This window comes from Thalassospira sp. ER-Se-21-Dark, from assembly GCF_017922435.1.
In the GTDB taxonomy this organism is placed as follows: Bacteria; Pseudomonadota; Alphaproteobacteria; order Rhodospirillales; family Thalassospiraceae; genus Thalassospira.
This window is the reverse complement of record NZ_VDEZ01000002.1, coordinates 800,425-909,629: the sequence shown is the minus strand read 5'-3', so window position 1 is coordinate 909,629 and position 109,205 is coordinate 800,425. Positions and strand designations below refer to the sequence as shown.

The 109,205-nt window shown below is 54.8% G+C and carries 105 protein-coding genes (1 of these 105 running past the window's edge); 76 read left to right on the top strand and 29 right to left on the bottom strand.

What is annotated here, in order from left to right; genetic code table 11:
- Window positions 1-40: 40 nt before the first annotated feature.
- The 17 genes from dnaE to FHI25_RS11835 all read left to right on the top strand — a co-directional run bounded on the left by dnaE (window position 41) and on the right by FHI25_RS11835 (window position 18,605).
- Window positions 41-3,526: a DNA polymerase III subunit alpha gene (gene dnaE, locus FHI25_RS11915; RefSeq protein WP_210518025.1), complete on the top strand. Its 3,486-nt coding sequence runs from the start codon at window positions 41-43 to the stop codon at window positions 3,524-3,526.
- A gap of 230 nt (window positions 3,527-3,756) precedes the next feature.
- Entirely contained in the window at window positions 3,757-4,536 is a 780-nt protein-coding gene (gene rpsB, locus FHI25_RS11910) for a 30S ribosomal protein S2 (RefSeq protein ID WP_008891206.1), read from the top strand.
- A gap of 87 nt (window positions 4,537-4,623) precedes the next feature.
- Window positions 4,624-5,547 (top strand): translation elongation factor Ts, encoded by a 924-nt coding sequence (gene tsf, locus FHI25_RS11905; protein WP_008891205.1) that lies wholly within the window; start codon window positions 4,624-4,626, stop codon window positions 5,545-5,547.
- A gap of 166 nt (window positions 5,548-5,713) precedes the next feature.
- Complete coding sequence (pyrH, locus tag FHI25_RS11900; protein ID WP_040824079.1) at window positions 5,714-6,445, top strand: UMP kinase; 732 nt, start codon at window positions 5,714-5,716, stop codon at window positions 6,443-6,445.
- A gap of 44 nt (window positions 6,446-6,489) precedes the next feature.
- Window positions 6,490-7,011 (top strand): ribosome recycling factor, encoded by a 522-nt coding sequence (gene frr, locus FHI25_RS11895; RefSeq protein WP_215907637.1) that lies wholly within the window; start codon window positions 6,490-6,492, stop codon window positions 7,009-7,011.
- A 2-nt stretch (window positions 7,012-7,013) separates the two neighbouring features.
- On the top strand, window positions 7,014-7,754 hold the full coding sequence (locus tag FHI25_RS11890; RefSeq protein WP_210518022.1) for an isoprenyl transferase: 741 nt from the start codon (window positions 7,014-7,016) through the stop codon (window positions 7,752-7,754).
- Window positions 7,755-7,788: 34 nt separating this feature from the next.
- Window positions 7,789-8,559, top strand: coding sequence for a phosphatidate cytidylyltransferase (locus tag FHI25_RS11885; RefSeq protein WP_246879046.1), 771 nt, complete (start codon window positions 7,789-7,791; stop codon window positions 8,557-8,559).
- 39 nt (window positions 8,560-8,598) lie between these two features.
- Window positions 8,599-9,762 carry a 1-deoxy-D-xylulose-5-phosphate reductoisomerase gene (locus FHI25_RS11880; RefSeq protein ID WP_210518018.1) on the top strand — a complete coding sequence of 388 codons (1,164 nt, stop codon included), beginning with the start codon at window positions 8,599-8,601 and terminating at the stop codon, window positions 9,760-9,762.
- A 38-nt stretch (window positions 9,763-9,800) separates the two neighbouring features.
- Entirely contained in the window at window positions 9,801-10,904 is a 1,104-nt protein-coding gene (gene rseP, locus FHI25_RS11875; RefSeq protein WP_210518016.1) for an RIP metalloprotease RseP, read from the top strand.
- 26 nt (window positions 10,905-10,930) lie between these two features.
- Entirely contained in the window at window positions 10,931-13,225 is a 2,295-nt protein-coding gene (bamA, locus tag FHI25_RS11870; protein WP_349238013.1) for an outer membrane protein assembly factor BamA, read from the top strand.
- Complete coding sequence (locus tag FHI25_RS11865; RefSeq protein WP_210518011.1) at window positions 13,225-13,803, top strand: OmpH family outer membrane protein; 579 nt, start codon at window positions 13,225-13,227, stop codon at window positions 13,801-13,803. The genes bamA and FHI25_RS11865 overlap by 1 nt, the downstream gene beginning before the upstream one ends.
- Window positions 13,803-14,822, top strand: a complete 1,020-nt coding sequence (gene lpxD, locus FHI25_RS11860) for a UDP-3-O-(3-hydroxymyristoyl)glucosamine N-acyltransferase (RefSeq protein ID WP_210518008.1) — start codon at window positions 13,803-13,805, stop codon at window positions 14,820-14,822. Before FHI25_RS11865 ends, lpxD begins: the two co-directional genes overlap by 1 nt.
- Before the next feature lie 11 nt (window positions 14,823-14,833).
- The gene (gene fabZ, locus FHI25_RS11855) at window positions 14,834-15,283 is read left to right on the top strand and encodes a 3-hydroxyacyl-ACP dehydratase FabZ (protein ID WP_008891195.1); all 450 of its coding nucleotides are present in this window, start codon (window positions 14,834-14,836) and stop codon (window positions 15,281-15,283) included.
- 2 nt (window positions 15,284-15,285) lie between these two features.
- The gene (gene lpxA / locus FHI25_RS11850; RefSeq protein WP_008891194.1) at window positions 15,286-16,089 is read left to right on the top strand and encodes an acyl-ACP--UDP-N-acetylglucosamine O-acyltransferase; all 804 of its coding nucleotides are present in this window, start codon (window positions 15,286-15,288) and stop codon (window positions 16,087-16,089) included.
- Window positions 16,070-16,933 (top strand): UDP-2,3-diacylglucosamine diphosphatase LpxI, encoded by an 864-nt coding sequence (lpxI, locus tag FHI25_RS11845; protein WP_210518006.1) that lies wholly within the window; start codon window positions 16,070-16,072, stop codon window positions 16,931-16,933. Before lpxA ends, lpxI begins: the two co-directional genes overlap by 20 nt.
- Entirely contained in the window at window positions 16,923-18,089 is a 1,167-nt protein-coding gene (lpxB, locus tag FHI25_RS11840; protein WP_210518004.1) for a lipid-A-disaccharide synthase, read from the top strand. The genes lpxI and lpxB overlap by 11 nt, the downstream gene beginning before the upstream one ends.
- A 75-nt stretch (window positions 18,090-18,164) precedes the next feature.
- Window positions 18,165-18,605, top strand: a complete 441-nt coding sequence (locus FHI25_RS11835; RefSeq protein ID WP_008891191.1) for a VOC family protein — start codon at window positions 18,165-18,167, stop codon at window positions 18,603-18,605.
- A gap of 100 nt (window positions 18,606-18,705) precedes the next feature.
- Here the strand turns inward: FHI25_RS11835 and FHI25_RS11830 are convergent, their stop codons facing one another.
- Window positions 18,706-20,013, bottom strand: a complete 1,308-nt coding sequence (locus FHI25_RS11830) for a citrate synthase (RefSeq protein ID WP_210518001.1) — start codon at window positions 20,011-20,013, stop codon at window positions 18,706-18,708.
- A 110-nt stretch (window positions 20,014-20,123) separates the two neighbouring features.
- The gene (gene gltX, locus FHI25_RS11825; RefSeq protein WP_063089402.1) at window positions 20,124-21,530 is read right to left on the bottom strand and encodes a glutamate--tRNA ligase; all 1,407 of its coding nucleotides are present in this window, start codon (window positions 21,528-21,530) and stop codon (window positions 20,124-20,126) included.
- A 279-nt stretch (window positions 21,531-21,809) separates the two neighbouring features.
- Between gltX and FHI25_RS11820 the strand changes: the two genes are divergently transcribed.
- Window positions 21,810-23,810, top strand: coding sequence for a ComEC/Rec2 family competence protein (locus tag FHI25_RS11820; protein ID WP_246879045.1), 2,001 nt, complete (start codon window positions 21,810-21,812; stop codon window positions 23,808-23,810).
- A gap of 76 nt (window positions 23,811-23,886) precedes the next feature.
- Here the strand turns inward: FHI25_RS11820 and lexA are convergent, their stop codons facing one another.
- From lexA to FHI25_RS11795, 5 genes are all read right to left on the bottom strand, one after another.
- Window positions 23,887-24,594 carry a transcriptional repressor LexA gene (lexA, locus tag FHI25_RS11815; RefSeq protein ID WP_008891187.1) on the bottom strand — a complete coding sequence of 236 codons (708 nt, stop codon included), beginning with the start codon at window positions 24,592-24,594 and terminating at the stop codon, window positions 23,887-23,889.
- Between the two features lie 161 nt (window positions 24,595-24,755).
- Entirely contained in the window at window positions 24,756-25,235 is a 480-nt protein-coding gene (gene moaC, locus FHI25_RS11810) for a cyclic pyranopterin monophosphate synthase MoaC (protein WP_210517989.1), read from the bottom strand.
- Window positions 25,236-25,254: 19 nt separating this feature from the next.
- Window positions 25,255-26,052: an indole-3-glycerol phosphate synthase TrpC gene (gene trpC, locus FHI25_RS11805; protein ID WP_210517987.1), complete on the bottom strand. Its 798-nt coding sequence runs from the start codon at window positions 26,050-26,052 to the stop codon at window positions 25,255-25,257.
- Entirely contained in the window at window positions 26,049-27,083 is a 1,035-nt protein-coding gene (gene trpD, locus FHI25_RS11800) for an anthranilate phosphoribosyltransferase (RefSeq protein WP_210517985.1), read from the bottom strand. The genes trpC and trpD overlap by 4 nt, the downstream gene beginning before the upstream one ends.
- Window positions 27,084-27,115: 32 nt before the next feature.
- A complete protein-coding gene (locus FHI25_RS11795; RefSeq protein WP_210517983.1) occupies window positions 27,116-27,688 on the bottom strand; it encodes an aminodeoxychorismate/anthranilate synthase component II in 573 nt (190 codons plus the stop codon).
- A gap of 273 nt (window positions 27,689-27,961) precedes the next feature.
- Between FHI25_RS11795 and FHI25_RS20800 the strand changes: the two genes are divergently transcribed.
- On the top strand, window positions 27,962-29,185 hold the full coding sequence (locus FHI25_RS20800) for a divergent polysaccharide deacetylase family protein (RefSeq protein WP_210517981.1): 1,224 nt from the start codon (window positions 27,962-27,964) through the stop codon (window positions 29,183-29,185).
- 71 nt (window positions 29,186-29,256) lie between these two features.
- Here FHI25_RS20800 and trpE read toward each other — a convergent pair whose 3' ends face one another.
- Together trpE and FHI25_RS11780 are read right to left on the bottom strand one after the other, a co-directional pair.
- On the bottom strand, window positions 29,257-30,756 hold the full coding sequence (gene trpE / locus FHI25_RS11785; protein WP_210517979.1) for an anthranilate synthase component I: 1,500 nt from the start codon (window positions 30,754-30,756) through the stop codon (window positions 29,257-29,259).
- A 94-nt stretch (window positions 30,757-30,850) separates the two neighbouring features.
- Window positions 30,851-32,746: a peptidyl-prolyl cis-trans isomerase gene (locus FHI25_RS11780; RefSeq protein ID WP_210517977.1), complete on the bottom strand. Its 1,896-nt coding sequence runs from the start codon at window positions 32,744-32,746 to the stop codon at window positions 30,851-30,853.
- A 351-nt stretch (window positions 32,747-33,097) separates the two neighbouring features.
- Here FHI25_RS11780 and tpiA point away from each other — a divergent pair, with 351 nt between their 5' ends.
- The 12 genes from tpiA to FHI25_RS11720 all read left to right on the top strand — a co-directional run bounded on the left by tpiA (window position 33,098) and on the right by FHI25_RS11720 (window position 46,669).
- The gene (gene tpiA, locus FHI25_RS11775) at window positions 33,098-33,853 is read left to right on the top strand and encodes a triose-phosphate isomerase (protein ID WP_210517975.1); all 756 of its coding nucleotides are present in this window, start codon (window positions 33,098-33,100) and stop codon (window positions 33,851-33,853) included.
- Between the two features lie 134 nt (window positions 33,854-33,987).
- Window positions 33,988-34,329, top strand: coding sequence for a preprotein translocase subunit SecG (gene secG, locus FHI25_RS11770; protein ID WP_008891176.1), 342 nt, complete (start codon window positions 33,988-33,990; stop codon window positions 34,327-34,329).
- A gap of 121 nt (window positions 34,330-34,450) precedes the next feature.
- The gene (locus FHI25_RS11765; RefSeq protein ID WP_008891175.1) at window positions 34,451-36,079 is read left to right on the top strand and encodes a CTP synthase; all 1,629 of its coding nucleotides are present in this window, start codon (window positions 34,451-34,453) and stop codon (window positions 36,077-36,079) included.
- 58 nt (window positions 36,080-36,137) lie between these two features.
- On the top strand, window positions 36,138-36,995 hold the full coding sequence (gene kdsA, locus FHI25_RS11760) for a 3-deoxy-8-phosphooctulonate synthase (RefSeq protein WP_210517973.1): 858 nt from the start codon (window positions 36,138-36,140) through the stop codon (window positions 36,993-36,995).
- A gap of 104 nt (window positions 36,996-37,099) precedes the next feature.
- On the top strand, window positions 37,100-38,371 hold the full coding sequence (eno, locus tag FHI25_RS11755) for a phosphopyruvate hydratase (protein ID WP_008891173.1): 1,272 nt from the start codon (window positions 37,100-37,102) through the stop codon (window positions 38,369-38,371).
- Window positions 38,372-38,687: 316 nt separating this feature from the next.
- Window positions 38,688-39,047: a septum formation initiator family protein gene (locus FHI25_RS11750; RefSeq protein WP_210517971.1), complete on the top strand. Its 360-nt coding sequence runs from the start codon at window positions 38,688-38,690 to the stop codon at window positions 39,045-39,047.
- 573 nt (window positions 39,048-39,620) lie between these two features.
- Entirely contained in the window at window positions 39,621-40,634 is a 1,014-nt protein-coding gene (pdhA, locus tag FHI25_RS11745) for a pyruvate dehydrogenase (acetyl-transferring) E1 component subunit alpha (RefSeq protein WP_064781473.1), read from the top strand.
- Between the two features lie 53 nt (window positions 40,635-40,687).
- On the top strand, window positions 40,688-42,136 hold the full coding sequence (locus FHI25_RS11740; RefSeq protein WP_210517969.1) for a pyruvate dehydrogenase complex E1 component subunit beta: 1,449 nt from the start codon (window positions 40,688-40,690) through the stop codon (window positions 42,134-42,136).
- 64 nt (window positions 42,137-42,200) lie between these two features.
- On the top strand, window positions 42,201-43,538 hold the full coding sequence (locus tag FHI25_RS11735) for a pyruvate dehydrogenase complex dihydrolipoamide acetyltransferase (protein WP_120226003.1): 1,338 nt from the start codon (window positions 42,201-42,203) through the stop codon (window positions 43,536-43,538).
- A 95-nt stretch (window positions 43,539-43,633) separates the two neighbouring features.
- Window positions 43,634-45,031 carry a dihydrolipoyl dehydrogenase gene (lpdA, locus tag FHI25_RS11730; protein WP_210517967.1) on the top strand — a complete coding sequence of 466 codons (1,398 nt, stop codon included), beginning with the start codon at window positions 43,634-43,636 and terminating at the stop codon, window positions 45,029-45,031.
- Between the two features lie 125 nt (window positions 45,032-45,156).
- A complete protein-coding gene (gene lipA / locus FHI25_RS11725) occupies window positions 45,157-46,155 on the top strand; it encodes a lipoyl synthase (protein ID WP_008891167.1) in 999 nt (332 codons plus the stop codon).
- Between the two features lie 49 nt (window positions 46,156-46,204).
- Window positions 46,205-46,669 carry a type II toxin-antitoxin system RatA family toxin gene (locus tag FHI25_RS11720; protein ID WP_008891166.1) on the top strand — a complete coding sequence of 155 codons (465 nt, stop codon included), beginning with the start codon at window positions 46,205-46,207 and terminating at the stop codon, window positions 46,667-46,669.
- A gap of 3 nt (window positions 46,670-46,672) precedes the next feature.
- On the opposite strand, the gene FHI25_RS11715 is transcribed toward FHI25_RS11720, so the two are convergent.
- Window positions 46,673-47,176 (bottom strand): CinA family protein, encoded by a 504-nt coding sequence (locus FHI25_RS11715; RefSeq protein WP_349238012.1) that lies wholly within the window; start codon window positions 47,174-47,176, stop codon window positions 46,673-46,675.
- Window positions 47,177-47,205: 29 nt separating this feature from the next.
- A complete protein-coding gene (locus tag FHI25_RS11710; protein WP_246879044.1) occupies window positions 47,206-47,700 on the bottom strand; it encodes a phosphatidylglycerophosphatase A in 495 nt (164 codons plus the stop codon).
- 222 nt (window positions 47,701-47,922) lie between these two features.
- Here FHI25_RS11710 and FHI25_RS11705 point away from each other — a divergent pair, with 222 nt between their 5' ends.
- The gene (locus FHI25_RS11705) at window positions 47,923-49,248 is read left to right on the top strand and encodes a M23 family metallopeptidase (RefSeq protein ID WP_008891163.1); all 1,326 of its coding nucleotides are present in this window, start codon (window positions 47,923-47,925) and stop codon (window positions 49,246-49,248) included.
- Window positions 49,208-49,663 carry a polymer-forming cytoskeletal protein gene (locus FHI25_RS11700; RefSeq protein ID WP_008891162.1) on the top strand — a complete coding sequence of 152 codons (456 nt, stop codon included), beginning with the start codon at window positions 49,208-49,210 and terminating at the stop codon, window positions 49,661-49,663. Before FHI25_RS11705 ends, FHI25_RS11700 begins: the two co-directional genes overlap by 41 nt.
- Before the next feature lie 137 nt (window positions 49,664-49,800).
- Here the strand turns inward: FHI25_RS11700 and FHI25_RS11695 are convergent, their stop codons facing one another.
- Window positions 49,801-50,499, bottom strand: a complete 699-nt coding sequence (locus FHI25_RS11695; RefSeq protein ID WP_210517965.1) for a haloacid dehalogenase type II — start codon at window positions 50,497-50,499, stop codon at window positions 49,801-49,803.
- A 94-nt stretch (window positions 50,500-50,593) separates the two neighbouring features.
- Window positions 50,594-52,630 (bottom strand): lytic transglycosylase domain-containing protein, encoded by a 2,037-nt coding sequence (locus FHI25_RS11690; protein WP_210517963.1) that lies wholly within the window; start codon window positions 52,628-52,630, stop codon window positions 50,594-50,596.
- A gap of 208 nt (window positions 52,631-52,838) precedes the next feature.
- On the opposite strand from FHI25_RS11690, the gene dapA reads away from it, so the two are divergent.
- The 4 genes from dapA to FHI25_RS11670 all read left to right on the top strand — a co-directional run bounded on the left by dapA (window position 52,839) and on the right by FHI25_RS11670 (window position 55,553).
- Window positions 52,839-53,720 carry a 4-hydroxy-tetrahydrodipicolinate synthase gene (gene dapA / locus FHI25_RS11685; RefSeq protein WP_064789137.1) on the top strand — a complete coding sequence of 294 codons (882 nt, stop codon included), beginning with the start codon at window positions 52,839-52,841 and terminating at the stop codon, window positions 53,718-53,720.
- A gap of 17 nt (window positions 53,721-53,737) precedes the next feature.
- Window positions 53,738-54,214: an SsrA-binding protein SmpB gene (gene smpB, locus FHI25_RS11680; RefSeq protein ID WP_008891158.1), complete on the top strand. Its 477-nt coding sequence runs from the start codon at window positions 53,738-53,740 to the stop codon at window positions 54,212-54,214.
- Between the two features lie 123 nt (window positions 54,215-54,337).
- Window positions 54,338-54,997 carry a sulfite oxidase-like oxidoreductase gene (locus FHI25_RS11675; protein ID WP_210517961.1) on the top strand — a complete coding sequence of 220 codons (660 nt, stop codon included), beginning with the start codon at window positions 54,338-54,340 and terminating at the stop codon, window positions 54,995-54,997.
- Window positions 54,998-55,061: 64 nt separating this feature from the next.
- Window positions 55,062-55,553, top strand: coding sequence for a glutathione peroxidase (locus FHI25_RS11670; protein ID WP_008891155.1), 492 nt, complete (start codon window positions 55,062-55,064; stop codon window positions 55,551-55,553).
- A 41-nt stretch (window positions 55,554-55,594) separates the two neighbouring features.
- On the opposite strand, the gene recQ is transcribed toward FHI25_RS11670, so the two are convergent.
- The 3 genes from recQ to FHI25_RS11655 form a co-directional block, all read right to left on the bottom strand.
- Window positions 55,595-57,427, bottom strand: coding sequence for a DNA helicase RecQ (recQ, locus tag FHI25_RS11665; RefSeq protein ID WP_064789277.1), 1,833 nt, complete (start codon window positions 57,425-57,427; stop codon window positions 55,595-55,597).
- Window positions 57,428-57,446: 19 nt separating this feature from the next.
- Complete coding sequence (locus FHI25_RS11660) at window positions 57,447-58,088, bottom strand: uracil-DNA glycosylase (RefSeq protein ID WP_120226007.1); 642 nt, start codon at window positions 58,086-58,088, stop codon at window positions 57,447-57,449.
- Window positions 58,089-58,172: 84 nt separating this feature from the next.
- Window positions 58,173-58,781: an NYN domain-containing protein gene (locus tag FHI25_RS11655; RefSeq protein WP_008891152.1), complete on the bottom strand. Its 609-nt coding sequence runs from the start codon at window positions 58,779-58,781 to the stop codon at window positions 58,173-58,175.
- A gap of 200 nt (window positions 58,782-58,981) precedes the next feature.
- Between FHI25_RS11655 and folK the strand changes: the two genes are divergently transcribed.
- From folK to FHI25_RS11585, 14 genes are all read left to right on the top strand, one after another.
- Entirely contained in the window at window positions 58,982-59,530 is a 549-nt protein-coding gene (gene folK / locus FHI25_RS11650) for a 2-amino-4-hydroxy-6-hydroxymethyldihydropteridine diphosphokinase (protein WP_349238011.1), read from the top strand.
- A gap of 109 nt (window positions 59,531-59,639) precedes the next feature.
- Complete coding sequence (gene rpoZ, locus FHI25_RS11645) at window positions 59,640-59,972, top strand: DNA-directed RNA polymerase subunit omega (RefSeq protein WP_210517958.1); 333 nt, start codon at window positions 59,640-59,642, stop codon at window positions 59,970-59,972.
- Between the two features lie 142 nt (window positions 59,973-60,114).
- Window positions 60,115-62,259 (top strand): bifunctional (p)ppGpp synthetase/guanosine-3',5'-bis(diphosphate) 3'-pyrophosphohydrolase, encoded by a 2,145-nt coding sequence (locus FHI25_RS11640; RefSeq protein ID WP_063089421.1) that lies wholly within the window; start codon window positions 60,115-60,117, stop codon window positions 62,257-62,259.
- 177 nt (window positions 62,260-62,436) lie between these two features.
- Window positions 62,437-63,099, top strand: coding sequence for a DUF2062 domain-containing protein (locus FHI25_RS11635; RefSeq protein WP_349238010.1), 663 nt, complete (start codon window positions 62,437-62,439; stop codon window positions 63,097-63,099).
- Entirely contained in the window at window positions 63,096-63,845 is a 750-nt protein-coding gene (locus FHI25_RS11630; RefSeq protein ID WP_210517955.1) for a pyridoxine 5'-phosphate synthase, read from the top strand. Before FHI25_RS11635 ends, FHI25_RS11630 begins: the two co-directional genes overlap by 4 nt.
- Window positions 63,846-64,241, top strand: coding sequence for a holo-ACP synthase (acpS, locus tag FHI25_RS11625; protein ID WP_064789141.1), 396 nt, complete (start codon window positions 63,846-63,848; stop codon window positions 64,239-64,241).
- A gap of 37 nt (window positions 64,242-64,278) precedes the next feature.
- Window positions 64,279-65,013 (top strand): signal peptidase I, encoded by a 735-nt coding sequence (lepB, locus tag FHI25_RS11620; protein WP_120226100.1) that lies wholly within the window; start codon window positions 64,279-64,281, stop codon window positions 65,011-65,013.
- The gene (gene rnc / locus FHI25_RS11615) at window positions 65,013-65,696 is read left to right on the top strand and encodes a ribonuclease III (protein WP_064789143.1); all 684 of its coding nucleotides are present in this window, start codon (window positions 65,013-65,015) and stop codon (window positions 65,694-65,696) included. Before lepB ends, rnc begins: the two co-directional genes overlap by 1 nt.
- Window positions 65,689-66,627 carry a GTPase Era gene (gene era, locus FHI25_RS11610; RefSeq protein ID WP_008891143.1) on the top strand — a complete coding sequence of 313 codons (939 nt, stop codon included), beginning with the start codon at window positions 65,689-65,691 and terminating at the stop codon, window positions 66,625-66,627. Before rnc ends, era begins: the two co-directional genes overlap by 8 nt.
- 49 nt (window positions 66,628-66,676) lie before the next feature.
- On the top strand, window positions 66,677-66,907 hold the full coding sequence (locus FHI25_RS11605) for a hypothetical protein (protein WP_008891142.1): 231 nt from the start codon (window positions 66,677-66,679) through the stop codon (window positions 66,905-66,907).
- A gap of 176 nt (window positions 66,908-67,083) precedes the next feature.
- Window positions 67,084-67,839, top strand: coding sequence for a DNA repair protein RecO (gene recO, locus FHI25_RS11600; RefSeq protein ID WP_210517953.1), 756 nt, complete (start codon window positions 67,084-67,086; stop codon window positions 67,837-67,839).
- A gap of 130 nt (window positions 67,840-67,969) precedes the next feature.
- The gene (parC, locus tag FHI25_RS11595; protein WP_210517951.1) at window positions 67,970-70,213 is read left to right on the top strand and encodes a DNA topoisomerase IV subunit A; all 2,244 of its coding nucleotides are present in this window, start codon (window positions 67,970-67,972) and stop codon (window positions 70,211-70,213) included.
- Window positions 70,214-70,450: 237 nt separating this feature from the next.
- Window positions 70,451-70,996 carry a TRAP transporter small permease subunit gene (locus FHI25_RS11590; protein WP_064781455.1) on the top strand — a complete coding sequence of 182 codons (546 nt, stop codon included), beginning with the start codon at window positions 70,451-70,453 and terminating at the stop codon, window positions 70,994-70,996.
- Entirely contained in the window at window positions 70,996-72,369 is a 1,374-nt protein-coding gene (locus FHI25_RS11585) for a TRAP transporter large permease subunit (RefSeq protein WP_008891138.1), read from the top strand. The genes FHI25_RS11590 and FHI25_RS11585 overlap by 1 nt, the downstream gene beginning before the upstream one ends.
- Before the next feature lie 147 nt (window positions 72,370-72,516).
- Here FHI25_RS11585 and FHI25_RS11580 read toward each other — a convergent pair whose 3' ends face one another.
- From FHI25_RS11580 to motA, 4 genes are all read right to left on the bottom strand, one after another.
- The gene (locus FHI25_RS11580) at window positions 72,517-73,611 is read right to left on the bottom strand and encodes a TRAP transporter substrate-binding protein (RefSeq protein ID WP_008891137.1); all 1,095 of its coding nucleotides are present in this window, start codon (window positions 73,609-73,611) and stop codon (window positions 72,517-72,519) included.
- A 184-nt stretch (window positions 73,612-73,795) separates the two neighbouring features.
- Entirely contained in the window at window positions 73,796-74,536 is a 741-nt protein-coding gene (locus FHI25_RS11575; protein ID WP_210517949.1) for an arginyltransferase, read from the bottom strand.
- A gap of 119 nt (window positions 74,537-74,655) precedes the next feature.
- Window positions 74,656-75,630, bottom strand: a complete 975-nt coding sequence (locus FHI25_RS11570; RefSeq protein ID WP_210517947.1) for a flagellar motor protein MotB — start codon at window positions 75,628-75,630, stop codon at window positions 74,656-74,658.
- A gap of 40 nt (window positions 75,631-75,670) precedes the next feature.
- Window positions 75,671-76,525: a flagellar motor stator protein MotA gene (motA, locus tag FHI25_RS11565; protein ID WP_008891134.1), complete on the bottom strand. Its 855-nt coding sequence runs from the start codon at window positions 76,523-76,525 to the stop codon at window positions 75,671-75,673.
- A gap of 256 nt (window positions 76,526-76,781) precedes the next feature.
- Between motA and FHI25_RS11560 the strand changes: the two genes are divergently transcribed.
- The gene (locus FHI25_RS11560) at window positions 76,782-77,264 is read left to right on the top strand and encodes a flavin reductase family protein (protein ID WP_064781452.1); all 483 of its coding nucleotides are present in this window, start codon (window positions 76,782-76,784) and stop codon (window positions 77,262-77,264) included.
- Window positions 77,265-77,355: 91 nt separating this feature from the next.
- Here the strand turns inward: FHI25_RS11560 and FHI25_RS11555 are convergent, their stop codons facing one another.
- Both FHI25_RS11555 and FHI25_RS11550 read right to left on the bottom strand, forming a co-directional pair.
- Window positions 77,356-78,576, bottom strand: a complete 1,221-nt coding sequence (locus FHI25_RS11555; RefSeq protein WP_210517945.1) for a threonine ammonia-lyase — start codon at window positions 78,574-78,576, stop codon at window positions 77,356-77,358.
- Between the two features lie 354 nt (window positions 78,577-78,930).
- Window positions 78,931-80,418: an aldehyde dehydrogenase family protein gene (locus FHI25_RS11550; RefSeq protein WP_210517943.1), complete on the bottom strand. Its 1,488-nt coding sequence runs from the start codon at window positions 80,416-80,418 to the stop codon at window positions 78,931-78,933.
- 243 nt (window positions 80,419-80,661) lie between these two features.
- On the opposite strand from FHI25_RS11550, the gene FHI25_RS11545 reads away from it, so the two are divergent.
- Both FHI25_RS11545 and FHI25_RS11540 read left to right on the top strand, forming a co-directional pair.
- The gene (locus tag FHI25_RS11545) at window positions 80,662-81,846 is read left to right on the top strand and encodes a type III PLP-dependent enzyme (RefSeq protein WP_209272184.1); all 1,185 of its coding nucleotides are present in this window, start codon (window positions 80,662-80,664) and stop codon (window positions 81,844-81,846) included.
- A gap of 158 nt (window positions 81,847-82,004) precedes the next feature.
- Entirely contained in the window at window positions 82,005-83,522 is a 1,518-nt protein-coding gene (locus FHI25_RS11540; RefSeq protein WP_210517941.1) for a malonyl-CoA synthase, read from the top strand.
- Between the two features lie 109 nt (window positions 83,523-83,631).
- On the opposite strand, the gene FHI25_RS11535 is transcribed toward FHI25_RS11540, so the two are convergent.
- Window positions 83,632-83,790 carry a DUF1127 domain-containing protein gene (locus tag FHI25_RS11535; protein WP_082923501.1) on the bottom strand — a complete coding sequence of 53 codons (159 nt, stop codon included), beginning with the start codon at window positions 83,788-83,790 and terminating at the stop codon, window positions 83,632-83,634.
- Window positions 83,791-84,269: 479 nt separating this feature from the next.
- Here FHI25_RS11535 and FHI25_RS11530 point away from each other — a divergent pair, with 479 nt between their 5' ends.
- Entirely contained in the window at window positions 84,270-85,241 is a 972-nt protein-coding gene (locus FHI25_RS11530; RefSeq protein WP_210517939.1) for an HAD hydrolase-like protein, read from the top strand.
- A gap of 75 nt (window positions 85,242-85,316) precedes the next feature.
- Here FHI25_RS11530 and hemB read toward each other — a convergent pair whose 3' ends face one another.
- From hemB to FHI25_RS11510, 4 genes are all read right to left on the bottom strand, one after another.
- Window positions 85,317-86,324 (bottom strand): porphobilinogen synthase, encoded by a 1,008-nt coding sequence (gene hemB / locus FHI25_RS11525; RefSeq protein WP_210517937.1) that lies wholly within the window; start codon window positions 86,322-86,324, stop codon window positions 85,317-85,319.
- Window positions 86,325-86,380: 56 nt separating this feature from the next.
- Complete coding sequence (locus FHI25_RS11520) at window positions 86,381-87,574, bottom strand: MFS transporter (protein ID WP_210517935.1); 1,194 nt, start codon at window positions 87,572-87,574, stop codon at window positions 86,381-86,383.
- A 34-nt stretch (window positions 87,575-87,608) separates the two neighbouring features.
- The gene (locus FHI25_RS11515) at window positions 87,609-88,370 is read right to left on the bottom strand and encodes a DeoR/GlpR family DNA-binding transcription regulator (protein ID WP_210517933.1); all 762 of its coding nucleotides are present in this window, start codon (window positions 88,368-88,370) and stop codon (window positions 87,609-87,611) included.
- A 132-nt stretch (window positions 88,371-88,502) separates the two neighbouring features.
- Window positions 88,503-89,789, bottom strand: a complete 1,287-nt coding sequence (locus tag FHI25_RS11510; RefSeq protein WP_210517931.1) for a PLP-dependent transferase — start codon at window positions 89,787-89,789, stop codon at window positions 88,503-88,505.
- A gap of 227 nt (window positions 89,790-90,016) precedes the next feature.
- Here FHI25_RS11510 and FHI25_RS11505 point away from each other — a divergent pair, with 227 nt between their 5' ends.
- From FHI25_RS11505 to FHI25_RS11460, 10 genes are all read left to right on the top strand, one after another.
- Window positions 90,017-91,156, top strand: coding sequence for an acyl-CoA dehydrogenase family protein (locus FHI25_RS11505; protein WP_210517928.1), 1,140 nt, complete (start codon window positions 90,017-90,019; stop codon window positions 91,154-91,156).
- Between the two features lie 3 nt (window positions 91,157-91,159).
- Window positions 91,160-92,251, top strand: coding sequence for an enoyl-CoA hydratase/isomerase family protein (locus FHI25_RS11500; RefSeq protein ID WP_210517926.1), 1,092 nt, complete (start codon window positions 91,160-91,162; stop codon window positions 92,249-92,251).
- 83 nt (window positions 92,252-92,334) lie between these two features.
- Window positions 92,335-93,225 carry a 3-hydroxyisobutyrate dehydrogenase gene (mmsB, locus tag FHI25_RS11495; protein ID WP_210517924.1) on the top strand — a complete coding sequence of 297 codons (891 nt, stop codon included), beginning with the start codon at window positions 92,335-92,337 and terminating at the stop codon, window positions 93,223-93,225.
- Between the two features lie 123 nt (window positions 93,226-93,348).
- Entirely contained in the window at window positions 93,349-93,540 is a 192-nt protein-coding gene (locus FHI25_RS11490) for a hypothetical protein (protein WP_008891119.1), read from the top strand.
- Between the two features lie 352 nt (window positions 93,541-93,892).
- On the top strand, window positions 93,893-94,816 hold the full coding sequence (locus tag FHI25_RS11485) for a branched-chain amino acid ABC transporter permease (RefSeq protein WP_008891118.1): 924 nt from the start codon (window positions 93,893-93,895) through the stop codon (window positions 94,814-94,816).
- A complete protein-coding gene (gene livM / locus FHI25_RS11480) occupies window positions 94,816-96,336 on the top strand; it encodes a high-affinity branched-chain amino acid ABC transporter permease LivM (protein ID WP_210517922.1) in 1,521 nt (506 codons plus the stop codon). Before FHI25_RS11485 ends, livM begins: the two co-directional genes overlap by 1 nt.
- On the top strand, window positions 96,333-97,187 hold the full coding sequence (locus FHI25_RS11475; RefSeq protein ID WP_063089455.1) for an ABC transporter ATP-binding protein: 855 nt from the start codon (window positions 96,333-96,335) through the stop codon (window positions 97,185-97,187). The genes livM and FHI25_RS11475 overlap by 4 nt, the downstream gene beginning before the upstream one ends.
- A 20-nt stretch (window positions 97,188-97,207) precedes the next feature.
- On the top strand, window positions 97,208-97,918 hold the full coding sequence (locus FHI25_RS11470; protein ID WP_008891115.1) for an ABC transporter ATP-binding protein: 711 nt from the start codon (window positions 97,208-97,210) through the stop codon (window positions 97,916-97,918).
- Between the two features lie 11 nt (window positions 97,919-97,929).
- Entirely contained in the window at window positions 97,930-98,286 is a 357-nt protein-coding gene (locus tag FHI25_RS11465) for a DUF6867 family protein (RefSeq protein ID WP_008891114.1), read from the top strand.
- A 206-nt stretch (window positions 98,287-98,492) separates the two neighbouring features.
- Window positions 98,493-99,608 carry a branched-chain amino acid ABC transporter substrate-binding protein gene (locus tag FHI25_RS11460; RefSeq protein WP_008891113.1) on the top strand — a complete coding sequence of 372 codons (1,116 nt, stop codon included), beginning with the start codon at window positions 98,493-98,495 and terminating at the stop codon, window positions 99,606-99,608.
- A 123-nt stretch (window positions 99,609-99,731) separates the two neighbouring features.
- Here FHI25_RS11460 and FHI25_RS11455 read toward each other — a convergent pair whose 3' ends face one another.
- A complete protein-coding gene (locus tag FHI25_RS11455) occupies window positions 99,732-100,151 on the bottom strand; it encodes a MucR family transcriptional regulator (RefSeq protein WP_008891112.1) in 420 nt (139 codons plus the stop codon).
- A gap of 464 nt (window positions 100,152-100,615) precedes the next feature.
- Between FHI25_RS11455 and rpiB the strand changes: the two genes are divergently transcribed.
- The 9 genes from rpiB to thiL all read left to right on the top strand — a co-directional run bounded on the left by rpiB (window position 100,616) and on the right by thiL (window position 107,735).
- Complete coding sequence (rpiB, locus tag FHI25_RS11450) at window positions 100,616-101,059, top strand: ribose 5-phosphate isomerase B (protein WP_008891111.1); 444 nt, start codon at window positions 100,616-100,618, stop codon at window positions 101,057-101,059.
- A gap of 87 nt (window positions 101,060-101,146) precedes the next feature.
- Window positions 101,147-102,421, top strand: coding sequence for a serine hydroxymethyltransferase (gene glyA / locus FHI25_RS11445; protein WP_210517920.1), 1,275 nt, complete (start codon window positions 101,147-101,149; stop codon window positions 102,419-102,421).
- A gap of 24 nt (window positions 102,422-102,445) precedes the next feature.
- A complete protein-coding gene (nrdR, locus tag FHI25_RS11440; protein WP_008891109.1) occupies window positions 102,446-102,919 on the top strand; it encodes a transcriptional regulator NrdR in 474 nt (157 codons plus the stop codon).
- Complete coding sequence (gene ribD, locus FHI25_RS11435; RefSeq protein ID WP_210517917.1) at window positions 102,919-104,040, top strand: bifunctional diaminohydroxyphosphoribosylaminopyrimidine deaminase/5-amino-6-(5-phosphoribosylamino)uracil reductase RibD; 1,122 nt, start codon at window positions 102,919-102,921, stop codon at window positions 104,038-104,040. The genes nrdR and ribD overlap by 1 nt, the downstream gene beginning before the upstream one ends.
- Window positions 104,041-104,044: 4 nt before the next feature.
- Window positions 104,045-104,632 (top strand): riboflavin synthase, encoded by a 588-nt coding sequence (locus tag FHI25_RS11430; protein WP_064781434.1) that lies wholly within the window; start codon window positions 104,045-104,047, stop codon window positions 104,630-104,632.
- A 6-nt stretch (window positions 104,633-104,638) separates the two neighbouring features.
- A complete protein-coding gene (ribB, locus tag FHI25_RS11425) occupies window positions 104,639-105,793 on the top strand; it encodes a 3,4-dihydroxy-2-butanone-4-phosphate synthase (protein WP_210517915.1) in 1,155 nt (384 codons plus the stop codon).
- Window positions 105,794-105,797: 4 nt separating this feature from the next.
- Window positions 105,798-106,262: a 6,7-dimethyl-8-ribityllumazine synthase gene (gene ribH, locus FHI25_RS11420; RefSeq protein WP_008891105.1), complete on the top strand. Its 465-nt coding sequence runs from the start codon at window positions 105,798-105,800 to the stop codon at window positions 106,260-106,262.
- Window positions 106,262-106,759: a transcription antitermination factor NusB gene (gene nusB, locus FHI25_RS11415; protein WP_008891104.1), complete on the top strand. Its 498-nt coding sequence runs from the start codon at window positions 106,262-106,264 to the stop codon at window positions 106,757-106,759. The genes ribH and nusB overlap by 1 nt, the downstream gene beginning before the upstream one ends.
- Window position 106,760: 1 nt before the next feature.
- Window positions 106,761-107,735 carry a thiamine-phosphate kinase gene (gene thiL / locus FHI25_RS11410; RefSeq protein ID WP_210517912.1) on the top strand — a complete coding sequence of 325 codons (975 nt, stop codon included), beginning with the start codon at window positions 106,761-106,763 and terminating at the stop codon, window positions 107,733-107,735.
- Window positions 107,736-107,764: 29 nt separating this feature from the next.
- Here thiL and bamE read toward each other — a convergent pair whose 3' ends face one another.
- On the bottom strand, window positions 107,765-108,214 hold the full coding sequence (gene bamE, locus FHI25_RS11405) for an outer membrane protein assembly factor BamE (RefSeq protein WP_008891102.1): 450 nt from the start codon (window positions 108,212-108,214) through the stop codon (window positions 107,765-107,767).
- A 165-nt stretch (window positions 108,215-108,379) separates the two neighbouring features.
- Between bamE and FHI25_RS11400 the strand changes: the two genes are divergently transcribed.
- Together FHI25_RS11400 and FHI25_RS11395 are read left to right on the top strand one after the other, a co-directional pair.
- Window positions 108,380-108,952 (top strand): ubiquinol-cytochrome C chaperone family protein, encoded by a 573-nt coding sequence (locus FHI25_RS11400; protein WP_210517910.1) that lies wholly within the window; start codon window positions 108,380-108,382, stop codon window positions 108,950-108,952.
- Window positions 108,945-109,205, top strand: the start of a protein-coding gene (locus FHI25_RS11395; protein WP_210517907.1) for a YceD family protein. The gene runs 318 nt beyond the window's last position; only the first 261 of its 579 coding nucleotides appear in the window; it begins with the start codon at window positions 108,945-108,947; its stop codon lies off the right edge, out of view. Before FHI25_RS11400 ends, FHI25_RS11395 begins: the two co-directional genes overlap by 8 nt.

Sequence of the window (109,205 nt, the reverse complement as noted above, 5' to 3'; positions counted from 1 at the left end):
CACTCCTGCATTTTTCTTATATTTCAGAGGTCTGGCTCCGATGGAAAATGGTTTCGTCCATCTTCGTGTACACACCAACTATTCGCTGGCCGAAGGTGCGATCACGACCAAGGAGCTTGCCAAACTCTGTGCTGCTGACGGCCAACCTGCCGTTGCGATGACCGATACGGACAACATGTTTGGCGCGCTTGATTTTGCCGGTGTGCTCAGCGGTGCCGGCATTCAGCCGATCCTTGGCGTGCAGATGGGCGTGGAGCGTTACGGCGACAAACCCGCTGTTGGCAAAATCGCTCGCGAACCGATGCCGGACCGCCTTGTTCTGATTGCCCAGAACAAGGAAGGCTATTTCAACCTGCTGAAAATCGTTTCGCGCGCCCACATGACGTCCGAAGCCGGCAGCGAGCCAAAGGCCCTTTACGAACATATCCGCAAATATGCCGACCACATCATCTGCCTGACCGGTGGCCCGACCGGGCCTCTTGCGCGTTTGCTGGGCGAAGAACAGGTTGAAAAGGCCGAAAGCTGCTTATCCGAGCTCAATGACATCTTTGGTGACCGCCTCTACATCGAATTGCAGCGCCATGGCGAACCGCTTGAAGAACAGGTCGAACCCGGCCTGATCAAGCTGGCCTATGATCATGATGTACCGCTGGTCGCGACCAATAATTGTTATTTCCCGACGGTCGATATGTACGAAGCCCATGACGTCTTTATCTGCGTCGGGCAGGGGGCGGTTGTTGGTCAGGAAGACCGCTGGAAACTGACCCCCGATCACCGTTTCAAGTCGGCGGCTGAAATGCGCGATCTGTTCGCCGACATTCCCGAGGCCTGCGACAATACGATTTTGATCGCCAAGCGTTGCTCCTGGCACGTTGAAAAAATCGACCCGATCTTGCCGCCCTTTGATTGCGGCGAAGGCCGCACCGAAGTCGACGAACTCCGACACATGTCCGAAGAGGGCCTGAAAGGCCGTCTCGAAAAATACGTCTTCACCGATGAAATGTCGGATGCGGAAAAGGAAGAAATCGCCAAGCCTTACTGGGAACGCCTTGATTACGAGCTTGGCATCATAAACCAGATGGGCTTCCCGGGTTACTTCCTGATCGTTGCCGACTTCATCCAGTGGGCAAAGGATCATGAAATTCCGGTCGGGCCGGGCCGTGGTTCGGGTGCGGGGTCGCTCGTGGCTTATGCGCTTTTGATTACGGACCTAGATCCGCTGCGATTTTCGCTTCTGTTCGAACGCTTCCTGAACCCGGAACGTGTGTCGATGCCTGACTTTGACGTCGACTTCTGTCAGGACCGGCGCGGCGAGGTGATCGAATACGTTCAGAAAAAATACGGCCATGACCGTGTCGCACAGATCATCACCTTTGGTAAGTTGCAGGCAAAGGCCGCTGTGCGTGACGTCGGGCGCGTTTTGTCGATCCCCTATGGCTATGTCGACAAGATCTGTAAAATGATCCCGGGCGATCCGGCCAAGCCGATCCCGCTGAAAGAAGCCATTGATATGGAACCGGACCTTCGCCGCATCGCGCGCGAAGATCCCGATATTGATCGCCTGCTGTCGATCGCCATGCAGATTGAAGGCCTTTATCGTAACTCATCGACTCACGCGGCAGGTGTGGTGATCGGTGACCGTGACCTTGATGAACTGGTCCCGATCTATCGCGATCCGCGCTCGGACATGCCGGTGACCCAGTTCAACATGAAGTATGTTGAAAATGCCGGTCTGGTGAAGTTTGACTTCCTGGGTCTTAAGACCCTGACGGTGATTATCGAGGCCGTCAATTTGATGCGTCTTCGCAAAGACGTTCCGCAAGACTTTGATATCAGTGCAATTCCCCTTGATGACCGCCCGGCCTTCAAGCTCCTGTCAGCCGCCGAAACCGTCGGCGTGTTCCAGCTTGAATCCCAGGGCATGCAGGATGTCTTGCGCGGGCTAAAGCCCGATACGCTCGAAGATATTATCGCTGTCGTGGCGCTGTATCGTCCGGGCCCGATGGACAACATTCCGCACTACATCGCGCGTAAGCACGGTCAGGAAGAACCTGATTATATGCACCCGATGTTGCAGCCGATCCTCGAAGAAACCTATGGCATCATGATCTATCAGGAGCAAGTCATGGAACTTGCCCAGATCATGGCGGGCTACTCGCTTGGTGGTGCTGACCTGTTGCGCCGTGCAATGGGTAAGAAGATCGCCGAGGAAATGGAAAAACAGCGCAGCCTGTTTGTCGATGGCGCGGAAAAGAACGGCGTTGATCGCGGGCAGGCATCTGACATTTTTGATCAGGTTGCCAAATTCGCATCTTACGGCTTTAACAAATCCCACGCGGCGGCTTATGCGCTGGTGGCCTATCAGACGGCATATCTCAAGGCGAACTACCCGGTCGAGTTCATGGCCGCGTTGATGACGCTTGATATGCATAACACCGAAAAGCTGGCGATTTTCAAACAGGAAGTCGAACGGCTTGAAATTGAAATCCTGCCGCCATGTGTGAACAATTCCCAAGTCGCGTTTTCGGTTGAAAACCACGATGGTGTGCGCAAGATCCGTTATGCGCTGGCCGCGGTTCGAAATGTCGGCGATGCCGCGATGGAAAGCCTGGTGGCCGAACGCGAAGCCAACGGACCGTTCAAGGACATCACCGATTTCGCATCGCGCATCGACAGCCGCGCGGTCAATAAACGCCTGCTTGAAAACCTTGTACGGGCAGGGGCTCTGGATTGCCTCGCGTCCAACCGCAAGGTCATGTTTGAAAATGTCGATAAGGTCATCGCCGTTGCCCAGCGCGAAATGCATGCGCGCAATGACGATCAGATTTCGATGTTTGGCGACAGCAGCGGCTTTGGCAAGGATCAGATCCGTCTGCCTGATGAACGCGACTGGGTCCCGATGGAAAAACTGACCGAGGAATTCTCGGCCATTGGGTTCTATTTGTCGGCCCATCCGCTTGATACATTTGGCAAAAGCATCCAGCGCATAGGCATCGCCCCGATCAAGGAATTGCCGGCCCGCATGCGTGCATCCAACAAGGGCACCATCCGTCTGGCCGGAACCCTGATCAACGCACGTGAAATGATCTCGAAAAAGAACGGCTCGAAATTCGCCTTTGTCATGTTCTCGGACCCGACCGGCAGTTTCGAAGTCGCCTTCTGGGCCGAGGCATGGGCGGCGTATAAGGAAATCATCAATGCCGGACGCCCGGTCTTGCTTAACGTTTCTGCTGAAATGCGCGAAGGCCAATTGCGCATTCAGGGCCAGCGCGTCGAAGACCTTGAACAGGCGGTTGCCGGTGCCGCCGAAGGCATTCGAATTCGTCTGAACCGTCCTGATCCCGTCGAGGAAATTCGCCAGTTGCTTGAACAGGCGGGCCGGGGGCGTGGTCTTGTCAGTCTGTCAACGGTTTGCGATGATGGTCGCATGGCCGAGATCGAGCTTGAAGAAAACTACAAGGTCGGCCCATCCCTGATCGGCGCAATTGGCGCGATTCCAGGTGTGGAATTTGCCGAAGAAATCTGATGATTTCATCTGGTTGGCGCGCATCGTCCGTCGGAACTGTTGAGAACCGCACATTTGTGCGCATTTTAGGGGTTGCAATCTCTCGCTGAGGGGATTAAAACCCGCCCGAACATCGCACGCGGAAGAGCGGCGACTGCCGTCATATGGCAACTCGTCCATCCGGTGTTTCATACATGGTGTATGGAATTCCCTTCCGCGGAGGTATTAACCGGAAAAAGGTAGGAATTATCATGGCTTTGCCAACCTTTACCATGCGCCAGCTCATGGAAGCTGGTGTCCACTTTGGTCACCACACCCGCCGTTGGAACCCGAAGATGAAACCGTACATCTTTGGTGCCCGCAACGACATTCACATCCTGAACCTGCAGGAAACCGTTCCGATGCTGCATCGTGCGATGCAGGCTGTTCGTGACGTAACCGCTTCGGGTGGTCGTGTTCTCTTCGTCGGTACCAAGCGTCAGGCTTCCCCGATCATCGCAGACGCTGCAAAGCGTTGCGGCCAGTACTATGTGAACCATCGCTGGCTCGGCGGCATGCTGACCAACTGGAACACCGTTTCCAACTCGATCAAGCGCCTCAAAGAACAGGACGAAATCCTGAACGCTGGTGCAGAAGGTCTGACCAAAAAAGAAATCCTGAACCTGACCCGTTCGCGCGACAAGCTTGAGCGCGCTCTCGGCGGTATTAAGGACATGGGTGGTCTTCCCGACATTATCGTCGTGGTTGACACCAACAAAGAATCGCTTGCTATTCAGGATGCCAAAAACCTGAACATCCCGGTTGTTGCGATCCTCGACTCCAACTCTGATCCGGCAAACGTTCAGTTCCCGGTTCCGGGCAACGACGACGCGATCCGCGCAATCCAGCTGTATTGCGATCTGTTCGTTGGTTCCGTTCTGGACGGCATCCAGGAAGAAATGACTGCTTCTGGCGCAGACCTTGGCGAAGCGGAAGAAGTTCCGGCCGAGGCAGCTGCTGCTTCCGAAGCTGCAGAAGAAGCTTCCGCATAAGTTTCATTTTGTACCTGATGAAACGGCGGCTAGCATGCCGCCGTTTTGTTAGGTGTTAACCTGATCGCGTACTTAGGGGCTTTAAAAATGGCTATTACCGCTGCTCTCGTTAAAGAGCTTCGCGAAACCACCGGCGCTGGCATGATGGATTGCAAAAAAGCGCTGTCCGAAACCGATGGTAACCTTGAAGCAGCTGTTGACTGGCTGCGCACCAAAGGTCTTGCTGCTGCTGCCAAGAAAGCTGGCCGTGTTGCTGCCGAAGGTCTGGTTGCTGTTGCAGTTGACGGCACCAAAGGTGCAGTTGTCGAGCTGAACTCCGAGACCGACTTCGTTTCGCGTAACGAAGACTTCCAGAAATTTGTTGGCGAAATCGCAAATCAGGCGGTTGCTGCTAACGGCGATATCGATGCCCTCAAAGCTGCTGCTTACCCGGGTACCTCGCGTAACGTCGAAGAGCAGGTCACGCACATGATCGCCACCATCGGCGAAAACATGTCGCTGCGTCGCTCGGCTGGTCTGGCTGTAGACAAAGGTGTTGTTGCTTCCTACGTTCACTCCGCTGTTGCCACTGATCTGGGTAAGATCGGTGTTCTGGTTGCGCTTGAATCCGAAGCAGACGCTGGCGTTCTCGAAGGCCTTGGCAAACAGATCGCGATGCACATCGCTGCAACCAACCCGGCATCGGCAACCGTTGATGATCTTGATCCGGAACTGGTAGAGCGTGAAAAAGCTGTTCTGACCGAACAGGCCAAAGAATCCGGCCGTCCGGCAGAAATCATCGAAAAGATGATCGAAGGTCGTATCCGTAAATATTACGAGCAGGTTGTTCTGGTTGAACAGACCTTCGTGATTGACGGTGAAAACAAAGTCAAAACCGTGATTGAGAACGCTGCCAAAGAAGCTGGCAAGCCGATCACCCTTAAGGGCTTTGTGCGCTTCGAACTCGGTGAAGGCATCGAACGCGAAGAAAAAGACTTTGCTGCCGAAGTTGCTGAGCAGCTGAACAAATAAAACATCTGTTCGGAATGGTGCGTTTGCCACCATTTCGTGTATGATCCAGACCGGCGAGGTCGGCAGCGCATATCCGCCCTGTTACTCGCCGGTCTTTTTATATCTGAATTCTGCATTTCCCGCGTTCGGGCAATGCGTTACATCGGCATTTAAGAGGCAATCCGACATGGCAGAAAACGGCCCATTGAAGTTTCGTCGCGTCCTTTTGAAGCTCTCGGGCGAGGGGCTTTTGGGTAAACAGCAATACGGTATCGATCCAGAAACTGTTGACCGGATTGCCAGCGAAATCAAAGCCGTTCATGACATGGGTGCTGAAGTCTGCATGGTGATCGGCGGCGGGAACATCTTCCGCGGTGTCAAAGGTGCTTCCCAGGGCATGGAGCGCGCAACCGCCGACTATATGGGCATGCTGGCCACCATCATGAACGCCCTTGCTGTTCAGAACGCGTTGGAACGCCATGGCGTTCAGACCCGCGTACAATCCGCCATCCCGATGTCTTCTGTCTGTGAGCCCTATGTGCGCCGCCGCGCGGTCCGTCACATGGAAAAGGGCCGTGTCGTGATCTTTGCTGCGGGCACTGGCAACCCGTTCTTCACCACCGATACTGCTGCTGCATTGCGCGCGGTTGAAATGGGCTGTGATGCGTTGCTCAAGGGCACCCAGGTTGACGGTGTCTACACTGCGGATCCGAAAACCGACCCGACGGCAGAACGCTATGACTCTCTGACCTATATGGAAGTTCTGTCCAAAGATTTGCGTGTTATGGACGCATCGGCTATTTCTTTGGCACGCGAAAATGATATTCCGGTTATTGTATTTTCTTTGCATAATCCGGGTGCCTTCGCAGACGTTGTTTCTGCGAAGGGGACGTTTACGATTATTTCGAATGGAGACTGAACGTGTCTGACGTTGCTGGCCTAAAAAAGGACCTGTCCCGCCGTATGGAAGGGGCTGTGGAAGTATTGCACAAGGAGTTCACCGGTCTGCGTACCGGGCGTGCCAGTGTGAGCCTTCTGGAACCGGTCATGGTTGAAGCCTATGGCGTTCCGACCCCGCTTAATCAGGTGGCATCGGTCAGTGTTCCAGAATCCCGTATGCTTTCGGTTCAGGTTTGGGACAAGTCGATGGTCAAGGCCGTCGAAAAAGCCATCCGTGATTCGGGCCTTGGCCTGAACCCGGCTGCTGATGGCACGCTTGTTCGCGTTCCGATCCCGGCACTTAACGAAGAACGTCGTACCGAACTTTCCAAGGTTGCCGGCAAATATGCCGAGCAGGCCAAGATTTCGGTTCGTAACGTCCGTCGCGATGGCATGGATCAGCTGAAAAAATGGGAAAAGGACGGTGACATCTCCAAGGACGAGATGCACGACGAAGAAAAAGAAGTCCAGAAGCTGACCGACAAGGTCATCGGCGAGATCGACGAAGCACTCGCCCACAAAGAACAGGAAATCATGCAAGTCTGATTATGGCTGTGCTTTCTTCGCAAACTCAACCTTCAGATGCGCCCTGTGTGCCGCGTCATGTTGCCATCATCATGGATGGCAACGGGCGCTGGGCGCGCGGGCGTGGCCGACCGCGGACGATGGGGCATCGCGCTGGTGTGGATGCCGTCCGTCGCACCATCGAAGCCGCAGGCGAACTCGGGATCGAGTATCTGACGCTTTATGGCTTCTCGACCGAGAACTGGAAGCGTCCGGAAAGCGAAGTCAGCGATCTGATGGGGTTGCTGCGCCTGTTTGTGAAGCGCGAATTATCAACTTTGCACAAAAATGGTATCAAAATTCGCATCATCGGTGATCGTTCGCGTTTTGCTGATGATATCCGTGAACTTCTGGCCAAAGCCGAAGATCAAACACGCGATAATACGCGCCTGAACCTGACGATTGCGCTGAGCTACGGCGCGCGTGCTGAAATCACGCAGGCTGTGCGCGATATTGCCGCCAAGGTTGCCGCAGGCGAACTGTCCGCCGACGAGATTACCGAAGACCTGATCGAACAAAACTTGTCGACAGCCGGTATTCCGGACCCGGATCTTCTGATCCGAACCAGCGGCGAACAGCGGATCAGCAACTTCTTGCTCTGGCAGTCGGCCTATACTGAATTCATCTTTGAAGATGTGCTTTGGCCGGACTTTGATCGCAGCCACCTTGAAAAAGCTATCGATAATTTTGCCGGGCGGGAGCGGCGTTTTGGTGCCGTCATCTGAGACACAAGATCAAAAAGATACCAATTCCGGCCTGATGCCACGCGTTCTTTCCGCGATGGTTATGGCGCCTGTGGCTGTTGCGGCGGTCTGGTTCGGATCTCCCTATTTTGACATATTACTGTTTGTGTTTTCTGCAGGCATGATGTGGGAATGGTCGCGGATGTGCGCCCCGAACCACCATAACGGCATATCGGTTGTTACCGCCGTTGCGCTTGCGGTTGCGATGATAATGTATGTCGCTGGTCAGGAAGAATACATTGTCTTGCCGATTGCCATCGGTGTGATTATTGCTGCGGCCCGTTCGGGCGCAAACTGGTTGCTTGCCGGGTTTGGTGTTTTGTACATCTCGGTTGCTGCATTGTCAGCGCTTTGGCTGCGCACCCAGGATGGCGACGGTCTTCTGATCATTATGTGGCTGTTCTTCCTTGTCTGGGCGACCGACACAGGCGGTTATGCCTTTGGCAAGACCATCGGCGGACCAAAACTCGCACCACGCTTCAGCCCGAAGAAAACATGGGCGGGGTTGATTGGTGGCATGGTCTGTGCTGGTTTGATCGGTGGATTGGTCACCTATTTCAGTTCCGATGCGATCAATTGGGCGATTGTCGCTGTCAGTATGGTTTTAGCGATCATTGCCCAAATCGGTGATCTTGGTGAATCCGCGCTCAAACGGCGTTTCAAGGTCAAGGACAGCAGTCATCTGATCCCCGGCCATGGCGGATTGCTTGATCGTGCTGACGGGATGTTGTCGGTGTTTCCTGTGGCCTTTGCTATTATCTGTTTCGCAGGGCTTTCTCTGCGTTAAGGCGGCCGATCCTCGGGCTGCTGTCTTTACAGGTGTTTGATGACTTTGAAGAAATCCGTCAGTGTCTTTGGTGTTACCGGTTCCATCGGGGCCAGCACAGTTGATGTTTTGAAGTCCCACACTGACAAATATGTTGTCGAAGCTGTAACGGCGCATCGCAATGTCGATGCATTGGCCAAGGCCGCTATCGAACTTGGTGCCAAATGCGCCGTGATCGGCGATCCTTCGTGTTTTGCTGACCTTCGCGATGCTCTGGCGGGGAGGGGCATTGAAATCGCTGCCGGCGAAGACGCGCTGATCGCGGCTGCTGAACGTCCCTCTGACATAGTGATTGCTGCAATCGTTGGGGCAGCTGGCCTTAAACCGACGCTGGCGGCCATTCGCCGCGGTGCGCGCATCGGACTTGCCAATAAGGAAACGCTGGTCTGTGCCGGCGCCTTGATGACGGCGGAAATTTCCAGGCATGGTGCGACGCTGATCCCGGTTGATTCCGAACATAGTGCGATTTTCCAGGTTCTCGAGGATCGCGAAGAAACGCGCATCGACCGTATCCTTTTAACCGCGTCGGGCGGTCCGTTCCGGGAATGGTCGTTAAAGGACATGCAATCTGTTACCCGGGTACAGGCTTTGGCACACCCGAATTGGGAAATGGGCGCAAAGATTTCTATCGATTCTGCGACCATGATGAACAAAGGCCTTGAACTGATAGAGGCTTGGCACCTGTTCCCGGTGGCCGAGGAACAGATTGAAATTGTCGTGCATCCCCAGTCAGTTGTTCACAGCATGGTGGAATATCCTGATGGTTCCGTGCTCGCGCAACTGGGGTCTCCCGATATGCGTACGCCAATTGCTTATGCGCTTTCATGGCCGGATCGGATCAAAGTGGACGCACCGCGTCTTGATTTTGCCACGATCGGGCGTTTGAACTTCGAGGCGCCGGATACAAATCGTTTCCCGGCTCTTCGTCTGGCACGACAGGCCTTGCGGGAAGGTGGCACGCTGCCTACTGTTCTGAACGCTGCCAACGAAGTCGCCGTCGAAGCGTTCCTTAACGACAGAATCGGCTTCCTTGAAATCGCCGCGACTGTCGAAAAGGTCATGACAAGGCTTGGAAGCGAACCGCTGACCAGCCTTGAACAGGTATTTGAAACAGATGCAATGGTGCGCCGGGAAACTTCGGCGTGTCTTGTGTCGGCTTCTTAGATTGAAACTGCCGGTTTGACCGGCTTAGGGAATTCTTGATGGAAACCTTACTTGCTTTTCTTTTTGTGCTCTCGGTACTCGTGTTCGTTCACGAATATGGTCACTACTGGGTGGCAATCAAAAACGGCGTGAAGGTCGAAGCCTTTTCAATCGGGTTTGGTCCCGAACTTTTCGGTTGGCAGGATAAAAAGGGTACCCGCTGGAAAGTCAGCCTGATCCCGCTTGGCGGTTACGTCAAAATGTTTGGCGATATGAACCCTGCCAGTGCCGGTGGTCGCGATGACCTTGACGCCGAAGAAGCAAAACACGCCTTCCATCACAAAGGGGTCGCCGCACGCGCGGCCATCGTTTTTGCCGGACCTTTGGCCAACTTCATCTTTGCCATCATCGTCTTTACATTCCTGTTTGCCGCTGTCGGACAACAACGTGCCTTGCCGGTTGTTGGCGAGGTTCTTGAAAACAGCCCGGCATCTGTTGCTGGCCTGATGGCTGATGACCGCATCACCGCGATCAATGGTCAGCCGGTTGAATGGTTTTCTGAGCTTTCTGACATTGTGCGTGCAAATCCCGGGCAACCGATTTCCGTCACGGTCCAACGCGACAGCGAAATCGTTGATCTTGCCGTAACGCCCGAAGCCGTCGAAGTCGATGAGGGGGCTATGACCGCGACCGTCGGACGCCTTGGCATCACCGCTGGTGACTTTGAGACGAGCCGCACCGGGGTTGTGGAATCGGTCGGTCGCGCGTTTGAGACGACCTATTCATTGACCACGCAGACCTTCTCGGCACTCGGCGAAATGATCAGTGGTGATCGTGATAGCTCTGAACTGGGCGGGCCGATCCGGATCGCGCAAATGTCAGGGCAGGTGGCCGAAGGGGGCATCGCACCGCTTCTGTTCTTTATGGGCTATCTTTCCATCAGCCTTGGGTTGATCAACCTGATGCCTGTTCCGGTCTTGGATGGTGGTCATCTTGTGTTCTACGCGATTGAGGCAATTCGCGGTAAGCCATTGGGGGCAAAAGCACAAGAATATGGTTTCCGTATCGGCGCGGGTTTGGTATTCAGCTTAATAATTTTCGCAACGTGGAACGATTTGACGCAATTGGGTGTCTTTAGTTTCCTCAAAGGACTTGCTGGCTAATGCATGACAGCAACAGGGGGGTTAACTTGCTGCGTAAGGTAAAAGCGGCCGTTGTCATTACGGCCTTGCTTGGCGGAACGGCGCCATTGATTGTTCCTGTGGCCGTGCATGCCCAATCGGGTCTGATTCGCGATATTGAAGTCGAAGGCAATAATCGTATCGAAACGGCAACGGTGAATGCATACCTCACCGTTGCACCTGGCGATTCCTACGACATCCAGAAAATCAACAGTTCACTCAAGGCGCTTTTCTCGACTGGCCTGTTTGCCGACGTATCCTTCTCGTTCAATCAGGGAATTTTGCGGGTAAACGTCGTTGAAAACCCGATCATCAACCGCATCGCGTTTGAAGGAAACCAGCGCCTTAAAGACGATACCCTGAGTGCTGAATTGCAGTTGCGCCCGCGCGTTGTTTACACCCGCACCAAGGTGCAGGCCGACGTCCAGCGTATCCTCGAACTCTATCGTCGTAGTGGACGTTTCGCCGCAACGGTTGAGCCGAAGGTCATCCAGCTTGACCAGAACCGTGTTGACTTGGCGTTCGAGATTGATGAGGGGGATGCCACCGGTATCCGCAAAATCAACTTTGTTGGCAACAAGGCCTTTGACGACGGTGAACTCTCTGATGTCATCCGCACGACCGAGAGTGCCTGGTGGAAAATCCTGACGGCCGACGATAACTACGATCCCGACCGTGTGACCTTTGACCGAGAGCTTCTGCGCCGCTTCTACCTCTCTGCCGGCTATGCCGATTTTCAGGTTCTCTCATCGGTTGCCGAGCTGACGCCTGATCGCTCGGACTTCTTTGTCACCTACACGGTGAGCGAGGGGCAGCGCTATCAGTTTGGCGAGATCAATGTCGCCTCACAGATCGACAAGATCGATCCGGAAACCCTGATGCCACTGATCGAGATTGAAAGCGGCGAATGGTATAACGCCAACCTCGTGGACGATGCGGTTGATGCTTTGACCGACAGTGTCGGGGACCAGGGCTATGCCTTCATTGACATCCGCCCGAATGTTCAGCGCAATCGCGAAACCGGCACCATTGACATCACATTCAATATCTCCGAAGGACCAAAGGTCTATGTCGAACGTATCAACGTTGTCGGCAACGTCCGCACCTTGGATGAAGTCATCCGTCGCGAATTCCGCCTGGTCGAAGGCGATGCGTTCAGCAGCTCCAAGATGCAGCGCTCCAAACAACGCATCGAAAACCTAAACTTCTTCAAATCGGTTGACGTCAAAACCCTGCCGGGGGCGTCTCCAGATCAGACCGTGATCGAGGTAGATGTCGAAGAAAAATCCACCGGTGAGTTTTCGATCGGTGCGGGCTACGGAACGGATAACGGCGCGTTTGGTCAGCTCGGCATTCGAGAACGCAACTTGCTTGGCAAAGGCCAGGATTTGCGCCTGAACTTCACGCTTGGTTCGAGTGATCAGCAAATCGATCTGTCCTTCACCGAGCCGTATTTCCTGGATCGAGAAATTGCTGCAGGGTTTGATGTCTACCGCCGTGAAGAGGATAATCAGGACGAAAGCTCGTATGACGAAGAGCAGACAGGTGGGCGTCTCCGTGCCGGCTTCCGTTATAGTGAGGAGCTCTCGCATTCGTTCCGTTATACCTTGGAGCAAAACAGCTATTCCAACATTAATCGTAATAGTGCTTCACGACTTCTGTTGGCTGAAGAGACCGAGTTTGTTGAGTCTGCCATTGGTCATACTTTGACCTATGATGAACGTGACAGCTCGATTTCGCCGACAGAGGGTTATTTTGCCCGCCTGTCAAATGATGTGGCCGGTCTTGGCGGGGATGAGCAATATTTGCGGTCACGTGTTGAGGGTGGCTATTACTATCCGCTGGATCGCGAACATGAATGGGTTCTCTCGACCCGTGGCTCAACAGGCTATATCTTCGGGTTCGATGATGATACCCGTATTTCTCAACGCTTTTCTGTCGGTGGTTCAAACCTGCGTGGTTTCGAAGCTGCCGGTGTCGGCCCGCGTGACATCGCGACCGGGGATGCGTTGGGTTCCAAACTGTACTACACTGGAACCGTTCAGTTGGACTTCCCGCTCGGGCTGCCGTCTGAGTTTGCTTTGACCGGTCGCGTGTTTAGTGACTTCGGCTCAGGGCAGGAAGTGGACGGTGCTCGGCCCGGCGAAATATATGATACGGGCTCTCTAAGAAGCTCTGTTGGTTTCGGCGTAGGTTGGGAATCGCCGTTTGGCCCGATTGGTGTGGATATCTCTCAGGCCGTCACAAAAGAAGATCACGACAAAGAGGAAATGTTCCGACTTAACTTCGGAACGAGATTCTAATGAAAATGATCAAATCTCTCCGTAATCTGCTGGTTCTCTCCGCTCTTATCGGTTTCGCTGCACATGCCAATGTTGTGCATGCGCAAGAGCCGAACCCGGATAACTTTGCCTCCGTCATGATTGTCGATTTTGCAGGCATCATGCGTGAGGCATCTGCGATGCAGGATGCCCGCAAACAAATCCGTGAGCGTCAGGTCGCTTATCAGCAGGAAATCGAAACCCGCGAACAGGGATTGCGCGAGGAAGAAAAACAACTCGCTCAGCAACGCACGCTGCTTGCTGCTGACGTGTTCCAAGGTAAGCAGAAGGAATTTCAGCAAAAAGTTGCTGATTTCCAGAAATTTGCCCAGGCACGCAGCCGTGTTCTTGATCAAGCCTTGGCTGAAGCCCAGTCCAAATTCTCGCAAGCCCTGAATGAAATCATTGGAAGCATTGCCGAAGAACGTGGCGCAAACCTTGTCCTGCATCGTGGTCAAGCCGTTCTGTTTGCAACCACCATGGATGCGACCAAGGAAGTTTTCGATCGCGCAAATGCCGAGGTTCCAACCATCACGGTTGAATTCAAGGAAGGCTCCTGATGGCGGATGCCCGTTTTTTTAGCCGCAAGGGACCTTTCAGTGTTGCTGAAATGGCTGCACTGACGGAAACAACACCGGTCAATGCGCCCGACGAAACACGGGTCTTTCAGGACGTCTCGCCACTGCAAAACGCAGATGGCGATATCCTGAGCTTCTTTGACAATCGCAAATACCTTGATGCGTTTGTCAACAGCAAGGCCGGGGCCTGCTTCGTGCGACCGGAATTTGTCGAGCGCGCACCCCAAGGCATGGTCTTGTTTACGACCAAGGACCCGTATCGCGCCTACGCGAAGGCTGCAACCGCGTTCTATCCGTTCGAAACCGGCAATGGCGTGATTTCGGATCGTGCGGTCATTGATCCGTCTGCCAAGCTTGGCAAAGGTGTTCAGGTCGATGCAGGTGCGGTCATCGGGGCCAACTGCGAAATTGGCGATGGCACCATCATCGCATCCAATGCTGTCATTGGTGACGGGGTTGTCATCGGTGCGGGTTGCAAGGTGGGTGCGAATGCCTCCATCAGCCACAGCCTGATTGGCAATCTGTGCCTGATCTATCCCGGTGCCCGCATCGGGCAGGACGGCTTTGGCTTTGCCATGGGGCCGCAAGGGCACGCCAAGGTCCCGCAATTGGGCCGGGTCGTCATTGGCAACGATGTTGAAGTCGGCTCAAACAGCACGATTGATCGCGGGGCAGGGCCAGATACTGTTATCGGCAATGGCTGTCGTATCGACAATCTGGTGCAAATCGGCCATAACGTTGAACTTGGCATGGGCTGTGTTGTTGTCTCGCAAGTCGGGATCTCGGGCTCGACCAAGATTGGCAATTTTGTCGTGCTTGCCGGTCAGGCAGGCATTACAGGACACCTCGAAATCGGCGATGGCGCGAAAGTCGCAGCCCAGTCGGGTGTCATGAAAAATGTGGGGCCGGGGGAAACTGTGGGCGGAAGTCCCGCCGTTCCGGTCATGGAATATCATAAACAGACGGTCGCCTTGTCGCGTCTGATACGAAAAAAGAAATAAGGGCTACACACATGACCGAACTGGTAAGTGTCGATATCCAGCGCATTCTGGAAATGATTCCGCATCGCTATCCGTTCCTTCTGATCGACAAGGTCATCGACATCGAAACCGATGTCCGTGCCACCGGCATCAAGAACGTGACGATGAACGAGCCGCAATTTACCGGCCATTTCCCGCAGCAGCCGATCATGCCTGGCGTCCTGATCATCGAAAGCATGGCGCAGACCGCAGCCATCCTGGTCGTTCAGACCCTTGGCGCGGATGCCGAAGGCAAGCTGGTTTATTTCATGAGCATCGATAACGCCCGTTTCCGCAAGCCGGTAACCCCGGGTGACGTCATGCACATCCATGTGACCAAAAAACAAAGCCGCGGCCCGGTCTGGAAGTTCGAAAGCCAGGTCAAGGTCGACGGCCAAGTCGTTGCCGAGGCAACCATCGCCGCGATGATCCGGGATAACTGATAATGTCAAAAGTACATCCAACCGCCGTTGTCGAAGATGGCGCGCAGATTGGTCAGGATGTCGAAATCGGACCCTATAGCGTGGTCGGTCCGAATGTTGTCTTGGGGGATGGTGTCAAACTGCACAGCCACGTTGCGGTCGCAGGTCACACCACCCTTGGCGATCAGTGCGAAGTTTATCCGTTTGCCTCTGTTGGTCATGCCCCGCAGGACCTGAAATTCAAGGGCGAAAACAGCCGCCTTATCGTTGGCAAACGCACCAAAATCCGCGAGGGCGCAACCCTTAACCCGGGCACCGAAGGTGGCGGTATGGAAACCACCATTGGTGACGATTGCCTTCTGATGACCGGGGCCCATGTCGGGCATGATTGCCATGTCGGAAACCACTGCATTCTGGTCAATAACGGCACGCTTGCGGGCCACGTGGTGGTCGAAGACTTCGCAATCGTTGGCGGTCTCTCGGCTGTTCACCAGTTTGTTCGTATCGGCAAGCACGCCATGATTGGCGGCATGACCGGGGTTGAAAGCGACGTCATCCCTTATGGTTCTGTCATCGGCAACCGTGCCTATCTTTCAGGCCTGAATATCATCGGCCTGAAACGCCGCGGTTTTGACCGTGAAACCATCCATTCGCTGCGCAAGGCCTATCGCCTTCTGTTTGCACAGGAAGGCACCCTGGCCGAACGTGTCGAAGAAGTCGCCAAGGATTTTGAGGGCGTCGGCCCGGTGATGGAAATCATCAATTTCCTCAAAGCGGAAAGCATGCGTTCCGTATGCACGCCAAAATATGACAGCTCCGCAGGATAATCCGCAGCCGAAATTGGGGATTATCGCCGGGGGCGGGGCGCTTCCCGCCCGTCTGGCGTCCGCTGCCATTTCAATGGGCCGCGATGTCTGCATCGTCAAGCTTGATGGCTATGCCGATGATACCGACCTTGACCAATATCCGAATGTAACGGCCCGCCTTGGTGCAGCATCGAAAATCCTTGATGCCATGCGCAAGGAAAACTGCCATGACGTGGTTCTGGCAGGCAGAGTGGCGCGTCCAACCTTTTCCTCGATCCGCCCGGATTGGCGGGCAGCCAAACTCCTGATGAAAGTCGGCACCAAGGCGCTTGGCGATGACGGATTGCTCCGCCTTGTTGGCAAGGAACTCGAACGCGAAGGCTTCCGACTTTTGGGCGCCCATGAAATTCTCGGCGATCTTGCGGTTGAGGAAGGCGTTCTTGGGGCTGTCAATCCCGATGAACAGGCAATGACCGATGCCGGCCATGGCCTGTCAGTCGCCCGAACACTGGGGCAGGCTGATGTCGGGCAGGGATGTGTCGTGCAACAGGGGCTGGTTCTGGCCCTTGAAGCCATCGAAGGCACCGATGAAATGGTGCGCCGCTCGGCCAAATACCGGCGTGATGGTGTTGGGGGGGTACTGGTAAAGTCCGCCAAGCCGCAACAGGACAAACGCCTTGATCTGCCGGCCATCGGCATGAAAACCGTCGAAGAGGCCCATAAAGCTGGCCTGCGTGGCATTGCATTGCTTGCCGGTGGCACCATGATCATTGATCGTGCCGCCGTCATTGCCCGTGCTGATGCGCTGGGGCTGTTTGTCGTTGGTCTGGCCCTCCCGGACGAGGAACGCCAAAATGGCGGATGAAATCACGCCGCTTGGCCCGAAAATCATGCTTGTGGCTGGCGAGGCATCCGGGGATCAACTGGGTGGGCGCCTGATGGCGGCCCTTAAGGCCAAACAGGATCATATTCGCTTTATCGGTGTCGGCGGCCCACGCATGGAACGTGAAGGCCTCAAAAGCCTGTTTCCGATGAACGAAATGTCGGTCATGGGCCTGACAGAGGTCGTGCCGCATATTCCACACTTGCTCAAACGCATTTCCCAAACCGCGGACTTCGCCAAATCCGAGAGACCCGATGTGGTGATTACCATTGATGCCCCGGATTTCAGCTTTCGGGTCGGCAAGAAGCTGAAAGGCAAGGGCATCCCGCTGGTGCACTATGTCGCCCCCTCGGTCTGGGCATGGCGCGCAGGCCGGGCAAAGAAGATTGCGGGTTTCCTCGATCATCTTCTGGCTCTTTTGCCGTTTGAACCGCCCTATTTCGAAAAAGAAGGCCTGCCAACCACCTTTATCGGCCACTCAGCCGTCGAAGAACGCCATGACGGGGATCGTGAGCGGTTCCGCGCTCAACATGGCCTGAAAGCGAACCAAAAGCTTCTGGCGGTTCTGCCCGGAAGCCGTAATTCCGAAGTCAAACGCCTCCTGCCGGTATTTCGCAAGGTCATTGATGATGTTGCCACGAAATACCCCGACGCGCGCATCGTCGTGCCAACGGTCAGCAAGGTGGTGGATACCGTCACCGAAGAAATGAAATCCTGGCCACTCGATCCGATTATTGTCGCAACCGATCAAGAACGCCATGATGCGTTCGCGGCCGCCGACTGTGCGCTTGCGGCATCAGGCACCGTCTCGCTGGAGCTCGCAATTGCCGGTGTGCCGCATGTCATTGCCTATCAGGTCAATGCAGTGACGGGCTGGATTGCCAAACGCCTGATCAAGATTGATACCGTCACCATTGTTAATCTGGTCCTTGGTAAAAAACTGATCCCCGAATTCCTGCAGGACAAATGCAAGGCCAAAAAGATCATTCCGGTTCTTGAAACCCTGATGGCCGATAGCCCGGAACGGGCAGCACAGATCGACGGTTTTGATAAAGCCTGCACCTTGCTGGGATTTGGTGACAGGCCGCCCAGCGAAAAGGCTGCCGAGCAGATTTTGAAAATCATCGCCAAAAAATAATCCGTTACGGGTGGCATCAAATCCGCATTGCAACTAGTTTCTTCGCATTGATTAATTGAAAACGGAGACAGTGTTATGCGCTACCTGCACACGATGGTACGTGTCGAGAATGTAGATGAGTCGATGAAATTCTATTGCGACCTTCTTGGCATGAAAGAGACCCGCCGGATCGAGAGCGAGCAGGGCCGTTTCACCCTGATCTATCTTGCACCGCCAGCGGACGTCGAAAGTGCCAAATCCGTCAAGGCCCCGGAACTTGAACTGACCTATAACTGGGACCCGGAAAGCTATTCCGGTGGGCGCAATTTCGGGCACCTGGCCTATGAAGTCGACGACATCTATGCGCTTTGTCAGAAACTGATGGATGCTGGTGTTACCATCAACCGTCCGCCGCGTGATGGCCGCATGGCGTTTGTTCGTTCCCCGGACGGCATTTCCATCGAGTTCCTGCAAAAAGGCGAAAGCCTCGCCCCGGCTGAACCGTGGGCCAGTATGGAAAACACCGGCAGCTGGTAAGCCCGGAAGATATAGTGGGGCAGGTTAAAGTTGCCTCACAAATACAAAAAGGCCCGGAAAATTCCGGGCCTTTTCTTTGATCTGTCGATGTCGATGCGGCTTAGCGCTTGTCGACCGGAACGAACGGACGTTCTGCAACACCGGTAAACAGCTGACGCGGACGACCGATTTTCTGAGATGGATCTTCGATCATCTCTTTCCACTGGGAAATCCAGCCAACGGTACGTGCAACAGCGAACAGCACGGTGAACATGCTGACCGGGATGCCCATCGCCTTGAAGATGATGCCCGAATAGAAGTCGACGTTCGGATAGAGTTTCTTCTCGATGAAGTACTCGTCTTCACGTGCGATGCGTTCCAGTTCCTGGGCAACGTCCAGCAGCGGGTCGCTGATGTTGAGTTCTTTGAGAACTTCGTGGCAGGTTTCCTGCATGACTTTGGCGCGCGGATCGTAGTTTTTGTAAACGCGGTGACCGAAGCCCATCAGACGGAACGGATCGTTCTTGTCTTTTGCTTTTGCAACATATTCCGGAATGTTTTTCACATCGCCGATTTCATTCAGCATGACCAGAACGGCTTCGTTTGCGCCGCCATGTGCCGGACCCCAAAGGGATGCGATACCAGCCGCAATACATGCAAACGGGTTAGCACCCGAAGAACCGGCCAGACGAACGGTCGAGGTCGACGCATTCTGTTCGTGGTCAGCATGCAGGATCAGGATGCGATCCATTGCCTTGGCCAGAACCGGATTGACTTCATAGTCTTCACACGGGTTGCCAAACATCATCTGCAGGAAGTTTTCTGCATAACCGAGCTTGTTGTTCGGATAACGGAACGGCTGACCGATGGAATATTTATATGCCATCGCCGCAATGGTCGGCATTTTCGCAATCAGGCGATAGGCCGAAATCATCCGCTGCTTCGGATCGTTGATGTCGGTGCTGTCATGATAGAACGCGGACAATGCGCCAACAACGCCACACATGATCGCCATCGGATGCGCATCACGGCGGAAACCGTTATAGAAATTGCGCATCTGTTCGTGGACCATGGTGTGCATGGTAATATCATTCTCGAACTTGGCTTTGTCGGTGGCATTCGGCAGCTCACCATAAAGCAGCAGATGGCAGACTTCGAGGAAGTCGGCATTTTCTGCAAGTTCATCAATTGCATAACCGCGGTGACGCAGAATACCAACGTCGCCATCAATATAGGTCAGTTCCGACTGGCAAGAGCCGGTCGAAGTGAAGCCCGGATCATAGGTGAAATATCCGGTTTCAGCATACAGCTTGCGGATGTCAATCACAGACGGGCCTACACTGCCCTCAATCACCGGCATCTCGAACGACTTGCCAGTGGCATTGTCGGTCATTGTCACGGTGTGGGAAGTCTTGGGATTAGATGCCATGACTATTTTTCCTTCCCTGTTTGAACGAACACGGTTTCAAGTTGTGTGCAGCATAATGCTGCGGCGCACAAAGCGCAAACGGGTTATTAGTTTTTCTTAATTCGCTGTTGTTATGCATCAAAATGGCGAATGCGTTTCAGCGTTTGGGTTTTGCCAAGCACAATCATTACTTCGAAAATGCCTGGAGAAGAGTTGGAGCCTGTAAGCACCGCCCGCAAGGGCTGCGCAACTTTGCCAAGCTTTAACTCAAACTTATCGGCAATGGCACGAACACTTGCGTCAACGTCCTCTTCGGTCCAGCTATCGAGCGCTTCAAGACTGTTGGCCAGTTCCTTGAACAGACCTTCAGGTGCACCATCAATCAGGGACTGGGCTTTCTCGTTAACGGACGTAATGCCATCGGTAACGTAGAAAGCCGAAGAGTCGGCGAGCTCGATAAGAGTCTTGGCCCTTTCTTTAAGGCCTGCCATGCCGTTGATCAAGATTTCTTTTTGCGACGCATCAAGCGCATCGACGCCAATTTGCTTGGCAATCAGCGGCGAAATCTCGTCTGCAAGGCGTTTGTCATCGGCCTGACGCAGGTAGATGCCATTAAGGTTGGTCAGCTTTGCAAAATCAAAGCGCGCAGCCCCTTTGCCGACATCGGTGATGTCAAACCATTCAATTGCCTGCTCGGTCGAAATGACCTCATCATCGCCATGGCCCCAGCCAAGACGCAGAAGATAGTTATTCAATGCTTCGGGCAAGAATCCCATTTCATCGCGATAGGCATCAACACCCAGCGCGCCATGGCGTTTAGACAGCTTGGCGCCATCCGGACCATGGATCAGCGGGATATGCGCAAAGGTCGGAACATCCCAACCCATGGCATCATAAATGACTTTCTGACGGAATGCGTTTGTCAGGTGGTCGTCACCACGAATGACGTTGGTAACACCCATGTCATGGTCATCAACCACGACTGAAAGCATGTAAGTTGGCGTTCCGTCGCCGCGCAGGATGACATAATCGTCAAGCTGCTCATTGCCGACGCGAACTTCGCCCTGCACCTGATCATTGATCACGGCATCGCCTTCCTGCGGGGCCTTGACGCGGACTACCGGTTTGACACCTTCCGGCGCCTCGGACGGATCGCGATCACGCCAGGTGCCGTCATATTTCATCGGACGGCCTTCTGCGCGGGCTTTCTCGCGCATGGCGGTCAGCTCCTCGGGGGAGCAATAGCAATAATATGCCTTCCCGGCATCAAGAAGCTGTTGGGCGACTTCTGCATGGCGGTCGCGACGGGCAAACTGGAAAGTCGGCTCTTCGTCTGCGGTCAGGCCAAGCCAGTTCAAGCCGTCAAAAATGGCATCGACAGCCTCGGGCGTTGAACGTTCACGGTCGGTATCTTCAATCCGGAGCAGGAACTTGCCACCGGTATGTTTGGCATACAGCCAGTTATAAAGTGCGGTGCGTGCGCCGCCGATATGCAGAAACCCGGTCGGAGACGGGGCAAAACGGGTAACAACCGTCATTCAATCTATCCGTTATTTGGATGTTGTCGCTTGTCCTGAGGACTTTTGGCGTGCAGGCTATAGCACAAATGACACGCTGTTGCACCACAGCGGATGTTAGATAGAAACTATGCGGCAGGCGGGCTATTGGACATTCGTCGTACGGCGACAGGTAAAGTTAAATTAAAACAATTGTTTGTGGGGTTTTTCTCACAAATTAATTTTGTTGTAACAAGCCAAAGAAATAAATGGTTTCTGTCCTCGGTTATCTTCTTTGGGTTGGGCTGTGCCGGGTATTTCTTGCTCCCTGCGCGTATCGGGATTGGTCAAATTGCTCTGGCGGTGATTCTGCTGTGCTGCGGTTTCTGGATGTCGCGGCGGCTTGCCACTCTGGCCTTCACGTTTCAGCTGCTTGCCAGTCTGGCGTTCGGGGCTTTGACAAGTACCATCCATACTGAACTTGGCCCGGATAATATCCCGACAAAAACGCTCTATACGACCGAAGTCACAGGCACCATCATTACGCTGGAACCGCGGAATGGACGCATCCGCGCCACTGTCCAGCCGTCCGAGATTGTCGGCATTGCCCAAGACCAACTGGACTGGAATGTAAGGCTCAGTTTCTTGGGCGATAGTGCGCTTTCAATTGGCGATCAGATCCGTGCGAACGCACGTCTCTTTCCCTTGCGCGCACCTGCTGTTCCCGGCGACCCGGATTTCTCACGCAACCTCTATTTCAGCAATATTGCCGCATCCGGCTTTGTCTTTGGACGACAATTCGAAGTTCTGGAAAATAAAAAAGACATAAATAACAATGCTTTGTTGGTGGGTATTGAAAGGGCGCGTCAATATATCTCAAACGTCATCAGCGATGAAATGACCGGCCCCGAAACCGGCATTGCCAAGGCACTGATCATTGGCGAACGCGGTGAAGTGGCCCCGGATATTGCCGATAACCTTCGCAAATCCGGCCTCGCGCATCTGTTGGCGATTTCCGGTCTGCATATGGGGTTGCTTTGCGGGACGGTGTTTTTCCTGATCCGGTTCGGGTTGGCCGCCATTCCATCAATTGCCTTGCGCTATCCGATCAAGAAATGGGCGGCGATGGCGGCCATGCTGGCAGGGCTTGTCTATCTCGGATTATCCGGGGCGACCATTCCGACCCAGCGCGCCTTTGTTATGTTACTTGTGGTTTGGCTGGCACTGCTGCTGGATCGCCGTGCCATATCGCTGCGCCTTGTGGGTGTTGCCGCGATCGTTGTTTTGATCCTTCGGCCTGATGCGGCACTTGGGGCCAGTTTCCAACTCTCCTTTGCCGCCGTTGGCGCTCTTGTTGCGTTTTATGACGGGCCGGGGCGGCGCTGGCTTGATCGGCAGGGGATGCTGTCCTGGTATGAGCGTGCTGGCCTTTATCTTGTAGGCTTGCTGCTGACCGGCCTGATCGTGACGGCCGTAACAGGCCCGATCATCGGTTATCATTTTGGCCGGATTTCGATGCTCGGTGTCTTCGCCAATCTGGTCGCTATTCCGGTCATGGCATTTTGGGTGATGCCCTGGATCGTTGTGACGCTGGCGCTGATCCCGATTGGGTTATCGGGGCTCTCACTTGCCGCGATGAAGCCCGGATTGACGGTGCTTTTGGAAACCGCCGAACTGGTTGCCGCACAGGACTGGGGGCTTTGGTATGTTTCGGGCCTTGATATGCTGGCGGTTGCCTTGGGGCTGTTTGCCTTGGCCTGGATCGTCATCTGGCGCGACAAGGTGATGATCGTGCCGGTTCTTCCGGTGATTTTTGCCGCCATCATCTTTCAGGCACTGCACAAAGAACCCGAAATCCTGATATCAGGCGACCGCGAAAGCTGGGCGATCTATGATCCCGATGCCGGTATCCTGCATACCTCATCGCGGCTGAATGATTTTCAAAAAGGCATCTGGATGAGCCGCTTCGGCATTCGCCCCGAACAGGAAAAAAGCCGCGTACAGGCCTGCCAGAACGACCCGTGCTCCGTGGGTGTTAGCGCTAACATCGTTCAGTCACGGATCATTGTCGCAAGCCGTATTACCAATCCGTTTTATGCCTGCCGCAACGCTGATATCATTGTCAGCCTGAAAACAGATCTGCCAACCACCTGTCAGGCCTCCGGCGCGCGCATGGTCATCGATGATGATGTTCTGTGGTGGCAGGGCGGTGTTGCGATCAAGCTGGCCTCGAAGCCAGATGAAAAGCCTGTCATCAACACCGTCCGTGCGGAAACCGGCAATTGGCCCTGGATCGTCATCGGTGGCAGAGCAGGGCGCTAAGAACCTGATCGCACACAAAACAAAAACGCCCGGGCAAAAGCACCGGGCATTTTTGTATGTAACCTCGCGCAAGCAATCAGTACTGACGCAGCAGCCCGACCAGACGGCCCTGAATGCGCACGCGATCTGGAGACAGGGCGCGGGTTTCATAGCGTGCGTTGGCCGGTTCCAGCAGAACTTCACCACGCCCGCGTTTCAGGCGCTTAAGCGTTGCTTCGCTGTCATCGACGAGTGCCACCACAATCGTGCCGTCATGGGCCTGTTCGCAACGTTGGATCAGGACGGTGTCACCATCCAGAATGCCAGCATCAATCATCGAATCCCCCGATACTTCAAGGGCATAGTGATCACCGGCGCCAAGCAGGGCCGCCGGGACCTGTACCATGGTCGTTTGATCGCGAAGGGCCTCGATCGGTGTACCGGCAGCAATCCGGCCATAGAGTGGTAAGCCAACGGATTCCCCGGCTTCCGAGAAGGCGGTTGGCACCGTGGTTGGTCGATGCGCGGCCTTTCGCACACTGGCAAGCGAGGTCACATTGTTTGGCGTTTCCGGCGCGTCATCATCGCTGTTTTCCGGAAGTCTGACGACCTCAAGCGCGCGTGCACGATGGGCAAGGCGGCGGATAAAGCCGCGTTCCTCAAGGCCTGTGATCAGGCGGTGAATGCCGGATTTGGATTTAAGGTTCAGGGCCTCCTTCATTTCATCGAAAGATGGCGAAATCCCGTGATCGCGAAGGTAATTGTCTATATAGACCAGCAACTCATATTGCTTGCGCGTCAGCATGTTATTTCCCGAACCTGTAAAAAGAACAAAAAGGATACACAGATGTTCTACTTTAGTTCTTTTTGCGGGTCAAGCGGCTCTGTGCGATTTGACGGAAAAACCGAATAATCGCCGTGATCCTTCAAAAAATGTGAATAATCGGCGGTCTGCGGGGCAGGAAGCTAGTCCGCGACAAAGGTACCCGATTTGCCACCTTCTTTTCGGGTGACCCGCAAATCGGTAATCCTCATACTTTTATCAACCGCCTTGCACATGTCAAAAACCGTGAGTGCTGCGACCGAGGCAGCAGTCAGGGCTTCCATCTCGACACCGGTCTTGCCGGTTGTCTTGCAGGTGGCGGTGATATCGACCGCATCGGCCCCCTCGACAAGTTCCAGATCGACGGTGACAGAAGTCAGGGGCAGGGGATGACAAAGCGGGATCAGATCGGGGGTCTTTTTCGCCCCCATGATCCCGGCAAGCTGGGCGATGCCAAGAACATCACCCTTTTTATGGCCCCGCTTGGCAATCAGCTTTGCCGTTTCGGAAGACATCAGAACCCGTGCCTTGGCAATGGCGGTGCGCGCGGTTTCTGCCTTGGCCGAAATATCGACCATCACCGCGTTGCCACCGGCATCAATATGGGAAAGCTTGTCTGCCATTGGTTCTGTCCAGTATTGATCAGGCCGCAAGGCCGAGCAGGTTGCGGGTGGCGGTTGCGACGTCGTCCTGGCGCATCAGGCTTTCGCCGATCAGGAAACACTCAGCGCCGACCTTTGCCATGCGGGCCAGATCATCAGGGGTAAACAACCCGCTTTCAGCTACCAGCAACCGATCATCGCCGACCATGCTTGCCAGTTCCTCGGTCGTGGTGAGCGAAATTTCCATGGTTTTGAGGTTGCGGTTGTTAATCCCCAGCAAACGTGACTTGAGCTTGAGCGCACGTTCGAGTTCCGGGGCGTTGTGCACCTCGATCAAAACATCCATGCCAAGGCTGTGCGCGGCATCTTCAAGCTCAGAAGCCAGGCTGTCTTCAAGGGCTGCCATGATCAGAAGGATGCAATCAGCACCAAGTGCACGTGCCTCGGTAATCTGATAGGGATCAACCATGAAGTCCTTGCGAAGGGCCGGAAGATCGACCGCCGCACGGGCCGCGACCAGATAGCTGTCATCGCCCTGGAAATAGGGTATGTCGGTCAGAACCGACAGGCAGCTTGCCCCGCCGGCCTTATAGGCCTTGGCGAGTTCCGGCGGATTGAAGTCCGGGCGGATCAGTCCCTTGGACGGGGATGCCTTTTTGATTTCGGCAATCAGGCCATAACGGCCATCGGCAACACTGGTTTCAAGCGCTCTGATAAAACCACGCGGGGCGGATTGCGCCTTTGCCTCGGCCTCCAGGGTGGCAAGCGTCTTGCGCTCCTTGCAGGCCGCAACGTGATCGCGTTTGTCGTTGCAGATTTTGGCTAGTACGTCGCTCACGCCGGGGTTCCTTCGTTGGTAATCTTCACAAGCCCTTGCAGGGTTTCGGCAGCCTTGCCGCTATCAATGGCGTCCGCGGCCTTTTTGATGCCGTCGGCCAGATCGCTGGCAATGCCGGTCACCACAAGAGCCGCCCCGGCATTCATCAGAACGATGTCGCGGTACGGGCTTTTCTTGGCGGCCAGAAGGTCGGTAATCGCCCTGGCATTGACATCAGCATCGCCACCCTTGAGATCGTCAAGCGTTACGGTTTCAAGCCCGAAATCGCCCGGATTGATTTCAAAGGTGGTGACGGTACCATCCTTGACCTCGGCAACATAGGTCGGGCCGGTGGTCGAGATTTCATCAAGGCCGCTGTCGCCATGAACAACCCATGCATGCACCGATCCCAAACGGTTGAGCACATTGGCAATCGGTTCGACCCACTGTTTGGCAAAAACGCCAAGAACCTGACGTTTGGTCTTGGCCGGGTTGGCCAGCGGTCCCAGCAGGTTAAAGATGGTGCGTGTGCCCATTTCAACGCGGGTCGGCATGACGTGACGCATCGCCGAATGGTGACGGGTCGCCATCATGAAGCAAAGATTGATGTCGCGAAGCGCCTTTTCCAGAAGCTTCATATCGGCATCAAGATTGACACCAAGCGCCATCAAAACATCGGCAGACCCGGATTTCGACGATGCGGCGCGGTTGCCGTGCTTGGCAACGGTGGCGCCCGCGGCGGCAGCCACAATCGCAGCCCCGGTCGAGATATTATAGGTGCCACTGCCATCACCACCGGTGCCGCAGGTATCGACCGCGTTTTCCGGGGCAATGATGCCGGTTGCCTTTTCACGCATGACACGCGCGGCACCGGTGATTTCATCAACGGTTTCGCCGCGAATGCGCAAGCCCATCAGGAAAGCCCCCATCTGCGATGGCGTTGCCTGACCGGACATCAGCACGTTAAAGGCCGCCTCGGCCGCGCTTTCGGTCAGTTTTTCGCCATCTGCGACTTTGGCCAGAATTGGCTTCAGATCATGATCAGTCGACATCGGGTCTTCCTTGGTTTGCGGTCCGGTGCGAATTACGCACCGGTATAGTCGATAAAATTCTTAAGCAAGGCGTGGCCATGTTCCGAAGCGATGCTTTCGGGATGGAACTGGACACCATGAATTTGATGGGTTTTGTGACGCACGCCCATAATAAGACCATCTCCGCTTTCGGCCGTTATTTCAAGGCTGTCGGGCAAAGTTTCGCGTTCAATCACCAGCGAGTGATAACGGGTGGCTTCAAACGGGCTGGGCAGGCCTTTAAAAACGCTGCTGCCGGAATGCTTCATCGCATCGGTCTTGCCATGCATGCATTCGGGCGCACGGATCACCTTGCCGCCAAAGGCCTGACCGATCGATTGATGACCAAGACAGACGCCAAGCAATTTGACCTTGCCTGCGGCAGCCTTGATCAGATCAAGGCAGATGCCGGCCCGTTCCGGATCGCAAGGGCCGGGCGAAATCACAATGCCTTCGGGATTGAGCGCCATGGCCGCATCCACGGTAATCTCGTCATTGCGGCGCACTTCGACCTCGGGGCCGAGTTCGCGCAGATAGTGCCACAGATTGAATGTGAAACTGTCGTAATTGTCGATGAGGAGATACATCGTCGGATGGGCCTGTGTACATTAAGGTCGGCAGAGAATAAACGCCCTTGTCGCTACGTCAAGCAGAAGCAGAGCAAGGGTTTTTCGCGATCTAAATGCACGTTGGTGCTCAGTCGTTAATGTTCTTTAACCGGGTGCTAACCAGAGGCGTTTTAAAAACGTGAAAACACAAACCGACTTGATCGGTGTATAATCACAACATGGGAAGCGGTCGTTCAGTGAACGAAACAGCCGCTACGAGCATCCCAGCCAACGAATACTGGAGACCACAGCGTGGCACGCCGGGCAACCCGGGCACCGACCGCCAAACGTAAAAAGGCGGCACCCAAGAAATCCACTCGTAAAAAGACCGCCCCGAAAAAGAAATCGGGTGGCATTGGTCGCCTGATGCTGGGCGGGGCCTTTGTTGCGGGTACGCTGTCGGCCATTATTGCCGTTGGCAGCATGCTTGAACTTGATCGTGCGTCGGATGAATTTGGCCGCGCAGCGGATCAAAGCGCACCGAATTATGCCCTGGCCGAGCCGGAACCGACCCCGAAACTTCGCAAGGATTACAAGCTTTCGGAAAATACCAATGTTTCCGAGCGTGGACGCACGGGATATCTGGTCGGCGAAAATAACGACACGACGCGATCCACCGGGCAAGGGGGGCAGGGGCTGACGGACTTTGTGCCGGCACCTGTCGCACGCAAACCAGACCAGGGTGGGGATATCCTTCCTGGCGACAGTGGCAATGATGTTCCGATGGCAACCGTTGGCCCGACAAATCAGCCGTGGCAGAAATATGCCGCGCTGACACAGGACACTGGTGACAAACCGGTGATTGCGATTGTGATTGATGATGCCGGGCTTGATCAGCCGCGCACCGCCAAGACCGTCGATCTGCCGGGGCCGATCACAATTTCCTATCTGCCCTATGCCCGTGATTTGCAGGCACAGGTCAATGCCGCGCGCAAGGCCGGTCATGAAGTGATGCTGCATATGCCGATGGAACCATCGTCGGCTGCGGTCGATCCGGGGCCGCATGCGTTGCTGGCAAGCTATGACCGCCAGACCATCCTCAATGAGATGTTCTGGATGCTGGATCGGTTTGATGGCTATGTCGGTGTGAACAATCACATGGGCAGCAAATTTACCGCCGATTCCGAACGCATGCGTGTTGTCATGGAAGTCATGAAGTCACGCGGCCTGATGTTCCTCGATAGCCGGACCAGCGCAGACTCGGTCGGCTATTCCACGGCAAGCAGCTTTGGCGTCCCGGCAATCACACGTGATATTTTTATTGATGATGCCGATGATGCGGCCAAGATCGCCGATATGTTGGCCCGCACAGAAAATGTCGCCCGCAAGCAAGGCTTTGCCATTGCGATTGGTCATCCGCGCGATCTGACGATCGGGGCGCTTCACAAATGGATCCCCGAAATTCAGGCCAAGGGCTTTGTGCTGGTGCCGATTACAGATGTGCTGCGCCGATCCATGCAAAGTGTGACCGGCTAGTAGGTTTATCTGACGAAAATGAAAAAGGGCTGCAGTTATCCTACAGCCCTTTTTGTTTGCGTGATACGAGATCAGGCGAAGCGATGGGCTTCGCGGGCGGCGGCCATGAGGGCACCGGCCTTGTTCTGGCATTCCTTGTGTTCGAGTTCCGGTTTGCTGTCGACGACGACACCGGCACCGGCCTGAATGTGGATTTTCTCGTCCTTGATGACGGCGGTGCGCAGCGCAATGCAGGTATCCATCGAGCCATCGGCCGAGATATAGCCGATACAGCCGGCATAGATGCCACGACGCACCGATTCCAGTTCATCAATGATTTCCATGGCGCGGACCTTGGGCGCGCCTGAAACGGTTCCGGCCGGGAAGCCGGCCTTGAGTGCATCCATCGCGTCGTATTTGGTTTCGTCAATCTGGCCGACCACGTTTGAGACAATATGCATGACGTGGGAATAATATTCGATCTGTTCGCGGTCGGTGACGCGCACGGTGCCCGGTTTGGAAACGCGCCCGACATCATTGCGCCCGAGATCGAGCAACATCAGATGTTCTGAGCGTTCCTTGGGATCATCGAGCAGGTCCTGGGCCATGACTTTGTCGTCATCGGGCGTTTTGCCGCGCCGACGGGTTCCGGCAATCGGGCGAATGGTGACTTCGCCATCGCGGAGCCGCACCAGGATTTCCGGGCTGGCACCGACGACCTGAAATCCGCCGATATCGAGATAGAACATGAAGGGCGACGGATTGATCCGACGAAGTGCGCGGTAAAAGGCAAAGGGCGGGAGCTGATAGGGTAGCGTGTAGCGTTGCGACAGCACGACCTGAAAGATATCGCCCGCACGGATATAATCCTTGGCCTTTTCGACCATGTCGTGGAACCCGGCCTCGGTGACGCTGACCTTTGGGTCGGGCAGGGTGTCTGGCACGGATTTGGAGCGGCGGTCGATAAACAGATTGCGCTGGAACTGCTGCACGACGTCATTAAGCCGCGCACAGGCCAGATCATAGGCCGCATCAGCCGAAATGCCTTTTTCCGGGCGCACCGGGGTTACGACGGTCACCGTGTCTTCGATGGTGTCAAAACTTGCCGTCACGGTCGGGCGGATGAAGATGCCGTCGGGCACATCAAGCTCGTCCTTGTTGCTGTCGGGCAGCTTTTCCATCAGACGCACAGTGTCATAGCCCATATAGCCAACCAGACCGGCACTCATGGGGGGCAGGTTGTCGGGCAGTTCGATATGGCTTTCGGCGATCAGTTTCTTGAGGCTGTCAAGCGGGGCTTCGGATTCCGCCACAAAGGCATCGGCATCGGCCATCACACGGCGATTGAGTTCGGCCTTGTTGCCAAAGCAGCGCCAGATCAGGTCGGGTTTAAGACCGAGGAAGGAATAACGCCCGCGGACCGATCCGCCTTCAACAGATTCAAGCAAATAGGTGTTTGGCATGCCTTCGGCGATCTTGAGAAAGGCCGAGACCGGCGTATCAAGATCGGCGGTCAGCGCGGTCCAGAGAACCTGCGAAATGCCGTTGTCGTAGTTTTGCTTGAAACTGGTGAAATCCGGTTTGATTTCCATGATCTGTCCGCTGGTTGGGCTTGGTCGGTTTGGCGACGGCGTCTTTGAGATAGAAAAAGGGCGACCGGATTTTCCGGTCGCCCCTGGATGTGTATCAGTTTGCAGCGGTCGGCTGATAAAGCTCGTTGATCACGCTGTTATTGACGCTGACCGAGATTTCCTCGTTCAGGTAGTTGAGATACTGCGCAAGGATGTCCTCGTTAAGGGCTTCCTTGAGCTCGTCATTTACCGGTGCGGCATCGGCGGTGTTGATGTCTGCGGCCTGAATTTCATCAAGCTTGACGATCATGACGTCTTCGCCGGTCTGGACGGCTTTGGCCTTGCCGTCTTCAAGGGTGAAGAGAGCCGCGGCAACCGCCGGGTTGACGTCATCTGCAAGGCCACGGCCGGTACGACGGGTCAGGCCGGTTTCACGAACGTCTGCGCCGTCTTCGGAGGCGAGGGTCGCGAGATCAGCACCGGACGTGTTGATGTTGCCAGCCAGTTCTTCGGCTTTTTCCATCATCAGGCGTTGGCGTTCTTCGGCGGTCCAGGCGGCGACAACTTCGTTGCGAACTTCGTCAAACGGACGCAGGGCCGACGGGGTTACGTTTTCAACACGAACGACATAACGCGTGCCCGAAGCGGTTTCTTCAAGGAAGCTTTCCTCGCCGTTTTCGAGCTCGAAGATTTTGGCGTTGATTTCGTCTGCGCCGTCAACGTTCTGACCTGCAAGGCCTTCGCCACGGACGATGCCGTCAAGCTTGTAGGTCTTTGCGCCAACATCGCGTGCGGCGTCTTCGATCGGGGTGCCAGCACCGAGTTCCTCGTCAAAGGTGGCCGCCAGATCATAGATGGCGTCCTCGGCTTTGAACTGTTTGAGGCCGTCAACAATGATGTCTCGGACTTCATCAAGGCTTTGGGTGCTGCCCGGGGTGATCGACGGAACACGGATGATGTGCCAGCCAAGGGCGGTTTCGACCGGCTCGGAGATGCCGCCTTCGTCAAGCGAGAAGGTCGCATCGCGGAGATCGGGCAGGATGTCATTTGCGGTGAACTGGCCAAGTTTGACCATGGCTTCGTCCATGTTCGCGTCTTCTTTGGCGACCGTCATGAAGTCGGCACCTTCCGTCAGGCGCTTATAGGCTTCACGGGCGGTCTGTTCTTCGTTCGGCGAAAACAGGATTTGTTCGACGGTGCGTTTTTCCGGGGTCTGGAATTCCGGTTCACGCTGCGCATAGGCGTCGGAAATTTCTTCGTCGGTTACGGTGACGGTCGAAATCAGGTCAGCGGCACTTAGCGTTGCAAGGGTGACATTGCGGCTTTCCGGTGCGGTGAACTGGGCGGCGTTTTCTTCGTGATAGGCACGAAGGGTCGCGTCATCAGCCGGTTCGATGTCAGCAAACGCATCCTTGTTCAGCGTAAAGAACGAACCGCTGCGCTGTTCGTTGCGGTATGCGACGATCTGACGCGCCATGATGTCTGGCACCGTTGCCGGGTTGGTCAGGCTGCTGACAACCTGCTGGCTCATCATGTCGCCACGGACACCGTTGATGAATTCGTTTTCGGTGTAGCCAGCCTGATACAGGGCCTGCAGGAAGCGATCACGGCTGAACTGGCCTGTGGTCGGGTCCTTGAAGCTGTCAGACGAGAAGATCTGATCACGGACGGCTTCGTCGCTGATGCCGATACCGATGTTTTTGGCATCTTCACGCAGGATCTTCTGGGATACGAGCGACTGCACCGTATTGTTCAGAAGGCCCATCTGAATGGCCTGCTGCTGGTTGAAGTTCGGTCCGAACATGTTTTGCATATTCTGCACGCTACGCTGGAAGGCGCGATCCAGTTCGACCGGGGTGATTTTCTGGCTGCCGATTTCGGCAACTTCACGCGAGGTGCCCAGATTGAGCATCGATGCGTTCAGGCCCCAGATCACGAAGCTCAGTGCAATCACGCCAAAGATAATCTTGGCGAAGATTGATTTCGAAAATGTGCGAATGCCAGCAAGCATATGATAAGCCTAACAATCCGTGGTTTGACGCCAAAATCAGGCTTTGACGTCGTTTCATTGTGGTCGCCCGGACGACACGATAGACGAAAAGGCCCGAGCAAATTTGCCGCGCATCTTAATGGCGAGTGTTATCAGCGGCAACAGGCGATTGTATAGAAGATGACTGCAATCACATCCTAAATACGTGATCAGGCGTTTTCGGGTACTTGGCCCCGCTGGCATGGCATGCTAAAACCCGCGTCGAAACAGGTCCTGTAACAAATCGTATCAACCGCAAACCGGTTGTTATGGTCTTGAAACAAGGACACTACACAGACAAAATGTGAACCTGATCAGCACGAGGTAGCTCCCATGACCCAACGCCGTCCCCTGATTGCCGGAAACTGGAAAATGAACTGTTTGCGTGCAGACGGTCTTGCGCTGGCATCAAGCCTGGCGGCAAAGGCGTCTGAAAAAGGGGCGCTTGGTTGCGATATTCTTGTCTGTCCGCCGGCAACGCTTTTGTCCGAGGCAGTTGGTGTGACGAAGGGAAGTGCGGTTGCCGTCGGTGGGCAGGATTGCCATGCGGCGATTTCAGGCGCGCATACCGGAGATCTGGCCGCCCCGATGCTGGCCGATGTTGGCGCACAATATGTTCTGGTTGGTCATTCCGAACGCCGTGCCGATCACGGGGAAAGTTCGACCGACATTCGCAAAAAGGCGATTGCGGCCCATGATGCCGGTCTGATCGCGGTGGTTTGCGTTGGCGAGACCGAGGAAGAACGCGATCTTGGCGCGACGTTGCCGGTGGTGAACGGGCAGGTGGCGGTATCGCTTCCCGATGGGGCGACAGCCAAAAACACGGTTGTTGCCTATGAGCCGGTCTGGGCGATTGGCACGGGCCGTACTGCCAGTGTCGAAGAAGTTGCCGAAGTGCATGCTGCGATCCGTGCAGGTCTGATGGCACGGTTTGAGGATGGTGATCAGTTCCGAATTCTGTATGGTGGTTCGGTCAAGCCGTCGAATGCCAAGGAATTGATGGCTGTCGAAGATGTCGATGGTGCACTTGTCGGCGGGGCCAGCCTTAAGGTTGAAGATTTCTGGCAGATTATTGAATCTTGTGCCTGACCGACTGCGGTGCAGATTTTGTTTAATATGGTCTAGCCAACAGCCATAAAACGCGTTAAATACGCATCAAATTTATGCCCGATCCGGGCCGAATTGCGTTTGGATCGGTTGATTAGGACAAGAGTTTCGACACCATGCAAACAGTCATTCTGGTAATCCACCTTCTTCTTGCGCTCGGCCTGATCGCTGTGATTCTCGTGCAGCGCAGCGAGGGCGGTGGGCTTGGTATCGGCGGTAACAGCGGCGGCGGAGGCGGCGGCGGTGGTTTCGGCGTGATGAGCTCACGCGGCGCTGCGAACCTGCTGACCCGCACTACTGCTATTCTGGCAGGCGCATTCATGATCACCAGCATCATTCTTGCCCTTCAGTCGAATACCCACACCCAGCCGGCTTCGATCCTTGATCAAGCGCCGGAACCGGCCCCTGCGGTCACCGAGCCTGCCGAGGACACCGGTCCCGCGGCCCCGACCCGCTAAACAAATTAACCGACGACCCGAGGCGGCAAACTTGCCGCCTCAATTTTTGATTGTTGAATTCCCCGGTTCGTGGTGCACTGCACGGAACCGAGGCTTTGTGCTTTGAGATGAGGCCAAGATAATGACTCGTTTTATCTTTATTACCGGTGGCGTGGTTTCCTCGCTGGGCAAAGGTCTGGCTTCCGCTGCTTTGGGGGCATCCCTGCAGGCACGCGGCTTTACAGTTCGTCTGCGTAAACTTGATCCGTATATCAACGTCGATCCGGGCACCATGAGCCCGTACCAGCATGGCGAATGCTATGTGACCGAAGACGGGGCCGAGACCGACCTTGATCTTGGCCACTATGAACGTTTCACCGGCGTATCATCGCGCCGGTCCGATAACGTCACCACGGGTCGTATCTATTCCAACGTGATCGCGCGGGAACGTCGCGGCGATTACCTTGGCGGGACTGTGCAGGTCATTCCGCACATCACCGATGCGATCAAGGAATTCGTGATGTCGGATGCGACCGAGGATTTCGTCCTGGTCGAGATCGGCGGCACGGTTGGTGATATCGAAAGTCTTCCGTTCCTTGAAGCCATCCGTCAGATGGGCAATGACCTTGGCGATGGCCGGGCACTGTTCATGCACCTGACCCTTGTGCCGTATATTTCTTCGGCCGGTGAGCTTAAGACCAAACCGACCCAGCATTCCGTCAAGGAATTGCAGAGTGTCGGTATTCAGCCAGACATTCTTCTGTGCCGTTGTGATCGCGAAATTCCGATCAATGAACGCCGCAAGATTGCGCGTTTCTGTAACGTCCGTGAAGCGGCGGTTATTCCGGCCTATGACGTTGACAATATCTATCAGGTGCCGATCAGCTATCACCAGTATGGTCTGGATAACGAAGTGCTTTATCACTTCGGCCTGCAGGCGCAGGAACCGGATCTTCAGCCGTGGGAAGATATCTGCAACACCATCCGCAATCCGGAAGGTGAGGTCACCATCGGCATCGTTGGCAAATACATCCAGCTTCCCGATGCCTATAAGTCGCTGACCGAAGCACTGACTCATGGCGGTATTGCCAACAAGGTGCGCGTCAAACTGGAATGGATTGCGTCTGACGAGCTAGAAAAAGAAGGCAACGTCAACGAAATCCTGTCCAAGCTTGATGCGATCATGGTGCCGGGCGGCTTTGGCGAACGTGGCACCGAAGGCAAGATTGCCGCGGCCCGCTATGCGCGTGAAAACAAGGTGCCGTATTTCGGGATTTGCTTTGGCATGCAGATGGCGGTTCTGGAAGCTGCGCGTAACCTTGCCGGGCTTAAGGATGCTTCCTCGTCCGAATTTGGCCCGACCAAGACGCCGCTTGTCGGTCTGATGACCGAATGGGCGAAAGATGGTGGCTCGGTCGAACGTCGTTCTGATGACGATGACCTTGGCGGCACCATGCGTCTGGGTAATTACGAGTGCAAACTTGTTGATGGCACCCGTGCGCGCGAGATTTATGGCAGCGAAACCGTTCTGGAACGTCACCGCCATCGTTATGAGGTGAACGTCAACTTCATGGGCCAGCTTGAAGAGAAGGGCCTGAAGTTCTCGGGCCTCTCGCCGGATGGTCGTTTGCCGGAGATCGTCGAATATCCGGATCATCCGTGGTTCATCGGTGTTCAGTTCCACCCGGAACTGCGTTCGCGTCCGCTGGATCCGCATCCGCTGTTTGTTTCCTATATCAAGGCCGCCAAAGAGCGCAGCCGTCTGGTATAAGCCTGGTATCTGATTGCCAGAACAAATAGCCACAAGTGATCGACAGAAAGTCAGTGCAATGACCGAAATTAAAACCGTCAAAGTCGGCAATATCGAAATCGCCAACGACAAGCCGTTTGCCGTTCTGGCAGGCCCGTGTGCGATCGAAAGCCGTCAGCACGCCCTTGAAATGGCCACAGCCCTTAAGGAACTGTCCGAAGGGCTTGGCATCGGGCTTGTTTATAAAAGCTCGTTTGACAAGGCCAACCGGACCAGCACCACGTCCAAACGCGGTGTTGGCCTTAAGGAAGGTCTCGATATCCTGGCTGAGGTCAAGGACGTCACCGGGCTTCCGATTGTGACCGACGTGCATTTGCCCGATCAGTGTGCGGCGGTGGCCGAGGTTGCCGATATCCTGCAGATCCCGGCATTCCTGTGCCGTCAGGCCGATCTGTTGCAGGCGGCCGGCAAAACGGGCCGTGCGGTCAATGTCAAAAAGGGTCAGTTCCTGGCCCCTTGGGACATGGTCAATGTGGCCAATAACCTGGCTGCGACCGGCAATGAAAACATCATGCTCTGTGACCGTGGGACCAGCTTTGGCTATAACACGCTTGTCACGGACTTCCGTGGACTTCCCACCATGGCCCGTCAGGGCTATCCGGTTGTCTTCGATGCCACCCATTCGGTTCAGCAGCCGGGCGGACAGGGCACCTCGTCAGGTGGCCAGCGCGAATTCGCGCCAGTTCTTGCCCGTGCGGCCGTTGCGGTTGGTATCGCGGCACTGTTTATCGAAACCCACGATAACCCGGCGACGGCCATTTCCGATGGCCCGAACCAAATCCCGTTGAACAAGCTTCCCGAAGTTCTTTCGGTTCTGATGGAACTGGACAAGGTGGCAAAAGCCAATCCGGTTCGTCTGGATATGTTTGACGCGTAAATAACAAATGCCGCCAGCACGTGATTGGCGGCATTCTTTTTTGCTGTAACCTGCATGCCTGATGGTCAGGTATGGTTCCTACCAGTGAGGAGAACGTTTCTGTCATGACCGCTATTATCGATATTCGCGGCCGCGAAATCCTTGACAGCCGTGGTAACCCGACGGTCGAAGTTGATGTCACCCTGGAAAATGGCGCCTTTGGTCGTGCTGCCGTTCCTTCGGGCGCATCCACCGGTGCACACGAAGCCGTCGAACTGCGCGACAAGGAAGACCGTTACCTTGGCAAAGGTGTGACCAAGGCGGTTGCATCCGTAAACGGTGAAATCTTTGAAGCGCTGGCTGGCATGGATGCCGAAGACCAGCTTGCCGTTGACAATGTCATGATCGACCTTGATGGCACCGAAAACAAAGGCCGTCTCGGCGCAAACGCCATTCTGGGCGTATCGCTGGCGACTGCGAAGGCTGCTGCCGAAGACGCCGGTCTTCCGCTTTATCGTTATGTCGGTGGATCGTTTGCCCGCACGTTGCCGGTGCCGATGATGAACATCATCAATGGTGGCGAGCATGCCGATAACCCGATCGACGTTCAGGAATTCATGATCATGCCGGTATCGGCCGAGACGTGCTCGGACGCGATCCGCATGGGTGCGGAAATCTTCCACAACCTGAAAAAGGCGTTGTCGGCAGATGGCCTGAACACCAACGTGGGTGACGAGGGTGGCTTTGCGCCGAACATCGCATCGACCGAGGCTGCCATCAGCTATGTCATGAAGTCGATCGAAGCTGCTGGCTATCGCCCGGAAGAAGACGTTGTGCTGGCGCTTGACGCGGCATCGACCGAGTTCTTCAAGGACGGAAAATATGTTCTGGCCGGCGAGGGCAAATCCCTTGACCCGAGCCAGATGGTCAAATACTGGGCCGACCTTGTTGGCAAATACCCGATCTTCTCCATCGAAGACGGCATGGCCGAAGACGATTGGGATGGTTGGGCAGAACTGACAGCCGCCATTGGTGCCAAGACCCAGCTTGTTGGGGACGACCTGTTTGTCACCAACCCGAAACGTCTGGCGGATGGCATCAAGAAGGGCGTTGCCAACTCGATCCTCGTCAAGGTCAACCAGATCGGCACGCTTTCGGAAACGCTGGAAGCGGTTGAGATGGCACACCGTGCCGGTTACACGGCTGTGATGTCGCACCGTTCGGGCGAAACCGAAGATGCAACCATTGCCGATCTGGCGGTTGCCACCAACTGTGGTCAGATCAAAACCGGTTCGCTGTCACGTTCCGACCGTATGGCAAAATACAATCAGCTGATCCGCATCGAGGAACTTCTTGATGCTGGTGCACACTTCCCGGGTCGTTCGATCCTGAAGTAACGGCTGCTGATATTTTGACTGCGTAACAGGCCGCTTCCCGATCTGGAGGCGGCCTGTTTTGTATGGGCGCCAAGTGATAAAGTCGAATATCAGGATTAGTGAATTGAGCGTAATCGCGCAGCTTTGCGCAGATTGCTTAACTCTATTTTTACCCGAATATGCGCATGGTTGCGGGTAATCTTGCCGGTTTTCCCAGCTTGTCCGATGGTAAATCATTGTCAGACAAGCGAAATAACGTATGTGGTTTTTACGTTATGAGACCGGAACGAGATATTTGGTCATCACGTCGCACAGATGTGCAAGGGGCATAAGGTAAATGTCGTCCAGTTCACCGGTCATTCTTCGCCTGAAACAGGCTGTCGCACCGGTAATCGCATTTACCGTGATGGCGTATTTCATCTTTCACAGTGTTGAAGGCGAACGCGGGCTTTTGAATTACTGGTCGATGCAAGACCGCGTCAGCCAGATCACCCAGGTTCTTGAAGAAACGACCGAGCGCCGCAAGTTGCTTGAACAGCATGTGCTTTCGCTGCGTGCCAGCCACCTTGATCCGGATCTGCTTGATGAGCGGGCGCGTGCGATGCTGAATGCCGCCCATCCCGACGATGTGATCATCTTCCACCATGATGGCTATAGCGATGTCATCACGGCGGCAGCCGCAACCGACGCCAACTGAGCCTGATGCCTGATGCCCGACGCCTGCCTTTACGTGGGCGAGGGATTTGGTGCGAAAGAATCCGCTGGCGGCACAATCGTATTTCTCTGCGTAAAATGGCTCTGTACTGTTGACCAGATCACAGTTTGACAGAAATTTTGGGTTGTGAATTGTGTTCAGCAATAATCGCAAACAGGTAAGTCGTTGTTTAAACTGACTTCTGGTTTAGGGCGCTATTCTGCCAAACCAAGTAGAGGTCATTGATATACAATGCATTCTTTCGGTTGTTTTCCGTTTTGCGCTGCTATGCGGTATTATCCCCGCGAAAGCATAGCATTTGTGACGCAGGGGAATGAACGAGTTTTAAAGCAGGCGTCCAAGGTGCTGAAAATCCTGCAACTCTGTAAAAACGCGTAAACTCAAAGATTAACTGAAATCAGGTTTATTTGTGATTGTGCGTTGCAAAACAACAGTTTAATCGAGGTTAGATTGCTTGCCCTTGTGGTCTGTTTTCGGTAGTCATTTCGGTGGTCCAGTACCGAATTAAGCACTCATACATGATGCTTAAGCGATAGCCATCCACCGGGAGGAAACATGGCGACCACACCAAAACGCAAACGCGGCACGACGCGCGCCGACAATCAGGCGAGCAGTGACGATCTCCTCAAATATTACCGTGAAATGCTTCTGATCCGTCGCTTTGAAGAAAAAGCCGGTCAGCTGTATGGCATGGGTCTCATTGGCGGTTTCTGCCACCTTTATATCGGGCAGGAAGCTGTTGTTGTCGGCATGCAGGCCGCCGCATCGAACGAAGATGGTGTTATCACCAGTTATCGCGATCACGGGCATATGCTTGCAACTGGCATGGATGCCGCCGGTGTGATGGCCGAACTGACGGGCCGCGAAGGCGGGTATTCCCGCGGTAAAGGCGGCTCGATGCACATGTTCTCCAAGGAAAAGAATTTCTATGGTGGTCATGGTATCGTAGGTGCGCAGGTTCCGCTCGGAACCGGTATTGCCTTTAGCTACAAATACCGTGGCGAAAACAAGGTTTGCATGACCTATCTTGGTGACGGTGCCGTCAACCAGGGCCAGGTCTATGAAGCCTTCAACATGGCAGCCCTTTGGCAGCTTCCGGTGATTTATTGCATCGAGAACAACCAGTATGCGATGGGCACTTCGACCCAGCGTCACTCGTCGAGCCCTGATCTGTATGAACGCGGTAAGGCCTATGGCATTCCCGGTGAGCAGGTTGATGGCATGGACGTTCTGGCGGTCAAGGCTGCTGGTGAACGCGCCGTGGAACATTGCCGTTCAGGCAAGGGGCCTTATATCCTTGAGCTGAAAACCTATCGCTATCGCGGGCATTCGATGTCCGACCCGGCGAAATACCGTACCAAGGACGAGCTCGACAAAATGCGTAAAGAGCACGATCCGATTGATATGGTCAAAAAACTCCTGATCGACGGCGACATCATTGATGAATCCGGTCTGAAAGACATCGACAAGGAAGTTAAAGCCGAAGTCGCAAAAGCGGCCGAGTTCGCGCAGAACAGCCCGGAACCGGATGTTTCCGAACTGTTTACCGACATTCTGATCGACGCGTGATCGCAAGCTCTGCGAACCGCTTTTGAACGATATTTCCCGGGAGAGAGGGAACAATGCCGATTGAAGTTTTGATGCCGGCCCTGTCGCCGACCATGACCGAAGGCACACTTGCCAAATGGAACGTCAAGGAAGGCGACACTGTCGCATCCGGTGACGTGATCGCAGAAATCGAAACCGACAAAGCCACGATGGAAGTCGAGGCCGTAGACGAGGGCACCATTGGTAAGCTCGTTATCGAAGCCGGTACCGAGAATGTCGCGGTCAACCAGGTGATTGCCTATATCCTTGAAGAAGACGAAGACGCGTCAGCACTTGATAACGTTTCTGCGTCCTCTGAACCCAAAAAAGACGCCGCACCGGCAAAAGAAGAAGAGTCTTCCAAGGAAGAATCATCTGACAAAGCCCCGGCATCTTCGAATGCCGCACCGGTTTCTGCCAGCGGTGCGATTGAACGTTCTGACGCTGAGCCGCGCGCAATGAGCGTGATGAACGCGACCCAGGACGAAAAGACCTATACCAGCTTTAAAACCCAGACCGTTCGTGAAGCCCTGCGCGATGCAATGGCCGAAGAAATGCGTTCTGACGAAAACGTCTTCGTCATGGGTGAAGAAGTTGCGCAGTATCAGGGGGCCTACAAGGTTACCCAGGGTCTTTTGGATGAATTCGGTGACAAGCGCGTGATCGATACCCCGATCACCGAGCACGGTTTCACCGGCCTTGCAACCGGTTCGGCCTTTATGGGCCTTAAGCCGGTTCTGGAATTCATGACCTTTAACTTCGCAATGCAGGCGATTGACCAGATCATCAACTCTGCTGCGAAGACGCTGTACATGTCCGGTGGCCAGCTTGGCTGCCCGATCGTGTTCCGTGGCCCGAACGGTGCGGCATCGCGCGTCGGTGCCCAGCACTCGCAGTGCTATGCATCCTGGTATGCCCATTGCCCGGGTCTTAAGGTTGTTGCACCGTGGTCGGCCGCAGACGCCAAAGGCCTTCTGAAGGCGGCTATTCGCGACCCGAACCCGATTGTCTTCCTTGAAAACGAAATCATGTACGGTCAGAGCTTCGAAGTGCCTGACGACGAAGATTTCGTCCTGCCGATTGGTCAGGCCAAGATCGAACGCGAAGGGACCGATGTCACCATCGTTGCTTTCTCGATCATGGTGGGCAAGGCGCTTAAGGCGGCCGAGCAACTGGCAGAGCAGGGCATCTCGGCAGAGGTCATCAACCTGCGCACCATCCGTCCGCTGGATGTGAACACCATCGTGCGTTCGGTCATGAAGACCAACCGTCTGGTGACTGTTGAGGAAGGCTGGCACTTCTCGGGTATTGGTGCGGAAATCGCGTCTGTTGCGATGGAACATGCATTTGATTACCTCGATGCACCGGTTGCCCGTGTAACCGGCGAAGACGTTCCGATGCCGTATGCTGCCAACCTGGAGGCGCTTGCGCTTCCGCAGGACAGCCACATCGTCGCCGCGGCCAAGGCCGTTTGCTATCGCTAAGTAAGACGGACAGGGGCTGGTCGCGGGTTACTCCGCGCCGCCCCGTTACCGGGAGAATGCGTTCATGCCTGTAAAAGTATTGATGCCGGCCTTGTCGCCGACCATGACCGAAGGCACCTTGGCGAAATGGCACGTCAAGGAAGGCGACACCGTTGAATCGGGTGACGTCATCGCCGAAATCGAAACCGACAAAGCCACGATGGAAGTCGAAGCCGTCGACGAAGGCAAGATCGGTAAAATCCTTGTTTCTGAAGGCAGCGAAAACGTTGCGGTAAACGAAGTTATCGCGTTGCTGCTTGAGGAAGACGAAGACGAAAGCGCGCTTGAGGGCGCGGACACGTCTGCGGCCAGCACGTCTGGTGGCGGTGAAAGTGCGCCGGCCAAGGACGACGCCAAAGAGGAAAAAGCACCAGCAGCAGCCGAAAAATCGGCTTCTGGTGACGATAAGCCGGCACCGGCCGCCCCGGTTTCCGGTGGCAAGCGCATCAAGGCAAGCCCGCTTGCGCGGCGAATTGCCGCCAACGAAGGTGTCGAGCTTTCCGATGTTTCCGGTTCGGGCCCGCGTGGTCGTATCGTGAAACGCGACATCGAAGCGGCTCTGTCGTCGAAACCGGCCGAAAAATCCGCCGCATCCGAAGACAAGAAATCTGCAGATGCACCGGCAGCAGCAAGTGCACCGGCCGCATCTGGCTGGAACCCGGATCTTACCGGTCTGCCGGAATACGAAGAAATTCCGAACAGCGGCATGCGCAAAACCATCGCGCGTCGCCTGACCGAATCCAAGCAGCAGGTTCCGCACTTCTACCTGACGGTGGATTGCGAACTCGACAATCTGTTGGCCACCCGCAAGCAGCTGAATGAAAAGGCGGGCGAGGGTGTCAAGATTTCGGTCAATGATTTCGTCATCCGTGCGGTTTCGCTGGCGCTGAAAAAGGTTCCGGCTGCGAACTCCATCTGGACCGACAAGGCGACCCTGCAGTGCAAGAAACAGGATATCTCGGTGGCGGTTGCCATCGAAGGTGGCCTGATCACGCCGGTTGTTCGTGATGCCGGTTCGAAAGGCCTTGCTGAAATCTCAGGCGAGATGAAGGCACTGGCTGGCAAGGCACGTGACGGCAAACTGAAGCCGGAAGATTATCAGGGCGGGACTTTCTCGGTCTCCAACCTTGGCATGTTCGGCATCAAGGACTTCTCGGCGATTATCAATCCGCCGCAGGGCTGCATCCTTGCAGTTGGTGCGGGTGAACAGCGCCCGGTCGTCAAGGACGGTGCACTGGCAATCGCCACTGTCATGACCTGCACCCTTTCTGTTGACCATCGCGCGGTCGATGGCGCAGTCGGTGCGGAATTCATGGCCGAATTCAAAAAGCTTATTGAAGATCCGCTGAGCATGTTGCTCTAGGGTCCAAAGTTGCGCGGGGGCTTTAACAAGTCCCCGCAAGCATTTGAATTTAAAAGACCTGTAACCATTATTGGGCAGGCGAAGGAGATCCTACGATGGCGGATAACAATTTCGACGTAATCGTGATTGGCGCAGGCCCGGGTGGTTATGTAACCGCAATCCGTGCGGCCCAGCTTGGCCTGAAAACGGCTGTTGTCGAACGTGAACATGTTGGCGGTATTTGCCTGAACTGGGGCTGCATCCCGACCAAGGCGCTGCTGCGTTCGGCCGAAGTTTATCGCAACATGCACCACGCAAAGGATTATGGTCTTTCATGTGAAAAGCCGTCCTTTGATCTGGATGCAGTGATTCAGCGTTCGCGCGGTGTTTCCAAGCAGCTTGCCGGTGGTGTTGGTCATTTGCTGAAAAAGAACAAGGTGACCGTGATCAACGGTGAAGCCAAGTTCGACGGCCCGAAAAAGATCGTGGTCGAAGGCAAGGACAAGGGCACCTATACCGCGAAGAATTATATCATCGCGACCGGTGCGCGCGCCCGTTCACTGCCGGGTCTTGAGGCCGACGGCAAGGTTGTCTGGGACTACAAAAAGGCGATGACGCCTGACAAGATGCCCAAAAGCCTTGTTGTAGTGGGGTCCGGTGCCATCGGGATCGAGTTTGCCAGCTTCTATCACACCATGGGTGCGGATGTGACCGTGGTGGAAATCATGCCGCAGATCATGCCGGTTGAAGACAAGGAAGTCGCTGGCCTGGCGCAGAAGATGATGACCAAGGACGGGATGAAAATCCTGACCGAAGCCAAGGTCGCGAACCTTAAGCGCAATTCCGATAACGTTGTTGTCACGGTGGAAACCAAGGACGGCAAGAAACAGGAATTGACCGTTGATCGTGTAATTTCGGCCGTTGGTGTGATCGGCAATACAGAAGGTCTTGGTCTTGAAACCACCAAGGTCAAGGTTGATCGCAATGTGATTGATACCGACGAATATTCGGCAACTGCAGAACCGGGCATCTATGCCATTGGTGACGTTGCCGGTCCGCCGATGCTCGCCCACAAGGCCGAGCACGAAGGTGTTATCTGCATTGAAAAGATTGCCGGTGTCAAAGGCGTTCATCCGCTTGATCCGCGCAAGATTCCGGGGTGCACCTATTGCCATCCGCAGGTCGCAAGTGTCGGCCTGACCGAAGCCAAGGCCAAAGAGGCCGGTTATGAAGTCAAGGTCGGCAAGTTCCCGTTCATTGGCAATGGCAAGGCGGTTGCCCTTGGCGAGGCCGAAGGTCTGGTCAAGACCGTGTTTGATGCCAAGACCGGCGAGTTGCTTGGCGCGCACATGGTCGGTGCGGAAGTGACCGAACTGATCCAGGGCTTTGTGGTTGCGATGGGTCTTGAAACGACCGAGGAAGATCTGATGCATACGGTCTTCCCGCATCCGACGCTTTCGGAAATGATGCATGAGTCGGTCCTTGACGCCTATGGCCGTGCGATCCACTTCTAGAGCTTGAGATATTGTGTCGTGCCGGGCGGACATGCCCGGTATGATCACCTTTTACGAATGTCGGTTTGACAAATGCGCGGCGTGGCGGCAAATTGCCGCCCGTCCAATCCTTCGGAGGTAACTCTATGTCGACGGCGCCCAGCGAACAGAAACCCGTTCGTCACCCGGAAAAACAGAAACGGCCAGATCGCCCATCGGGGCGCAAACCGTCCTGGATCAGGGTCAAGGCTCCGACCTCCAAGGGGTATCAGGAAACCCGCGACCTTGCGCGTGGTCTGAACCTTCATACCGTGTGTGAAGAAGCCGCATGCCCGAATATCGGCGAATGCTGGCAGAAGAAACACGCATCCTTCATGATCATGGGCGATACCTGTACGCGTGCATGTTCGTTCTGTAACGTCAAAACCGGTATGCCGAACGCGCTTGACCCGTTCGAGCCGGAAAACCTGGCGATGGCGGTTGCCGACATGCAGCTTAAGCATGTTGTGATCACGTCTGTTGACCGTGATGATCTGGCCGATGGCGGGGCAGCGCATTTTGCCCGCGTGATCGAAGCGATCCGTCACAAGTCGCCGGAAACCACGATTGAAATCCTGACCCCGGACTTCCGTGACAAGCCGGGTGCGGTTGAAATCGTTGCCAAGGCCCGTCCGGACGTGTTCAACCACAATCTTGAAACCGTGCCGCGGCTTTATACCAATATCCGTCCGGGTGCGCGCTATTACCAGTCGCTGCGTATTCTTGATCGCGTCAAACAGATTGACCCGACGATCTTTACCAAATCCGGCCTGATGGTTGGTCTGGGTGAGGAACGCAAGGAACTGGCACAGGTGATGGATGACCTGCGCGTGGCCGATGTCGACTTCCTGACGATTGGCCAGTATCTGCAGCCGACCCTTAAGCACGAGCCGGTCCACAAGTTTGTGACACCTGATGAATTCAACGAATATGCATCGATGGCACGTGGCAAGGGCTTCTTGATGGTGTCAGCAACGCCGCTAACACGGTCGAGCTATCACGCGGACCGCGATTTCGAGCAGCTTCGTGAAGCGCGCGAGAAGAAGCTGGCAGCTGCCGATGCGGCCAAAGCCAAGGCGGAACAGACCGTAACGGCGGCACAGTAATCCTTTCACCCGTTTAGCCACAGACCACGACGATCAAGGGAGATATCGCGTGCCGACGCATGCAGAGCGCAGGAAACTGCCCTATACGCCGGAACAACTCTTTGATCTCGTTGCGGATATCGATTCCTATTCGGAGTTCCTTCCGTGGTGTGTCGCATCGCGGGTGCGCAAGCGTGAAGGCAATGTGCTTAAGGCGGATCTTGTGATCGGCTTTAAGATGTTTCGCGAAAAATACACATCGAAAGTCACCCTGCAGCGCCCGGACCGGGTCGATGTTGAATATCTGCAGGGGCCGTTCAAGTATCTCAACAATCACTGGGTGTTTGAAGAGGATGAGGACGGCGGTACGTCGCTTGATTTCTTTGTCGATTTCGAGTTTCGATCAGCCCTGTTGCAGAAAATGATCGGCGTTGTGTTTAACGAAGCCGTCAAAATGATGGTGGGGGCGTTTGAAACCCGTGCGCGCGAAGTGTATGGTGAGCCGAACTTGCCGACATCGGAAAATCAGGCCTGATTTCTAGTCCAAGCGATCCAGCATTTCTTCGATCAGGGCAAAGGCCTTGAGGACTGTTGCCCTGCGCACCATATGGCGATCGCCGGGAAAGACCGTGTGGGTCGTGATGGTATCGCGCCCCTTGGCCGCACAGCCAAAATGAACAAGCCCGACCGGTTTGGTGTCCGTGCCACCCCCCGGACCGGCGATGCCGGTAACCGAAACCGCGATGGTGGCATTGGGCGCACGATCAAGCGCCCCTTCGCACATGGCGCGAGCAACCTGTTCCGAGACAGCACCATGTTCGGCGAGCAAGTCATTGCCAACGCCGATCAGGCTGTGTTTGGCTTCGTTCGAATAGGTGACAAAGCCGCAATCGACCACCGATGAGCTGCCATCAACGCCGGTCAGGGTGCCGGTGATCAGACCACCGGTACAGGATTCTGCCGTGGCGATCATTTCGCCCTTTGCCTTGCAGCGCGCGATCAGGGCACTTGCCGCATTTAGAAGATCAGGGTCATTCATCATCACGATCATCCGTCAATCAGGTGTGCTCGTCAGGAGCCTGTCAGGTCGCCAGTCAGGTAAACAACGCCGACAAGCGCAATCATGGCAAAAACGCCGGCCAGGACATCATCAAACATGATGCCAAACCCGCCGCCCACGCGCCGGTCAACCCAGCGTATCGGCCAAGGCTTGATGACGTCAAATATGCGGAATGCCAAGAAGGCAATCAACAGCCACGCAACATCCATCCAGACCGCGCCAAGCGGCACGACAAGCAGACACATCCATTGGCCGACCACTTCATCAATGACGATCTCGCCGGCGTCATGGATGCCCAGCATGTTGCTGTAAAGATGGGCGACCCAGATACCGATGGCAAAAACGGCGATGCTGGCGATGATCAATGCCGTGTTCCCGCCATAGGCCCAGATCAGCCAGCCAAAGGGCAGGGCGGCGAACGATCCGGCCGTGCCGGGTGCCTTCGGGCTTTTGCCGCTATAAAACCAGGTTGCGGCAAAGGTGATCATAAATCGGGAAAACGCCATTCTCAGCAAACGCATATGATGTGGAAGATGGCCATAGGTAACACAGCATATGAGCAGAAGGTGAAAATTTTGCGATTAAGGATGTGTTAACGGGCTTGCTTGCAGGCCGAGTTACAGGTAGCGTAAAGAAAAGGCGAAAATGTCTCAGGCGGGGTCAAAGAAACTCTGCATAACCGGGGTAACCGGACATGCATACGGGCAACTAGGGGTTAGACACTGAATATGTCGGCGTTTGAACGCATTCGTCGGTTGGTGGATAAATGGTTTCCGGATCGGCAGTTGCTTATCCGTTCCAATGATTCCGTTTACCAGCTTCGGCTTGGAAAATACGCGCAGGTCGCACTGGCCTCATTCGGGGCAGCAGCCATAACCTGGACGGTCGGCGTTACAGGTTATAGCTGGTACCTAGATCAGCGCCTTACAATGCGTGAAGAGCAGCTTTTCAGAAGCGAGCTGTCGTACAACCGTCTGATCGCCCGGGTTACCGAAAGTCAGCGCCGTTTTGGCGAGATTACATCCCAGATGGAAGATACCCATCGTAATCTGTTGTCGATGGCTGAAAAGAACCTGCAGCTTCAGGCGCGGGTACAGGATTATACCTCCAAGCTTGCTGATAGCGAGAAGGAGAAAGTCCGGATTTCATCGCTTCGCACGTCGATGGATAACCAGATGAATGCGTTGCAGGGCCAGATTGACGGGATCACCAACCGCAACCTTGCACTGCGCGACGAGTTGGAAACGGTTGAAACCGTCATGTCGCGTGTGATGCGTGAACGTGATCAGGCTTTGCAGCGGTCCAAAAAGCTTCAGGGTGAACTGAGCGAAGCGCGTCAGCGTATTGCTGATCTGCACTCGATCCAGCAACAAGCCATGCAGCGGGTGGCCCAGACGGCAGATACCACCATTCTCGAGCTTGAGAATGTGCTTGAAATGACCGGCCTGCAGCCGGAAACATTTGTTCTGCCGCCGATGAAGCCGCAGCAGCCCGGTGTTGGTGGTCCGTTCGTGGCGTTCGAGCCTGAACACCCGCAGGACGAGGAATTTGTCAATACGGCGTTGGCGCTGAATGATCGTATGGATCACCTTGCCAACCTGCATGACAGGATCAAGAAGACGCCAATCGGGGAACCGGCGGCGAAATACTATCTATCGAGCTCGTTCGGTAAACGAAAAGACCCGATCAATGGTCGCTGGGCTTTTCATTCCGGTGTTGATCTTGCCGGACCGATCAAGACACCAATTCTTGCAACCGCACCGGGCAAAGTGGTGCATGCGGGATGGAGTGGCAAATACGGGAAGATGGTCGAAGTTGATCACGGAAACGGTATTCGAACCCGTTATGGCCACCTATACAAGGTCCTCGTAAAGAAGGGCGACGAAGTGCAGTACCAGGACCATATCGCCTTGATGGGAAGCACGGGCCGCAGTACCGGTAGCCATGTGCATTATGAAGTTCTGGTCAATAATAAGCCGGTCAATCCTGTAAAATTTATTGAGGCGGGACGTTATGTTTTCAAAAGCGAGCAAGACGACACAAACAACGAATAAAAGTGGTTCACACGGCGCCGAGAAAAAGGGTGGCCTGTCGGTCATCAATGCCGATCTTCGTGTGACGGGTGATCTGATTTCGGAATCCGATGTTCAGGTTGATGGTTCGGTCAATGGCGATATTCGCACACGGACCCTGACCATCGGTCAAAGCGGCGAAGTCCGCGGCGAAATCGTTGCCGATAAAATCCGCATTTGCGGCACCGTTATCGGTCAGGTCCGGGCAAAGGATGTTTCCCTTTCCGATACCGCCCGCATGATCGGTGACATTCTTCATGAAAGCCTTTCCATCGAGCCGGGTGCCCATATCGAAGGCCATTGCCGTCGCATCGAAAGTGCTGCCGACGAAGGCGGCCTGACGGTGATCCAGGCGGGGCAGGTGGTTGCGGCCAACGTAAAGAAAGAAAACAAATAATCACTTAAGTGATTTGTGTTGCGGTTTTTAGGTGGCGGGTCCGGCCATAGCAAAAACCGACAGAGAAACCAAAAAAGGCAGGCACCGATTTCGGGCCTGCCTTTTTCATGTTTAGGCGTCATTGGAGCTGCCGAGCGTTATGCTTTTTGCGGTTCGCCAACCAGTGGCAGCAACTCGTCAAGGCCGTTCAGCACCACATCGGCGGTATGCGACAGGCGTTCGGCCGGGCTGTGCGCGCGATTGATCCAGGCGGTGCGGAACCCGAAATGCCCGGCCCCGGCAATATCCCAGCCGTTTGACGACTGGAATGAAATCTCGGCCGGTTCGACTTCAAGCTTGTCGACGGCAAGCTGATAGACATCCGGATGCGGTTTGTAGGTTTTAAGATCATCGACACAGATGATCTGATCAAACAGCGACAGAATGCCCGACGATTTGGCCGCCGAGATCAGCATATGCTTGGCACCATTGGACAGGATCGCAAGCTTGTGGCCCTGACTTTTCAGCGTTTTCAGCGTTTCGACCACTTCGGGGAAGGTATCAAGCGACAGATAGGTTTCCATCAGCTTGGCGCGCAGCACCGGATCCTTTTTGCCAATCTGATCAAGTGCGTAATCGAGCGCATCGCCGGTCACGGTCCAGAAATCGGCAAAGTCCCCCATCAGACTGCGCAACCAGGTGTATTCAAGTTGCTTTTGTCGCCAAAGCGTTGAAAGGCGATCTGCCTCGTCGCCGACGCTGTCGCGCAATTTGGCGACGGCGGAACCGACATCAAACAGGGTGCCATAGGCATCGAAAACAAAAGCACGGCAGGAAGACAGTGCGTTATCGGACATATTGCTGACCTCTTCTGACAAGCAGTGTTGATCAAATATGGGGCAATTGCGCGCAGGCGCAAATCAGGACAGGCGGAAGAGACCCCGACTGTCCTTATTCGGTATCCTGTGCTGCGTCGCTTTGGCCCATTGCTATCTCGTCCCGGGCAAAACGCCGGCGATAGACATAAGTTCCTTCCATCACACGCTGAACGTAATTTCGGGTTTCGCTGTAGGGGATCATTTCGATCCAGTCGACCAGATCGACATCCGGGTCACGCGGATCGCCATATTCGTTGATCCATTGGCGCACACGGGTCGGCCCGGCATTGTAGCTGGCAATCGTCAGGACTTCCTGACCATCCCAACGATCAAGAAGGCGGCTTAGATACGCACGGCCAACGGCGATGTTGAAGGACGGGTCCTCGATCAGGCGATCGGTGTCGTAATCAAGCTTGAGCGACTGCGCCATGCGCTTTGCCGTGGCCGGCATCAACTGCATCAATCCGCGTGCGCCAGCAGACGAAACCGCCTGCGGGTTAAACAGGCTTTCCTGACGCATGATGGCATGGACCAGCGCCGGATCCGGGGCACGGCCCAGCGGAACCTGTTCATGGATCGGGTAGGCGGCATCAAGATAGCCACTGCCAGTGCGGATGCTGCGTTTGGCAGCCAGAATGCCCAGATCGGTGCGACCATATTCGCGCGCCAGATCGGTCGCCATGGCGAGGTATTCCGGTTCATCATGTTCGTAAACCAAGGCCATGATGAAAGGACGGATGATATTGCCAAGGCCCATCGCGCCAAGCTTGCGAACAACCTGGGTCAGTTCCTGTGCTTCGAATTCGGCGCGTTGTTCGGCGGTCGGGACCGGTTGTTCAACCGAATAGGATGGCTTGCTGCCCAGTTTGTCGATGGCGAGCTGCCCATAGAAGGTATGGGCATGTTCGGCCGCGATTGCGTACCATTCCTTGGCGCGTTTCTGATCGCCAAGTGCCTCGTTGGCGCGTCCGGCCCAGTAAGAGCCGCGCGACAGGCTGATCGGGTATTGAACGACATCATAAAGGTTCTGGAAATGAGTCAGCGCGATGTCGGCATCGCCCAAAAATTCAAGCGCGATCCAGCCGGCATACCATTCGGCTTCGGCGATATCGCCGGGATCAACCTGCCCATGGTTGGCGACCAGCCGATAGGCATCGGTGATATGGCCCTTTTGCAGGGCGCGGCGGGCCAGAATGGCCTTTTCCAGCCACCAGTATTGCGGCCGGATCGAGATATAGGCGAGATCATTGGCCTGCGAGAGCAGAAGATCACGCGCATCCTGATCGCGGTCCTTCTTGCGGCGCCAGCGCACACGTTCGTAAATCAGGCCGGGATCATCGCGGTATTTTTCCGGAACGCGATTGATCGCACCGTCAACACCGCCACTCATGGCGCGAAGGGCAGCGCGGGCCTCGGCCAGGCGGCGGTAATCGTCGCTGACATATTTCATCATGCGCGCGGCAGTCGTCAGACGGCCTTCCCATAACAGGCGATCAAGGCGCTGCTGATGGGTTTCCTGATCAATGTATTGGCCGTAGCGATCAAGGAAGCGGCGTTCCTGGCCGCTGCCGAAATTCTCGTTAATCCAGCTGTGGCGGACCAGTGCGATGGCCGCCGATTCTTGTCCGGCACCCAGCAACGCCTTGATCTGGCGGGTTGCGCCATCAGCGGTCACCGGCGCGGATCGTTTGAACCAGGCCAGGATTTCGTCATCGGGCACGGCATCGGTCATGGCTTCTTCGGCGCGCTGTCGCAGCAGCGCCTGATTGGGCCATTTCGGATGGGCATCGATGAAGGCGGTGATTTCTTCGAAGCTGTGCCCGGAATTGGGGGCAGTCAGCAGCATCCATTCCGCAGCCTTTTGCAGCAGGGGATCGTCAAAATTGGTCAGGAGTTGTTCGAAAATGTCGGTCTTGCCATCTTCAACCGCGTCCAGAAAGGCGTTTAGGCGCGCCCGGCTGACAGCAGAATACAGCGGCGAGGGCGGCTGCGTCTGAAGAACGTTGTCTTCATTCGTTGCGGCCTGCACCTGATAACTGCCTGGTATCAAGATCGAAAAGCCCAGTGCCAATGCGCAGATCGAAATCTTGCGGAAAGACGCTTGCGCCATGTGATGTTCCCCTTGTGCCTTGCGGCAACGAATGCTCTCTCGAGCCGGGCATTATGGCAGCGAAATTGATAAAAGCCAAACAGTCCTGACGGGAATTTTCAGAGCCGATCCCGGATCGCCCGGATTATTGGATACAGTGCTTGCGGGAAACCCCAACAGCGGCTATTTTCGCGACCGCTTTCAATATATCCCGAATTTGGAGATCTCTATGTTTAAGGGTTCAATCACAGCTTTGATCACACCATTCACGCAAGATGGTGCGATTGATGAAAAGGCGTTCCAGTCTTTTGTGGATTGGCAGCTTAAACAGGGCACGACAGGTGTTGTGCCTGTCGGAACCACCGGTGAATCTCCGACCCTTAGCCATGCCGAGCATCATCGCGTTGTCGAACTGGCACTTGAAGTTGCCAAAGGCCGCGGTCCTGTGATTGCGGGAACGGGTTCGAATTCGACCGCAGAAGCGGTGTCGCTGACCCGTCATGCGCAGAATGCCGGTGCGGATGCCGCACTTGTGGTAACGCCGTATTACAACAAGCCGACCCAGAAAGGCCTGTATGCGCATTACAAGGCAATTCATGACGCGACCGATATCCCGATTGTGATTTACAACATTCCGGGCCGTTCGATCGTTGATATGCATGTTGATACCATGGCGCAGTTGGCCAAATTGCCGCGCATTGTTGGTGTTAAGGATGCGACCAGCGATCTGGAACGTCCGGCATTGACCCGTCTGGCAGCGGGTGCCGATTTCTGCCAGCTGTCGGGTGAAGACGGTACGATTGTACCGTTCCTGGCACAGGGTGGTCATGGCTGCATTTCTGTGACGTCGAACATCGCGCCGAAATTGTGTGCCGATCTGCATACGGCCTGGGCTGCGGGGAACATTTCGAAAGTTCAGGAGTTGAACTATCGACTGATGCCGGTTCACAAGGCGATGTTCTGTGAATCCAGCCCCGGACCGGTGAAATACGCAGCAGAGCTTCTTGGCCTGTGTGGCAGCCATATGCGTTTGCCGATGGTCGAGATTGCCGAAGAATCCAAACGCAAGGTCGAAGCCGCACTTAAGAATGCTGGTATTCTCGGCCAGTAAGCGATAACAAGCGTCTTATGGCACCCAAGAAAGAAACAAGTAACAACAAGATTGTCGCGCAGAACCGGCGGGCCCGCTTTGACTTTTTCCTGACGGAAACGTTTGAAGCCGGCATCGCCCTGCGCGGTACCGAAGTTAAATCGCTGCGCGATGGCAAAGGGAATATTCAGGAATCCTATGCCGAAGCGAAGAACGGCGAAGTGTGGCTGATCAACGCTTATATCCCTGAATATCAAAGCAAAATGCCGTTCGGCCACGAAGAGCGCCGACCGCGCAAGCTGCTTTTGCATAAGCGTGAAATCACCAAGATGCATGATGCCCTGAACAAGAAGGGTTTCACCCTTGTTCCGGTCAAACTGTATTTCAATGAGCGCGGTATTGCGAAACTTGAACTCGCCATCGCTGAGGGCAAGAAAAAGGCCGACAAGCGTGAGGCGGTCAAAGAGCGTGACTGGCAGCGCGACAAGGCGCGTTTGATGCGCGACTTTGGCTGATTGAAAGATCGGTCGCGGGCATGTGACTTGCCGTGGCCCTGTGAAAAGAGATTAAATGGCGCTGACATGGTGAACGTGTTGGCGCCATTTTTCGTATGTCGATCATCAACCAAGGAATATCCAGTGACCGAGAGCTTTTCAGGCAAGATCAAAGACAAACTGATCGCGGCCAAGCGCAAGTGGGCCGAAGACGGGCGCTTGATGACCGGCGCACCGGATACTGAGCGTGCGAACCGTTTGCCGCCGGGCCAGCGCCTTGTCACGGATTGGCCGGTTCTGGATCTTGGTATCACGCCGCATGTGTTAGCGGATGACTATCAGCTTGAAATCAACGGGCAGGTCAGAAAACCGACGACATTGAGCTTTTCCGATCTGCTTGATTTGCCACATGTGACGGCCAAAAACGACATTCACTGTGTGACCAGTTGGTCGCGATACGAAAATCATTGGCAGGGCGTGTTGGCCAAAACGCTGGCAGAGCTTGTTGATCCATTACCCGTTGCGCGTCACGTCCTGTTTACCGCCCATGACGGCTATACGACCAATGTTCGGATCGAGCAGTTTCTGGATGATGATGTGCTGTTGGCCCATCACTGGGAAGGCGAGCCGCTGAGTGAAGAGCATGGCGGGCCGCTGCGTGTTGTGATCCCGAAGCTTTATTTCTGGAAAAGTGCCAAATGGGTGAAAAAGATCACCTTTGCCCGCGACGACAAGCCGGGCTTCTGGGAAGAACGCGGTTATCACAATAATGCCGACCCATGGACGGAGGAGCGCTATGAATAGGCGGCAATTCGTTGTATTCTTTGTCTTTACTATTGTTGTCGTGAGTTTGTCCTGGAGGGAGACAATGGCATCGGATGATGCGCCATCTGCATACGACTTTTCTTTCCCGGCGATTGATGCCGGTGAAATCCATCTTTCAGAGTATAACGACAAAGTCGTTTTGCTGGTAAATACCGCCTCGATGTGCGGGTTTACGCCACAATATACCGGCCTGCAGAAACTGTGGGAAGATTACCGTGACGAGGGGCTTGTTGTCCTTGGCGTCCCGTCGGCCGATTTTGGCGGACAGGAATATAGCGAGGATGCCGATATCCTTGATTTCTGTGAGGTCAATTTTGATGTCGACTTCCCGCTGACATCAAAAACCACGGTCAAAGGCCCGGATGCGCACCCGTTCTATAAGTGGGCGGAGCAGGAATTGGGTGCTGAAAACGCCCCGCAATGGAATTTCCACAAATATCTGATTGGCCGCGATGGCAAGCTTATTCAAAGCTTTGACAGTCGGACCAAGCCGGAAGACGAGGAAATTGTCAGCGCCATTCGCGCAAGCCTTTAGGGCAAAACTGCCAAAAGATGATTTGATGACGGGACGGCGGATTACCGCCGTCCGTCCATGACATCAAGAAATGCCAATCCATACTGATCAAGCTTTTTGACGCCGACACCGTTGATGGATGCCATATCTTCAAGGGTGCGGGGCTTGAAACGCACCATTTCCCATAGTGTCCGGTCACTGAAGATCACATAGGGCGGCACATTCTGGCTGGTGGCCAGTTCGCGACGCAGCGTGCGCAAACGTTCCCAAAGATCGCGGTCTTCCTCGTTTTCGAACTCTGTATCAAAATCGCGCAGACGCTTGGTCATGGCGCGTTTGCTTTCGCCGGGGTCCTTGCGCATTTCGACGACTTTTTCGCCGCGCAGCACCGGTCGGGACTCCTCGGTCAAATAGACGCCACCGTGTCCTTCGACATCGACTTCGAGATATCCCATGGCAAGGAGCTGTCGGAAGACCGAGCGCCATTGTGGCTGCGCAATGTCCTTGCCAATGGCATAGACCGAAAGCTTGTCATGGCCGTTTTGGCGGATTTTTTCGGTCTTGCGACCCATCAGGACTTCGATCACATGTGCCGGGCCAAAGCGTTGGCCGGTGCGATACACCGCCGACAGCGCCTTGCGAGAGGCCTGGGTTGCATCCCAGGTGTCAACCGGTTCAAGGCAGGTGTCGCAGTTGCCGCACGGCTCGTGCCGATCTTCACCAAAATAGGACAGGATCACCTGACGGCGGCAACGGGTCGTTTCCGCAAGACCAACCAGCGCATCGAGTTTACGCGACTCAATGCGTTTCTGGGCTTCGGGGGCGTCGGATCCGGCCACCATGCTTCGGATCGAAACGATATCGGACAGATCGTAATTCATCCACGCATTGGCCGGCAGTCCGTCACGCCCGGCACGCCCGGTTTCCTGATAATAGGCTTCCATGCTTTTGGGCAGATTGAGATGGGCGACAAAGCGGACATTGGGTTTGTCGATCCCCATGCCAAAGGCCACAGTGGCACAGATGATCAGCCCGTCTTCACGCAGGAAGCGGTCCTGATGAAGTTGGCGTGTTTCCTGTGCCAGACCAGCGTGATACGGCAGGGCCGGTCGACCATTTTCCGAAAGCCATTGCGCGACGTCTTCGGTTTTGCGTCGTGACAGGCAATAGACAATCCCAGCATCCTTTGCATGTTCGCGATTAAGGAACGACAGCAGGCGTTGCTTGGCATTGCCCTTGGTTTCAATGCGATAGGTGATGTTCGGGCGGTCAAAGCCGGTGATAAAGCACTGTGCATCGGTCAGATGCAGGTTTTCGGCAATGTCTTTGCGGGTCGGTGTATCGGCCGTTGCCGTCAGCGCAATGCGCGGCACATGGGCAAAGCGGGTTGGCAGCAAATCAAGCCGGCGATATTCCGGGCGGAAATCATGGCCCCATTGCGACACGCAGTGGGCTTCATCAATTGCAAACAATGAAATGCTGATCCGGTCGAGCAGGTTCAAGAACCGGTCAGAGGCAAAACGTTCCGGCGCCACATAGAGAAGATCGATATCACCATCGACGGCACGCGTTTCAATTTCGCGCGCGGCATCGGGGGCAAGGGTCGAATTGATAAAGGCGGCCTTGACGCCCAGCTGATTAAGGGCATCAACCTGATCCTTCATAAGCGCGATCAGTGGGGATACGACAACCGCCGTTCCCGGGCGGCACAGGGCTGGCACCTGATAGCAAAGCGACTTGCCGCCGCCAGTCGGCATCAGGACGAGTGCATCATTTCCAGCGATGACATGATCAATGATTTCAGCCTGTTGGCCACGAAAGCTGTCATAGCCGAACACTTCTTGCAGAACGTCAATCGGCTGACGTTGTACAGGTCGGTCGAGAAGGTCGGGCATGGGCAATGTATCGGGCAAATTAACCGTCCAGATGTGCGCGAATTCCGGCAAAGACGTTTTCAAACATCTCTGGCGTCAGGCGATAGGTCTGGGTGTTGTAGCGCGAACAGTGATAGCTATCAAACAATGTGATGCCATTTTCCATTTTATGCGACGCGCCATGGCCAAATTTCAGCGATGAAAGCTTGAGCCCGAAGGTGCGCAGCATCGCCTGATGGGCGACCTGCCCAAGGCAAAGAATGGCCGACAGGTTCTTCATGGCATCAAATTCGCTGATCAGGAACGGGCGGCATGTATTGGCCTCTGGCCCGGTGGGTTTGTTTTCCGGGGGAACGCATTTCACCGCGTTGGTGATGCGGCAATCAACCAGTTCAAGGCCGTCATCCGGGCGTTTGTCATAGGTGCCCTTGGCAAAGCCGAATTTTTTAAGCGTGTCGTACAAAAGATCACCCGCATAGTCGCCGGTGAAAGGGCGGCCAGTGGCATTAGCCCCCTTGAGCCCGGGGGCAAGACCAACGATCAGAAGACGCGCATCAAGCGGTCCGAACGGACGGACAGGACCGTTGTAGAATTCTGGAAATTTTTCCTGATTCTTGCGGCGGAATTCAACAAGGCGCGGGCAAAGCTGACAATCGATATCGGGTTGCTGATAGGCGGTCATGGCAAGTCTGACGTTTTGCCGGTTACAGTGCGGGCTGTAACCGGTGGTGATCAGGGCAGGGTGACGGGCGACGCAGTGTCGCGATCAATCGTAATCGAATTCTTCGAGATCGGGATGTTCAGGATGATCGTCGATATCGGGATGATCGTCGTCGCGGCGTTGCTGAACCTTGCGCGCAATCGTGCCTTCAAGGGCGGTCAGTTCGATAAAGTTATCGGCCTGACGGCGCAATTCGTCGGCAACCATTGGCGGGTTTGATTTGACGGTCGAAACAACAGTGACGCGCACACCTTTGCGCTGCACGGCGTCAACCAGACGGCGGAAATCACCATCGCCCGAGAAAATAACAACATGATCAAGGTGTTGCGCCATTTCCATGACGTCAATTGCCAACTCGATATCCATGTTGCCCTTGATCTTGCGGCGACCGGCGGCGTCGGTGAACTCCTTGGTCGGTTTGGTGACCATGGTGTAGCCGTTATAGTCCAGCCAATCGACAAGCGGGCGGATCGGGGAATATTCCTGATCTTCAATCAGGGCGGTGTAGTAGAAGGCCCGGATCAGCTGACCTTTCTGGGCAAAAAGGTCCAAAAGACGTTTATAATCAATGTCAAAACCAAGGGCACGGGCAGCGGCATAAAGATTGGAGCCGTCGATAAATAACCCGATGCGTTCTTGCGGGTAAAAAATCATCGTTAAATTCCTCAAACATCAAATTTAATTATTAGAGTTCCTAAAATACGGAACTTTCAAATACAGACCTTTCATGTTTACCGTGGGTGCAGGGACAAAGAAAGGCGAAAATATCGTGGACAGAGCAGGGTGGCTCCCTTAGATATGCCGTCTTCCCGAACCTTGTCATACGCCCAATCACCGAACCGAAGGTCTTCTTTGTGCGCAATTCTTCACCGTCAGACACCAGCATGATCGCGGATGACGCTATCCTGATTGCTTTCGGTGCAAATTTGCCTACCGAAGAATATGGTGCGCCTGCACAAACATTGAAAGCCGCACTGCGTCGATTGGCCGAAAATGGCGACATTTCGATTGATCAGGTGTCATCGTTTTATGAAACCGCACCGGTGCCGATTTCCGATCAGCCCTGGTACGTGAACGGTGTTGCACGCATTTCGACGGGCTTGTCAGCGCATGATCTGCTTGAACGTTTGCATGACGTTGAGGCCGAATTCGGGCGTGTCCGGCGGGAACGCAATGCCGCGCGCGTCATTGACCTTGACCTGATTGCCTATGGCCGGGAATTGGTGCGTGAGGACGGCGGCATTCATGTGCCGCACCCGCGCATGGCCGAGCGGGCGTTTGTCTTGCTGCCCTTGCGGGATGTGGTTGCCGACTGGGTTCACCCGGTTTTGAACCGCACAGTAGACGATCTGATTTCGGATCTGCCGGCCGATCAGCAGATTCGCAAACAAACGAATGGCTGATAAAGCATGCGAAAACCTGATCGAAAGAGTGGTTTCGCTGTTGCAACACACGTGATCCGACGCTATAAAGCTCGGTCTGGACACCCCAAAAGTATTTCTGGAGACATTTATGGCGCGCGTTACCGTCGAAGATTGCGTTGACAAGATTCCGAACCGCTTTGAGCTTGTAATGCTCGCAGCTCAGCGTGCACGCAACATCTCGGCCGGTGCAGAACTGACCATTGATCGTGACAACGACAAGAACCCGGTTGTTGCGCTGCGTGAAATTGCCGAAGTAACGGTTGATTTTGACGATCTGCGCAATGGCATGGTGCAGGGTCTGCAGCGGCATGTTGAAGCCGATGAGCCGGAAGAAACCGAAGACGATTTCGGTCCGAAGCTGGTTGCTGAAGCTGTTGAAGATGCTTCCGCTGGCGTTGTTGCTCCGTCGGAAGAAGAATAAGGTCAGACTGGTTTTGATCTGAACCTTTCCAAAAGAAGAGCCACGGTGTTTATCTTCCGTGGCTTTTTTTTGTCCAGATCGTACTATCTTATGAAAGGGGACGAACTATATCCCCTTGGGAAAATTGCGGAGATGCCCCTGAATGATGCGCCAATACGAACTTGTTGAACGGGTTAAGGCATACGACCCCGATGCGTGCGAAACCACGCTGAACCGGGCCTATGTCTATGCGACCCAGAAACACGGTTCGCAAAAGCGCGCATCCGGTGACCCGTATTTTTCCCATCCGATTGAAGTCGCAGGCATTCTGACCAATTACAAGCTTGATTGCGACACGATCATCACGGCCCTTCTGCACGACACCATCGAAGATACCGATGCGACGCCTGAAGAGATCACCAAGCTTTTCGGGACCAACATCATGAAGCTGGTCGATGGTGTGACCAAGCTGACCCAGATCGAGCTGAAGTCCGCTGATTCCAAGCAGGCGGAAAACTTCCGCAAACTGCTTTTGGCGATGTCCGAAGACATTCGCGTGTTGCTGGTCAAACTTGCCGACCGACTGCACAACATGCGGACGTTGCATTATATCTCCAAGCCGGAAAAGCGCGTGCGGATCGCTGCTGAAACGCTTGAGATTTATGCCCCGCTTGCCGAGCGCATCGGTATGCATGACATCAAGGAAGAGCTTGAAGATCTGGCCTTCCAGCATATCAATCCCGAAGCACGTGATTCGATCCTCGCACGTCTGGAATTCCTGCGCGAGAAGGACGACAACGTCGTCAGCCGGATTGTTTCCGAACTGACCGAAGTCATTTCGCGCCAGGGGCTTAAGGTCGACATTTACGGGCGCGAAAAGCGGCCCTATTCGATCTGGCAGAAGATGCAGCGCAAGAACATCACCTTTGGTGAGCTGTCTGACATCATGGCGTTTCGCGTGCTGGTCGATGACATGCCCAATTGCTACGAAGTGCTGGGATATCTGCACGCCAATTACAAAGTGGTTCCGGGACGGTTCAAGGATTATATTTCGACCCCGAAACCTAACGGATATCGTTCGATCCATACCACGGTGCTGGGCCCGGAAAATCACCGGATCGAGGTTCAGATCCGTACCCGCCAGATGCACGAGGTCAACGAAAACGGTGTGGCAGCACACTGGGCCTATAAACAGGAAGCACCGACCGGTCAGCAGAAGGAAGGGGTGCAGTATCGTTGGCTGCGTGACCTCCTTGATATTCTGGAACACGCGTCCGAACCGGAAGAATTCCTTGAACATACCAAGCTTGCGATGTTCCAGGATCAGGTGTTCTGCTTTAGCCCGAAGGGCGATGTGATTGCGCTTCCGGCCCGCGCAACCCCGGTCGATTTCGCCTATATGATCCACACCCACATCGGCGATACCTGTGTCGGGGCCAAGGTCAATGGCGCGATGGTGCCGTTGCGCACGGTGCTCAATAACGGTGACCAAGTCGAAATCGTAACATCGAAGGCGCAGACGCCGAATCCGACCTGGGAACGGTTTGTTGTTACCGGCAAGGCGCGGGCGCGAATTCGCCGCTTTATCCGCCAGCAGCAGGAAGACCAGTACAAGGATCTTGGCAAGGCGATCCTGCAAAAGGCGTTCCGTCAGGAAGGTTATGATTATTCCGACAAGGCGCTTGAAGGGGTTCTTAAAATCTTCAAGCAGCCGTCGGTTGATGCGCTTTTGACCCTTGTCGGGGCCGGGCATCACACCGGGCGTGAAGTTGTTCATGCCGTGTTCCCGGGCACCAAGGACAAGGAAACGGCGCGCAAGGTTGTGCCACTTGATAAGGTGCGCGCCCGCAAACATGATCACGCCATCCCGATCAAGGGCCTTATTCCCGGTATGGCCGTGCATTATGCCGGCTGTTGCCACCCGCTGCCGGGGGACCGCATTGTCGGGATTGTTACAACCGGCAAGGGGGTGACAATCCATACGATTGACTGCGATACGCTTGAAACCTTTACCGAGCAGCCGGAACGCTGGCTTGATGTCGGGTGGGATAACGAGGGCGAACCGGAACATTTCATCGGCCGCCTTGGATTGACCGTCGGCCACGAGCAGGGCGCGCTTAGTTCAATCACCAGCGTGATTGCCAAGAACCATGGCAATATCACCAATCTGCGCTTTACCAATCGCACAACAGACTTCTTTGAAATGCTGATTGATATCGATGTGGTCGATGTCAAACACCTGACCAATATCATTGCCGCATTGCGTGCCACACCGGTGGTCAATGCCGTTGAACGCGCGCGCGGGTGACGGCGAACTGTAAACGCCTTCACCTTTTAGGCGAATTTGGCGCAAAAGCCTTGCCAATCGCGCAGTCAGCACTTACGCATATGCTTCAAGATTTTAGCATTACGTGATTAGATCCAGAACTGACCCCGCATGTTTCGGCGCCGCAGCAAACCTTCATCCTTTCAGCGTGTACGCAACGTGGTATGGCCGCGCGGCGGATGGCGTCGTTCGTCACAGTATTTTGCCCATCGCGTCGCCCGTTTGCCCGGGTCGCCCTATAGCATCGCATCGGGTTTTGCGATCGGGGCGGCGGTGTCTTTCACGCCGTTTATCGGGTTCCACTTTGTCATCTCGACACTGCTGAGCCTTTTAACGCGCAGTAACGTGGTGGCGTCGCTTTTGGGCACAGTGGTTGGCAATCCCTGGACGTTTCCGTTTATCTGGTTGTGGCTTTATACCTGTGGTAACTGGATCCTTGGCGCGCATTCGGCAAGTTCGACAGTGCATTTCGATATGGCGGTGCTGTGGGAGTTCGTTGTCCTTGGCCTGAACTATGTCGGTGGCGGGCTTATTTTCGGCAATTGGGATGTCAGCGATCAGCAGGCACTGGGGCAACTTTGGGCCAGCATTGTTGATATCATCTGGCCGATGGTGGTTGGCTGCATTCCGACCACGATTGTTATCTGGATGCTGTTTTACTTCCCGATCCGCCGTGCGGTTGTGATTTATCGCCATAACCGCATCTTGCGCCGGATGAAAAAGACCGAGCGCCATGGCCTTGGCCCGATGCTTGAAAGTGCCAAGGAAAAGATCGGAACTGCCGCAAAGCACGCCACCAAAAAGCAGGATGAAACATCATGAATGCGAAGCTGCGCCTCGGGGTCAATATTGACCATGTTGCGACCATTCGAAACGCCCGCGGCGGCGATTTGCCCGATCCGGTGCGGGCAGCCGCCCTTGCAAAGGCGGCCGGTGCGGATGGTATCACGGCACATTTGCGCGAAGACCGTCGCCATATCCGTGATGCGGATATGCAGCGCCTGCGCGAAGAAGTTGATTTGCCGCTTAATTTCGAGATGGCGGCAACCGATGAAATGCTGGCCATCGCAATTCAGACCAAGCCGCATGCGGTGTGCCTGGTGCCGGAAAAACGCGAAGAACGCACGACCGAAGGCGGACTGGATGTTGCCGGTGGGCATAATCATCTTAAACGGTTTGTCTCGGACCTTGGTGATGCCGGCATTCGCGTTTCATTGTTTATCGAGGCATCCGAAGCACAGCTTGATGCCGCCAAAAGCCTTGGTGCGCCCGTGGTGGAGATCCATACCGGGGCCTATTGCGATGCGAAGACCGACGAAGAACGCGCCCGTGAACTGGACCGTATCCGCCATGCTGTGCAATATGGGGCAGGGATCGGACTTGAAATTCATGCCGGTCACGGTTTGAATTTTGAAACCGTCAAGCCGATTGCCGCCATGCCGGAAATTGCCGAGCTTAATATCGGGCATTTCCTGATTGGTGAGGCGGTGTTTGTCGGGCTTGAAGCGGCGATTGCCGAAATGCGCCGTTTGATGGATGAAGCACGCACGCAGGCAGGTTATGCGTAAATGATCATTGGGATTGGCACAGATTTATGCGATATCCGTCGGATAGAGGCTACTCTTGAACGCCATGGTGAGCGTTTCATGAAGCGTGTCTTTACCGATATCGAGATTGCGCGTGCCAAACGCAAGCCGCACCGGACTGCTTCGTCGCTGGCCATGGCGTTTGCCGCCAAGGAAGCCTGTTCAAAGGCGCTTGGGACCGGTTTTCGTCGCGGTGTTTATCATAACACCATGGGTGTGGTACATCAGCCCAGCGGCAAGCCCGATATGGTTTTGATTGAAGGTGCGCAAGCACGACTTGAAGAATTGACCCCGGATGGGAAAACTGCCTCTGTGTATGTGACCCTGACGGACGAATATCCGATGGCCAATGCGGTCGTTGTGATTTCGGCAGATTGACAAAAATTGATTGGTTGAACACGGAATGGAAAAGCTTGTGCATAAGAAGAAAACGGGTGGTTTGCTCGACACCTTGAAGACCGTTTTCTGGGCCATTGTCATTGCACTTATGGTTCGGACCTTTGCTTTCGAACCGTTCAATATTCCGTCTGGCTCGATGATCCCGACCTTGCTGGTGGGGGATTACCTGTTTGTGTCGAAATTCTCTTATGGGTATTCGAAGCACAGCATGCCGTTCAGCCTGCCGATCATTCCGGGCCGTGTGTTTGAAAGCGAGCCGGAACGTGGCGATGTGGTTGTCTTCAAACTGCCGTCTGATACCTCGCAGGATTACATCAAGCGTGTGATCGGCCTGCCGGGCGATACGGTTCAGGTCAAGGAAGGCCGCCTTTACATCAACAACAAGATGATCGAGCGCGAGCGCATCGAGGATTACATCCTGACCGATGGTGGCGGGCGATCAGCCGCAGTGCCGCAATATATCGAAACCCTGCCCAATGGCCGCGTGCATCGCATTCTCGAGATGTTTGGCGATCAGGGACCGAGCGACAACACCGAAGCTTTCACCGTTCCCGAAGGTCATTTCTTCATGATGGGTGATAACCGCGACAATTCGGCAGACAGCCGTGCCTTCCCGTCGCGCTTCCGGTTTGTCCCGATTGAAAACCTGGTTGGTCGTGCTGAATTCCTGTTCTATTCCAAGGACAGCTCCCAGCCGGTTTATGACCTTGGCAGCATCCGCTTTGATCGCCTGTTCCAGGGGGTTAACTGATGAGCGACGGCCTGCCAGTGATCGCCGAGATTGATCACGGTTTTTCCAATCCCGATCTTTTGCGTGTGGCACTGACCCATCGCAGTGCCGCCAAGGGCAAGGATATGCTAAGCGGCGGCAACGAGCGCCTTGAGTTTCTTGGCGATCGTGTGCTGGGCCTTGTCGTGGCGGAAATGCTTTATACCCGGTTCGGGCGCGAGCGCGAAGGTGCCATGGCCAAACGGTTTGTCGCACTGGTGCGCCGCGAGACTTTGGCGCGCGTGGCAGAACAGATCAAACTGGGTGAACACATCCAGATGGCCAAGGGTGAACGCGCAGCAGGGGCCGATACCAATCCGGCGATTTTATCTGATTGCATGGAGGCGGTGATTGCCGCACTCTATCTTGATGGTGGTCTTGAACCGGCACGGCGTTTTATTGAAAAGCTGTGGACACCGCTTTTGGATGAAGCCAACAAGCCGCCGCAGGATGCCAAAACGCAATTGCAGGAATGGCTGCAAGGGCGGGGCAAGCCGTTACCGAAATACGAGATGGTCGGGCGTGAAGGCCCGGCCCACGCGCCGTTATTTACCATCGAACTGACGACCGGCGACGGTGACAGTGTCAGTGCCGAAGGCAAATCGAAACGCGAAGCGGAACAACTCGCCGCAAAATTGATGTTGGATAAACTTAGTGATGAATGAGGTTCCCACACCGGTGGCCGAAGACAGATTACCTTATCAGCAACGTTGTGGCTTTGTGGCCCTCGTTGGTGCGCCGAATGCTGGCAAATCGACACTTTTGAACCAGTTGGTTGGCACGAAAGTGTCCATCGTCTCGCCGAAGGTCCAGACGACACGAACGCGCGTGCGCGGTATTGTCATGACCGAAGACGCGCAGATTGTTTTCATTGATACGCCGGGCATCTTTGCGCCCAAACGCCGTCTTGACCGCGCGATGGTCAAGGCCGCCTGGAATGGTGCGGATGACGCGGACCTTGTTGTTCTGGTGATTGATGCCGGAAGCGGCATCACGGACGAGGACCTGGCCATCATCAAGACGCTTAAGGAACAGAACCGCAAGGCGATCCTGGCGTTGAACAAGGTCGACAAGGTGTCGGACAAGGAAAAGCTTCTGCGTTTGTCGCAGGACCTGTTTGCCCACGAAGTCTTTACCGACGTCTTTATGATTTCGGCCAAGAAGGGTGCGGGTACGCAGGATCTGGTGAATTTCCTTGCCGCCAAGATGCCGGACGGTCCGTGGATGTTCCCGGAAGACGATGTTTCGGATATGCCGCTGCGACTGCTTGCGGCTGAAATTACCCGTGAAAAGCTTTATTACCAGCTTCAGCAGGAACTTCCTTATTCGGCAACGGTAGAGACCGAGCTTTGGGAAGAGCGCAAAGATGGATCGGTCAAGCTTGAACAGACCATCTTTGTCGAGCGTGAGGGCCAGAAGGCGATCATCCTTGGCAAGGGCGGTAAACGTATCAAGGCGCTTGGCAGCGATGCGCGCAAGGAGCTTGAAGCCATTTTCGAACGCCGGGTACATTTGTTCCTGTTTGTGAAGGTGCGTGAAAACTGGGGAGATGATCCCAACCGCTTTGCCATGTGGGGGCTTGATCACAACGCCTGATCGCGTTGACTGGTCCCATATCGAGTGACCACAAATTGCCGGGTAAGTAATGGAAATCGGGTCCGTCTGGGGAATTGTCATGATCATTGTTGGCGCTGCTGCCGCAATGATTGTTGCGCGCGTCGCCAGACGTCCGTTCCGTAACCGCAATTCCAGTGCGTCTGTGCAACGTGAAAAATCGTTCCTGCACAAACCGCTTAACCTGATTGCACTTCTGATCGCGATCGCCGTCTTTGTGCTGGGCCTGTTCTGGCGCATGACGGGTGGAGGCCCGACCTAATGCGTAATGACTCATCTGATCCGCTGTCTGATGCCATCGAAGAAATCCCGAACCGCCCGATCCTGCGCAAGGTTGTGTTCGGTTTGGCGTTGTTCAGTTTGGCGTCCTGTCTGCTTGGGTTCTTTTTCCTAGTAACTCGCCTAATTGTGCCCAGCGGATTTTTTTAGGGTACGCTGATGGATTGGCGGGATGACGGTATCGTTCTTTCGACACGCAAGCTGGGTGAAAATTCAGTCCGTCTTTCTGTCCTGACCCGTGATTATGGCCGCCATGCCGGTCTGGTACGCGGCGCGACCAGCAAATCCATGCGTGGCACCCTTGAACCCGGTAATGAAATCCGGGTGGGATGGTCCGCCCGGTTGGCCGAGCATCTTGGGCAATTTCGCTGTGAATTGACCGGGGCGCATGCCGCAGACCTTTTGTTGCATGCTGGCCCCTTGATGGCGATGAGTTCGGCCTGTGCGATGCTTGATGCAACACTTCCGGAACGCGAGGCCCATCCGGATCTGTATTGCGGGACCGTCGCGTTGATTTCGGCACTCAAGTCCGAGCAATGGTTGCCTGCCTATATCCGTTGGGAAGTCGGGTTACTGGAAGAGCTTGGTTATGGCTTGGCACTGGATCGATGTGCCGCGACCAACGAGGCCGAAAACCTTGCCTTTGTATCCCCCAAAAGCGGCCGTGCGGTTGGCGAGGCATCAGGGCAGGCGTATCGTGACCGGATGTTGCCATTGCCAGCCTTTCTTGCTTCTGGTCGGGCGTCTCAATCGCGCAAGGAAATGTCTTTATCAGAACAGTTGCGCGATGGTCTGAAACTGACCGGCTTTTTCATCCATCGTGATATTTTCGAGGCAAAAGGCATCAAACCTGTTGCCGCGCGCGACCGTCTTGTCAGCCATGTCTGGCGCACGGATATCGGAGCAGAAAAATAAATTCGGCAATTTGCGCGCCATATGTTGACCAAGACCATGCCCGGCGTAGTATGTTGCCAATAACGTAAGGTGTTCGGGTCCGAACGCACTTGCACATGTCCATTTTGACAAGCAACAAGAAAAATCGTTCATGAGCACCAAGACTTTCGATCCGGCCAGTGCCGGACAAATCCGGGAAACCCGGCTTGCAGACGCGCTGAGCGAACGATATCTCGCCTATGCGATGTCGACAATCATGTCGCGTTCCCTGCCTGATGTGCGTGATGGCCTCAAGCCAGTGCATCGTCGTCTTCTTTACGCCATGCGTCAGCTTAAACTGAACCCGGAACAGGGGTTCAAGAAATGTGCGCGTGTTGTCGGTGACGTGATCGGTAAATATCACCCGCATGGTGATCAGTCGGTCTATGACGCGCTGGTACGTCTGGCACAGGATTTTGCGGTTCGTTATCCGCTTGTTGATGGTCAGGGCAACTTCGGCAACATTGACGGCGATAATGCTGCGGCAATGCGTTACACCGAGGCCCGCATGACAGCGGTTGCCGCGGCGTTGATGGATGGCCTTGACGAAGATGCTGTTGATTTTCGACCGACCTATGACGGCGAAGAAAAAGAACCGGTTGTGATGCCGGCTGCTTTCCCGAACCTTTTGGCCAATGGGGCCTCGGGCATTGCCGTGGGTATGGCGACGAACATTCCGCCGCACAATGCCGGCGAGCTTTGCACGGCCCTGATCAAGCTGATTGATGATCCGGAAACCTCGATTGCGCAGCTTGTGCGTTGCGTGCCGGGTCCGGATTTCCCGACCGGTGGTGTTCTGGTCGAGCCGCGTGAAAACATTCTGGAAGCCTATGCGACCGGGCGTGGTTCATTCCGCCTGCGTGCGAAATGGGAAGTCGAGAAGCTTAGCCACGGTCTTTATCAGGTGGTGATTACCGAAATTCCCTATCAGGTTCAGAAAGCCAAGCTGGTTGAACGGATCGCCGATCTGATGGTGGCAAAGAAATTGCCGCTTTTGAACGATGTGCGCGATGAGTCGACCGATATCATTCGTCTGGTTCTGGAGCCGCGTACCCGTGCGGTTGAGCCGGAACACCTGATGGAAATGCTGTTCAAGAATACCGAGCTGGAAATCCGGTTTGGCTTGAACATGAACGTTCTGGACGGCGACAACACGCCACGTGTGATGAACCTGCGCGAAGTTCTGCGCGCATTCCTGGCGCATCGTCAGGATGTTCTGATCCGTCGTTCCAACCATCGCTTGGCCAAGATCAATCATCGTCTTGAGGTGTTGGAAGGCTATCTTGTTGCCTATCTGAACCTTGATGAAGTGATCCGGATCATCCGTTATGAGGATGAGCCGAAAAACGCCCTGATGAAGGCGTTTGACCTGACCGAAGTGCAGGCCGATGCGATCCTTAACATGCGTCTGCGGTCTTTGCGCAAGCTCGAAGAGATGGAAATCAAGAACGAGCATGCCAAACTGACCGAGGAAAAGCAGGGCCTTGAAGCACTTCTGGCCAGCGAAAGCCTGCGTTGGGAGAAAATCCGCGACGAGATTGAAGTGATGCGTGAAAACTTTGGCAAGAAAACTGCCATTGGCAAGCGCCGCACCGAGATTGGCGATGCACCGGAAGAAATCGAAGTTCCGCTGGAAGCATTGATCGAACGTGAACCGATTACGGTGATCTGTTCGAAAATGGGCTGGGTGCGTGCGCTTAAGGGTCATGTTGCGGATATCAGCGACCTGAAGTTCAAGGATGGTGACGAGCATCGCTTTGCGCTTAAGGCATTCACCACCGACAAGCTTCTGATCCTGTCGACGGCCGGGCGTTGCTACACCATGTCGTGTGACAAACTGCCGGGCGGGCGTGGTCATGGGGAGCCGATCCGTCTGTCCATCGACCTGCCGCAGGAACATGACATTGTTTCGATGGTGGTGCACAAGGAAGGCCGTAACCTTCTGGTGGCAAGTTCCGGTGGACGTGGCTTCCTGGTGGCCGAGAAAGAAGTGGTTGCGCAGACCAAAAACGGCAAACAGGTGCTTAACCTTGGAACTGGTGAAGTTGCCAAGATCTTCCTGCCGGTTGAGCAAGACCATGTTGCCGTTCTGGGCGATAATCGCAAATTGCTGATTTATCCGGTTTCGGAAATTCCGGAAATGACGCGTGGCCGCGGTGTGATCCTGCAGAAATATCGCCAAGGCGGGCTTTCCGACCTTATCTTGTTTAACCTTGAAGAAGGTCTTAGCTGGACGATGGGTGGCAGCGAAGGTCGTACCCGGACTGTGACCGAATTGGCCGAATGGATTGGCAAACGGGCGGGGGCAGGGCGCCTGCCGCCAAATGGCTTCCCGCGGTCCAACAAGTTTGAATAACGGGTGTTAAAACGCCTTGATAAAAGCCGGATGGTGCCAAGCCATCCGGCTTTTTCTTTGCCTGAATGACGAAAATTGATGCACTGCCTGTGATTTGTTGCATTTCCCGGCAGAAATGGCCGAAATTCGGTGCAAAAGATATAGCGTTTTCGGTGGTTAATCTGTAACTTCCCAACCTGTTTAACAGGAAGCCCGCAATTTTCCTGTGAGATTCAAAAAAGGGCTTGGGAGTGAAAAGTGAGATTTCTGGGAAATTTCGTCCGCGCCGTCGACAGTCTTAATGACTGGATCGGACGCGGAGTAGCCTGGCTGGTGATCCCCATGGTGGTGATCACATTTTTGGTGGCAACGTTGCGTTATGGCTTTGCGGTCGGCTGGGTGTCGATGCAGGAAAGCTATATGTGGCTTTACGGCATCATGTTCATGGTCGGCGCGGGTTACACGCTGCTGCATGGGGGGCATGTGCGTGTTGACGTTTTCTATCGTCCGGCATCTGCGCGCTACAAGGCATGGGTAGACCTTTTTGGTTCGCTGTTCCTGCTTGCGCCCGTTGTCATCATGATCCTGATGTACAGCTATCCTTACGTTGTCACGAGCTGGCACCGCCTGGAAGGATCGCATGAAACCGGCGGGCTTCCGGGATTGTTCCTGTATAAGTCTGTGATTTTGGTCTTTGGTGTCCTGATGCTGCTGCAGGGGCTGTCTTTGGCAGCGCGCAGTGTTCTGGTCCTGACCGGTCACAAAGAATTTGAAATCAAAGAAGAAGAGCACGAGGGCGTCTGATGACGGGGGAAATTCTTAGCCTGGTGATGTTCGCCGTAGCTTGCGGCGTGCTTCTTCTTGGTTTTCCGGTTGCTTTCTCACTTGCGGGCACCGGTCTTGCTTTTGCGCTTATTGGCAACGCCATGGGCACATTCGATATGCCGCTTCTGGGCTCTTTGCCGTCACGCTATTTCGGTGTGATGACCAACGAGCTTTATGTTGCGATCCCGTTGTTCGTGTTCATGGGCGTCATGCTTGAACGCGCACGGATCGCCGAGAAGCTTCTGACCACCATGGGCATGCTGTTTGGCACCATGCGTGGCGGCCTTGGCATTTCGGTCGTGATCGTTGGTATGTTGCTGGCGGCATCGACCGGTATTGTCGGTGCGACGGTTGTGACCATGGGCTTGCTCAGCCTGCCGGCGATGCAAAAAGCCGGTTATGATCCGAAACTGTCGACCGGTGTGATCTGTGCATCGGGTACGCTGGGTCAGATCATTCCGCCGTCGATTGTTCTGGTTCTGCTGGGTGATATCCTGCAGGGGGCTTATGCCGAAGCGCAGCGTGCGCTGGGCAACTGGGCACCGGAACCGATTTCGGTGATGGATCTGTTTGCCGGTGCCTTCATTCCGGGAATTATGCTGGTTGGGCTTTATATCGGCTGGATCATCATCAAATCCCTGATTGATCCGGAATCAGCACCGGCACTGGTCGAGGGCAAACGCCCGGCAGGCCTTTGGGGTGAAGTACTGCGTGCATTGCTGCCGCCGGCATTGCTGATTGTGGCGGTTCTGGGCTCCATCCTGACCGGGATTGCAACGCCGACGGAATCCGCGGCATTTGGCTCGGTCGGTGCGACCATTCTGGCTGCATTCTATCGCCGCCTTGATATGCCTGTGCTGCGCCATGTGGTGCGCCAGACGGTTCAGGTCAGCGCGATGGTGTTTGTCATCCTTCTGGGTGCGTCGGTGTTCTCGCTGGTGTTCCGTGGTCTGGGTGGTGATCATCTGGTTGAAGAACTGCTGCACAACCTTCCGGGTGGTGTGTTCAGTGCGATGCTGGTCGTGATGTTGCTGATGTTCGTCATGGGCTTCTTCCTCGACTTCATCGAGATCGTGTTCGTTGTGATTCCGATTGTCGGTCCGATCCTGCTTAAGCTTGATGTCGATCCGGTCTGGCTGGGTGTGATGATTGCGATCAACCTTCAGACCAGCTTCCTGACACCGCCATTCGGCTTTGCGCTGTTCTATCTGCGTGGTGTGGCCCCGGCGGCGATCAAGACGTGGGATATCTATCGCGGGATTGTACCGTTCGTGGTTATCCAGATGCTTGGTCTGTGCCTTGTGGCTGCCTTCCCGTGGTTGGCAACCTGGCTTCCGAGCGTTCTGTTCTAAGAACGACGGCGATATATCATCAAAGAAAAAGGCACCCGTGATGGGTGCCTTTTTTGTTTCAGTGGCCGGCTCTGACAAGTTTGGAGCAGGCCAAATAAAAAGGGCTGGCAATTGCCAGCCCTTTGTCGTTTTCCGAATTCGGAGAACTTAGTATTTGAACGGCAGAACACGTGCCTGTGCGAATGCCGCTTCCGAGAATTTCGACCATGCGATCGACTGGGTACGGAAGGCGATAAGGCTTTCGAAGACTTCCTGCGACAGCGGGTTCGACGAAACCAGGTCACGCAGAACTTCGCCCGACAGTTTGCCAAGGCCGGTCAGAATGTCGTCAGAGAACGGACGAACATCAACGCCGTGCTTGTTACGCAGGGTGTCGAGTGCCTGAACGTTACGCGCGGTGAATTCGGACAGAACCATCTGGTTCACAGCACGGTTTGCCTGCTCGACAATGGCTTTGAGATCATCCGGGAGTGCATTCCATGCATCCAGGTTGATGAAGTTGTCGAGAACGGTCGCCGGCTCGTGCCAGCCCGGATAGTAGTAGTATTTGGCCGATTTATAGAGACCAAAGGCCAGATCGTTGTACGGACCAACCCATTCGGTTGCGTCAATCGCGCCCGACTGCAGTGCAGGCGGAATTTCGCCGCCCGGAAGGTTCACAACGTTGGCACCAGCGGCTTTGACAACTTCGCCACCAAGGCCCGGAATACGCATTTTCAGACCTTTATAGTCGTCAATGGTGTTCATTTCCTTGTTGAACCAGCCACCCATCTGGGTGCCGGTGTTGCCCGACGGGAAGAACTTACAGTTCAGTTCCGCATAGACCTTATCAGCCAGTTCCTGACCGCCACCCCACTGGAACCAGGCATTCTGTTCCTGTGCGTTCAGTCCGAACGGCATTGCTGCGATATACTGGGTCGCGTCGACTTTGCCTTTCCAGTAGTAAGGCGCGCCGTGGCCCATTTCGACGGTGCCGTTGCCAACAGCGTCGATGGCTTCGAATGCTGGAACAATTTCACCTGCGCCAAAAACGGTAACTTTCAGGCGACCTTCGGATGCCTTGGTGATGTATTCAGCAAGAAGGTTTGCGCCGGTGCCAAGGCCCGGAAAGTTTTTCGGCCAGGTGGTGACCATCCGCCATTCGCGGACGTCCTGGGCAATTGCCGGTTTGGCGAAAGTTGACGCGGCAGCAGCAGTCGCACCTGCTACGGCAGCGCCGGAAAGAAATTGGCGACGTTTCATTGGTTACAACCTCCCAAAGATGCAAGCTCATGATTTATCTGTAAAAGCTGGATGATCAGCTTTGAGACGAAGCTTATATGCGTCTTTACGGGCAGGCAACCGAGGATCGAGTTGTTGTATGGTACTTTAGTCTAATTGGGGAAAGTGGTTCGCGCAATTGGTGCAGAACGGGAACTTTTACAGCTTAGTCGGCGTCGCTATCAGCGTCTTCCATCGAGACCCACTGGCCATCGCGGAAGCCTTCAAGGGGCTGGAAGCGCATCTTATAGGACATCTTGCGGCAATCGCCGATCCAGTAGCCGAGATAGACATGCGGAAGGGAGAGCATTCTGGCTTCGTCGATCAGATCAAGCACGATGTAAGTGCCCAGTCCGCGACGGTCTTCTTCCGGGTCAAAGAAGCTGTAAACAGCAGACAGTCCGTCGGCCAGAATATCAACCAGTGCGACAGCAATCAGGCTGTCATCATCCCGGCGATATTCGAAGATCGAGGTTTCCACAGTGCTGTCTTCGATCATTGCGCGGTAATCACGGGCATCCATGCGCGCCATGTCACCATTGCCATGTCGGGCATCCTGATAGGTGCTAAACAGCTGATATTGTTCTTGGGTCGCGGACGGTGGCATTACCTTGCGGACAAGATCGCTGTTTCTGTTCTTGATGCGGCGGAAGGACCGGCTGGGTTCGAACCCGTCACAGCGGACGCGAACCGGAATACAGGCATTGCAATCACTGCAGGCCGGCAGATAGGCAATGGAGTGGCTGCGGCGAAAGCCTGCACGCGACAAAAGATCATGGACGTTGTTGGCCTCGGGCCCGCGCAGTTCGGTGACCAGTTTACGTTCGAACCGGCCGGGCAGGTATGGGCACGGCATCGGTGCGGTCATAAAATAGTGCTGGGTCAAGCGCCGCTGATTAACTGTCATTTGATCCGATCAGTCCCGGTCACATCAAAGAGAACTATTCTATGAGATTAGGTGTTGTTTATGACAGTTTAAAGGCCTGACGGTCAAAAGGGCACCGATTTCTGTTGCCGGATTTCAAATCACCGTTGTGACGGAACAGAGAAGGTCGGGCGGCGCTGGTTTTCACCCTGTGCCGGTTGTTGTGTCGGCGATGGTGCCGGGCCAGCGGGTGCTGCACCTGTCGGTGCAGTTTGTCCGTTTTGGCCAGCTTCGCCGGTGCCTTCAAGCTCGGAACGTTCGCCGGTACCACGCAGCAAGGTGATGCTGATGCGGCGGTTGCTTTCATTTTCCGGTGCCTCGGGCAGGAGCGGGTCGGTATCCGACAGACCGGCAACCTTGGCAAAGCGTCCGGTTTCAAGCCCCATTTCTTCAAGCGCACGACGGGTGGCCAGCGCACGATCGGCTGACAGTTCCCAGTTGGAATATCCGTCCGTGCGGTTGAACGGAACGGCATCGGTATGGCCTTCGATCGAGACATCCTGTGGCATATTTTCAATCACACCTGCGACCTGTTGCAGCAGAAGGCGGGTATGATCGGCCATGGCGGCACTGCCGCTCGGGAACATGGCGGTGCCATCTTCGTCAAGGATCTGGATGCGAAGCCCTTCATCGGTGTTTTCGATGCGGATGTTCTTTTCAAGGCCCTGAAGTTCCTCGTTGGCTTCGATTGCCTTAAGGAGTTCTTCCTGGGCCTCGTTGAATTCCTGTTCTTCCATCTGGGCCACACGGATGGCTTCGCGTTCTTCCGGTGTTTCGACCGGCGGGATTTCCATGCTGATGGATGGCGATCCGAATTCAGAACGTAGCGCACCTTCTTCGGCAAGGCTGGTGCCGCCCAGCAAACCGCCGGAACCCGATTCATTTTGCGAGATGGTTTCGGGCGTGAAATACATCGACACGCCTTGCAGCTGTTCCTCGGTCGCGCTTGAAAGCAGCCACAGCAACAGGAAGAATGCCATCATCGCCGTCACAAAGTCGGCATAGGCAACTTTCCAGGCACCACCATGATGCCCGTGCCCACCTTTTTTGATCTTTTTTATGACGATATCGGGCATTTGCTGCGTTGTCCTCTAAACCAGATCTTTTATCGCAAAATCAAGCCGTGGGCGCGTCTTGCAGCGCTTCGTCAAGCTCTTTGAAGCTGGGTCGAAGATTATGCGGGAGGGTTTTACGTGCGAACTCCACCGAGACCTGCGGGGCATATCCCTGCATGTGACCAACCAGGGCGGCTTTGATGCAGCTGTAATATTTGCCGTCAGCGTCCACAGTGTTTTTGATGATAGATGCGGTCGGGCCGACAAAGCCATAGGCACCGAGAATACCAAGGAAGGTACCGACAAGGGCCGCCGCAATCAGGCCACCAAGAATTTCAGGCGGTTCTGTCACCGAGCTCATGGTAACGATAACGCCAAGAACAGCGGCAACAATGCCAAGTGCCGGAAGGCCGTCACCAGCCGTTTGCACAGCAGATGCAACTGCGTGTTCTTCTTCGTGATGGGTTTCGAGTTCCTGATCCATCACCGCTTCAAGTTCATAGGCGTTGGTCGTGCCAAGGGTAAGCAAGCGCAGATAGTCACACATGAATTCCATCGCATGATGATCTTTCATCAGCATCGGGAAATTGGAAAACAGACTGGAGCTTTCCGGGTTTTCAACGTGGCTTTCAAGCGCAAGATCGCCTTTGGATTTCGCAAGGCGGAAGATCGCATAAAGGCAGATCAGAAGTTCCAGATAGGCGGCCTTTTTCTTTGGACCCTTCATGGCGCGAATGGTGTAGGTGAAGGATTTCTTCACGATGCCAAGCGGGTTGGCAGTCAAATAGGCACCAAACGCAGCCCCGAAAATGATCAGAACTTCAAGCGGTTGTACAAGAATGCCAAAGTCGCCATGCGGCAGATAGCCACCCAAGACAGAGCCGACTACGACGATATAACCAATGATCAAGAACATTCTTTTTTCTTCTCCGCTACCCCAAGCCAGATACCTGAACGATCAACCCCGAGTTCATCGAAACATCTGCCTTCTGCGGCAGTGCAGAACGTGTTTCTGATATCTATATGCTCTTATTAAGTTTTAATCTTATTAACATCGCGTTTAAATTAGCTGCGAGTTAGGTTTGACAGCGCGGTGAATAGACGCCATTTTCCCCAAGCTCCATTCGGGACGCGTCACCCATCCATATTGGTATACGAGAGCTTCCTTCAATATGTCTTTCTCTGCGCGCGATTTTCGCGATTGCCTTGGTCAATTCACAACCGGTGTTGCCGTTGTAACCACCCGTGCCCAAGACGGTGCAAAAGCGGGAATTACCATCAACAGCTTTGCCTCGGTGTCGCTTGATCCTGCGCTGGTATTATTTTCGGTTGATCATCGTGCGGCGACTCATGCGCTGTTCACGGGGGATGCCAAACGATTTTGCATCAATATCCTGAGCCAGAGCCAAAAGCAGGTGTCCGAGCTGTTTTCAGCCCCCGGGCAGGATGGTTGGGACAAGGTTGCATATGAAGATGACAGCCTTGGCATGCCGCGTCTTAAAGGCAGTGTTGCGGCCCTGACCTGCGAACGTCACGCCCTTCATGAAGGCGGTGATCACAGCATCATCGTTGGTCATGTTCAGGAACTGGTGATGGGCGAAACCGGTGCGCCGTTGCTGTATTACGGTGGGCGGTATCGCACGCTGGGTGACTGATGTTGTTGCTTGCGATGTGATGTAGTTCACACAAGAAAAGGGCCGTGGTGAAACACCAACGGCCCTTTGTCATTTTTAGATGCAAGGGTTCCTAGTCGAGGGACGTGTTGCCAAGCAGGCGACCACCGAATCCTTCCTTGATCAAGCGGTCGATTACCTGTTGCCCGTGCCGGGTGTCGCGCACTTCAAGCACCATGTCGACATCGGTCTGTTTTGCCGGGACGTCATAGAAGTGGCGCTGGTGATAGACTTCAATGATGTTGGCGTCTTCTTCGCCGATCAAGGCACTGATCGTTGAAAGTGCGCCCGGGACATCCGGAATTTCGATCCGGACACGAACAAGGCGGCCTTCACGGGCCATGCCGCGCATCAGAACCTGTGCCAGCAGGCGGGTATCGATGTTGCCGCCGCTGATAATCAGGCAGACTTTCTTGCCCTTGAAGCGATCCGGGTGATCAAGCAGGGCGGCGAGCGGGGCCGCACCGGCACCTTCGACAACGCTTTTTTCGATCTCGATCATCATCTGGATGGAGCGTTCGATTGAGCTTTCTTCGACCAGAACGACGTCATCGAGCTTTTCCTTGCAGATTTCAAGCGTCAGGCCGCCGGGTTGTTTGACAGCAATGCCTTCGGCGATTGTAACGCCACCGCCGGTGAATTCTTTGCTGTGTATGCCTTCATACATGGAGGGGTAAAGCTTGGTCTCAACCCCGATCACTTCGATGTCAGGGCGGCGCGACTTGATCGCGGTGACAACGCCCGATGCCAGACCACCACCGCCAATCGGCACGACAACCGTGTCGATGTCTTTGTTTTCATCAAGGATTTCGAGCCCGACGGTGCCCTGGCCTGCGATGATATGCGGATCATCAAACGGATGGACGAAGGTCAGACCGCGTTCTTGCTGGATGCGGTCGGCAGCCTCAAGGCTTTCAGCAAACACGTTGCCGGTCAGAACGACTTCGGCACCATGTGAGCGCGTATGGTGGACCTTGGTGTAGGGGGTGTTTTTGGGCATCACGATCGTGGCCGGAATGCCAAGACGTTTGGCGTTATAGGCAACACCCTGCGCGTGGTTGCCAGCCGAGACGGCGATAACACCTTTTTCGCGTTCTTTGGGAGTCAGGCTTGCCAGTTTGACATAGGCGCCACGTTCCTTGAACGACGCGGTATATTGCTGATTTTCAAGTTTCAGATAAACATCCGCCTGGCAAATGGTTGAAAGCGTTAATGATTTTACCAGTGGTGTTTTCGCAACAATGCCTTCGAGCAAGCCCGAGGCGCGAACAATATCGTGATAGGAAACAGTCATGATTTCCGTACTCCTGCGGCCATCCGCAATCTGATGCGATGGCTATAGTAATATTTTATGGCGTGAATAGCGGTATTAAACCGGTCCTGTCATCCGCAGATGACAGGGATCACATTCGCAGGTCGGAAATACCCATAATCATGGCGATCACACCGGCACGAAGAGGCGGGCAAGAGTGTGATGCGAGGATGTCAGTAGCTGCAGACATAGCCATGTACTTTCCGGGTTTCGATGTGTTTGAGAAACGCACCTTTGCGGATTGCGCGCGCAAGGTCAAGCATCGGAAAAGAAAAACCGGGTTGCGTCACGTGCAACCCGGTTTCTTGAGGCCAATCGTGTCAATCGACAGACACGTTATTCCATATTGAGGATAATGGTCTTCTTGTAGGTGAAGTGTTCGAGCATGCTTTCAAGCGATGCTTCCTTGCCAAGACCGGAAAGCTTGATCCCGCCATAAGACAGGTTCGGCTGGACAACAAGGTTCTGGTTGACCTGGACAAAACCGGCTTCGAGGCGCTTGGTGGCGACAAGGGCGGTTTTAAGATCCGTCGTCCAGACAGTCGCAGCCAGACCAAAGTCGCTGTCATTGGCAAGTTCAAGGGCCTCTTCAAAGGTTTTGAACTTGAACACACAGGCAACAGGGCCAAAGATTTCCTCACGGGCAATCCGCGCATTCGGATCGACATTGGTGAAGATCACCGGACGGACAAACAGGCCATCGGAAAGGGCGCTGTCGGTGGGAAGGGCGCTTAGTTCGTTTTTGGTTGCGCCTTCTTTTTCACCGACTTCGATATAGCCACAAACCTTGTCGAACTGTTTGCGGTTGATGATCGTGCCGATGTCGGTTTCTTCATCCAGCGGATCACCCATTTTAAGGGTGTTGACCTTATCAATCAGGCGTTTGACGAATTCGTCATGCAGGCTTTCATGCACCAGCATGCGCGACGCCGCCGTGCAGCTTTGTCCCTGACGGGTGAAACGCATGCCGCCAATCGCACCGGCAATCGCCTTATCAAGGTCGGCATCACCCATGACGATCATCGGGGATTTGCCACCCAGTTCAAGGGTGACCGGAATGAGTTTTTCGGCAGCGGCGCGATACACCGTGCGGCCGGTTTCAACTGATCCGGTGAAGGAAACCTTTTTGACATCCTTGTGTTCAACCAGCGGGCCGCCGCAAGACGGGCCAAAGCCCGACAGAATGTTAAAGACGCCAGCCGGAAGGACTTCCTGCATGATCTGACAAACGCGCAGAACGGCAAGCGGGGTGTCTTCGGCGGATTTGACGACGACTGCGTTGCCGGCAACCAGTGCCGGGGCGACCTTGATCGCCATCAGCATCATCGGAACGTTCCACGGAATGATCGCACCGACGACGCCCACGGCCTCACGGGTGGTCAGGGTCATCATGTTCGGGTTAAACGGAACCGTTTCACCTTTAAGCTCGGACGCAAGTCCGCCGAAAAAGACGAACATATCGGCCAGAACCGATGCCTCAACCCGGCTTTCGGTGCGCAGGGCCTTGCCCGATTCAAGGGCGACCAGACGCCCCAATTCCTCAGCATGGGACATCAGGATACGACCGCATTCGGCCAACAGTTTGCCGCGTTCACGCGCCGGGCGTTCGGCCCAGTCCTTCTGGGCGGCCTTGGCGGCGGCAACTGCAATCGCGACGTCATCGGCGTCACCGTCCGCTGCCTGACCGATGACCTTGCCCGTGGCAGGATTAAGAACATCAAAGGTCTTGCCGTTTTTCGGGGCGACAAGTTTACCGTTGATCAGATGATAACCGGACAGCTCCTTGGCCAGAACGGATGGATCAAGGATCGGATCAATGGGCATTTCAGGCTCCCTGTGGGTTGGCGTGCATCTGCGGTAAACCGCGTGGGGCGCACGATATTGGTTATTTGGTATTGGTTTACCAAATTATCGACAGGGCGATGCAATATCAAGCGCAATTAGTACCCTAATCGGTGTCGTGCACATGCAAGTCGCATGACAGGCGGCAAAAGGGCTGCTACCCTTGGCAGGCTAAAAGGCCAGCCCGGCGGCGGTACGTGTCTGGGCGCCTGATATTGGTAAACGATGGAGTATATTGTGCCACGTCATTTCGATACGACGTTCGATGTTGTTAAGGAACTCAAGCCTTCCTATCCGGTGTATTGCCTTAGACCCAATATTCTTCGAGAAACAGCGCAGCGCTTTGTCGAAATGTTCCCGGGAGACGTCCTGTATGCGGTGAAATGCAATCCGCATCCGGAGGTCATGCGATATCTTCATGAAGGCGGGGTGCGTCATTTTGACACGGCTTCGCCTGAGGAAATCTCGATCGTGCGGCGGCAATTCCCGGGGATGAAGGCGTATTTCATGCATCCGGTCAAAAGCCGAGATGCCATCCGCAATGCCTATCGGGTGTTCGGAATTGATCACTATGTGATTGATACCGCCGAGGAGCTTGAGAAAATTCGCGAGGAAACCGAGGGCGACACGAACCTGGTAATCCATGTGCGGCTTGCCACACCGCCTGCCGGTGCGACCTATAACCTGTCAGCCAAGTTTGGTGCGCGCCCGATGGTGGCGGCCGAGCTTCTGAAGAAGGTTGATGAATACGGTTACCATGCGGGCTTGTGTTTCCATGTCGGGTCGCAATGCACGACACCGACCGGGTATCGGATCGCGGTCGAGCTTATCCGTCAGGTCGTTGATTTTTCCGGTGTGAAGGTCAAGCATATCGACGTTGGTGGCGGTTTCCCCGGCCAGTATATGAACCAGCGTGGTGCCAGCCTTGAAGAGTTCATGGACGAGATCAAGGATTGTATCCGCTGGCTTGATATGCCTGATACCACCTATATGTGCGAACCGGGAAGGGCGCTGGTATCGAGCGGTATTTCCCTGATCACGCAGGTGCATCTGCGCAAGGAAGATACGCTGTTTATCAATGACGGTGTTTACGGCAGTCTGTCGGAAACCGTGACCGGGCAATTGCGTTATCCGGTGCGACCGTTGCGCATTGAAGGTGATTTCGATCCGGAAGAGACACTGGAATTTACCATCTATGGGCCGACCTGCGACAATATGGATGTCTTGCCGGCGACTGTGACCTTGCCTGCCGATATCCGGGAAGGCGACTGGATCGAGTTTGGTCACATCGGGGCGTATAGCAATGCGTTGGCCACCCATTTCAACGGTTTCCACCCCGAGGTACAGGTAACGGTCAGTGAAGCGTTCCCGTACATCGACGGTGAGTTTCCGTCGGTTGCACTGGACTAGCCTGACAAGGCCAACACGGTCTGACTGACAGACAAAATCGATCATTGCGGTAAAAAGGTACTTGTTTACCAATAATGGTTGGTTGCACTATGCTGCCCGCAGAAAAGACCGGCAGGGCAAACCTGCCGGTCAAAACGAATTCTCGGGGAAGCAGTACAGTGACCAACAGCCTTTTTATGCGCATACGCGACCGGTTTCCGGCCGATCTGTCATCAGTTCTGATTGAGACGCCAGATGGCAAGACCTATAGCTATGGCGATGCGGACACAGCATCGGCACAGATCGCCGGACTTCTGACGTCGCTTGGTGCGAAGAAAGGCGACAGGGTTGCCGTTCAGGTCGATAAATCCCCCGAGGCACTGTTTCTTTATCTTGGCTGCATCCGTGCGGGCCTTGTTTATTTGCCGCTGAATACCGCGTATCAGGCGGGTGAGCTTGCCTATTTCATGGATAACGCGTCGCCGGTGATCTTTGTTTGTCAGCCCCATCGCGAAGATGAGGTCAAGGCTATCGCGGACCAGCAGGGTGTTGCGCATGTTCTGACATTGGGCATGCAGTCTGAGGGCAGCCTGATGGACGGGGCGGCATCGCAACCCTCTGACTTTGCGCCGGTCGCGTGCGACGACGATGAATTGGCGGCCATACTTTATACCTCGGGCACAACGGGCAAGCCCAAGGGTGCGATGATGAGCCAGATGAACCTTTGGTCGAACGCATCAACGCTTGAAAAGCTTTGGGGCTTTAAGGCCGACGACACCCTGCTGCATGCCCTGCCGATCTTCCATACCCACGGGCTTTTCATTGCGTGCCATTGTGTGATGCTGTCGGGATCGAAGATGTTCTTCCTGCCGAAGTTTGATCGTGACCAGGTGATGGCGCTTTTGCCGCGCAGTACGGTGATGATGGGGGTTCCGACGTTTTATGTGCGTCTGTTGTCTGGTGATGATTTTACCAAGGATGTCACCGCAAACATGCGTCTGTTCATTTCCGGATCCGCACCGCTTCTGCCAGAGACCTTTACCGCATTCAAGGAGCGGACGGGCAAGGCGCTTTTGGAGCGCTATGGCATGACGGAAATGGGCATGGCGACGTCCAATCCGCTGGGTGGCGAGCGCATCGTTCATACCGTTGGCCCGGCACTGCCAGATGTCGAAGTGCGCGTGTGTGATGAAGACGGCAATGTTCTTGGTACGGATGAGATTGGCGTGCTGGAAGCACGGGGCCCGAACGTTTTTGCCGGTTACTGGCAGATGCCCGAAAAAACCGCCGAGGAATTCCGCAAAGACGGGTTCTTCATAACTGGTGATATCGCCAAGATCGACGCCAAGGGCTATGTCCATATTGTCGGGCGCGCCAAGGATCTGGTCATTTCCGGCGGGTTTAACGTTTATCCCAAGGAAATCGAAACCCTGATCGACAAAATGGAGGGCGTTGTTGAAAGTGCGGTGATCGGCGTTCAGCATCCCGATTTTGGCGAGGCGGTTGTTGCCGTGATCGTGCCGGAAGAAAAAGACGGCTTAAGCGAAGAGGGCGTGATTGCGGCGATTAAATCCGAGCTTGCCAACTTCAAGGTGCCCAAGCGCGTGTTCTTTGTCGATGAATTGCCGCGTAATGCGATGGGCAAGGTGCAAAAGAATGTCCTGCGTGAAGAGCACAAGGCGTTGTTTGCCAACTAAGACGATGCAGGCAAAGCGGATCTTTTAGCGGCAATCCCAAAATTCGGACAAAGAAAAACCCCGACAGATGCTCTGTCGGGGTCTTCCTCATGGACGCTACGGTCGTGGCTTAGCGACCGAAAGCAACACGGTGTGCTACATCGTCGATCATGTCGCGGTTCAAACCGATGTCTGCCAGTTCGCGCGTATCAAGTTTACGCAGCGCATTCTGGGTCTGGTACTGAACGCGCAGAGCGCGAAGGAAAGCAAAAATCTTGGTTACGATCATTTCATCACCTATTTCAAACCGGCCGATTATTCGGCGTCTGTTCAGTTAACCGGCATGTTCTCACCGAGATATTCCGCACAGGAATAGTTAGCTGGTTTGACGTGTCGGTTTGCATGGGATGTATCGAATGATCAACTGCTTGGTGGCGCATTCATCAGTCGATACGTCCTATTCATTTCGTGAGGACAATCTAAGGGGGATTGCGGATATAATCCAATGCGTTTTTTGCATGTCTGCGGATTGAAAAGCGCAGAAATCCCTGAAATCTCTCGTTAACTGTTCTAAACTGAATAGCTGATGCAGATTTGATGCTTTTTATTGCCATGCGTGTGGTGCATGGGTAATGAACTTGCGTGATGTGTTCTGGTTGATTATCCGCGTTTGTGGTGTTGCGAATAATTTTGGGTGTAATTAACGCGCTAATCGGTTTGAATACGCCAGAATTTTAATAACGTGCCGTTCGTGTGGGAGAAATGACGATGAGTGCCAATCGGTTGCAACTGGATTTTGCGCAGGCCCTGGATGCCTATTTGCGCTATGCACCGCGTTTGCCACAGGTCACACCCGATGCCGTTCCGGCAGCAACCGATTATGTCGATAATCTTTTGGCGATTGCCGAGCAGTTTGATCTGATCGTGTTTGATGCCTTTGGTGTGCTAAATAGCGGGCAAAGTGCCATTCCCGGTGCGGTCAAGACAGTCGCGACCTTGCAGGAAATGGGCAAGAAGATTGCGGTTGTCACCAATGATGCCTCAAGCTCGGCCGAGGCGATTCTGGCGCGTCATCGCAAACGCGGCTTTGATTTTGACAATAACAGCCTGATCAGCAGCCAGCAGTTTGTCGCCCCGCTGATGGGCGAATATTCCGACATCACCCATTGGGGGGCAATGGCGCCGACCGACTGGCCGTTTGATATTCTGCCCGGTCGGGTCGAGCCGCTTGGCAGTGACAGCGCGCTTTACGATGCGGTTGGCGGGTTCCTGTTGATTGACTCCGATAGTTGGACCGATACCCAGCAAGCCCTTCTGGAACAGAGCCTTAAGGATAATCCGCGGCCAGTTCTGGTCGGTAACCCCGACATTTGTGCGCCGATGGGCGATTTCCTGTCGGTTGAGTCGGGGTACTTCGCGCATCTGGCGGGCGATGCATCCGGTGTCATGCCGCAATGCGTTGGCAAACCGTATCACCATGTTTTCGAGGAAGTCCTGAAACGCCATCCCGGTGTTGACCGCAGCCGTGTGCTGATGGTGGGCGATACGGTGCATACCGATGTGCTGGGTGGATTGGCGTCGGGCATCAAGACCCTTTTGGTCCATCAGGGCGGGTTCCTTGATGGGCAGGATATCGAAGGTGTGTTTGCCCGATCCGGACTGCGTCCGCATTTCTGTGCGCGGGCGATTGGCTATGGCATTGAAGATGATGCGGATGGCATTGCGGCAAAGTCCGCATGATTTGATGTTCGCATCCCAAAGCAAAAGGGCCTCGATTGAGGCCCTTTTTTATTACTTGCCGTGGCGGCGGTGAAATCAGCCTTCCAGTGCCTCGGCGACTTCAATCGCGCTATAGGTCAGAACACCGGATGCCCCGGCGCGCTTGAAGCAGGACAGGGTTTCAATCGCACAGCCGATATAATCAAGCCAGCCATTCTGACCGGCCGCACGCATCATCGCGTATTCGCCCGAGACCTGATAGGCAAAGACCGGCACGCCGAATTCCTGTTTGACGCGATAAAGCACATCAAGATAGGGCAGGCCCGGTTTGACGATGACCGAGTCTGCACCTTCATCAAGGTCATAGGCGACTTCGCGCATGGCTTCATCGCTGTTGGCCGGATCCAACTGATAGGTTTTCTTGTCAGCCTTGCCAAGCGCACTGGCCGAGCCAATCGCATCACGGAACGGGCCATAGAAGGCGGATGCGTACTTGGCCGAATAGGCCATGATCTGAACATTTTTGAGGCTCGATTCTTCAAGGACCTTGCGGATCGCACCGATGCGGCCATCCATCATGTCCGATGGTGCAACCACGTCACAGCCTGCCTGCGCCTGAACAAGGGCCTGACGGACAAGGGCCTCGGTCGTTTCGTCATTGAGGATCTGACCATCGACAACAATGCCATCCTGGCCGTCGGCATTAAATGGATCAAGTGCGACATCGGTGATGACGCCCAGATTGGGGCAGGCATCCTTGATGGCCTTGACCGCGCGGCACACGACGTTGTCGGGGTTATAGGCTTCGCGGGCGTCCTTGGTTTTCAGGCTGGCATCGATATAGGGGAACAGGGCAATGGCCGGTATGCCAAGCTTTTCGGCGTGTTTGGCAGTTTCGACCAAAATATCGACCGACTGGCGTTCAACGCCGGGCATGGACGGGATCGGGGTGCGTTCGTTTTTGCCGTCGATCACAAAGACAGGCAGGATCAGATCGTGGGAGGTCAACCGCGTTTCCGCGACCATGCGGCGCGACCAGTCGGTCATGCGGTTGCGGCGCTGCCGGGTGCTGGGGAAGGTGCCATAGGCGAATTTGTTGACCATGATCTGTTCTCTATACTGTGAGGCTGGGCAATTTATGGGACAGATTGCGCCGTTGATCAACCATTGGCCGCAATTTGCAAACGCCTGCGCATGGTTAACAGGTAAACCGGGATAATCATGGCAAGGAATGCGGATGTCAGTGCAAAGGCTGTGACCAGTCCGAGGGCCTCACCAATGGCACCGATCACCGGTGGCCCGGCCATGATCGCGGAATAGCCGGTTGCGGCAATAATCGAAACAACCGCACCACCACCTTTGCCCGTTGTCTGGGATGCCGCAGACAGCAACAGCGGCAGGATCACCGCAAGCCCCATGCCGGCAATCCCGCAGCCGATCCAGGCGACAACGATATTGGGAGACAGGGTTAAGGCAAGGGTGCCAAGGGATGCCAGTACCGAACTTGTCAGCAATACCGGCACGCGACCATACCGGCTCACCAGTGCATCACCGGACAGGCGGGTCGCGGCCATGGCAAAGGAATAGATGGCAAAGCCGACCGCAGCCAATGTCGGCCCGGATGACAGTTCGGAATTCATGAATACCGTTGCCCAGTCGGTCAGGACACCTTCACCGAATTGGCCGATAAAGGCGCAGACCCCGAATGGCAACAGCATCAGGAACAGATTGCGATCCTTGGTCTTTGCGGTCGTGGTTTGGCTGGCATCCTGTGGGCCAGACAGATGTTCTGATGCCGCCTGATCCGAAAGAAGTCCCGCTTGTGCGATGATGTGCGCGATCAGGAAAAGAGAAAGCACGATTGGCAGATGGAATTCATTGCCAATTGGCAGGGCGAACCAGGCGGCGGCAATCCCTGCGCCGACAAAGCCACCGAGACTCCAAAAACCATGTAACCCCGACATGATGCTGCGGCCCTTGACGCGTTCAACCTGCAGGCCATTGGCATTCATCGCGACATCCAGAAAGGCACCGGAAAAGCCCAGTGCAAACATCGCGATCGAAATGCTGAGATAATCGGGCATGAAGGCCGGCACGCCAACCGCAATGAAATAGAACAGCCCCGAATAACGCACCACGCGTTCGCTGCCAAACCGGTCTGCCAGTCTTCCGGCGACCGGCATCACGGCAAGCACACCGATGGCCGCCGCCAGCAAAATGCCGCCAAGTTCGTCATGGCCAAGGCCAAGGCGTTCCTGCACCAGCGGGATATGCGGCACCCAACTTGAAAAAGCGGCACCATGCAAAAAGAAGATGGCGCGCACCCGGTTATGGGCAGTGGCGTGGGTTTGCATTTAACGAGTTTCTCCGCAAGGCGAGGGCAGGCGATCAGGCCTGAATGACGTTCAAGCCACGCCGGGTGTAATTGGCAAGATAGCCGTTTGAAAGTTTGCGACCGGTGACCAGATGGGAAATCGCATCAATGTCGCAGACCCGGTGCGGCAGACTGGTTTCAAGTTTGTCGGCGGTGGTGATGGCAATGACTTCGGCCGATTGGGCGATCATGGCCGCCTTGGTCGCGCGTTCTTCGGTGCTGCTGGTCGACAGGCCTGCCTCGGGGTGAAGCGCACAGGTGCCAAGGAGTGCGATATCGGCATTAAAGCTTCTGAGTTGATCAAGGGTCGTCGGGCCGCATACCACCATATCTGTTTTGCGAAGCGTGCCACCCAACATGATGACCTCGGCATTCGGATGATTGGCGAGTTCGACTGCGATCATCGGGTTGACGGTAATCACCGTGCCGCGAAAGGATGGTTTGAGGTTGCGTGCAACTTCACACACGGTGGTGCCGCTATCGAAAAACGCCACGCAATCATCGGGGATCAGTTCGCGTGCGGCCTTTTGGGCAATCGCGGTGCGTTCGGGTTGTAGTTCCTGTGCGCGTTCCGCGTAACTTTCCTGTGCCAAATTGGGCAGGACTGCCCCACCGTGAATACGGCGCAAATAACCATCTTCCTCCATCTGGCGCAGGTCGCGGCGGATGGTATCAAGGGATGCGTGAAACAGGGCGGCCAGATCGTGGATATGAACCGTGCCCTTACTGCGCAGCAGTTTCTGGATTTCGTCCTGACGGTTTGAAACGCTCGACATTTATATGCCTGTTTTGCATGTTGTGCATGTATTGCCGATATTGGTTAGCCCGGACATGCAAAAGCGTCAATAGAAAAACCGGCCAGACGAAGGTCTGACCGGTTTTGCAGCAAAGCAGTCTTTGGCGGTTTATCAGGCTTTATCAAGTGCCTGGGTCAAATCCGCCAGAATGTCATCAATATGTTCTATGCCAATCGACAGGCGGACATAGCCATCAGTCACACCCGATGACAGACGATCTTCCTCTGAGAGCTGGCTGTGAGTCGTGGTGGCCGGGTGAATGGCAAGCGACCGCGTGTCACCGATATTGGCCACGTGGTAGAGCAGCTCCAGCGCGTTGATGAATTTCTCGCCGGCATCTTTGCCACCTGCCAGTTCAAAGCCCATCAAAGAGCCCAAACCACCCTTGAGGTACTTATCCGCGCGACGGCGGGCTTCGCCATCCTGTTTGCTGGGATGGATGACCTTGGTGACCTTCGGGTGAGATGCCAGGAAGTCGGTAACCTTGAGCGCGTTTTCGCAATGGCGTTCCATCCGAAGCGGCAAGGTTTCCATGCCCTGAATGGTCTGGAAGGAATTGAACGGCGATGCCGCGGCACCAACGTCGCGCAGCAACGTGCAGCGCAGTTTGATCGCGTAAGCCACCGGGCCAATCGGTTTGACGGCCTCGGTCCAAACCGCACCGTGATAGCTGGGGTCCGGTTCATTGAGAAGCGGGAAGCGTTTGGCGTGTTTCTCCCAATCAAACTTGCCCGAATCAACCACGATGCCGCCAACAGACGTGCCGTGACCGGCAATGAATTTGGTGGTGGAATACATCACGATGCTGGCACCATGATCAATCGGTTTACAGATCACCGGGGCGGCGGTGTTATCAACGATCAACGGAATGCCCAAATCATCCCCGATATCGGCAACTTCGCGGATCGGGAAGACTTGCAGTTTCGGGTTGGGCAGGGTTTCGGCATAGAACGCGCGCGTTTTGTCATCGGCAAGGCGACGGAAGTTTTCCGGATCGGCCGGATCGGCAAAACGGACTTCGATGCCCATTTGCTTGAAGGTGTTGGCAAACAGGTTCCAGGTGCCACCATAAAGGTCGGTTGAGCTGACAATGTTGTCACCCGCCTGTGCGATGTTCAGCACCGCAAAGGTCGATGCCGCCTGGCCCGATGCCAGTGCAACCGCCGCAGCGCCGCCATCAAGGGCCGCCACGCGCTGTTCAAGCACATCATTGGTCGGGTTCATCAGGCGGGTATAGATGTTGCCCAGTTCCTTAAGCGCAAAAAGGTCTGCGGCATGCTGGGTGTCGCGGAACTGATAACTGGTGGTTTGATAGAGCGGGACGGCGACAGAACCGGTTGTCGGTTCGGCGCGATAGCCTGCATGAAGGACAATTGTTTCCGGCTTGGTCGAAGACATGATGACTGTTTCCCTGATTTATTGTGATTCCTGAGGCGAGGAGGGTATGCGCAGCAGCCCTGTATTCGCAAGGAAGATTTGGCGAAATGCCAAAGCAACATGCACGCCATAGGCGTTCAGGACGAGAATTGTGATAATTCGGTACGATTATACCGAATGAATTGACAAGCAGCAGATTTCACGTTTACGTAAAGGGAAAATAGAAAATCAAAAGAGGCGGCGATCCAATGGAATTCAACCTGTCTGAAGATCAGCAGGCATTTGCCCAAGCTGCGCGTGATTTCGCGCAGAATGAAATGGCGCCATATGCGGGCGACTGGGATGCGAACCACATCTTCCCCGAGGAAACACTGCGCAAGGCAGCCGAACTTGGTTTTGCCGCGATCTATACCGGCGAGGAACATGGCGGAACGGGACTTGGGCGGCTTGATGCGGCGGTTATTTTTGAAGAACTTGCTGCGGCCTGCCCATCAACAGCGGCATATATTTCGATCCACAATATGGCCTGCTGGATGATCGACACATTTGGCAATGACGCGCAGCGCGCGAAATATCTGCCGAAACTCGTCACCATGGACCATTTCGCGAGTTACTGCCTGACCGAACCGGGGGCCGGATCGGATGCAGGGTCTCTTCGAACCCGGGCTGAACGCGATGGCGACCATTACATCCTTAATGGCGAGAAGGCGTTTATTTCCGGTGGATCGCGCAGCGACATTTATGTCGTCATGGCGCGGACGGGCGATGACAGCCCGAAAGGCATTTCGACCTTTATCGTGCCAAAGGATGCCGAGGGGCTATCATTTGGCAAGCTTGAAGAAAAAATGGGCTGGAACAGTCAGCCGACCGCGGCCGTTATCTTTAGTAATTGCAAGGTGCCGGTCGAAAACCGTCTGGGCGAAGAGGGCGAAGGTTTCAAATTCGCCATGAAGGGCCTTGATGGCGGGCGGTTAAATATCGCGGCCTGTTCGATCGGTGGTGCGCGTGCGGCAATGGAGCATGCCCGCGAACACATGAAAGTCCGCAAACAATTTGGCAAAAGCCTTGATCAGTTTCAGGCATTGCAATTCAAATTTGCTGATATGGTCACCGAACTCGAAGCCGCCCGGCTGATGCTTCATAAAGGGGCATGGAAGCTGGATCACAAGACCGATGATGCCACGCAATTCTGTGCGATGGCCAAACGGTTTGCGACCGATATCGGCTTTAATGTCTGTAACGAAGCGCTGCAGCTTCATGGCGGATATGGTTATATTCGTGAATACCCCATCGAGCGGCTTTTGCGTGACTTGCGCGTGCACCAGATCCTTGAAGGTACCAATGAAATCATGCGTCTGATCATCGCGCGTGCAGCCCTGAAAGACTAGGTTATGAGCATAGTTTCAAATTCGCCGACTGAGACCGCAGACGCACCGGTTCTGTTTTCGCAGGACGGGCCGGTTGGGCGTATCCTGTTGAACCGTCCCAAGGCGCTAAACGCGCTTGATCTGGTGATGGTCGATATGATGATGGCGCAGCTGAAATCCTGGGAACAGGATACTTCGGTGAAGGTCGTCATCATTGAAGGGACCGGCGAAAAGGCATTCTGCGCCGGCGGTGATATCCGCGGCCTTTATGATGCCCGCAAGGTTGATGACGAAGAGATGCTTGATGCGTTCTATCGTCGGGAATATCACCTGAACCACTATATCGCGACCTATCCAAAGCCCTATATCGCACTGATGGACGGGATCACCATGGGCGGTGGTGTCGGGGTTTCCATCCATGGCCGGTTCCGGGTTGTGACCGAACGCACGTTGTTTGCCATGCCCGAGACCGGCATTGGCTTTTTCCCGGATGTTGGCGGGGGATATTTCCTGCCGCGGTGTCCCGGGAAAATCGGGATGTACCTTGGTTTGACCGGAGCGCGGATCAAGGCCGCAGATTGCCTTTATGCCGGACTTGCAACCCATGGGGCGGAAAGTGCGAAACTGGATGCCATCAAGAGTGCACTGGCAAGTGCGGCGTGGGACGGTGATGGCTTTGCCATTGCCGAGGATATCCTCAATAAGCATGAAACGCCGTTCGGTTCAGCGCCACTTTCAGAAATTCGCAGCGAGATTGATCATTGCTTTTCTGGCGACAGTGTCGCGGCGATCTTTGAAGCCTTGCGGAATGCGGCCAGTGCATTTGGCACAGAGACGCTTGAGACGTTGCTGGCCAAATCGCCGACATCCCTTTGCGTCAGTTTCGAGCAAATCCGTCAGGGGGGCGATATGTCGCTGGCAGAGGTCCTGAACATGGAATACCGAATGTCGCAGCGCATGGTGTGCAAGCCGGACCTGTTTGAAGGTGTGCGGGCGGTGATTGTTGATAAGGATCACGCGCCGAAATGGCAGCATGGCGATATCGGTCAGGTCGATCCACGCGAAGTGGCGGAATATTTCGAAAAACTGCCAAAAGACAAAGAGCTTAATCTTTAGAATGCTGGGCAGGGAACATCCCCCTGCCAGATCACCATAAATCAGAACAAAACACCCAGATAGGGTGTCAGAGGAGACTTCAAATGGCGAATATCGGTTTTATCGGTCTGGGCAATATGGGCGGCCCGATGGCGGTCAACCTCGTGAAGGCCGGACATGCGGTCAAGGTCTTTGATCTGTCAGCAGATGCGGTGGCAAAGGCGGTGGAGGCCGGTGCCACAAAGGCGGCATCGGTCGGCGCAGCGGCCAGTGATGTCGAATTTGTTGTCACTGTTTTGCCCGCGGGCAAGCACGTGCTGGGCGTTTATGATGGGCCGGACGGTGTCATTGCACATGCCAAGCCGGGCACGGTTCTGATCGACAGTTCGACAATTGATGTGGACTCGGCCCGCAAGGCAGCCGAGCTGGCCCGTGCGGCGGGTCTTGGTGTGGTTGATGCCCCGATCTCTGGCGGGACGGCTGGTGCGGCGGCGGGTACGCTGACATTCATGGTTGGTGGATCTGAGGCGGACTTTGCCAGTGCACAGCCTATTTTGGCGGGCATGGGCAGCAATATCATCCATGCCGGTGATAGCGGTGCCGGGCAGGCGGCAAAGATCTGCAACAACATGGTGCTTGGTGTCAGCATGATCGCGGTTTCCGAGGCCTTCATGCTGGCAAAGCGCCTTGGCCTGGATGCCCAGAAACTGTTTGAGGTGTCTTCAAAGGCATCGGGTCAGTGCTGGGCCTTGACAAGTTATTGTCCGGTCCCGGGTCCGGTTCCGACGTCCCCGGCCAACCGCGATTATCAGCCGGGCTTTGCGGTAGATATGATGCTGAAAGATTTGAAGCTTGCCCAGCAGGCATCAGCGGCATCTGGTGCAACAACCCCGATGGGGGCGTTGGCCGAAAGCCTGTATGCGCTTTATTCCAATGGCGGCAACGGTGGTATGGACTTTTCAGCCATCGTTAAAATGCTTGATGGCGAGAAATAGAAGTACCCAGAAGCGGTGCCAAACCAGCGGGTCCGGATTTCCGGGCCCGTTTTGTTATATGTTGCGTTGTCTGAAAATGGGAGCACAATAGACAAGTCCATTTTTGATAACAGCAGTGCATCAATGACCTCACGCTATAACACCTCGAACGAGATTTATTTTGAGCTTCGGCAAGTCGGCACCTATCTGCGGTGTACGGCCATTGACGGCAAAACAGGCGTGGAAGTCACTGTTGCCGGACCTGTCAGCCGGAATCCGGAACAACTGAAGCGCGTTGCTGCACAAAAACTTGAATACGTTCTCAAAAAGGGATAATTTATACAATATAAAGCGTGGATGACTTTCGAAGTCAGTGTTTTATGCCAATTTCAAATCCTGTTTTGGTGATTTTCACTAAAATGTCAAAGCGGCTTGCAGGGTTTGAAATCGTGTGTCTAATGTCCTCGCTCTAATCGCGCTCTTTATGTAATGGTCGCAAAAAGAATGACCGGCATAGAGGGTTAAAACCGGGGGTTACCCGATAACAATAAGACGGAGGCTTTGCGGGTTTGCCAGGGGGCTATGGGGAGACAGTGTCTCATCCAATCATTACATCTGTGTGTGAATTGATACCTTCTGCTGATCTGGCGAAGTCCTTGTATGTCTGTGCCAAATCTAAGGTTGTGCAATGGATTGGGCTTATTTCCTACAACAATTGATCAATGGTCTGACGCTGGGGGCCATTTATGGTCTGATCGCCATCGGTTACACGATGGTTTATGGCATTATTGGCATGATCAACTTTGCGCACGGTGAGATCTATATGATCGGTGCGTTCCATTCCCTGATTACCTTCCTGATCTGTCAGGCTGCCGGTATCAGCGGAATTCTACCTCTTACCCTTCTTTTGATGCTGTTCGTTTCAATGGTTCTGACCTCTGTCTATGGTTGGGGCGTGGAACGGGTGGCATATCGGCCGCTGCGCGGCTCATTCCGTCTGGCAGCCCTTATTTCTGCCATCGGTATGTCCATTTTCCTGCAGAACTTCGTTCAGATTTCGCAGGGTGCGCGCGTGAAACCGATGCAGCCGCTTGTTGAGGGCGGCATTACCCTGATGGAAAGCGCGAATTTCGACGTTCAGCTGAGCTATATGCAGATCGTGATTATCGTTCTGACATTCGTGCTGATGGTTGTCTTCTCGCTGCTGATTGCCAAAACGTCCCTGGGCCGCGCACAGCGTGCCTGTGAGCAGGACCGTACGATGGCAGGCCTTCTGGGTGTTAACGTTGACCGCACCATCTCGACCACGTTTGTCATGGGTGCTGCCCTGGCATCGGTCGCGGGGATGATGGTGACGTTGTATTACGGCGTGATCGACTTCTATATCGGCTTCCTTGCCGGTGTTAAGGCGTTCACCGCAGCGGTTCTTGGCGGTATTGGATCTTTGCCGGGCGCAATGCTTGGTGGTCTTCTGATCGGTCTGATCGAGGCTTTCTGGTCGGGGTATCTCACGATTGAATACAAGGATGTCGCAACGTTTGGCATTCTGGTTCTTGTGCTGATCTTCCGTCCGTGGGGTCTGCTCGGCAAGCCGGAGGTGGAGAAAGTCTGATGTCTGCTGCATTTGCTTCTTCTCGTACCAATGGCTCGGAAGTGGTCAAGGAACTTGCGTTCTTTGCCGTGATCGCGCTGTTGATGTCGGTCATGCTCCTTGGTGTCGAGACGGTTGACCGCCCGACCGGTCTGGAACTGGCCGTGCGTTGGGATCTTGTCCTGATTGCAATCGGTGCAACCGTGATCGGGCGTCTTGGCCTGATTTTCCGCCGCGAGAACATTTCACGTCTCGGCCAGGCCGTTCTGATTACGCTTTCTGCCGTTGCCGTTTTTGAAATGTTCGTACGTTTCCGCGAACTTGATGACCGCTGGGTTTCGCCGGTTGTTCTTGATATGGCGTTTGGCAGTGTGGTCAGTACCATCGTTGGTATCGCGTTTGTGGCGATCATTTTTGCCACGGCCTATTTCACGATGAAAGACAAGACCGCGGCTGATGTCGATGAAAGCGCCAAACTGTCGTCCAAAATCCAGTTGGCGTATCGTTCGAACACCAAGAAAATCGGTCTGATCGGGATTATCTTCTTTATCATTTTCCCGTTCATCTTTGGCGAAGACCGTTCCGCGATCGACCTTGCGACCCTTGTGATGATTTACATCATGCTGGGGTGGGGGCTGAATATCGTGGTTGGTCTGGCCGGTCTTCTGGATCTGGGATATGTGGCGTTCTATGCGGTCGGGGCGTACTCCTATGCATTGCTGTCACAGAACTTCGATCTGAGCTTCTGGCTTTGCCTGCCATTGGCCGGTATCTTTGCGGCAAGCTTCGGAATTATCCTTGGCTTCCCGGTTCTGCGTCTGCGCGGTGACTATCTTGCGATCGTGACCCTCGGGTTCGGCGAGATTATCCGCGTTGTTCTGATCAACTGGTATGACCTTACCGGTGGTCCGGACGGGATTTCATCGATTGAACGTCCGAGCTTCTTTGGACTGGCCGATTTTTCGCGGCGTGTTCCGGATGGGGCGATTGGCTTTAACGAGCTGTTCGGCATGGAATACTCGTCCATGCATCGCCTGATCTTCCTGTACTACCTGATCCTTGTGCTGGCACTGGTGACGAACTTCGTGACCCTGCGTCTGCGCAAACTGCCGATCGGTCGTGCATGGGAAGCGCTTCGCGAAGACGAGATCGCCTGCCGTTCGCTTGGCATCAACCCGACCAACACCAAGCTGTCGGCATTTGCCATCGGCGCGATGTTTGGTGGCTTTGCCGGTGCATTCTTTGCAACCCGTCAGGGCTTTATCAGCCCGGAAAGCTTCACCTTCCTTGAATCAGCTGTGATTCTTGCGATTGTGGTTCTGGGCGGCATGGGCAGCCAGATCGGCGTCGTGTTGGCGGCAATTGTGATGATCGGTTTCCCGGAAATGTTCCGTGAACTCGCCGAGTATCGCATGCTGATCTTCGGGGCAGGTATTGTTGCCATCATGCTCTGGCGTCCGCGCGGTCTGTTGTCCTTCCGTGATCCGACCATTCTGCTCAATATGAGCCAGAAAGAAAAAGTTGCCGGAGAAATCAAATGACCGACAACAAACTGCTTGAAGTCGAACATCTGACCATGCGTTTCGGTGGTCTGGTCGCGATTGATGATCTGTCTTTCAATGCCAACAAGCGTGAAATTACAGCCATCATCGGCCCGAACGGGGCAGGGAAAACCACTGTGTTTAACTGCCTGACCGGGTTCTACGTTCCGACCGAGGGTCGCCTGACCCTTCATGCCGACGATGGCCCGCGGTTGCTGGAACGGACCGAAGGGTTCCGCATTCCACGTAACAAAGGTGTTGCCCGCACGTTCCAGAACATCCGCCTGTTTACCGGGATGACGGTTCTGGAAAACCTGATCGTTGCCCAGCATAACCGGTTGATGGAGGCCTCTGCGTTCTCTCTTGCCGGTTTGTTCAACCTTGGCAAATATGCCAAGGCGGAAAAGGAAGCGGTCGAAAAGGCTGAGTTCTGGCTGGAGAAGGTTGGTCTGTATGCGCAGGCTGACTGGAATGCCGGTAACCTGCCATATGGTTCCCAGCGTCGCCTGGAAATCGCACGTGCCATGTGCACCGACCCGTCACTGCTTTGTCTGGACGAACCGGCTGCGGGCCTTAACCCGCGTGAGTCGGCGGAACTGAACGTTCTGTTGCAGAGCATCCGTGATGATCAGGGCGTTGGCTGCCTTCTGATCGAGCATGATATGAGCGTTGTCATGCAGATTTCCGACCATGTGATCGTTCTTGATTACGGTAAAAAGATTGCCGATGGCAATCCAGAAGCCGTCAAGAATGATCCGGCTGTTATCCGCGCCTATCTTGGCGAAGAAGAGGATGACGAGCTTCCGCCGGAAGTTGCTGCCGACCTTCATCTTGATCCGAAAGCGCAGTGAGGGAGTCCATCGATATGTCCATGCTTAAAATCGAAGGTGTTCATACCTTCTATGGCAATATCGAAGCCCTCAAGGGCATTGATATGGAAGTCAATGAAGGTGAAATCGTCACCCTGATCGGTGCCAACGGTGCCGGCAAAACCACGTTGCTTATGACCTGCTGCGGTTCGCCGCAGGCCAGCAAGGGGCGCATTCTGTTTGAAGGCCAGGATATCAGTCGCATGCCAATGCATGAGATCTGCCAGCTTGGTATTCAGCAGTCCCCGGAAGGGCGTCGTATTTTCCCGCGCATGTCGGTTTATGAAAACCTTCAGATGGGCGCAATCACCCAGGATCCGAAATATTTCAATTCGGATATCGAAATGGTGTTTGATTTGTTCCCGCGTCTGAAGGAACGCATCAACCAGCGTGCCGGTACGATGTCTGGTGGTGAACAGCAGATGTTGGCGATTGGCCGTGCGCTTATGGGCCGTCCGCGTCTTCTTCTGCTTGATGAGCCGTCACTTGGTCTGGCGCCACTGATCGTGAAGCAGATTTTCGAAACGGTTGAGAAGATTAACCGCGAGAAAAAGATGACAGTCTTCCTCGTTGAGCAGAACGCATTCCATGCGCTCAAACTGGCTCATCGTGGATATGTGATGGTCAATGGCAATATCACGCTCTCGGGGACGGGTGCGGAACTTCTGGCAAACCCGGAAGTCCGCGCAGCCTACCTCGAGGGTGGCCACTAGGGAGTTCTGAGATGGAAGCGATTACGGGTACCAGCATTGGTGTCACAATCGGAATGACCATCATCCTGATGGGGTTCTGCGGTTTTATGACCGGTCAGGCCATCGCAAACACCTGGCGTCCGGCCTGGCAGCTTGTGCCTTATGCACTGCTGCTTGGCTGCGTTGACCGTTTCATGGTTTTTGCCCTGTTTGAAGGTGAGCTTCTTTCACTTTCCGGCTACATTTTTGATACGGTAATCCTGTTTGCAATCACCTTCGCGGCGTTCCGCCTGACGCAGGTGAACAAGATGCTGTCGCAATATCCGTGGCTGTATGAACGGGTTGGTCCGTTTGCGTATCGCGCCCGGGAAGGTGCTGATGTTCGCTGATATTTGCGGGGACGTAATGCGTCCCCGCATGGTTGCCCGATAACGGGCAATCATCTGGTTTGTACTTATGCGCCCCGAATACGGAGCGCTATGGTGCGAGGGAACTGAAACCGGTAATCGGCGATAAACACGGGCCGGTTTCAGATCCAAAAAGATGATTCTGTCATGGTGATGGAATCAACCTTTGGAACAGGGAGACTTCTCTTATGTCGAAAACCAAGCTCGGCCTTCTTGCCACTGCTTCCGCGCTTGTTCTTTCAATGGGTGTAGCAAAAGCTGACATCGTTGTCGCGACCGTTGGTCCGATGACCGGTCCGTATGCTGCATTTGGCGAACAGATGACCCAGGGTGCAGAGAAAGCAGTTGCTGATATCAACGCAGCTGGTGGCGTGAACGGCGAAATGCTCGTCCTCGAAATCGGCGATGACGCTTGCGATCCGAAACAGGCTGTTGCTGTTGCCAACCAGTTGGTTAGCAAAGACGTTGCACTTGTTGCTGGTCACTTCTGCTCTGGTTCCTCGATCCCGGCTTCGGAAGTTTACTTCGAAGAGGGCATCATCCAGATTTCCCCGGCTTCGACCAACCCGCAGCTGACCGAACGTGACATGGACAACGTGTTCCGTGTTTGCGGTCGTGACGATCAGCAGGGTGAAGTTGCTGGTAAATACCTGGCTGCAAACTATGGCGACAAGAAAATCGCCATCGTTCATGACAAACAGGCTTATTCCAAAGGTCTGGCTGACGAAACCAAGAAAAACCTCAATGCGAACGGCGTAACCGAAGCCCTTTACGAAGCAATCACCCCGGCTGAGAAAGACTACTCGGCTCTGGTGACCAAGCTGAAATCCGAAGGCATCGAAGTTCTGTATTATGGTGGTTACCACACCGAACTCGGTCTGATCGTCCGTCAGATGCGCGCACAGGGCATGGACACCATGGTCATGTCTGGTGACGCGATCAACACCCTTGAATATTGGGCAATTACCGGTGATTCCGGCGAAGGCACCATCTTCACCGCATCGCCTGCAATTGAAACCGATCCGCGCAACGCCGACCTCGTCAAATACTTCGACGAAATCGGTTACAAGCCGGAAGGTTACACCCTGTTCACCTATGGTGCGATCCAGGCTTGGGCACAGGCTGCCAACAAAGCTGGTTCGACCGACTTTGAGCCGGTTGTAGATGCCCTGCATTCCGAGAAATTCGACACCGTTCTTGGCGAAATCTCGTTTGACGCCAAAGGCGACGTCGATGCTCCGGGTTACTGGATCTACACCTGGAAAGACGGTCAGTACACCGACGGTGCTATCCAGAATCCTTAAGTCATCTGCAAACGGTCAGTCCGGCCTAGAGCTGGACTGACCCGACTTTTGCAGTCGGATACGAAAAACGCCGCCCTGAATGAGGGCGGCGTTTTTTCGTTCGGTATTTGACTGGGGAAGGCGTTATTTCGCCTTGCGACCCAAACCGATTTTCTTGGCAAACTGCGAACGCTGCTTGGCGTAATTCGGTGCGACCATCGGGTAATCTGCCGGCAGGCCCCATTTCGCACGGTATTCTTCCGGGGTGAGGTTATAGGTCGTGCGCAGGTGACGTTTGAGCATTTTCAGCTTTTTGCCGTCTTCGAGGCAGACAATATAATCATCGCCAATAGATTTTTTGATCGGAACAGCCGGTTTCAACGGTTCCTGTTCCGGTTCTTTTTCAACACCGTGTATATCATCAAGAGAAGCAAAGACAGTCGAAATCAGTTCCGGAATCTGTGCCGCGGCAAGCGCATTGTTGCTGACATAGGCAGATACAATGTCGACGGTCATCTGTAAAAGTTCGTCGCGATCAAGCACGCTGTTCTCGGTTTCAGCCATAATTGAAGTAATCCTTCATTTGATAAATCACATTAAACTTAATGCACTATTCAGTCGGTATAGTCAAACCACAGAAAAACACAAGGTTATTTGTTTAATAGACCCTATTTTGGTTTATCGGGATGTTATATTAAAGTGTATGCTTTGGCGGCAATGATTAAACCCTCTTAAATTTCAGGTCGCACAGGAAATACAACCAAACAGATTGCGCAATAATACTGTTTATATGGCTGGATCGTACTTTACGGCCATGGCGGCATTCTGATACCTGCATGGACCTTGTTGACGGCGTTAAAGCTGACATATGTGTTCAATATACGGAGCGTTTGAACCATAACGGTTTTACTGCGTCAGTTCTGTTTGGAAAACTTGCTGTTTTGCATGAGCTGCGCGTTGGCAGCCCCGACGCTATATGCTACAAGGCGCTCAAATTTTAACTTTTGCTTTTGAATAAAGGCACGCCTATGACCGTCAAAACCCTTGCGATTGCCTCCGACCATGGTGGTGTGGAACTGAAATCAACCATTGCTGAAACCTTGAAAAAGCGCGGGATTGAAGTGCTTGATCTGGGCACAGATGGTTCGGCTTCGGTTGATTACCCGGATTATGCGCAGGCAGTGGCCAAGGCCCTTATCGATGGCAAGGCCGAGGCGGGTATTCTCGTCTGTGGATCTGGCATCGGTATGAGCATGGCAGCCAACCGGTATCCGCAAATCCGCGCTGCGCTGGTTCATGATCGTCTTTCCACGGAACTTTGCCGTCAACATAACAACGCAAATGTTCTTTGCCTTGGTGCCCGCCTGATTGGTGAAGCCACGGCACTTGATTGCGTTGATACCTTCTTGTCGACCGAATTCGAAGGCGGTCGTCACGAAGGTCGCGTCGCAAAAATGTCCTGCTCCGTCTGATTTTCTCGCCATCTGGCATCAACCGGAACGGGCAAGCGGCCCCCCAAGGGTCGCTCCCCGTCACATCGCATCGAAAGAGGCCCCCGCATGTCGTTCAAAGGCTTTTTCACCACCAGCTTGGCCGAAGCTGATCCGGCACTGTACAAATCTGTCACCGACGAACTTGATCGTCAGCAGAACCAGATCGAGATGATTGCTTCGGAAAACATCGTTTCCAAAGCGGTTATCGAGGCACAGGGCACTGTCCTGACCAACAAATACGCCGAAGGTTATCCTTCGCGCCGTTATTACGGTGGTTGTGAATATGTTGACGTTGCCGAACAGCTGGCAATTGACCGCGCCAAGGAAATCTTCGGCTGCGAATTTGTCAACGTTCAGCCCCATTCCGGTGCGCAGGCAAACGGTGCGGTGATGCTGGCCCTTTGCAAGCCGGGCGATACTATTCTCGGTATGTCGCTGGATGCTGGTGGTCACCTGACCCACGGTGCACGTCCGGCACTGTCGGGCAAATGGTTCAACGCGGTTCAGTATGGCGTTCGTGAAGACGACCTGACCCTTGATTACGATCAGGTTGAGGCCCTTGCGGTTGAGCACAAACCGGCGCTGATCATTGCCGGTGGTTCGGCCATTCCGCGTCAGATCGATTTCAAACGTTTCCGCGAAATCGCTGACAAGGTTGGCGCTTTGCTGATGGTTGATATGGCGCACTTTGCAGGCCTCGTTGCCGGTGGCGTTCATCCGAGCCCGCTTCCTTATGCAGATGTCGTAACCACCACCACGCATAAAACCCTTCGCGGTCCGCGTGGCGGCATGATCCTGTCAAACAACCTCGAGATCGGCAAAAAGATCAATTCCGCCGTCTTCCCGGGTCTGCAGGGTGGTCCGCTGATGCATGTGATTGCGGCCAAGGCTGTTGCCTTTGGCGAAGCACTTCGTCCAGAATTCAAGGCATATGCCCAGCAGGTTGTTGATAACGCCAAGGCACTGGCCGAAGTCCTCGTCAAACGTGGCTTTGACATCGTGACCGGTGGTACCGATACGCACCTGATGCTGGTGGATCTGCGTCCGAAGGGCCTGAAAGGCAACACGGCGGAAGTCGCACTGGAACGTGCAGGCATTACGTGCAACAAAAACGGTATTCCGTTTGACACCGAAAAGCCGACGATTACGTCTGGCGTGCGTCTTGGGACGCCGGCTGGTACCACGCGTGGTTTCGGTGTTGCCGAATTCCAGCAGATCGGTGAACTGATCGGTGACGTTCTGGATGCCATGGTCGGCAACCCGGAAGGCAATGCCGAAGTCGAGGCCGCCGTCCGTGCGAAGGTTGAAGACCTCTGCAAGCGTTTCCCGATCTATTCCTGATCGATTTGAGGCTAAGATAAAAATATGCGTTGCCCGTTTTGCGGACATACCGATACCCAGGTTAAGGACTCCCGTCCGACCGAAGAGCATCATGCCATTCGCCGTCGCCGGTTCTGTCCTGCCTGTGGATCGCGCTTCACGACATTCGAACGTGTCCAGTTGCGTGAATTGATGGTTGTGAAGACAGACGGGCAACGCGAATTGTTCGACCGCGACAAGCTGGCGCGGTCGATCTTTCTTGCGTGTCGCAAACGCCCGATCGAAGACGAACGCGTTGAAAAGGCCCTTAATGGCATTCAACGCCGTCTTGAAAGCAGTGGCGAAAGCGATATTTCCACCGATACCATTGGCGAAATGGTGATGGAGGCGCTGAATGCCCTCGATCAGGTGGCCTATGTACGCTACGCTTCGGTGTACAAGAATTTCCGTGAAGCCCGCGATTTCGAACAATTCGTCGAAAAAATGCATGATGGGGAAGAAGAGGCGGACGCAGAGTAATGACAGCCCCCGCGTTTAGCGAAGACGACCGGCATTTCATGCGGGTCGCATTGAGCCTGTCAAAACGCGGTTTGGGAAATGTCTGGCCGAACCCGTCGGTTGGCTGTGTCCTTGTTTCTTCTGATGGCACCATTGTTGGCCGTGGTCGCACACAACCCGGTGGCCGCCCGCATGCCGAACGTGTTGCCCTTGATGTGGCCGGTCCGTTGGCCCGTGGTGCAACTGCCTATGTCACCCTTGAACCGTGTAGCCATGTTGGCAAAACGCCGCCCTGTGCAACCGGCCTGATTGAAGCCGGGGTGTCGCGCGTTGTCAGCGCGCTGACCGATCCGGATCCGCGTGTGTCGGGCAGGGGGCACAAAATGCTGCGTGATGCAGGCATTCAGGTTGATGTCGGGCTGTATGCCGACGGGGCCCGCCGTGTGAATGAAGGTTTCCTGTCCAAGGCCGAGCGTTCCCGTCCGTTTGTCACCCTTAAACTGGCGTCCACCCTTGATGCACGATCTGCGACAGCCGATGGCGAAAGCCAGTGGATTACGGGTGCTAGCGCGCGCGAAGCAGGTCACATGCTGCGCGCCAACCATGACGCCATTCTGGTCGGTGCCAAGACGGTCATCGCCGATGATCCAAGTTTGACCTGTCGCCTTGCCGGGCGGGAGTATCAATCGCCGGTGCGTGTCATTCTGGACCGTGCAGGTGACGTGCCGGTTACTGCCAAGCTTGTCCAGACGGCCGACGATGTTCCGACATGGCTGGTGACAGCCGACAAGAATTTCGCCGAACTATCGGAAAAATTTGAAAAAACTGCGGTAAAAATGATTTCTGCCGGATGCGCGGGCGATCATCTGGACCTACATGATGTCCTGCGTAAGCTGGCAGATGAAGGTCTGACGCGTGTCCTTGTTGAAAGTGGCGGAAATCTTGCCGCTGGTTTGGTCAGGGCCGGTGTTGTCGATCGTATCATTCATTTTGTCGCGCCATCGCTGATCGGTGGTGACGGCAAGGCAATGATTGCGGATCTTGGTTTGAAACAGCTTGCCGACGCACCGCATTTCAAACGTACTTCAGTTCGTGAAGTGGGTGCGGATATTGCGCTAACCTACGATAAAATAACGGAATAAATGAATGTTCACTGGCATCATCACCGATATCGCAACCGTTCGTGCAATCGAGAAAACCGGCGACACCCGGTTTGAGTTCACCACATCGTTTGATACCTCAAAGATCGTTTTGGGGGCATCAATTGCTTGCAATGGGGCCTGCATGACCGTGATCGAAACCGGTGATGACTGGTTTGCCATCGAGGCATCGGCAGAAAGCCTGTCGCGGACAACGCTGGGTGATCTTGTTGTCGGATCCAAAGTCAACCTCGAACAGGCGACGCGTGTCGGCGATGAGTTGGGTGGTCACATCGTATCCGGGCATGTCGACGGGGTCGCAACGCTGACCAAACGCGTACCCGAAGGCGACTCTTTGCGCCTGACATTTGAAGTGCCCGAAGCCTTTGCGAAATATATCGCATCCAAGGGGTCGGTGACACTTGAAGGTGTGTCATTGACCGTCAATGAGGTTGACGGGAACACATTTGGTATCAATCTGATACCGCATACCCAAAACGAAACCACATTGGGTTCAAAGCAGCCGGGCGACCGGATCAACTTTGAAATTGATATGCTGGCACGCTACGTCGCGCGCATGCTGGGCAAGGATTGATCAACAATGCCGCATAATTATCTTTCGCCAATCGAAGACGTCATCGAAGAGGCCCGCAATGGCCGGATGTTCATTCTTGTCGATGACGAGGACCGCGAAAACGAGGGCGATCTGGTTATTCCGGCCCAGATGGCAACGCCCGATGCCATCAACTTCATGGCAACCCATGGTCGCGGCCTGATTTGTCTGACGCTTGAATCTGAGCGTTGCGACGAGCTTGGCCTGACCATGATGAGTGCGCATAACGGTACGCGCCACGAAACAGCCTTTACCGTATCGATCGAAGCCAAGACTGGTGTTACCACCGGTATTTCTGCCCCGGACCGTGCGCGGACTGTGGCCGTCGCAATTGATCCCAATGCCGGTCGCCACGATATCGTGACACCGGGCCATGTATTCCCGCTTCGCGCGCGTCCGGGTGGGGTTTTGGTGCGTGCTGGTCATACGGAGGCGTCGGTTGATATTGCACGCCTTGCGGGCCTGAACCCGTCGGGTGTCATTTGTGAAATCATGAGTGATTCGGGTGAAATGGCGCGTTTGCCTGAACTGGTTGAGTTCGCCAAGAAGCATGATCTTAAGATCGCACAAATTGCCGATCTGATCCGCTATCGCCGCAAGCATGAAAAGGTGGTTCAGCGTAAGGCCACCACCAAGATCAAAAGTGTGAATGGCGGCGAGTTTGACATGCATCTTTATGTCAACAACGTCACCTATGCCGAACATATTGCACTGGTCAAAGGTGATATTTCTGATGATGTGCCGGTTCTGACCCGTGTGCATGCCTTAAATGTGATAGAAGATGTCTTGGGCGATACCCAAACGGGCCATCAGGGCCAACTTTCCGCTGCCATGCGCCAGATCGGCGAGGAGGGGCGTGGTGTAGTTGTCCTGATTCGTGAACCGCGTCCGAACACGCTGTCTGCATCGATTGCCAAACTGATCGAGATGAATGGCGGTGATGGCGATGCCCTGCGTCAGGAACTGGCGAATGAAAACGGTGATGGCGATTTGCGCGACTATGGTGTCGGTGCGCAAATCTTGCATGATCTTGGCATTCGCGACATGATTCTGCTTTCAAATACCAAACGCCACATTGTAGGACTTGACGGCTTCGGTCTAAATCTGGTTGATCAGCGTCCGCTTGTCGTCTCGGAGGAATAAAATCATGAGCAACGCCCCCCACATTCTGATTGTGGATGCGCCGTATTACACGCATATCGTCGAAGATCTTGTCAAAGGGGCGGCTTCGACGCTGCAAGCTGGTGGCGCGACATGGGACCGTATTTCGGTCGCGGGTGCGTTTGAAGTGCCGATTACCATCCGTTATGCTGTGCAGTCGATGGAAGAACTGGCTACCGGTCCGCGCTATGACGGTTATCTTGCGCTGGGGTGTGTTATTCGTGGCGAAACCACGCATTACGATCACATTTGCGAAGAAGCCAACCGTGCGCTGATGCAGCTTTGCCTTGACTACAACCTGGCAATTGGCAATGGCATCCTGACTGTCGAGAACGAGGCGCAGGCACTTGCACGGGCCAAGGCTGACGAAAAGAACAAGGGTGGCGAGGCTGCCAAAGCTGTTCTGCGTCAGATTGAAGTTCAAAACCACTTTGGAATACATCACAAGTAATGACCGAGAAATCAAAGGCATCAGCCGCACAACGGCGCAGCGCGGCGCGTTTCGCCGCTATTCAGGCGCTTTACCAGGCAGAGCTTTCGCAGCTGCCTGCCGCTGATATCGTGCGCGAATATTCCGACTTCCGCCTTGATGGTGCGGGTGGTCGCGATCTTGATGTGCCAAACGAAGATCTGATCGATCCGGATCGCGGCTTTTTCGCCGATCTGGTTCAGGGGGTTGCCGCGCGCATGGTCGATCTTGATGCGCTGATCAATGGTGCGCTTGAAAAGGGCTGGACCACGCAGCGTCTTGAGACGGTTCTGCGCAGTATCTTGCGTGCGGGCACGTATGAACTGATCGCACGTGAAGACGTGCCGATGCGGGTCGTCATCACGGAATATGTCGACGCAGCACATTCGTTCTTTGACGAGAACGAACCGAAGCTGGTCAATGCCGTGCTGGACCGTATCGGGAAAACCTTGCGTCCCGGTGAAGCCGGACAGAATTGATATGGCAGCGCGATCCGGCGAATTTGAACTGATCGCGCGCCATTTTGCGCCCATCGCGCAAAGTGATCCGGCCGCATTGTCTTTGAAGGATGATGCGGCCGTATTTTCACCACCCGCCGGGCACGAGGTTGTTGTCACAACCGATGCGCTGGTGGCTGATATCCATTTCCGAAGCATTGATGAACCGGAACTGGTCGCGAAGAAAGTTCTGCGGGTGAACCTGTCGGACTTGGCGGCCATGGGCGCCCGACCGGGCGGCGTCGTCTTGAGTTCGGGTTATAATCGCGATCTGTCTGATGACTGGGTTGCAAGGTTTGCCAAGGGTTTTGGCGAAGATTGTGCGGCTTATGATGTTTCCCTTTGGGGCGGAGATACGGTTGCAACGCCGGGACCGACATTCTTCAGTCTGACGGCATTTGGCTATGTTCCAACGGGCAGGGCCCTTCGGCGTGATCTGGCAAAGCCGGGGGATGTTTTGGCCGTCACCGGAACGTTGGGTGATGCGGCCTTGGGGCTGGCAGCGCTGAACGGCGAATTTCCCGATCTTGACCCGGATTTGGCCGCGTTCCTGAAAGACCGTTATTGGTTGCCGCAGCCGCGAATGACCGAAAGTGCGGCCTGTATCGCATCGAAACGACGCCTGGCTGCCATGGATATTTCCGACGGGCTTGCAGGGGATTGCCGCAAGATTTGTTCTGCTTCGGGTGTCGGTCTTTTGATCAACCGCGATGCTGTTCCGTTATCCAAGGCAGCGCGCGCTGTGCTGGATGGAGATGAAGACCAGTGGTCGCGCATTCTTGCGGGCGGTGATGATTACGAACTTCTGATTGTGGGCGCACCCGACGATGTTGCTGCCCTTGGCGATGCTTTCACCGTCATCGGCGGGGTGACGGATGAGGTTGGTATTGTATCACTGATCGGGACGGATGGAAAAATGGCCGAACTCGCAGATGGCGGGTTCGACCATTTTAAATAACGATAGATCTCTATATCGGCTCAGGCGGCTTATTTCTGCTCGCTGAAGCGACCCAGGTTGCCAAAGAGCTGCTGCAGGATGGTGATTTCACGACCAGCAGTTGGTGTAACGCGGTCCGTCGGGATAACCGGCTTGCCGTCTTCGAGGTCATATTCACTCAGGATTTCGACGCGGTTGGCCGCATCGAAGCTAATCAGAATGACTTTCTGCTGGACGGTTTCGGGTTCGAAGAACGCAACGGTCTCGGTCACACTGGAAATATAAAGCCAGACATTTTCGTCAAAGGCGGCAACCGATGATGGCGATCCCAGAATATTGGTGACATCACCCTTGGTCGATTCTCCGACAGAGATCTGTTCAAGCTGTTCTGGGTCCGGCGCGTGGCCGCGGGTCGCAATTCTGGGGCTGCAGGCAGCGACAAAGGCAATAGCCAGCCCTGCCAGCATGATCAGGGGAATGCGGGTAGTTTTGTTATCCATGAAGCTCACCTGAGCGACCCTCTTCTTGAAGCGAAACCGGAATTGCCTTGAGTTTCTGCGCGAGGCGCATGATATTGCCGGGCAATGCATGGGGCAGACATGCCCCAAAGAGATTTACGGCATTCTGCGTGCCACGACAGGAATGTCAACGAAGGAGTGTTACTGTTGTTTGGATGGCTTAAGAAAAAAGACCGCAAGCAAACTGCTGCGTTCGAGCTTTACACGGCAATGGTAACCCAGGCGCGCCAACCGGACTTCTACGCAAAGCTTGGCGTTCCCGATAAGATGGAAGGGCGCTTTGACCTTATTCTCGTTCATGCGTTCATCCTGTTTCGGCGTTTGAAGGCCGATGATGGTGACCGTGATCTCGCACAGCGCATCTTTGATGTGATGTTTTCTGATCTTGATCAGAACATGCGTGAAATGGGGATCGGCGATGTCGGTATCCTGAAACGGATCCGAAAGATGTCTGAATCCTATCATGGGCGCATTGTTGCCTATGAAGAAGGTGTTCAGTCTGGCGCAGCCGAGCTTGCCGCCGCACTGGACCGCAATCTTTACGCTGACTGTAATGTCAGCAATGAACAACTTATGGCGATGGTCGGCTATATCCACGACGCGCTGGCCAGCCTTGAAAATCAACCCATTTTGCAAATGCAGAACGGCGCGGTTCATTTTCCCGATGTCCCGGCTGTTGCTGTATCTGACTCGCACGAGAAAGAACGACCTGATGCCTGATAATTTTACCCCCGAGTTTTCCCGTATTGTCAAAACCGACGAAATGGTTAAAGGCAAAGAGAAACTTGTTATTGAAGCCAACGAACAGGAACGTGCCGAACTGGCCAAACGGTTCGAGCTGGTTTCGATTGATAGCCTGCGCGCCGAGCTCGAAGTTAAAACCGCGTCAAACGGCGAAGTTACCGTGCGTGGGCCGATGAGTGCCGAAATCGTTCAGCGCTGTGTCGCCACACTCGAGCCCGTGCCGGAAACC

What these genes read in the sequence shown, in the direction of transcription:
- dnaE (WP_210518025.1), top strand. Translation starts at nt 41, where the DNA reads ATGGAAAATGGTTTCGTCCATCTTCGTGTACACACCAACTATTCGCTG.
- rpsB (WP_008891206.1), top strand. Translation starts at nt 3,757, where the DNA reads ATGGCTTTGCCAACCTTTACCATGCGCCAGCTCATGGAAGCTGGTGTC.
- tsf (WP_008891205.1), top strand. Translation starts at nt 4,624, where the DNA reads ATGGCTATTACCGCTGCTCTCGTTAAAGAGCTTCGCGAAACCACCGGC.
- pyrH (WP_040824079.1), top strand. Translation starts at nt 5,714, where the DNA reads ATGGCAGAAAACGGCCCATTGAAGTTTCGTCGCGTCCTTTTGAAGCTC.
- frr (WP_215907637.1), top strand. Translation starts at nt 6,490, where the DNA reads ATGGAAGGGGCTGTGGAAGTATTGCACAAGGAGTTCACCGGTCTGCGT.
- FHI25_RS11890 (WP_210518022.1), top strand. Translation starts at nt 7,014, where the DNA reads ATGGCTGTGCTTTCTTCGCAAACTCAACCTTCAGATGCGCCCTGTGTG.
- FHI25_RS11885 (WP_246879046.1), top strand. Translation starts at nt 7,789, where the DNA reads ATGCCACGCGTTCTTTCCGCGATGGTTATGGCGCCTGTGGCTGTTGCG.
- FHI25_RS11880 (WP_210518018.1), top strand. Translation starts at nt 8,599, where the DNA reads ATGACTTTGAAGAAATCCGTCAGTGTCTTTGGTGTTACCGGTTCCATC.
- rseP (WP_210518016.1), top strand. Translation starts at nt 9,801, where the DNA reads ATGGAAACCTTACTTGCTTTTCTTTTTGTGCTCTCGGTACTCGTGTTC.
- FHI25_RS11865 (WP_210518011.1), top strand. Translation starts at nt 13,225, where the DNA reads ATGAAAATGATCAAATCTCTCCGTAATCTGCTGGTTCTCTCCGCTCTT.
- lpxD (WP_210518008.1), top strand. Translation starts at nt 13,803, where the DNA reads ATGGCGGATGCCCGTTTTTTTAGCCGCAAGGGACCTTTCAGTGTTGCT.
- fabZ (WP_008891195.1), top strand. Translation starts at nt 14,834, where the DNA reads ATGACCGAACTGGTAAGTGTCGATATCCAGCGCATTCTGGAAATGATT.
- lpxA (WP_008891194.1), top strand. Translation starts at nt 15,286, where the DNA reads ATGTCAAAAGTACATCCAACCGCCGTTGTCGAAGATGGCGCGCAGATT.
- lpxI (WP_210518006.1), top strand. Translation starts at nt 16,070, where the DNA reads ATGACAGCTCCGCAGGATAATCCGCAGCCGAAATTGGGGATTATCGCC.
- lpxB (WP_210518004.1), top strand. Translation starts at nt 16,923, where the DNA reads ATGGCGGATGAAATCACGCCGCTTGGCCCGAAAATCATGCTTGTGGCT.
- FHI25_RS11835 (WP_008891191.1), top strand. Translation starts at nt 18,165, where the DNA reads ATGCGCTACCTGCACACGATGGTACGTGTCGAGAATGTAGATGAGTCG.
- FHI25_RS11830 (WP_210518001.1), bottom strand. Translation starts at nt 20,013, where the DNA reads ATGGCATCTAATCCCAAGACTTCCCACACCGTGACAATGACCGACAAT.
- gltX (WP_063089402.1), bottom strand. Translation starts at nt 21,530, where the DNA reads ATGACGGTTGTTACCCGTTTTGCCCCGTCTCCGACCGGGTTTCTGCAT.
- lexA (WP_008891187.1), bottom strand. Translation starts at nt 24,594, where the DNA reads ATGCTGACGCGCAAGCAATATGAGTTGCTGGTCTATATAGACAATTAC.
- moaC (WP_210517989.1), bottom strand. Translation starts at nt 25,235, where the DNA reads ATGGCAGACAAGCTTTCCCATATTGATGCCGGTGGCAACGCGGTGATG.
- trpD (WP_210517985.1), bottom strand. Translation starts at nt 27,083, where the DNA reads ATGTCGACTGATCATGATCTGAAGCCAATTCTGGCCAAAGTCGCAGAT.
- FHI25_RS11795 (WP_210517983.1), bottom strand. Translation starts at nt 27,688, where the DNA reads ATGTATCTCCTCATCGACAATTACGACAGTTTCACATTCAATCTGTGG.
- trpE (WP_210517979.1), bottom strand. Translation starts at nt 30,756, where the DNA reads ATGGAAATCAAACCGGATTTCACCAGTTTCAAGCAAAACTACGACAAC.
- FHI25_RS11780 (WP_210517977.1), bottom strand. Translation starts at nt 32,746, where the DNA reads ATGCTTGCTGGCATTCGCACATTTTCGAAATCAATCTTCGCCAAGATT.
- tpiA (WP_210517975.1), top strand. Translation starts at nt 33,098, where the DNA reads ATGACCCAACGCCGTCCCCTGATTGCCGGAAACTGGAAAATGAACTGT.
- secG (WP_008891176.1), top strand. Translation starts at nt 33,988, where the DNA reads ATGCAAACAGTCATTCTGGTAATCCACCTTCTTCTTGCGCTCGGCCTG.
- FHI25_RS11765 (WP_008891175.1), top strand. Translation starts at nt 34,451, where the DNA reads ATGACTCGTTTTATCTTTATTACCGGTGGCGTGGTTTCCTCGCTGGGC.
- kdsA (WP_210517973.1), top strand. Translation starts at nt 36,138, where the DNA reads ATGACCGAAATTAAAACCGTCAAAGTCGGCAATATCGAAATCGCCAAC.
- eno (WP_008891173.1), top strand. Translation starts at nt 37,100, where the DNA reads ATGACCGCTATTATCGATATTCGCGGCCGCGAAATCCTTGACAGCCGT.
- FHI25_RS11750 (WP_210517971.1), top strand. Translation starts at nt 38,688, where the DNA reads ATGTCGTCCAGTTCACCGGTCATTCTTCGCCTGAAACAGGCTGTCGCA.
- pdhA (WP_064781473.1), top strand. Translation starts at nt 39,621, where the DNA reads ATGGCGACCACACCAAAACGCAAACGCGGCACGACGCGCGCCGACAAT.
- FHI25_RS11740 (WP_210517969.1), top strand. Translation starts at nt 40,688, where the DNA reads ATGCCGATTGAAGTTTTGATGCCGGCCCTGTCGCCGACCATGACCGAA.
- FHI25_RS11735 (WP_120226003.1), top strand. Translation starts at nt 42,201, where the DNA reads ATGCCTGTAAAAGTATTGATGCCGGCCTTGTCGCCGACCATGACCGAA.
- lpdA (WP_210517967.1), top strand. Translation starts at nt 43,634, where the DNA reads ATGGCGGATAACAATTTCGACGTAATCGTGATTGGCGCAGGCCCGGGT.
- lipA (WP_008891167.1), top strand. Translation starts at nt 45,157, where the DNA reads ATGTCGACGGCGCCCAGCGAACAGAAACCCGTTCGTCACCCGGAAAAA.
- FHI25_RS11715 (WP_349238012.1), bottom strand. Translation starts at nt 47,176, where the DNA reads ATGATGAATGACCCTGATCTTCTAAATGCGGCAAGTGCCCTGATCGCG.
- FHI25_RS11710 (WP_246879044.1), bottom strand. Translation starts at nt 47,700, where the DNA reads ATGGCGTTTTCCCGATTTATGATCACCTTTGCCGCAACCTGGTTTTAT.
- FHI25_RS11705 (WP_008891163.1), top strand. Translation starts at nt 47,923, where the DNA reads ATGTCGGCGTTTGAACGCATTCGTCGGTTGGTGGATAAATGGTTTCCG.
- FHI25_RS11700 (WP_008891162.1), top strand. Translation starts at nt 49,208, where the DNA reads ATGTTTTCAAAAGCGAGCAAGACGACACAAACAACGAATAAAAGTGGT.
- FHI25_RS11695 (WP_210517965.1), bottom strand. Translation starts at nt 50,499, where the DNA reads ATGTCCGATAACGCACTGTCTTCCTGCCGTGCTTTTGTTTTCGATGCC.
- FHI25_RS11690 (WP_210517963.1), bottom strand. Translation starts at nt 52,630, where the DNA reads ATGGCGCAAGCGTCTTTCCGCAAGATTTCGATCTGCGCATTGGCACTG.
- dapA (WP_064789137.1), top strand. Translation starts at nt 52,839, where the DNA reads ATGTTTAAGGGTTCAATCACAGCTTTGATCACACCATTCACGCAAGAT.
- smpB (WP_008891158.1), top strand. Translation starts at nt 53,738, where the DNA reads ATGGCACCCAAGAAAGAAACAAGTAACAACAAGATTGTCGCGCAGAAC.
- FHI25_RS11670 (WP_008891155.1), top strand. Translation starts at nt 55,062, where the DNA reads ATGGCATCGGATGATGCGCCATCTGCATACGACTTTTCTTTCCCGGCG.
- recQ (WP_064789277.1), bottom strand. Translation starts at nt 57,427, where the DNA reads ATGCCCGACCTTCTCGACCGACCTGTACAACGTCAGCCGATTGACGTT.
- FHI25_RS11660 (WP_120226007.1), bottom strand. Translation starts at nt 58,088, where the DNA reads ATGACCGCCTATCAGCAACCCGATATCGATTGTCAGCTTTGCCCGCGC.
- FHI25_RS11655 (WP_008891152.1), bottom strand. Translation starts at nt 58,781, where the DNA reads ATGATTTTTTACCCGCAAGAACGCATCGGGTTATTTATCGACGGCTCC.
- rpoZ (WP_210517958.1), top strand. Translation starts at nt 59,640, where the DNA reads ATGGCGCGCGTTACCGTCGAAGATTGCGTTGACAAGATTCCGAACCGC.
- FHI25_RS11640 (WP_063089421.1), top strand. Translation starts at nt 60,115, where the DNA reads ATGATGCGCCAATACGAACTTGTTGAACGGGTTAAGGCATACGACCCC.
- FHI25_RS11630 (WP_210517955.1), top strand. Translation starts at nt 63,096, where the DNA reads ATGAATGCGAAGCTGCGCCTCGGGGTCAATATTGACCATGTTGCGACC.
- acpS (WP_064789141.1), top strand. Translation starts at nt 63,846, where the DNA reads ATGATCATTGGGATTGGCACAGATTTATGCGATATCCGTCGGATAGAG.
- rnc (WP_064789143.1), top strand. Translation starts at nt 65,013, where the DNA reads ATGAGCGACGGCCTGCCAGTGATCGCCGAGATTGATCACGGTTTTTCC.
- era (WP_008891143.1), top strand. Translation starts at nt 65,689, where the DNA reads ATGAATGAGGTTCCCACACCGGTGGCCGAAGACAGATTACCTTATCAG.
- FHI25_RS11605 (WP_008891142.1), top strand. Translation starts at nt 66,677, where the DNA reads ATGGAAATCGGGTCCGTCTGGGGAATTGTCATGATCATTGTTGGCGCT.
- recO (WP_210517953.1), top strand. Translation starts at nt 67,084, where the DNA reads ATGGATTGGCGGGATGACGGTATCGTTCTTTCGACACGCAAGCTGGGT.
- parC (WP_210517951.1), top strand. Translation starts at nt 67,970, where the DNA reads ATGAGCACCAAGACTTTCGATCCGGCCAGTGCCGGACAAATCCGGGAA.
- FHI25_RS11585 (WP_008891138.1), top strand. Translation starts at nt 70,996, where the DNA reads ATGACGGGGGAAATTCTTAGCCTGGTGATGTTCGCCGTAGCTTGCGGC.
- FHI25_RS11580 (WP_008891137.1), bottom strand. Translation starts at nt 73,611, where the DNA reads ATGAAACGTCGCCAATTTCTTTCCGGCGCTGCCGTAGCAGGTGCGACT.
- FHI25_RS11575 (WP_210517949.1), bottom strand. Translation starts at nt 74,536, where the DNA reads ATGACAGTTAATCAGCGGCGCTTGACCCAGCACTATTTTATGACCGCA.
- FHI25_RS11570 (WP_210517947.1), bottom strand. Translation starts at nt 75,630, where the DNA reads ATGCCCGATATCGTCATAAAAAAGATCAAAAAAGGTGGGCACGGGCAT.
- motA (WP_008891134.1), bottom strand. Translation starts at nt 76,525, where the DNA reads ATGTTCTTGATCATTGGTTATATCGTCGTAGTCGGCTCTGTCTTGGGT.
- FHI25_RS11560 (WP_064781452.1), top strand. Translation starts at nt 76,782, where the DNA reads ATGTCTTTCTCTGCGCGCGATTTTCGCGATTGCCTTGGTCAATTCACA.
- FHI25_RS11555 (WP_210517945.1), bottom strand. Translation starts at nt 78,576, where the DNA reads ATGACTGTTTCCTATCACGATATTGTTCGCGCCTCGGGCTTGCTCGAA.
- FHI25_RS11550 (WP_210517943.1), bottom strand. Translation starts at nt 80,418, where the DNA reads ATGCCCATTGATCCGATCCTTGATCCATCCGTTCTGGCCAAGGAGCTG.
- FHI25_RS11545 (WP_209272184.1), top strand. Translation starts at nt 80,662, where the DNA reads ATGGAGTATATTGTGCCACGTCATTTCGATACGACGTTCGATGTTGTT.
- FHI25_RS11535 (WP_082923501.1), bottom strand. Translation starts at nt 83,790, where the DNA reads ATGATCGTAACCAAGATTTTTGCTTTCCTTCGCGCTCTGCGCGTTCAG.
- FHI25_RS11530 (WP_210517939.1), top strand. Translation starts at nt 84,270, where the DNA reads ATGAGTGCCAATCGGTTGCAACTGGATTTTGCGCAGGCCCTGGATGCC.
- hemB (WP_210517937.1), bottom strand. Translation starts at nt 86,324, where the DNA reads ATGGTCAACAAATTCGCCTATGGCACCTTCCCCAGCACCCGGCAGCGC.
- FHI25_RS11520 (WP_210517935.1), bottom strand. Translation starts at nt 87,574, where the DNA reads ATGCAAACCCACGCCACTGCCCATAACCGGGTGCGCGCCATCTTCTTT.
- FHI25_RS11515 (WP_210517933.1), bottom strand. Translation starts at nt 88,370, where the DNA reads ATGTCGAGCGTTTCAAACCGTCAGGACGAAATCCAGAAACTGCTGCGC.
- FHI25_RS11510 (WP_210517931.1), bottom strand. Translation starts at nt 89,789, where the DNA reads ATGTCTTCGACCAAGCCGGAAACAATTGTCCTTCATGCAGGCTATCGC.
- FHI25_RS11505 (WP_210517928.1), top strand. Translation starts at nt 90,017, where the DNA reads ATGGAATTCAACCTGTCTGAAGATCAGCAGGCATTTGCCCAAGCTGCG.
- FHI25_RS11500 (WP_210517926.1), top strand. Translation starts at nt 91,160, where the DNA reads ATGAGCATAGTTTCAAATTCGCCGACTGAGACCGCAGACGCACCGGTT.
- mmsB (WP_210517924.1), top strand. Translation starts at nt 92,335, where the DNA reads ATGGCGAATATCGGTTTTATCGGTCTGGGCAATATGGGCGGCCCGATG.
- FHI25_RS11490 (WP_008891119.1), top strand. Translation starts at nt 93,349, where the DNA reads ATGACCTCACGCTATAACACCTCGAACGAGATTTATTTTGAGCTTCGG.
- FHI25_RS11485 (WP_008891118.1), top strand. Translation starts at nt 93,893, where the DNA reads ATGGATTGGGCTTATTTCCTACAACAATTGATCAATGGTCTGACGCTG.
- livM (WP_210517922.1), top strand. Translation starts at nt 94,816, where the DNA reads ATGTCTGCTGCATTTGCTTCTTCTCGTACCAATGGCTCGGAAGTGGTC.
- FHI25_RS11475 (WP_063089455.1), top strand. Translation starts at nt 96,333, where the DNA reads ATGACCGACAACAAACTGCTTGAAGTCGAACATCTGACCATGCGTTTC.
- FHI25_RS11470 (WP_008891115.1), top strand. Translation starts at nt 97,208, where the DNA reads ATGCTTAAAATCGAAGGTGTTCATACCTTCTATGGCAATATCGAAGCC.
- FHI25_RS11465 (WP_008891114.1), top strand. Translation starts at nt 97,930, where the DNA reads ATGGAAGCGATTACGGGTACCAGCATTGGTGTCACAATCGGAATGACC.
- FHI25_RS11460 (WP_008891113.1), top strand. Translation starts at nt 98,493, where the DNA reads ATGTCGAAAACCAAGCTCGGCCTTCTTGCCACTGCTTCCGCGCTTGTT.
- FHI25_RS11455 (WP_008891112.1), bottom strand. Translation starts at nt 100,151, where the DNA reads ATGGCTGAAACCGAGAACAGCGTGCTTGATCGCGACGAACTTTTACAG.
- rpiB (WP_008891111.1), top strand. Translation starts at nt 100,616, where the DNA reads ATGACCGTCAAAACCCTTGCGATTGCCTCCGACCATGGTGGTGTGGAA.
- glyA (WP_210517920.1), top strand. Translation starts at nt 101,147, where the DNA reads ATGTCGTTCAAAGGCTTTTTCACCACCAGCTTGGCCGAAGCTGATCCG.
- nrdR (WP_008891109.1), top strand. Translation starts at nt 102,446, where the DNA reads ATGCGTTGCCCGTTTTGCGGACATACCGATACCCAGGTTAAGGACTCC.
- ribD (WP_210517917.1), top strand. Translation starts at nt 102,919, where the DNA reads ATGACAGCCCCCGCGTTTAGCGAAGACGACCGGCATTTCATGCGGGTC.
- FHI25_RS11430 (WP_064781434.1), top strand. Translation starts at nt 104,045, where the DNA reads ATGTTCACTGGCATCATCACCGATATCGCAACCGTTCGTGCAATCGAG.
- ribB (WP_210517915.1), top strand. Translation starts at nt 104,639, where the DNA reads ATGCCGCATAATTATCTTTCGCCAATCGAAGACGTCATCGAAGAGGCC.
- ribH (WP_008891105.1), top strand. Translation starts at nt 105,798, where the DNA reads ATGAGCAACGCCCCCCACATTCTGATTGTGGATGCGCCGTATTACACG.
- nusB (WP_008891104.1), top strand. Translation starts at nt 106,262, where the DNA reads ATGACCGAGAAATCAAAGGCATCAGCCGCACAACGGCGCAGCGCGGCG.
- thiL (WP_210517912.1), top strand. Translation starts at nt 106,761, where the DNA reads ATGGCAGCGCGATCCGGCGAATTTGAACTGATCGCGCGCCATTTTGCG.
- bamE (WP_008891102.1), bottom strand. Translation starts at nt 108,214, where the DNA reads ATGGATAACAAAACTACCCGCATTCCCCTGATCATGCTGGCAGGGCTG.